The sequence below is a fragment of the Aestuariibacter sp. A3R04 genome, assembly GCF_018860805.1.
GTDB lineage: Bacteria > Pseudomonadota > Gammaproteobacteria > Enterobacterales > Alteromonadaceae > Alteromonas.
Genome location: NZ_JAHKQR010000011.1, coordinates 698003 through 800237, shown reverse-complemented (window position 1 = coordinate 800237; position 102235 = coordinate 698003). Strand labels below are relative to the sequence as shown.

82 protein-coding genes (1 of these 82 only partly in view) are annotated in these 102235 nt (G+C 47.4%); 45 read left to right on the top strand and 37 right to left on the bottom strand.

Annotation, left to right across the window (positions count from 1 at the left end):
- Positions 1-218: 218 nt before the first annotated feature.
- Together KO518_RS12920 and dnaQ are read right to left on the bottom strand one after the other, a co-directional pair.
- The gene (locus KO518_RS12920; RefSeq protein ID WP_216026225.1) at positions 219-1640 is read right to left on the bottom strand and encodes a TIGR03503 family protein; all 1422 of its coding nucleotides are present in this window, start codon (positions 1638-1640) and stop codon (positions 219-221) included.
- Positions 1616-2335, bottom strand: coding sequence for a DNA polymerase III subunit epsilon (dnaQ, locus tag KO518_RS12915; protein ID WP_216026224.1), 720 nt, complete (start codon positions 2333-2335; stop codon positions 1616-1618). The genes KO518_RS12920 and dnaQ overlap by 25 nt, the downstream gene beginning before the upstream one ends.
- A 155-nt stretch (positions 2336-2490) precedes the next feature.
- Here dnaQ and rnhA point away from each other — a divergent pair, with 155 nt between their 5' ends.
- Positions 2491-2949, top strand: coding sequence for a ribonuclease HI (gene rnhA, locus KO518_RS12910; protein WP_216026223.1), 459 nt, complete (start codon positions 2491-2493; stop codon positions 2947-2949).
- 2 nt (positions 2950-2951) lie between these two features.
- Here the strand turns inward: rnhA and KO518_RS12905 are convergent, their stop codons facing one another.
- Positions 2952-3929, bottom strand: coding sequence for an NAD(P)H-quinone oxidoreductase (locus KO518_RS12905; RefSeq protein ID WP_216026222.1), 978 nt, complete (start codon positions 3927-3929; stop codon positions 2952-2954).
- Between the two features lie 140 nt (positions 3930-4069).
- Between KO518_RS12905 and KO518_RS12900 the strand changes: the two genes are divergently transcribed.
- Complete coding sequence (locus tag KO518_RS12900) at positions 4070-5263, top strand: class I SAM-dependent rRNA methyltransferase (protein ID WP_216026221.1); 1194 nt, start codon at positions 4070-4072, stop codon at positions 5261-5263.
- A gap of 4 nt (positions 5264-5267) precedes the next feature.
- Here the strand turns inward: KO518_RS12900 and KO518_RS12895 are convergent, their stop codons facing one another.
- From KO518_RS12895 to KO518_RS12880, 4 genes are all read right to left on the bottom strand, one after another.
- Positions 5268-5570, bottom strand: coding sequence for a PilZ domain-containing protein (locus KO518_RS12895; protein WP_216026220.1), 303 nt, complete (start codon positions 5568-5570; stop codon positions 5268-5270).
- A 150-nt stretch (positions 5571-5720) separates the two neighbouring features.
- A complete protein-coding gene (gene hrpA, locus KO518_RS12890; RefSeq protein ID WP_216026897.1) occupies positions 5721-9593 on the bottom strand; it encodes an ATP-dependent RNA helicase HrpA in 3873 nt (1290 codons plus the stop codon).
- 122 nt (positions 9594-9715) lie between these two features.
- Positions 9716-10729 (bottom strand): AraC family transcriptional regulator ligand-binding domain-containing protein, encoded by a 1014-nt coding sequence (locus tag KO518_RS12885; protein ID WP_216026219.1) that lies wholly within the window; start codon positions 10727-10729, stop codon positions 9716-9718.
- Positions 10729-11631, bottom strand: a complete 903-nt coding sequence (locus KO518_RS12880; protein ID WP_216026218.1) for a GGDEF domain-containing protein — start codon at positions 11629-11631, stop codon at positions 10729-10731. Before KO518_RS12880 ends, KO518_RS12885 begins: the two co-directional genes overlap by 1 nt.
- Positions 11632-11946: 315 nt before the next feature.
- On the opposite strand from KO518_RS12880, the gene KO518_RS12875 reads away from it, so the two are divergent.
- Together KO518_RS12875 and KO518_RS12870 are read left to right on the top strand one after the other, a co-directional pair.
- The gene (locus tag KO518_RS12875) at positions 11947-14640 is read left to right on the top strand and encodes a TonB-dependent receptor (protein WP_216026217.1); all 2694 of its coding nucleotides are present in this window, start codon (positions 11947-11949) and stop codon (positions 14638-14640) included.
- Positions 14641-14701: 61 nt separating this feature from the next.
- Positions 14702-16570, top strand: a complete 1869-nt coding sequence (locus KO518_RS12870) for a phytase (RefSeq protein ID WP_216026216.1) — start codon at positions 14702-14704, stop codon at positions 16568-16570.
- A gap of 34 nt (positions 16571-16604) precedes the next feature.
- On the opposite strand, the gene KO518_RS12865 is transcribed toward KO518_RS12870, so the two are convergent.
- Both KO518_RS12865 and KO518_RS12860 read right to left on the bottom strand, forming a co-directional pair.
- Positions 16605-17024, bottom strand: a complete 420-nt coding sequence (locus tag KO518_RS12865; protein WP_216026215.1) for a CBS domain-containing protein — start codon at positions 17022-17024, stop codon at positions 16605-16607.
- Positions 17025-17214: 190 nt separating this feature from the next.
- Complete coding sequence (locus KO518_RS12860; RefSeq protein WP_216026214.1) at positions 17215-18231, bottom strand: isoaspartyl peptidase/L-asparaginase family protein; 1017 nt, start codon at positions 18229-18231, stop codon at positions 17215-17217.
- A gap of 119 nt (positions 18232-18350) precedes the next feature.
- On the opposite strand from KO518_RS12860, the gene sbcB reads away from it, so the two are divergent.
- Both sbcB and KO518_RS12850 read left to right on the top strand, forming a co-directional pair.
- Positions 18351-19784 carry an exodeoxyribonuclease I gene (gene sbcB / locus KO518_RS12855; protein ID WP_216026213.1) on the top strand — a complete coding sequence of 478 codons (1434 nt, stop codon included), beginning with the start codon at positions 18351-18353 and terminating at the stop codon, positions 19782-19784.
- A gap of 91 nt (positions 19785-19875) precedes the next feature.
- Complete coding sequence (locus KO518_RS12850) at positions 19876-21531, top strand: DUF342 domain-containing protein (protein WP_216026212.1); 1656 nt, start codon at positions 19876-19878, stop codon at positions 21529-21531.
- Positions 21532-21537: 6 nt separating this feature from the next.
- Here KO518_RS12850 and KO518_RS12845 read toward each other — a convergent pair whose 3' ends face one another.
- The 4 genes from KO518_RS12845 to KO518_RS12830 form a co-directional block, all read right to left on the bottom strand.
- Entirely contained in the window at positions 21538-22911 is a 1374-nt protein-coding gene (locus KO518_RS12845) for a transporter substrate-binding domain-containing protein (RefSeq protein ID WP_216026211.1), read from the bottom strand.
- 293 nt (positions 22912-23204) lie between these two features.
- A complete protein-coding gene (locus KO518_RS12840) occupies positions 23205-23741 on the bottom strand; it encodes a hypothetical protein (protein WP_216026210.1) in 537 nt (178 codons plus the stop codon).
- A 58-nt stretch (positions 23742-23799) separates the two neighbouring features.
- On the bottom strand, positions 23800-26949 hold the full coding sequence (locus KO518_RS20140; RefSeq protein ID WP_216026209.1) for a S8 family serine peptidase: 3150 nt from the start codon (positions 26947-26949) through the stop codon (positions 23800-23802).
- Between the two features lie 423 nt (positions 26950-27372).
- A complete protein-coding gene (locus tag KO518_RS12830; RefSeq protein ID WP_216026208.1) occupies positions 27373-28548 on the bottom strand; it encodes a thiolase family protein in 1176 nt (391 codons plus the stop codon).
- Between the two features lie 241 nt (positions 28549-28789).
- On the opposite strand from KO518_RS12830, the gene KO518_RS12825 reads away from it, so the two are divergent.
- Genes KO518_RS12825 through KO518_RS12800 form a run of 6 tightly spaced genes read left to right on the top strand, consistent with a single transcriptional unit; the run spans position 28790 to position 35709 of the window.
- Positions 28790-29197, top strand: a complete 408-nt coding sequence (locus tag KO518_RS12825) for a MerR family DNA-binding transcriptional regulator (protein ID WP_216026207.1) — start codon at positions 28790-28792, stop codon at positions 29195-29197.
- Entirely contained in the window at positions 29194-30363 is a 1170-nt protein-coding gene (locus tag KO518_RS12820) for an isovaleryl-CoA dehydrogenase (protein WP_216026206.1), read from the top strand. Before KO518_RS12825 ends, KO518_RS12820 begins: the two co-directional genes overlap by 4 nt.
- A gap of 45 nt (positions 30364-30408) precedes the next feature.
- Positions 30409-32016 carry a carboxyl transferase domain-containing protein gene (locus tag KO518_RS12815; RefSeq protein ID WP_216026205.1) on the top strand — a complete coding sequence of 536 codons (1608 nt, stop codon included), beginning with the start codon at positions 30409-30411 and terminating at the stop codon, positions 32014-32016.
- 10 nt (positions 32017-32026) lie between these two features.
- A complete protein-coding gene (locus tag KO518_RS12810) occupies positions 32027-32830 on the top strand; it encodes an enoyl-CoA hydratase/isomerase family protein (RefSeq protein ID WP_216026204.1) in 804 nt (267 codons plus the stop codon).
- The gene (locus KO518_RS12805; protein WP_216026203.1) at positions 32823-34796 is read left to right on the top strand and encodes an acetyl/propionyl/methylcrotonyl-CoA carboxylase subunit alpha; all 1974 of its coding nucleotides are present in this window, start codon (positions 32823-32825) and stop codon (positions 34794-34796) included. Before KO518_RS12810 ends, KO518_RS12805 begins: the two co-directional genes overlap by 8 nt.
- Positions 34789-35709, top strand: coding sequence for a hydroxymethylglutaryl-CoA lyase (locus tag KO518_RS12800; protein WP_216026202.1), 921 nt, complete (start codon positions 34789-34791; stop codon positions 35707-35709). Before KO518_RS12805 ends, KO518_RS12800 begins: the two co-directional genes overlap by 8 nt.
- 76 nt (positions 35710-35785) lie before the next feature.
- On the opposite strand, the gene KO518_RS12795 is transcribed toward KO518_RS12800, so the two are convergent.
- Both KO518_RS12795 and KO518_RS12790 read right to left on the bottom strand, forming a co-directional pair.
- Complete coding sequence (locus tag KO518_RS12795) at positions 35786-36319, bottom strand: SRPBCC family protein (RefSeq protein ID WP_216026201.1); 534 nt, start codon at positions 36317-36319, stop codon at positions 35786-35788.
- 37 nt (positions 36320-36356) lie between these two features.
- Positions 36357-37340, bottom strand: a complete 984-nt coding sequence (locus KO518_RS12790; RefSeq protein ID WP_216026200.1) for a nucleoside hydrolase — start codon at positions 37338-37340, stop codon at positions 36357-36359.
- A 137-nt stretch (positions 37341-37477) separates the two neighbouring features.
- Between KO518_RS12790 and glgC the strand changes: the two genes are divergently transcribed.
- A complete protein-coding gene (gene glgC / locus KO518_RS12785; protein WP_216026199.1) occupies positions 37478-38749 on the top strand; it encodes a glucose-1-phosphate adenylyltransferase in 1272 nt (423 codons plus the stop codon).
- On the opposite strand, the gene KO518_RS12780 is transcribed toward glgC, so the two are convergent.
- Positions 38740-39537 carry an alpha/beta fold hydrolase gene (locus KO518_RS12780; protein WP_216026198.1) on the bottom strand — a complete coding sequence of 266 codons (798 nt, stop codon included), beginning with the start codon at positions 39535-39537 and terminating at the stop codon, positions 38740-38742. The genes glgC and KO518_RS12780 overlap by 10 nt on opposite strands.
- Before the next feature lie 158 nt (positions 39538-39695).
- Between KO518_RS12780 and KO518_RS12775 the strand changes: the two genes are divergently transcribed.
- A complete protein-coding gene (locus KO518_RS12775; RefSeq protein ID WP_216026197.1) occupies positions 39696-40511 on the top strand; it encodes an acyl-CoA thioesterase II in 816 nt (271 codons plus the stop codon).
- Positions 40512-40556: 45 nt separating this feature from the next.
- Here the strand turns inward: KO518_RS12775 and KO518_RS12770 are convergent, their stop codons facing one another.
- Positions 40557-41402 carry an HDOD domain-containing protein gene (locus tag KO518_RS12770; protein ID WP_216026196.1) on the bottom strand — a complete coding sequence of 282 codons (846 nt, stop codon included), beginning with the start codon at positions 41400-41402 and terminating at the stop codon, positions 40557-40559.
- Positions 41403-41776: 374 nt separating this feature from the next.
- Here KO518_RS12770 and KO518_RS12765 point away from each other — a divergent pair, with 374 nt between their 5' ends.
- A complete protein-coding gene (locus tag KO518_RS12765) occupies positions 41777-43015 on the top strand; it encodes a glycosyltransferase (RefSeq protein WP_252736113.1) in 1239 nt (412 codons plus the stop codon).
- Between the two features lie 49 nt (positions 43016-43064).
- On the opposite strand, the gene KO518_RS12760 is transcribed toward KO518_RS12765, so the two are convergent.
- Both KO518_RS12760 and KO518_RS12755 read right to left on the bottom strand, forming a co-directional pair.
- Entirely contained in the window at positions 43065-43460 is a 396-nt protein-coding gene (locus tag KO518_RS12760) for a SufE family protein (protein WP_216026195.1), read from the bottom strand.
- Positions 43457-43855 (bottom strand): DUF2750 domain-containing protein, encoded by a 399-nt coding sequence (locus tag KO518_RS12755; RefSeq protein ID WP_216026194.1) that lies wholly within the window; start codon positions 43853-43855, stop codon positions 43457-43459. The genes KO518_RS12760 and KO518_RS12755 overlap by 4 nt, the downstream gene beginning before the upstream one ends.
- Positions 43856-43918: 63 nt before the next feature.
- On the opposite strand from KO518_RS12755, the gene KO518_RS12750 reads away from it, so the two are divergent.
- Positions 43919-45298, top strand: coding sequence for a hypothetical protein (locus tag KO518_RS12750; RefSeq protein ID WP_216026193.1), 1380 nt, complete (start codon positions 43919-43921; stop codon positions 45296-45298).
- Here KO518_RS12750 and KO518_RS12745 read toward each other — a convergent pair.
- A complete protein-coding gene (locus KO518_RS12745; protein ID WP_216026192.1) occupies positions 45295-47670 on the bottom strand; it encodes a diguanylate cyclase domain-containing protein in 2376 nt (791 codons plus the stop codon). The two genes, KO518_RS12750 and KO518_RS12745, sit on opposite strands and share 4 nt — an antisense overlap.
- An 18-nt stretch (positions 47671-47688) precedes the next feature.
- The gene (locus KO518_RS12740) at positions 47689-50259 is read right to left on the bottom strand and encodes an HWE histidine kinase domain-containing protein (RefSeq protein ID WP_216026191.1); all 2571 of its coding nucleotides are present in this window, start codon (positions 50257-50259) and stop codon (positions 47689-47691) included.
- A 73-nt stretch (positions 50260-50332) separates the two neighbouring features.
- On the opposite strand from KO518_RS12740, the gene KO518_RS12735 reads away from it, so the two are divergent.
- The 3 genes from KO518_RS12735 to KO518_RS12725 all read left to right on the top strand — a co-directional run bounded on the left by KO518_RS12735 (position 50333) and on the right by KO518_RS12725 (position 52450).
- Positions 50333-50917, top strand: a complete 585-nt coding sequence (locus KO518_RS12735; RefSeq protein ID WP_216026190.1) for a hypothetical protein — start codon at positions 50333-50335, stop codon at positions 50915-50917.
- A 66-nt stretch (positions 50918-50983) separates the two neighbouring features.
- Positions 50984-51793, top strand: a complete 810-nt coding sequence (gene xthA / locus KO518_RS12730) for an exodeoxyribonuclease III (protein ID WP_216026189.1) — start codon at positions 50984-50986, stop codon at positions 51791-51793.
- A gap of 12 nt (positions 51794-51805) precedes the next feature.
- Positions 51806-52450 carry an energy-coupling factor ABC transporter permease gene (locus KO518_RS12725; protein WP_216026188.1) on the top strand — a complete coding sequence of 215 codons (645 nt, stop codon included), beginning with the start codon at positions 51806-51808 and terminating at the stop codon, positions 52448-52450.
- Between the two features lie 60 nt (positions 52451-52510).
- Here KO518_RS12725 and KO518_RS12720 read toward each other — a convergent pair whose 3' ends face one another.
- Together KO518_RS12720 and KO518_RS12715 are read right to left on the bottom strand one after the other, a co-directional pair.
- A complete protein-coding gene (locus KO518_RS12720; RefSeq protein ID WP_216026187.1) occupies positions 52511-53083 on the bottom strand; it encodes a phosphoribosyltransferase in 573 nt (190 codons plus the stop codon).
- A gap of 129 nt (positions 53084-53212) precedes the next feature.
- Positions 53213-54409: a lipoprotein-releasing ABC transporter permease subunit gene (locus KO518_RS12715; RefSeq protein WP_216026186.1), complete on the bottom strand. Its 1197-nt coding sequence runs from the start codon at positions 54407-54409 to the stop codon at positions 53213-53215.
- A gap of 150 nt (positions 54410-54559) precedes the next feature.
- Here KO518_RS12715 and KO518_RS12710 point away from each other — a divergent pair, with 150 nt between their 5' ends.
- Genes KO518_RS12710 through KO518_RS12700 form a run of 3 tightly spaced genes read left to right on the top strand, consistent with a single transcriptional unit; the run spans position 54560 to position 60102 of the window.
- A complete protein-coding gene (locus tag KO518_RS12710) occupies positions 54560-55150 on the top strand; it encodes a PilZ domain-containing protein (protein ID WP_216026185.1) in 591 nt (196 codons plus the stop codon).
- A 51-nt stretch (positions 55151-55201) separates the two neighbouring features.
- Entirely contained in the window at positions 55202-58693 is a 3492-nt protein-coding gene (mfd, locus tag KO518_RS12705; RefSeq protein WP_216026184.1) for a transcription-repair coupling factor, read from the top strand.
- Between the two features lie 2 nt (positions 58694-58695).
- Positions 58696-60102 (top strand): CsiV family protein, encoded by a 1407-nt coding sequence (locus tag KO518_RS12700; protein ID WP_216026183.1) that lies wholly within the window; start codon positions 58696-58698, stop codon positions 60100-60102.
- A gap of 5 nt (positions 60103-60107) precedes the next feature.
- On the opposite strand, the gene KO518_RS12695 is transcribed toward KO518_RS12700, so the two are convergent.
- Positions 60108-61478 carry a DASS family sodium-coupled anion symporter gene (locus tag KO518_RS12695; RefSeq protein ID WP_216026182.1) on the bottom strand — a complete coding sequence of 457 codons (1371 nt, stop codon included), beginning with the start codon at positions 61476-61478 and terminating at the stop codon, positions 60108-60110.
- 172 nt (positions 61479-61650) lie between these two features.
- Here KO518_RS12695 and KO518_RS12690 point away from each other — a divergent pair, with 172 nt between their 5' ends.
- Together KO518_RS12690 and ybaK are read left to right on the top strand one after the other, a co-directional pair.
- Complete coding sequence (locus KO518_RS12690; RefSeq protein WP_252736112.1) at positions 61651-63966, top strand: penicillin acylase family protein; 2316 nt, start codon at positions 61651-61653, stop codon at positions 63964-63966.
- A gap of 5 nt (positions 63967-63971) precedes the next feature.
- Positions 63972-64442: a Cys-tRNA(Pro) deacylase gene (gene ybaK, locus KO518_RS12685; protein ID WP_216026181.1), complete on the top strand. Its 471-nt coding sequence runs from the start codon at positions 63972-63974 to the stop codon at positions 64440-64442.
- Positions 64443-64451: 9 nt separating this feature from the next.
- On the opposite strand, the gene KO518_RS12680 is transcribed toward ybaK, so the two are convergent.
- The 8 genes from KO518_RS12680 to thrS all read right to left on the bottom strand — a co-directional run bounded on the left by KO518_RS12680 (position 64452) and on the right by thrS (position 72359).
- Complete coding sequence (locus tag KO518_RS12680) at positions 64452-64997, bottom strand: hypothetical protein (protein WP_216026180.1); 546 nt, start codon at positions 64995-64997, stop codon at positions 64452-64454.
- Positions 64998-65209: 212 nt separating this feature from the next.
- Complete coding sequence (ihfA, locus tag KO518_RS12675; RefSeq protein ID WP_216026179.1) at positions 65210-65509, bottom strand: integration host factor subunit alpha; 300 nt, start codon at positions 65507-65509, stop codon at positions 65210-65212.
- A 3-nt stretch (positions 65510-65512) separates the two neighbouring features.
- The gene (gene pheT, locus KO518_RS12670; protein ID WP_216026178.1) at positions 65513-67900 is read right to left on the bottom strand and encodes a phenylalanine--tRNA ligase subunit beta; all 2388 of its coding nucleotides are present in this window, start codon (positions 67898-67900) and stop codon (positions 65513-65515) included.
- A gap of 12 nt (positions 67901-67912) precedes the next feature.
- Entirely contained in the window at positions 67913-68893 is a 981-nt protein-coding gene (gene pheS, locus KO518_RS12665) for a phenylalanine--tRNA ligase subunit alpha (RefSeq protein WP_216026177.1), read from the bottom strand.
- 245 nt (positions 68894-69138) lie between these two features.
- A complete protein-coding gene (gene rplT / locus KO518_RS12660) occupies positions 69139-69495 on the bottom strand; it encodes a 50S ribosomal protein L20 (protein WP_216026176.1) in 357 nt (118 codons plus the stop codon).
- A gap of 16 nt (positions 69496-69511) precedes the next feature.
- On the bottom strand, positions 69512-69709 hold the full coding sequence (gene rpmI, locus KO518_RS12655) for a 50S ribosomal protein L35 (RefSeq protein ID WP_012518091.1): 198 nt from the start codon (positions 69707-69709) through the stop codon (positions 69512-69514).
- A gap of 116 nt (positions 69710-69825) precedes the next feature.
- The gene (infC, locus tag KO518_RS12650; protein ID WP_216026894.1) at positions 69826-70365 is read right to left on the bottom strand and encodes a translation initiation factor IF-3; all 540 of its coding nucleotides are present in this window, start codon (positions 70363-70365) and stop codon (positions 69826-69828) included.
- Between the two features lie 77 nt (positions 70366-70442).
- Positions 70443-72359, bottom strand: coding sequence for a threonine--tRNA ligase (gene thrS / locus KO518_RS12645; protein ID WP_216026175.1), 1917 nt, complete (start codon positions 72357-72359; stop codon positions 70443-70445).
- A 317-nt stretch (positions 72360-72676) separates the two neighbouring features.
- Here thrS and KO518_RS12640 point away from each other — a divergent pair, with 317 nt between their 5' ends.
- Complete coding sequence (locus tag KO518_RS12640; RefSeq protein ID WP_216026174.1) at positions 72677-73735, top strand: DUF3080 family protein; 1059 nt, start codon at positions 72677-72679, stop codon at positions 73733-73735.
- Positions 73736-73769: 34 nt separating this feature from the next.
- Here KO518_RS12640 and KO518_RS12635 read toward each other — a convergent pair whose 3' ends face one another.
- Positions 73770-74399 (bottom strand): CPBP family intramembrane glutamic endopeptidase, encoded by a 630-nt coding sequence (locus KO518_RS12635; RefSeq protein WP_216026173.1) that lies wholly within the window; start codon positions 74397-74399, stop codon positions 73770-73772.
- Positions 74400-74578: 179 nt separating this feature from the next.
- Between KO518_RS12635 and KO518_RS12630 the strand changes: the two genes are divergently transcribed.
- Positions 74579-75397: a MurR/RpiR family transcriptional regulator gene (locus KO518_RS12630; protein ID WP_216026172.1), complete on the top strand. Its 819-nt coding sequence runs from the start codon at positions 74579-74581 to the stop codon at positions 75395-75397.
- Between the two features lie 143 nt (positions 75398-75540).
- Positions 75541-76095, top strand: coding sequence for a DUF924 family protein (locus tag KO518_RS12625; protein ID WP_216026171.1), 555 nt, complete (start codon positions 75541-75543; stop codon positions 76093-76095).
- Positions 76096-76123: 28 nt separating this feature from the next.
- Here KO518_RS12625 and KO518_RS12620 read toward each other — a convergent pair whose 3' ends face one another.
- Entirely contained in the window at positions 76124-76525 is a 402-nt protein-coding gene (locus KO518_RS12620; protein WP_216026170.1) for a rhodanese-like domain-containing protein, read from the bottom strand.
- Positions 76526-76775: 250 nt separating this feature from the next.
- Here KO518_RS12620 and KO518_RS12615 point away from each other — a divergent pair, with 250 nt between their 5' ends.
- The 10 genes from KO518_RS12615 (at position 76776) to KO518_RS12570 (ending at position 89994) form a co-directional block, all read left to right on the top strand.
- Positions 76776-77909, top strand: coding sequence for an amidase (locus tag KO518_RS12615; RefSeq protein ID WP_216026169.1), 1134 nt, complete (start codon positions 76776-76778; stop codon positions 77907-77909).
- Positions 77896-79497: a gamma-glutamyltransferase family protein gene (locus tag KO518_RS12610; protein WP_216026168.1), complete on the top strand. Its 1602-nt coding sequence runs from the start codon at positions 77896-77898 to the stop codon at positions 79495-79497. The genes KO518_RS12615 and KO518_RS12610 overlap by 14 nt, the downstream gene beginning before the upstream one ends.
- Before the next feature lies 1 nt (position 79498).
- A complete protein-coding gene (locus KO518_RS12605) occupies positions 79499-80317 on the top strand; it encodes a sulfite exporter TauE/SafE family protein (protein WP_216026167.1) in 819 nt (272 codons plus the stop codon).
- Between the two features lie 8 nt (positions 80318-80325).
- Positions 80326-81552, top strand: a complete 1227-nt coding sequence (locus KO518_RS12600; protein WP_216026166.1) for an alanine--glyoxylate aminotransferase family protein — start codon at positions 80326-80328, stop codon at positions 81550-81552.
- Positions 81545-82774, top strand: a complete 1230-nt coding sequence (locus KO518_RS12595) for an allantoate amidohydrolase (protein ID WP_216026165.1) — start codon at positions 81545-81547, stop codon at positions 82772-82774. Before KO518_RS12600 ends, KO518_RS12595 begins: the two co-directional genes overlap by 8 nt.
- A gap of 14 nt (positions 82775-82788) precedes the next feature.
- On the top strand, positions 82789-83157 hold the full coding sequence (locus KO518_RS12590; protein WP_216026164.1) for an AraC family ligand binding domain-containing protein: 369 nt from the start codon (positions 82789-82791) through the stop codon (positions 83155-83157).
- Between the two features lie 284 nt (positions 83158-83441).
- Positions 83442-84806 (top strand): adenosine deaminase, encoded by a 1365-nt coding sequence (locus tag KO518_RS12585; RefSeq protein WP_216026163.1) that lies wholly within the window; start codon positions 83442-83444, stop codon positions 84804-84806.
- Between the two features lie 3 nt (positions 84807-84809).
- Positions 84810-86213, top strand: coding sequence for a uracil-xanthine permease family protein (locus KO518_RS12580; RefSeq protein ID WP_216026162.1), 1404 nt, complete (start codon positions 84810-84812; stop codon positions 86211-86213).
- A 241-nt stretch (positions 86214-86454) separates the two neighbouring features.
- Complete coding sequence (locus tag KO518_RS12575) at positions 86455-88878, top strand: TonB-dependent siderophore receptor (protein WP_216026161.1); 2424 nt, start codon at positions 86455-86457, stop codon at positions 88876-88878.
- 33 nt (positions 88879-88911) lie between these two features.
- Complete coding sequence (locus KO518_RS12570; protein WP_252736111.1) at positions 88912-89994, top strand: purine nucleoside permease; 1083 nt, start codon at positions 88912-88914, stop codon at positions 89992-89994.
- 57 nt (positions 89995-90051) lie between these two features.
- Here the strand turns inward: KO518_RS12570 and KO518_RS12565 are convergent, their stop codons facing one another.
- Positions 90052-91074 carry an adenosine deaminase gene (locus KO518_RS12565; RefSeq protein WP_216026159.1) on the bottom strand — a complete coding sequence of 341 codons (1023 nt, stop codon included), beginning with the start codon at positions 91072-91074 and terminating at the stop codon, positions 90052-90054.
- A gap of 464 nt (positions 91075-91538) precedes the next feature.
- Between KO518_RS12565 and KO518_RS12560 the strand changes: the two genes are divergently transcribed.
- Complete coding sequence (locus tag KO518_RS12560; RefSeq protein ID WP_216026158.1) at positions 91539-92870, top strand: NCS2 family permease; 1332 nt, start codon at positions 91539-91541, stop codon at positions 92868-92870.
- Positions 92871-92936: 66 nt separating this feature from the next.
- Here the strand turns inward: KO518_RS12560 and puuE are convergent, their stop codons facing one another.
- Both puuE and KO518_RS12550 read right to left on the bottom strand, forming a co-directional pair.
- Positions 92937-93866 (bottom strand): allantoinase PuuE, encoded by a 930-nt coding sequence (gene puuE / locus KO518_RS12555; RefSeq protein WP_216026157.1) that lies wholly within the window; start codon positions 93864-93866, stop codon positions 92937-92939.
- Positions 93863-94516, bottom strand: coding sequence for a TetR/AcrR family transcriptional regulator (locus KO518_RS12550; protein WP_216026156.1), 654 nt, complete (start codon positions 94514-94516; stop codon positions 93863-93865). Before KO518_RS12550 ends, puuE begins: the two co-directional genes overlap by 4 nt.
- Positions 94517-94901: 385 nt before the next feature.
- On the opposite strand from KO518_RS12550, the gene xdhA reads away from it, so the two are divergent.
- The 7 genes in view from xdhA to KO518_RS12515 are tightly spaced (at most 8 nt apart) and all read left to right on the top strand, a layout consistent with a single transcriptional unit that may run on beyond the window.
- Complete coding sequence (xdhA, locus tag KO518_RS12545) at positions 94902-96344, top strand: xanthine dehydrogenase small subunit (RefSeq protein ID WP_216026155.1); 1443 nt, start codon at positions 94902-94904, stop codon at positions 96342-96344.
- Positions 96337-98679 (top strand): xanthine dehydrogenase molybdopterin binding subunit, encoded by a 2343-nt coding sequence (xdhB, locus tag KO518_RS12540; protein ID WP_216026154.1) that lies wholly within the window; start codon positions 96337-96339, stop codon positions 98677-98679. Before xdhA ends, xdhB begins: the two co-directional genes overlap by 8 nt.
- On the top strand, positions 98676-99488 hold the full coding sequence (xdhC, locus tag KO518_RS12535) for a xanthine dehydrogenase accessory protein XdhC (protein WP_216026153.1): 813 nt from the start codon (positions 98676-98678) through the stop codon (positions 99486-99488). The genes xdhB and xdhC overlap by 4 nt, the downstream gene beginning before the upstream one ends.
- The gene (uraD, locus tag KO518_RS12530) at positions 99485-99991 is read left to right on the top strand and encodes a 2-oxo-4-hydroxy-4-carboxy-5-ureidoimidazoline decarboxylase (protein WP_216026152.1); all 507 of its coding nucleotides are present in this window, start codon (positions 99485-99487) and stop codon (positions 99989-99991) included. Before xdhC ends, uraD begins: the two co-directional genes overlap by 4 nt.
- Positions 99992-99999: 8 nt before the next feature.
- Positions 100000-100323: a hydroxyisourate hydrolase gene (uraH, locus tag KO518_RS12525; protein ID WP_216026893.1), complete on the top strand. Its 324-nt coding sequence runs from the start codon at positions 100000-100002 to the stop codon at positions 100321-100323.
- Positions 100323-101624 carry a guanine deaminase gene (gene guaD, locus KO518_RS12520; RefSeq protein WP_216026151.1) on the top strand — a complete coding sequence of 434 codons (1302 nt, stop codon included), beginning with the start codon at positions 100323-100325 and terminating at the stop codon, positions 101622-101624. The genes uraH and guaD overlap by 1 nt, the downstream gene beginning before the upstream one ends.
- On the top strand, positions 101625-102235 hold the start of the coding sequence (locus tag KO518_RS12515) for a urate hydroxylase PuuD (protein ID WP_216026150.1). It continues 613 nt past the right edge of the window; the window shows 611 of its 1224 coding nt (coding positions 1-611); the start codon lies at positions 101625-101627; its stop codon lies off the right edge, out of view.

Genomic DNA, 102235 nt, shown 5'->3' with positions numbered 1-102235 from the left:
CCAACTGAACTACCGCTCCACATTTTCAATATTTTCAGCAGCTTGCAGAAACTTCGTTGAAACCTCTGCCCTGACTGCGGCGCAGATAATACGTATTCCCTATGGTTGAGTCAACGCTTTTTTTTCATAAAATGTTCCAATTGGGTTTGTTTGCACGTTTTCTCGCCATGATGCTGCAATATACAGCAATTATAATAACGCTAGGCGCGTTTTCGGTATTAGTCTTCGGATTTTTTCTTTTTAAACGGTGACAGTAGTCTGGAAAACCATCCCGACTTCTCCATGCTCTCTACGGCATCGTTGTGGCTATCAGAACCATTTGCGACGGGTGGCTGTTTACGTCTTCGCCATAAAACAAAACCCGCGATACTCAGCCCCACGATTACAATTGTGCCGTTAACAGTACCAATTAATAGATAGAGGGTAGCGTCATCCATGCCCTCGTCCTCTGTTGGCGCTGTAGACTCAACCAAAGGAGCACTATCTAGCTCGGCGGCGAGTAGTGTTTCCATATTATCGCTATCGTCGGGCGCAGCGACTTCCTCTTCTACTGAAGCGACTTCACCCAAAAAAGTGAACTCAGGCACATCGAGAATAACATCACGGCCATCAACGGTAGTGGCGTAGGCAGTGACTTTTACACGAAACAGCCCATCTTCGTATGACAACACCCTGTGAATACGCGCGTCTTCGGAGGGATCTGTGATAGAAAATTTCTGTATATCTCCATTGGGAAAGCGCACTTTTCCATCGATTAATAAGGAATAGATATCAATTTGTTCCCTTACCACATCAATGATGACATCGTGATAGCCAGATTGCCCATCATCAAGCAATACATTCAATGTCACAGGATTGGGATATAGCATGAGAACCGGATCCACCTGTTGGCGGGAAAACATAGGTGTATCAACACTAAATACAGGTCGCCATTCACCAGATGGGATTGCCAGATTAAATTGACCAGTGAAAACTCCATCTAAAGGAGCTTCATCCATGCCACGACCATTATCTTCAAAAGTAGCAATTAACTCATCTGCTGCACCAAAGTTATCGTAATTTGGGTTATTTGTACTTTTCAATGTGATAGAGAGATCTACCACATCGCGAAACTGAGCGTAGTCTATAGGTTTTCCACCGTTTGTCAGCCGGGCAGTTTGCTTGAGAATTTCACCGGAAAAAATAACATTGGGTAACGGCTGTGCATGCAGTTCGATATCTGATACAACCATCACCCGGCTGTCGGGAGTAATTTGTCCCACCGCTTGCCAGGGGCCGGGAACCGGACGCTTAATTTTGATCATGTCGTAGGTATCATCGTCGTACCACACTACATTCTCGCCATCTGCTTGGGTGGAATATATCTTTGAGCCATCAGGCCGCACTAATACCACGGATGCTGAACCAAATTCACGAAAGAAAATCATCGTCACTTCGTCGACATTGTGATCTATTCTAAAGCGGTTTCTCAGCAATAAAATGGAATTCTGATAGTCGTTACCCAAGGTTTGAATGAGCTCTGGGTGTTCGACGTTTTCCGCAGACTCCCCGGTCTGTGCCCACGAAAGAGACGGGCACTTCAGGAGGAGTGCGACAAAGAGTAATAAAAGAAAATTTAATTTTCGTGATTTGTACGCCACAAACACTTACCACCGCTTTTTTGCACGATATCCAGACGCGCCTCATGTTGATCTAATTCATCGGCGGATGCAGTAATAACCTTTAATTTATTTCCATTGCGCTTAACTCTTCTAATCCCGTCAACATCGCCCCCACTTTCACCGCTAGATTGACCGGCGAGGTTAAGCTTTGTTTGCCCACCAGTCATCATCAGATAGACATCTGCCAGGATTTCGGCATCTAACAATGCCCCGTGCAGTTGACGATGGCTGTTGTCTATGCCGTAGCGCTTACACAAGGCGTCCAAATTGTTCTTTTGACCTGGATGCATCTTCCTGGCCAACAGCAATGTATCAAGAACAGTACAAATGTCATGGGTTTTCACAGTGGCCGTAGACGCGTTCATGGCAAACTCGTGGTCCATAAATCCCACGTCGAAAGCCGCATTGTGAATTACCAGTTGACCACCATCAATAAAGCGAATGAAATCATCTGCAACATCGGCAAAAACAGGCTTGTCAGCCAAAAATTCATTGGTGATGCCGTGAACCTCAATAGCTTCTTGTTCTATTTCCCGTTGCGGATTGATATAAACGTGAAAATGATTGCCGGTGAGTTTGCGGTTAATTACCTCCACACAGCCAATTTCTATTATTCGGTGCCCTTCACGAGGTTCGATACCCGTTGTCTCGGTATCAAGTACAATTTGACGCATTTACTCAACCTGCTTGCTACTGTTCAATGGCGATATCTTCAGTGTCAGCCACTTTTTCTCTGGCACTGAATCTGACAGACCTTTAGTATACCAAGCCAACTGGTCAGTAACAGTATTATCAAGAAAATTGCAGAATAAAAAGGCACCCATAACCTATGAAGAAAATTGCAGTGTATACAGATGGCTCATGCTTGGGTAATCCAGGTCCGGGGGGATATGGCGCGCTACTTGTCTACAACAATCACGAAAAGGCCCTGAGTGGAGGATTTTTTAATACCACCAATAACCGAATGGAGCTCTTGGCCCCCGCAGTGGCGCTAGAATGCCTGACTGAACCATGTCACGTTGACCTCACCACCGACAGCCAGTATGTAAAAAACGGCATTAACCAGTGGATCCACAACTGGAAGAAAAATGGATGGCGCACATCAGATAAAAAGCCGGTAAAAAATGCGGACCTTTGGCAACGCCTGGATACCGCGGTGCAAAAACACACCGTTAAATGGCACTGGGTAAAAGGCCACTCCGGGCACCCTGAAAATGAACGTTGTGACGATTTAGCGCGCCAGGCAGCCGAAAACCCCACTCAGGAAGACCCGGGGTTCAACGGATAGCCCTACCAAGTGACAATCACTTTTCCCATAGTGGCATTGTCTTCCAATAGCTGGTGAGCGCGTTGGATTTGTCCAACGGGTAACACGGTATCCACATTAACTCTGAGCGCGCCATTTGCAAAACCTGGCATAGCGTGTTTCACAAAGTCGTCGACAAGGGCGGCTTTGTAATTGTCACTGCGATTGCGCAGCGTCGAGCCTTGGATACGAGCACGTTTTGCCAATAATAGAGCCATATCGAGTTTATCGGCATATCTCCCTGCCAGCATTGCCAGGTAAATCATCATGCCATCTCGTTTTAACACTTTAAGATTGCGATTAATGTAGTCCCCCCCAACAACGTCGAGGATAAAATCTACACCCACTGGCCATCGTGATTTAATCACCTCGTCAAATTCTTGCTCTTTGTAATTAATGGCAAGGTGTGCGCCTTGTTCACGACACACCGCGAGCTTTTTCTCACTTGATGCCGTAGTGGCCGTTTCTACACCTTTAAATCTGCACAACTGTAGTGCCGCAAGGCCAACACCACTCGCACCGGCATGAATAAGCGCGCGATCGCCGGTCTTAAGGCTGCCAAAAGTTGTTAGCGCCTGCCAAGCAGTCAAAAATACCTCTGTTAGTCCTGCTGCTTCTGTCAACGAGACAGAAGTGGGAACCGGTAACACATGTCTGGCATCCACATTCACAAACTCAGCGTAACCTCCACCTGGCACCAGCGCGCAAACCTTGTCTCCTACTGACCAGTTATCCACTCCCTCTGCAATGGACGTGATCTCTCCTGATACCTCCAAACCAAGAATATCGCTCTCACCTGGAGGAGCGGGATACTTTCCTTGTCGCTGTAACGTATCTGCCCGGTTTACGCCAAAAGCTTCCACCGCAATGGTTACTTCGCCCTTGCCAAGCGCCGGCAGTGATGTGGTTTCAAGCCGCAGGGATGGAATGCCCTTGCCCGCTTCGTAGGTAACGTATTTCATTGCGCCCTCATTGTGTAACATTATTCACTTTTGCACTATGTACATTTATTCGGTTCAGTATACCCCACCACACGGGTCGCGAAACCAGGGGAATAAGGTTATAATTCGCGCCCTTTGCTTTTAACGACGTAAGTTCACTCATGCCAGCATCCGTTATTCTTCAACCTCAACGTGAAAAGTCACTCCGTCGCCTTCACCCCTGGGTGTTTGCCAGTGCCATTGATTCTTTAAAAGGGCGCTGCCGACCAGGCGATACTGTGGACGTTTTTAGCAGCACGGGCGAATGGCTGGCACGGGGCGCGTGGTCACCGGCGTCGCAAATACGCGTAAGGATATGGACGTTTGACAAATCAGAAGTGATTGATAATGGCTTTTTTGTCCGGCGCATCCAGTCAGCACTTAGGTTGCGGCAAAAATGGGTGATAGACAAAAACACCAACAGTTACCGGCTCATTGCGTCTGAATCTGACGGCCTTCCTGGAGTGACTGTAGACGTGTATAACGATGTCACCGTTATACAATTACTTAGCGCCGGAGCGGATAAACAGCGAGACAAAATCCTTTGGGCCTTACAGAAGATATTGCCCGGCAACGCAATATATGAAAGAAGCGATGTGGATGTCCGCGCTAAGGAAGGCCTGGAACCCCTTGTTGCAGTCCGCGCTGGAGACATGCCTGACGAGGTGCAGATCCTCGAAAATGGTATGCGAATTAACGTGGATGTTGAAAAAGGCCATAAAACGGGCTTTTACCTAGATCAACGGGACAGCAGAGACGCCGTCAGGCGTTATGCCAGCAAGGCCGACGTGCTCAACTGCTTTAGCTACACCGGCACCTTTGCCTGTGCGGCGCTTCGTGGGGGAGCTAAACACGTTACCAACGTAGATGTATCTGATAACGCACTGTCACTGGCATCAAGCCATCTCAAGATTAACGGTTTTAACCCAAACCAGGCTGAAATGGTTAATAAAGACGTATTTGACGCACTGCGTGAATATCACACCGCCCATCGCCAGTTTGATATAGTCATTCTCGATCCACCAAAGTTCGTCGATAGTAAAGCGTCGTTAAATCGCGCGGCACGGGGTTACAAAGACATCAACATGTACGGTATTCACGCGGTAAAATCAGGAGGGTTACTGTTCACCTTTAGCTGTTCCGGGCTCATGCCGGCCGACCTCTTTCAGAAAATCGTCGCCGACGCTGCACTCGATGCAGGCAGAACGATTAAAATTGTGGAACGTCTGACCCAAGCCAAAGACCACCCGGTCATCGGCACCTTCCCCGAAGGGTATTATCTCAAGGGGCTGATTTGTGAGGTAAGCGATCTCTAATCGCTTACTTCATCTCAGATATTTCGACGCCAATCACGCAACTTTCATCAGTCTCAGCGACGCAACGGACAACAGATGCAACGGCAGACAGCGAGGGAATTTGCGAACTGTTTGAATCGATAGACACATATATTTGTGTACCCAGTTCAATAGACGGCTCTTCAACTTCCAAAGACATACCCGTCGCGCTGATATCTTTGCAGACTGCCTGTAGCGTTCGGCTCGACTCTTCGTCGTTAATTTGTACCTGACATGGTGAATTCACCATCATTCTGAAAAAATTGCGTTTGTCATCGTATCCTAACATCTCGTACTTCTCCTAACCTCGGGCTGCAACCACATACCTACATCCACTTATAGGCGGTGGATGCATCTCTGTCAACTTGAAAGAACCATCATTATCCTAAAGTCATAATACCCGGCCTTTGTGACATCAAATATAAGTCAGTGTGGCCGTTTAGCTGTGCTCATCAATAGCGTTTAATACCCGCTTCGCGGAGACGGGATACGCGGTGCCTAGCTGTTGCGCGAAGAGCGACACCCGCAGTTCTTCAATCATCCAGCGAATGGCGAGAAGGCTCTCAGGCACCTTATCCTGTTGAAACTTACTGCACGCCTTTTTAAACGCCGCCTCGACCTTTTCAATTTGCTGTTGATGCATTCTGTCTCTATTGGGATCAATAGGCAACTTCTCTAAGCGCCTGGCCAGCCCCTTGATATAGCGGTTCCAATCAGACAACCTTTCGCTGCCGATTTCACAAACGAACCCCGGATATACCAGTGAATTGAGGTGATGTTTTATATCGCCCAGAGCACTCACCATCGCAAGGGGTACATTCCCTTTCATCTGTTTCTGGCACTGGTGTGCCATCGTCAGACCTTCTTCTACCTGTTTAGCAATAGCCAGCACTGTATCGTTTATTTCAGATCTGACTACATCCACACATTGCTTGAAATCTTGTTGTGAGCGAATGTCCTTATTGTTGTTCTGCATAAACTCCCTGACTAATTTATCAATACCCGCAAATATGCAGTCGTCAATGAGTGGTTTGATTTGGCCAAACGGATTAAAATAGAGCCCTAGCTTGGCTTTATTAGGTAATTTTGCTTGCAGGTAGTTAAGCGGTGAAGGCATCGCATTGCGAATAAGTACATTCACTCCTTCTCTGTGTTGACGTCTGGCTTTATCGGGTTCATCGATCAACACAATATCAACTTTGTTGCCTCGACGAACTAACGCGGGAAAAGCTTGAACCTCAAAGCCACCCAGTTTCTGCGTAAATGTTTCTGGCAACTGCTCAAAATCCCAGGTTTCAATGTTTTTTCGTTCCAACTCCGGTGTGGCCGCTTGTTCGAACGTGGCTTTTACCTGCCCCTGACATTGCTTTTTCAACGCTTCGAGATCATCGCCACGGGCAATAACATCACCTTTTTCACTTACTACGGCGAAATGCATAACCAGATGCTTGTCAAGTTGTGCTAAATTCCATTCGTCTTCCTGTACCACTACCCCCGTCATTCTGCGAAGCTTTTCCGTCAGCGCCGTTAATAGTGAAACCGGCTTACCCCGTTTGTCAACGGCACTTATATCAGCAAGACAAGCCTCTGCATAATCCGGAGCCGGTACGAAGTTTTTCCGCAAGCGCTTTGGCAGGCCTTTGATTAAACTGACGATGAGATCGTGTTGTAAACCCGGCACTAACCAATCAAAACCTTCATTGGCAACCTGGTTTAAAATCGGTAGTGGTATCGTCACCGTTACCCCGTCGTCTTCGGCGTTTGGCTCAAAGTGATAGCGCAATGGCAGGCGAACACTACCTTGCTGCCATGTATCCGGATAAGCATTGGCCACAGATCGTGTAGGCTGTTGACGGTAAACATCATCTTCAGAAAACAATAGAGACACTGTCTGCTGATTTTTTTGGTACCACTTTTTAAACGCCGCCTCGTTATTCACTTCAACGGGTAAACGCGCGGCATAAAAAGCCACCAGCGACTCTTCATCAACCATGATATCTCTGCGTCGGGTTTTCTTTTCCAGTTCGTCTACGTGCTCCAACAGCGTTTGGTTGTCTTGTAAAAAACCGTATTGAAGCTTGGTATCACCTTCAATTAACGCGTGGCGTATAAACAAAGCCTGACACACGGCGGGGTCAATCTTACTGTAGGTAACCAGACGCTTGGGTATGATTGGCAATCCGAACAATGACACTTTTTCGAAAGCCACAACGGCACCGCGCTTTTTCGACCAATGAGGCTCTGAGTAGCTCGACTGTGTCACATGCTTTGCAAGTGGCTCAACCCAGGCAGGATCTATCTTTGCGTTCATCCTGGCGAATAAACGCGAAGTTTCCACCAATTCTGCGGCTATCACCCATTTAGGTTGCCCTTTGGCCAACCCGGAGCCCGGAAACAACATAAACCGGGTATTTCGGGACCCCATGTATTCCCGATCTTTGTCTTTCAATCCGAGATGAGAGAGCAAACCGCTGCACAATGCCTGGTGAACTGATTGATAACTGGCGGGCTGGCTACTAATACCCAAACCTATTTCGGCGATGGATTTTTTCAGCTGACTAACAATATCCTGCCACTCCCGCATGCGAAGATAATTCACAAATTGCGCTTTACACCACTTTCTCAACTGATTATTGGTCAGCGACTGTTGCTGTGCTTTGAACGCCAGCCACAAATTGTAAAGACTGATAAAGTCGGAATCCTTGTCTGCATACTCACGGTGCTTTTCATCAGCTTGTTGACGCTTTTCCTGTGGCCTTTCTCTTGGGTCCTGAATTGTCAGTCCTGCCGCAATCACAAGCACTTCGTTCATCGCATTGGTTTTTCCCGCTTCAATCACCATCCGCGCATACCGGGGGTCTACAGGCAAACGTGCTATTTTTTTGCCCATGGCTGTCAATAGCGGTTTACCGTTGTCGCGAACGATGGCTTGAATTTCTTCCAGTAACCGAAAACCGTCAGTAATATTTCGACTGTCGGGTGGCTGAACAAAGGGAAATCCACCAATGTCGCCCAGGCCCAGCGCTAACATTTGCAAAATAACGCTGGCAAGATTGGTACGCAATATTTCCGGATCGGTAAATTCAGGTCTGCCAAGGTAGTCATCTTCACTGTACAGTCTAATACAAATACCATTTGAAACACGGCCACATCGCCCTGCCCGCTGATTAGCCGATGCCTGTGAAATGGGTTCAATGGGTAAACGTTGTACTTTACTGCGCGCACTGTAGCGGGATATTCTCGCCGTTCCGGGATCGATAACGTATTTGATCCCCGGCACTGTCAAAGAGGTTTCAGCAACGTTAGTCGCCAGGACAATTCGCTGCCCCCGGTGAGGTTGAAATATCCGGTTTTGTTCAGCTGCTGATAAACGGGCATATAACGGAACAATTTCGGTATTGCGATATTGCTGCTTTTGCAGGGCATCCTGGGTATCACGGATCTCTCGTTCGCCACTTAAGAAAACCAAAATATCACCTGGAGCTTCGCCCCTTAATTCATCCACAGCCCTGACTATGGCATCAGTCTGATCACTGTCATCTTCCCTGTCATCAGGATCGTGGTAGCGAATTTCTACAGGGTAGGTTCGTCCGCTGACTTCAACAATAGGGGCATTATTAAAGTGCTGACTAAAGCGCTCGGGATCAATGGTAGCTGAGGTAATGATCAGCTTTAAGTCCCGTCGTTTATCCAGTAGTTGCTTGAGGTACCCAAGCAGAAAATCGATATTCAGGCTGCGTTCGTGGGCTTCATCGATAATAATCGTATCGTATTGATTGAGAAAGCGGTCCTGCTGCATTTCTGCCAACAGCATCCCGTCTGTCATCAATTTTATATAACTGTTCTCACTAACCTGATCTGAAAAGCGAATTTTAAAACCCACTTTGTCGCCCAATGGGGTATTGAGCTCCTCTGCAATCCTCGACGCCACACTGCGAGCAGCAAGTCGACGGGGCTGAGTATGGGCAATCATTCCCCCGACACCGCGCCCTAATTCCAGACAAATTTTAGGCAGTTGAGTGGTTTTACCAGAGCCGGTTTCTCCGGCAACAATCACAACCTGGTGGCTTGCTATAGCTGCTTTTATATCGTCCTTTTTATCGCTTACGGGCAAAGGCGGATAATTCACTTCAGGCAAGTTCAGCTCACGCAGTGCACGCTTCTCTGCCGACAATGTCATTCGCTGGGCCAACGCCGCTAAGCGCTTTTCAGCTTCCAATGGGTCTTTTTTAATCAGCACAGTCAAGCGCTGAAGCTGACGGCGAAACGGGAATCGATCTACCACCATGCACTTGGGCAACAATTCAAACATGGCGGAAAGCGATGGCTTAGTGAGATCAAACGACAATGAACAATCCTTACGGTAAAACCCGACACACTTTATACTGAAAAAAGGCGCAATAGTTTACCATAAAACCGCGTAAATGCAGTGGCTTATCGCCCCCTTAACTCACTGGGCGTGTTCCCCGTCCAACGTTTTACAGCTCGTCTGAAGTTAGTCAAATCGGTGATGGCCATTTTCAAGGCACCTTGTTCGTTAGACAATCGACAAATTCGCAGCAAAAAAATCACTTGTTCCCGCCTAACTTCATCGACTAACGATGTATAAGTCACGTTATGCGCTTTAAGTTTTCTTTTTAAGGTCGCAGGGCTCACAGAAAGGGCATATGCCACATCTGATATACCTACGTGTTCGTTACGCATAACCATTCTTCTGATCACTTCTGGTAATAGCTGCCCAGTTGGAAGATACTTTTTGTAGTGGCACACTGACGCGTGTAACAAATACAAATCCGAGTGGCTAAAGGCTGTGTCCATGGTACCAGCTTCAATACTAAAACCGACAAATGGCTGCTCAAAGTGCAGCCTCCTGCCTAGGTGCATCTCGTAATTTGCAATGTGCCTGGGGCGCGTCCCAGCAAAATGGAAATGAATAGGAAGCCGGTAACCGCACCATTTTTTGGTTAGCGCAATAGTACAAGCCATGACTATTTCTCCAGCCAATGCCACCGCTTTACTCTTTCCCATACCATCGCGAAAAAGATAGAACACTGTGTGTTTTTGCCGGTATCGGCCAATAGAGATCAGCGGGCATAGCGGAAACAGAAAAACAGACAATACACGAAAAGCTTGTGTCATATCTCGCGCATAACTCAGAGCGCGAAATAAACCAACATAGTGTGAGGAAGCCAGAGCCTGCCCCACTTGAAAGGAAAAGTCCCGCGCTTTAACTTGCTTTTGTGCGTTGTTTAGTAACGCGTAAAACTGATTTGCTGATATTCGGTCCTGTTCCGACAGCGCATTTTCAAACAACCCCGTGCCGCGTAGCAATTTATTTACATCAGCGCCCTGCTCCCTAGCTACATCAATGACAACTAAACACAGAGGCGCTGCCGGTATTACCCGATCATCATGACTAATGAATTTAGCCCCACTAGAAGTGTCCACTACGATGCCGCCAACAATTTTCTTTTCGATAGCTGTCTTTGTAGCGTACTGACCACCTGTTCAATGGGCGTGAGGCTGTCTATTGATGTTACTGCCGTTCGCACAGATTGAAATACCGCAGTGGTGTTAATGCCGCTTTTAAAAGCGAGGTGATGAACCGACGTTTCAATATCATCGGCAATAATCATGGCACTGTGGTAGTCCAGTCCGTGCAACAAAACGATGAAACGATCGCCCGCATAACGACAAACCAGATCGTTCTCCCTCACATGCATAACCAACAGGCGAGCAATTTCCTGTAAAAAGCGATTACCCTCACCATATCCATGATTTTCATTAAACGTTGAGAAGCCGTTTATATCCAGCATTAACGCGCTTGCGTGTTCACCGCGACTACGCATATCTTCTACTCGCTCGCACCAGTAATCAGCCAAGTACAATTGAGTCACTTCATCTATCTGATTGTGGTTGCGATATGCCCATTCCCGGCGCTGCAACTGTTTGTTCAGTGCTTTTTGTTCTTTGTGCCAAGACAACAAACCTACAGACATAATGACCATACCAACGGCCGCGGGCATCGACTCCAACATACTCAACCATTCAGCGGCGGCAGAGTAAACCAACACTTCATCGAGAAAATCCAGTATGGCGGTAAACGCAAAGCAATTTAGGCCTGCCACCATCAGGCTGGTAACGATTCCCGGCGGCCTGCTGGCAACAGCGGCAATAATCCAGACTAAGGCGAATACCATAACGCTGCCTTCACCAATCACGTCCAGCAACTCAATATCCTTCGCGGGCCTGAAAGTACCGTTAGATAGACTCAGAAAAAAAGCCAGGGCTTGGATGGCAAAACTCGCCCCAATCAAATGGCTTTGCTTATAACGGTATACCGAATTCATAACCCCTCATTTCGCTATCCAGACCAAACCTATTAACCTGAATTGGTAATTCAGTTACAGGGTCATTTTGGCTCACTAATGTGACAATTGAGTGATTGTGATGAATAACGACCTCAGCAATTTGTAGTTAATCATTGTAAAAACAAATGGTTATCAGGGGGTCATTTCAGCTCACCTAACTGTAAAAAACACAAAAACATCGATAAATCAGAAATTTATGACACCTCCTGTCATAGAGTGGTCACATTTTTGTCATCTTATATTCTTAGCGTAGCGGGCAATAAAAAACACACGCTTTTATTTAGGATCACGCACATGCTTCGCTTAACTAAACTCTCCCTACACTGTCTGGCAGCATTCAGCTTGTCATCAATAGCGACGATGACCATGGCTGGTGACATTGCCGGTCAGTTAACCAACAGTGATAACTCCCGTGTTTTTGCCGGTGCACAAATTAAAATTCAGGAACTGAATCTAATAACCCAAAGTCGCCGTGACGGCTCTTTCCGCTTTAGCAATATTCCTGCTGGAAATTATACGTTGAAAGTGAGTTATCTTGGCGCACAACCAACAAGTTACACCGTACACGTCGATAGCGACAACATCATTTCTCCTGTGATTTCACTGTCTGACAATGGCAAGGCCATTACCGATATATTGGTCAAGGGTCAGCGCAGCGGACAAGCCAGTGCAATCAACCAGCAACGGGTTTCCGACAGAATCTCATCCGTTGTATCTGCCGATGCCATCGGTCAGTTTCCCGACCAGAATGCAGCCGAAGCACTCCAACGCTTGCCCGGATTATCTATCGAGCGGGATCAAGGTGAAGGACGCTTCGTGGGAATTCGGGGTATCGATCCGAACCTTAACAACGTCACAATTAACGGATTGAACATTCCGTCTCCGGAAGGCGGCGTACGTTCGGTTGCCCTTGACGTTATTCCCTCTGAACTGATCCAAACGCTGGAAGTGTCAAAGTCAGTCACGTCGGACATGGATGGTGACGCCATTGGTGGTGCCATTGAGGTAAAAAGCGTCAGTGCATTTGATTATCAACAAGACACAGCAAAAATCACCGCGCAGGCAAGCCACAACGAACTCGTTGAAAAGACAAGCCCCAAGCTGTCCGGCAGCGTCACACACAAATTCAATGAATCTTTTGGTATTGCCGCTGCGCTGTCCTGGTTTGAACGGGATTTTGGTTCAGATAATATTGAAAGCAATGGTGATGATGAGCTGGAACAACGAGATTACACCATCACTCGGGAACGTCTGGGTGCCGCGTTAAACGTGGATTTCAGACCGGATTTCAATAACCAGTATTTCATTCGCACACTCTACAGTGCGTTCTCTGATGACGAATATCGTCAGGCAAACGTCTTTACTTTCGACGGTGAAGATTCAGAAATAGAACGGGAAAGTAAGGATCGCTACGAGAAGCAAACCATCACAACGATTGCCGCAGGGGGCGAACACCAACTGAAGACCTGGGATATTAACTGGCAATTGGGCTATGCAAAATCAGATGAGGACGAACCTGACGCCTTGTATTACGTGTTTAAACAAGACAACGACAGTATCGGTGCTGATTTAGCGACCCGCATTCCCCAGCTATCGCAAAATACAGATGCCATGCAGCTAGCTGCCTATGAGCTTGACGAAATTAGTTATGAGAAAAACTACACTAAAGACACTGAGGTCAGTGCAAAAATAGACTTAATCCGCAACATTGCGGTGGGTGATTATAACGCCGAATTCAAATTCGGGAGTAAATATCGCGGACGTGAAAAAAACCGCAACAGCAACGTGTTTATTTATGACGGTAATTTTGACGATCGGACGGGTGAAGACTTTGCCGCCATTCAGCCTGACTGGGGAATAGGCGACTTTGGTGACGGCCTGAATCGCCATTCCCTAAGAGCGGATTTCAATGCAAACCGAAGTCGTCTTGAGCTGTCAGAACTGGACTCGGAAGTAGAATCGAACGGCGCTTCATATATCAATAACGAAGATATTTTTGCCGCTTATGCCATGGTGTCTGCAGATATAGACAAACTTCGTGTAATTGCTGGTGTGCGTTATGAAAGAACCGACTTCAGTACCGAGGGAATGCGGGTCGAACTCGTAGAAAATGAAGAAACCGATGTTGAAGAAGTGATTAATACGCCGTGGTCCGCAGAAAGGAATTACGACCATTGGTTGCCGAGTATCAATGTACGATATGACCTCAATGACCAAATTGTGGTGAGAGGTGCGTTCACACAAACCCTTGCACGGCCAAAATTTGAAGATGTGGCCGCTTTTCAAATTATTGAAAGTAAAACTGAAAATGAAGACGGTGAGTTTATCACCGAAAGAGAAGCTGAAGTAGGCAACCCGCAACTCACCCCCTTTGAAGCGAACAATTTCGATTTGTCGGTGGAGTACTACCCAGGCGCAATTGGTGTGCTATCCGCAGGCTATTTCTACAAAGATATCGACAATTTTGTCGTCTACGCGAATGTAGCAGGTACCGAAGGATGGACAGGGTTCGAAGAAGTTGTTCAACCTATTAACGGCGATGCTGCCAGTCTTCACGGTATCGAATTGTCCTGGGTAAAAGCTTTTGACAACGGTTTTCTAGTTTCCGCCAATAGCACGTTTTCAACGTCTGACGCGACGACTCTTCTGGATGGAGAACGCTACGACACCAACCTGCCAAACCAATCAGATACAGTGGGGAATCTCACCCTTGGCTATGAAAACAACGTGGTTAGCCTGCGACTCACAATGACATACAAAAGCGAGAACTTAGAAGAAATAGACGGTGATATGCTTCGCATGGAAGACGATCATCAGCAAGTCGATTTCTCCGGTAAGTATTACATCAGCGACAACATGATGTTGTACGTAAATGGCATCAACCTGACAGATGAACCCTTTTACCACTACTTCGATCAGCGCAACCGCAACGCTCAGTTTGAAGAATACGGGCGTACTTTCGAAATAGGCCTTACCTGGCAAATGTAAAGCGATACACCGGGAGCGCGTTTGCGCTCCTCTCTTGCCATCTTAAAAAAGGGTTACAACCTTGAAAACAACTTTTTTCTCGCTATCTGTATTTTTTTTCAGTTTATTGGTGATACCTTGTAAAGCCTACACTGCAAACACACCATCAACATACACACCAGAGCGCTTTTCGATACACGGACAGCAACTCACCCCCATCAATCACAACAACCAATTATTTTATCTGGTTACCAGTGAAACAGACGGCCTGTTGCTACTCGATGAAAAGCAAACCCCAAAGGCCCGACTTGCAGGCCACTTCAGCCAATCCGATATACTGTTACAAAAAAATGGGCGCTATTTAGTCGCCGCGCTAAACAGCGATACCTATGACGCTGAACTGTACACTCTAAACCATGACCTCACTGTGTTCTCCGCGCTTACATTTCTGGCTGCGGGAACTGCAGATTTGGAAGCGATTTGTCTGGCGACTAGTGACAACATCCCCGTGCTTACAACCGTAAACACTACAGGTGTTATGCGCCAACACATCATTAAAGATACTAACGCGTTGCCATTGCGGACAATTAATGTGGGAACGGGTATCAAAAGTTGCCAATCATCTTCTGTTGCAAACAGCATTTTCCTTGCAGACGAATATGTGGGGTTATGGCGTTACCCATTTCACGCTGAGAGCGACGGTGGAAAATCACTGATTGCCAGTGATGAAGGGACTGACAGTGTCGGTATGGATGGTCACGGTTTAGTGGCAAGGGTCTCCCCTGCCAAACCGGTTATTGCAATTGAATTGTTGGGTGCACGCCACACTGTCACCATCAATGGCGATGTTGAGTTGGAGTCAGTCCGTATTGCACGCATCGGGGATGTCGCTGTTGCTGGCTTGTATGATGATAAGTCAGGTTCCCTATATACCCTGCGTTTTCCCTACCCTATGGAGAATGACAACAGTGTTCCAACAATCCCCGTAGATGCCAGCTTGCAGGCCTTTGCACAGACTGAACCTGTGGCGCGGTTTGGCGACGCTGCTGACGACCCTGCCATTTGGTATTTCGCCGATGTCCCCATGAAGTCTGTGATCATCGGTACCGACAAAAAATCGGGGCTCAATTTATATGATCTATCGGGCAAGCAATTGCAACACCTGCCAGTAGGACGACTGAATAACGTCGATGTACGCACCCATTGGCATACCCCAAACGGTACATTATTCCTTGCTGCAGCAACCAACAGAACCAGCAGAACCATTGATGTCTTTAAACTAGATAACGTTAGCAGAAGTGCATCACCTCTGGCCAAACTGCCGTCATCGTTAAACGACCTCTACGGGCTTTGCTTATATCACAATGACAGTACCCTCGACATACTGGCAAATGATACCGACGGGAACTACGAACGCCATCGCTTATCCTTCGACGGGTCAGTACTTAACTCTGAGGTCGTAGAAACGTTTTCAGTGCCATCTCAACCCGAAGGTTGTGTAGCCGACGATGAGAACGGCGTACTTTACTACGGAGAGGAGAACAAAGGTATATGGAAGCGTTCGCTAATTGGTACCGGAAACCCATCGATTCGCATCGCAGAAGTAGGGGGCAAAGTAAAAGACGACATCGAAGGTATGGCCTTGTTTGACGTTGACGATGATCGCTACCTCGTCGTGTCGAGCCAGGGAAATCATCGCTACGCTGTCTATGCCACTACTGACAACCACAAGCTGCTAGGTACCTTTGACATTATCACAAACTATGAAAAGCACATTGATGGTGTGTCCGAAACCGACGGACTAGAAGCGATCTCGTTACCTATTTCCAATGCCTTACCTGAAGGTTTATTGGTAGTGCAAGACGGGCACAATGTCATGCCATCGCAGCCGCAAAACTTTAAACTAGTAAACGGCAGTGCCCTGGCGGCATTCATAAGAGCACACCGGTAGCAGACGCCGACTAACCGAGTGGCAGCAAAGTGGCTCAAACCGCTTTGCTGTATCCCGATTGAAGCTGTTTGTCGATAGCACGTAAAACAGCAGCTCGATTGATAGATCCCACGAGATTTCCATCATCGTCGATAACCGGAAACACCCTCGGCTTTTCAGATATGAGTTTCTGAGCAACTTCTAATACTGAGTTCCAAGGTTTAACCACCGAAACTTGCAACTGCATGATGTCTTTCACTCTGCAAACCTGTTCGCGGTAATAACTGGATTCTATCATCTGCTCGAGACAATCCTGCTCAGACAGAAAGCCAATCACTTTCCCGTTTTTATCCTGCACAGCACTACCGGTTTGGTTACTGGCAAGTAAGGTTTCCACTGCCTCAGCCACTGGCATATCTTCTATGAGTTTAGCCGGGTGTGTATTCATATAATCACTGACCAACAAAGATTCCATGGTTCCCCCTTAACGGTCTTAACTACACAACGAGGAAATATTTAAACGGGAAATGGTACATTTTTGTCTGCCACTCACTGCGTAACGAACGCACTTTTTATGAACTGGCTATCCCGTTGTCTGCCTCTCTTTCAGAGTAGACCTAAGTCCACGGGATAGCGAGAATTTTTACATTTTATTTAAAAGATTGTTACTCCTTTTCCCACGCTTTGTAAATCCCCACTGCCAGCTTGCCATTCTTGTCAATTTTGGCCCGGTACATGCCTGGGGAATTAAACGGCGTCGCAATGTTGCCCTGGTTGTCAATGGCAATAACACCACCATCGCCACCTGCCGCTTTCAGCACGCCATTAATGACGGTGTCAGCGGCATCTATCAGGGAAACCCCCTGATATTTAACTCGCGAACAAATATCTGCGGCAACGTGGTAGCGAATAAAAAACTCACCGTGTCCGGTTGCCGATACACCACAGCTGGCGTTATCCGCCCAAGTGCCTGCACCAATCACGGGGGAATCACCAATCCTGCCGTACCGCTTTGCCGTCATCCCTCCGGTTGATGTTCCAGAAACGATATTTCCCTGTTTATCCAGAACAACAGCTCCCACTGTGCCGAAGCGTTCGTTGCCTTGTTGATTTCCGTACACACCGGCTCCGAGCATACGCGCTTTGGCGCGCTCCAGTGCTTGCTTGCGCCTCTCGGTATCGAAGGAACTATTGTCAACGATTTCCAATCCTTGCTCTTGCGCAAACAATTGTGCACCTTTGCCAGACAGCATGACGTGGGGCGATTGGTGCATGACCGCTAAGGCAGCAGCAATTGGACTTCTTATGGTTTTCACTCCAGCAACTGCACCGGCATTCAACGAGCCACCATGCATTATGGAGGCGTCGAGTTCATGTTCACCTTCCCAGGTATAAACCGCGCCGACACCGGCGTTAAACAACGGGGAGGTCTCCAAAATTTGGATTGCGGCGATAACCGCCTTTTCACCTGGTTCACCTTGCAGCAAGAGTTTGTGTCCTGCTTCCACGGCATCGCGAAGCGTTTGCTTATAGGCCTGCTCGAGTTCTGGAGTCAGATTTTCTTTTAAAATTGTGCCTGCACCACCGTGCACGACGATTGCCACAGGAGTGGGTTTAGCAATAGCTGTTCCCACTACAGATAAGCCCACAAAGATCCAAACCCCAAATAACCACGTTTTCATAATCGTCCTTTTTTTGTTTCTCAACTTAAGACCAGTATATGCTACCGTTGCTGGCAGGCATACCCCAGCGCTGGTATAGTGCCTGACGCGAGAAGTCAAAAAGAGGAAACGATAAATTCATGAGTCAGCAATCAACCACCCTGCTTTGGCACGACTACGAGACATGGGGTGCTAACCCCCAAAAAGATGCGCCTTGTCAGTTCGCCGCCATACGTACAGATACTGACCTGAATGTTATTGATAAGCCCATAAACATGATGGCCCGCATCGCCAACGATGCGCTGCCCCACCCCCAAGCCTGCCTGGTAACCGGTATTACCCCCCAACAATCCTTGCGCGACGGAATGATAGAAGCAGAATTTGCTCAACGAATTCACCAGGAAATGAGCAAACCTAATACCTGTGTTGTCGGGTACAATAGTATTCGCTTTGACGATGAGGTTAGTCGCTATCTCTTTTATCGTAATTTTTACGATCCCTACGGGCGCGAATGGCGAAATGGCAACTCTCGGTGGGATATTATCGACCTAGCGCGCGCGTGCTATGCTCTGCGCCCCGAAGGCATCGAATGGCCGATGAAAGAAGACGGTACACCGAGCTTTAAACTTGAGGCATTGACCAATGCCAATAACCTCACTCATGGACAAGCCCATGATGCGTTGTCAGATGTTTATGCCACCATTGCCCTGGCCAAGTTGATCAAAAACTCACAGCCAAAACTCTTCAACTATGGGTTTAAACTTCGCAGCAAACACGAAGTATTAAAACATTTCGATTTCTCCCGTCCTTCTGTCCTATTACATGTTTCTTCAAAAATCCCTGCCAGCCAAGGCTGTTGTACATGGGTTATGCCCATTGCACCGCATCCGACAAACAGCAACGCCATTATTGTGATAGACCTTTCCAAAGATTTGCGTCCGCTTCTTGAAGACGATGTCGATGTGCTAAGAGAAAAACTGTATATGACGACACAGGATCTAGGTGACCAGCCGCGCCCAGGGCTAAAACTCATCCACATTAATCGTTCGCCATTTGTGACCACAGCCAAAGCCATGGACGAGGAAAATGCTGCACGCATTGGGTTAGATCGCGACCGCTGTTTAAAGCACTATCAAACTCTGGCATCCAGACAAGACATCTGGGATAAAGTGAAAGAAGTCTATAATCAGCCTCTGGAAGACACTGAAGTTGATGCGGATCACGCCCTGTACACTGGCGGATTTCTGTCTGATGAAGAGCGTCGTTGGTGTGATGACGTAAGGGAAAGCGAGCCGGATCTACTTGATAGTTTTCACGATACAACACAAAATTTAACGTTGAGGACGTTGTTGTTCCGCTATCGGGCGAGAAACTATCCCTACACCCTTACTGCTGATGAAATGCAGAGGTGGCAAGCTCACAGACAGTATCGGTTAACAGATCGAAACTCTCCGGCTTCACTCACGTTAGAGCCCTACTTACTCGAGCTCGAACAATTGGCAGAAGCACATCGAGAAGACGCAGACAAGCAAGCCATACTCAGAGCACTGTATCAGTATGCGCAAAACCTTTGACGAACATGAGATTATCGCTATAGAGTATGACAATTAAAGGCCTCAACATGATCAGCCGATAAGGCTATAATGCAGTTTAATGGAACCTCCAATGAAAGGTATCTCTCTCGAGTACAATAGCGACACACAACTTCTTACCTTACTCGTGCAACCCGAGGACATGCAAACTGAGGTCACCGTCGACGATGTAAAGACGCTGATTGAAGAAGCGCATTACGAGGCTTTGTATCTTTCAGCTGACACATTAAAATCTACCTGTGACAAGGCCAACCTGTATTATAAAACGGGTGATGTCACTCCAGTAAGTGCAAACATAGCTGAATTGCGTCACGCTGAAGTAAACTTCAGAATAAGCGACGACAACCTGAGCGCCACTGTTATCCTAACAGCACCTTATGGTGGACGTATGCCGAATGCTACTACCATCCGAAACCTCGCTTACAAAGCCAGAATAAAAAGGGGTATTGGGATGCGGCATATCCAAAAGCTCCTAGATGAAGCGGAGTGTGCTCCACCAGGCAAAGTCTTTGAATGTGTCATCGCCAGAGGGCTACCACCTAGAAATGGTAAAAACTCCCGTTTTATTCCCCTTGTACCCAACGCATTGGAACGGGTACTAAAACCGCAAACCGACGACTCAGACAAAACTGACCTGCGTAACTTAGGTGATATAATATGTGTAAAAAAAGGTGTACCAGTGTTACGCCGGACGCCGCCCACGGAAGGCAGAGCGGGTTTTGATGTGCGAGGTTCAGTATTAACTCCCACTCCCGGTGATTGGCTTGAGTTCAAAATGGGTAAGAATACCGAGGTGAGCCGCGAAGACGATAATATATTGGTTTCAACGTTATCAGGTATGCCTAAGTACCGTGAACTCGTGATGAACATCGACGAAACGTTTATCTGCAATGGTGTCAATGTGGGTTCAGGACATGTAACCTATGACGGCGCTATTCTGGTCAACGGCGATGTAGCAGAGAAAATGATTGTAAAAGCGACCAAGGACATCACGATTAATGGCTTTGTCGAATCTGCAACCATCGAAGCCGGAGGAGACATTATCATCACCGAAGGAGCCATGGGCAAAGTAACTGATAACGACAACGGATATGGTTGCACACTGATCGCTGGAGGTAGTATTCACGTCCAACACGGTCAGGGCCTTGACATCAAAGCCCGCGAAAACATCACAGTTGGCAGGCAAATGGCTTACAGCAGACTTCATGCCGGAGGTAGTATTAGCGTTGGTCACTTGCCTACCCCCATGGGAAATTTGTTTGCCTGTGAAATAGCGTGTAAAGGTAAAGTTGAAGCCGGCACACTAGGAGCCATCTCTGGCAGTACACTGAAAGTGGATTTTTCTGAAGGGCTCAGAGAACTAGAAGAGAAACAAAATACCATTAAAGAAATGCTTACTCAACTTCGAGAAAATAACCTCAGGCACAGAGAAAAACTCGATCTCATCACTCAACGGATTTACCATAAAGAACTTGCCGACAAGGTAGCTGAGGCCAAAGCGTTGTTTAACAATGAAACTGCATTGTTAAACTGGCTCGAACTGAAATCACTTGAATTAAAAAAGCGAAAAGAGGATTACTTACAACATATTCGACTTGTCGCGAATAAACGGCTGTATGCCGGAGTATCCGCTAAACTTAACAACAGAAACTGGCGTTCCGATAAAGAGTACGAGCGATGTGTAGTGTCCTATACAGATCACCAGTGGCAATACGATCCTCTGGTGTAACACGCATCAATCCGAAAATGCGACCACGTTTCCCCCCTGATGCTTAGATGAAATAATAGCTTTAGTTAAGTCGTTATTCCATTCGACGTAATCTTGAGCGGACTGCAATTCAGCCACACCAACATGGATGTATTTGCAATTGGGCAAGGTAGCGAGAAACTGCTCTAGCAATCGGTTGGCCACATAACCCGCTTCCTCCGCTCTGGTTTGTGGACACAGGATCACAAAACGATTTGCTTCGGTTCTCGCCGTCACATCGACATCCCGCACCGTAGATAAGCAAATGGTTGCCAATTTTCTGCTGCAGTTATCACGACAATCCTTGGTCATCATTTTCTCTGAAAATTCGGGCAATTCAACGCCAATCAATGTACACGGATGTTGGAATCGCTGATAACGGGATATTTCTTCTTCCACTTTTTTTACAAAGTAATTTCTGTTGTATAAACCAGATATATCGTCGCGAATCGACAAAAACTCCAGAATTCTTGTTTTCTCCAATAAACTGTTCTGCAACACTTCAATTTCATTATTCTTGTTTGTAATTTGACGGCGAAATTCCCGCACAACCCTGTTTCGCCAGGAAACTAACGCGACAAAACCTATTGCGCCGAAAACGATGAATACCATTGGCCAGTATCTCGGGTTTTGTACCTGTTTCACCGACGTCCAACGTTTATATATCTGCACCTCTCGACTCTCAGGGATTTGGTTTATTGCTTGATTCAACACAGGTAGAAGATAGGTGTACTGTGTATTAACACCAATTGAAAGAGAATTGAAGGGTTCAGCAAAACCAACAATGCTCAGGTTATCTAAATTGTGGCTGTTGATTAACGTGTATACACTGAGTAGAGAACTTACCATTAAGTCAATTTCACCAGAACTGACTTTTTTTAGGCCTTCTAACTCGGAACCTACATACTGAGTTGACACATTTGGATAATATCGCGCGAGGTATTCAGCATGGCGAAACCCGGCGACAATGCCCACTCGCCTGTTTCCAACACCACCAAACCCCTGCACGATCGGCAAAGCACGCTGGCCGATAAGTACGCTGGGAGCGTCTATGTAAGAATGAGAAAAAGCGAGAAACGTCTCCCGGCTAGGCGTTTTATTTATCATAGGGGTTATCATGCATTTACCGGATTCCACCGCTGTCAACGAATCCTGCCAGTTTTCCGTGGGAACCAAAACAAATTCTATACCGGTTAACTCCGCAATCACGTCGAGGTAATCCGCTGAAACACCTATGTGTTTGCCATTTCTAAGCGCTTCGTAGGGCATCCAGTCCGGGTCGATACAATAGGTAACCTGCATCTTTGTTGCATTTGCAGGAGCGCTAAGCAGGATATTGCTCAGCGCAATTAACGCTGACACTAAAAAAGCGAGCCGGATGAGCAAGAATAACCTCAGCTAAAAAAATCAAAGGCAATGAGTATCGCTAACTATATTAGCCCGAAGCAATACATATACCTAATTTTCTGAATCATTTATAAATTAGACAAATTCAGCGACAACCCATTAGTTTCTTAGACCTGTCTAACCAACGTGATTACGTCACGATGTTTCATAATATTGTGCCATTAGAATGACAATACTCTCACCTATTTTTATGATTGCAAAAAAAAACCCTGCTAATTAGCAGGGTTTTTGAAAAAAGGTAAGAGCATCTATGCACGTCTGCGCATTACCAAACCACCCATAGCCAAAGCAAAAATAACGAATAAAGAAGGTTCAGAAACGGATACTGCCACGGTAGATACGACTTGTACATCATCTTCAATCGCCTCTAATAGATAACCTGTACCAGCCTCGAACACTGATGCATAGTTATCGAACGTGGAAAACGCGTCGAAATAGACTTCGTAGAACCAACCTGCATCATCTGCTACATCCAGGAAAATATATTCAGAACCAGCGAACAAATTATCTACGTCAATAATTGCTTCAAAGTCATTGAGCACGGGGTTAAAACCCAAAGCTAGTGGGACGACCACATCGATCAAATCAAAGCCGATCATATCTACGGTGCTAACCACACCAAGACCCGAATTAATCAGTGAATCATCCAGTTGCATCTCGATGGTAGCGATTTCGATACCACCTGCATAGATAGTTTCCGTGATCAACGCAGCATTAGAGCTTGCAGTGAACAGCATTGAGCAAGAAAGCAATGCTGCTGAAAAAAGTGATTTAATGTTTCTCATGTACTTCTGCCTTTTTAAATCGAGCACAGCCAGCGCTGTGCTCTTTGATTGTTGTTAATTATTGTTGAATTGCTTCTACCAGGGTAGTGCCTTGATCAACACCATCACCATCGTAGAAAGTTACTGTTCCCATGTAAGGAAGTCCGGATATAAGACCCCTAGCGATAATTCGAACATCATTAGCTCTGCCTTCTACAGCGCGCGGCGTCATTGACATCCGAGTGCCGCTTTCCGCGCCACCAACGAACCAATATGGCATACGGAACGTTGTTTCCTCGACGCCATTTAAGTCATATCCATGAACCCAAACAATGTAGAAGTCTCCCGCATCTCCATCAGCTGCAGGTTCTGGATTAATCAACGTAACATCTTCATTAGAACCTGCATTTAGCGATGCACCAACCTGTGAGCAAGAAAGTGCGACACAGCGATAAACGTACAAATCTAAATCAGTTCCAGCTTGATCGACTAAATCATCGCTCAGCATGAAACGGGCAACGGTCGTTCCCTCTGGCACTAGGAAGATAGATGTAGACAGACCATCTTCATTGAACGCAAATGAACTGTCTGGATCTTGTGCTACCGTGTCATCAACAATCCCTGGTGCAGACAAACCGGTGTAGTCAATGCTGGCTCTACCAGAATAATTCATCTCTGCCGAGAAGTATCCACGTCCGCGGCTATTCAAACTTACAGTAACAGACTCAGGAGCATTAATTAGTACATCCGCAGCGGGTTTAACCGCAACAGGACTTCTAACCACTTTGCCATCAGGGCCTGTCAGGACCACTGCGCCGAATATCCAGTCACCTATCACTGTGCTCTCGGTTTTATCCATCGTCAGCGCATAAGCAGAAATACCATTTGCGTCAACTTCCAACATAGCGTCTGGAACTGGATTAAACTCAGAATCGAAACCCTGAACGGAAACGCTTAGTGTATCGAGGCCTTCTACAGAAATGGTATACGTACCACCAACGCCGGTTACATCAGTAACATAACGAACTATCGTTTCTTCACCAGACAATTCGCCAACGGCAATAGACGGGTAGTTCATCTGTGACGGATCAGTAGAATAATTCAAATCCTCAAGTCCATCACAAGTAATACCCCACTGTGAGGACACAAATGCACCATCACCCAGCCCACACATGAAGCCCAGATAATCACCTATTTGCGTATCATAGGTGAGACCAGGCTCCATTGCGGAAACTGGCGCTGCATGGCCCGCTCCGAAATCGAATGGATCGGCTGCAGTTATACCATCTTCTTTCGTGACTTCCTGATACGCGCTCGTCATTAGCGCAGATTTCACCTGTGCCGGGCTCCAGGTTGGATGCTGATCGATCAGCAATGCCGCCATACCTGCAATGTGCGGCGAAGACATGGACGTACCACTTAGATAAGCGACCTGCTCACCTTCTGCACCGAACATTGGTGTATCCGTTGTCGCAGCCAAAATACGTACACCAGGTGCTGTAATGTCTGGTTTGATAACATCTAGTGTAGAAAGATTTGGTCCACGGCTTGAGAAGTCCGCCATCATGTTGCCAACTTCCTGTTGCTCAAGGAAGATACCAGGGCCCATGGTAACGGTAACGTTGCCGCCTTCTACTACTGACGAGTTTAGTTGCGAACCAACGGATTGACTTACCATTCCACCAGGAATAACACCTACGTTTGTTCCACCCATGACCGTTACACCACCACCATTGTCGTAAACCACAACAGCTTTGGCACCTGAATCAACAGCACGGGTAACTTTTTCAGTGAAAGCACAGGACCCGCGCTGAATTAGTGCGATGTTTCCTGAAATAGCATCAGCGTTATCCAATGGTGTGGAAGCACCATCAACATAACAAGCTTCCAATGGTTCAGCGACGACCAGACTTCCCGTTACTTCACCAGTTTCTGCCAATGGACGTGTAATACCGCCTTCTGTAAAGGCATATGTTTCGTCAGCACCAAATGCATTTACCTGTAAACCATTCACCACTGAGGTGCCGTCGTAAGTAGATGCAGCCACTGACGCCACCCAAGGCGCTGGCGTACCAACAGTAAACTGAGTTGGGCCATCGTTACCTGCAGAAACAGAAACGAACACACCAGCCTGTGCAGCCCGCAACATCGCTGCTGTGGACGGATAGGTCATGTCATCGCGACTACCGCCAATGGAAAAGTTTATTACATCTACACCATCGGCAACGGCATCATCGATGGCCGCCATACTGTCGCTGGGGAAACAACCAGCTTCATCAGCGCCCTCTGGGCTGACGTAATCAGAGTTCCAACATACTTTGTACATAGCAACGCGGGCACGGGGTGCAATACCACTAATAGTTCCGATTTGCGCACCGCCCTTCATCGCAGCTACGCCTTCATTGCCCGCAGCCGTACTCGCGGTATGACTGCCGTGACCGTCAGCGTCACGAGGAGAGATGAATTCACCTAAATCAGTTTGAATGTCGTATACCGATTCAAAGGTGTCTTTATAATATCGCGCACCAATTAACTTGTTGTTACAGCTAAACGTGCCCGCTTCAGTTTCTTCACCAGCATCACAGATGCCATTCCAACCAAACGTGGTTGGATCAGAATAGCTGCCGTCATCGGCAAAGCTTGGATTTTCAGGTGTAATACCGGTGTCGAGTATCCCAACGACAACGTCTTCACCTTTGATGCCCAAACCATACTGTCCACCTGACCCGGTCAAACCGAGAAAGTCAGGTGTATTTGCGGTGTCAACGGTAAACGGAATATCTTCCCATACATTGACTACGTCAGGGTTCGCTTTTAACGCTTCAACCTGCGCAGGAGTTAACTTGGCAGAAAAACCGTTAAAACTGTGAACGTAGTTGTGAATGATGTTGATGCCACCAACCGCACTTGCTGTGTTGCGTTGTTGACGCTTGAGTTCATTAGTGTAGCGTCTGACGCGCTTTGAATCCGCCGCGTATTGATTACCAGTAGTAGCGATGGTTTGATTTTTGGGGATAAGCTCCCCAATTTCTTCTGCGTAGGCGATACCTGGTGAATTTTTCATCTGAATGATGTAAACACCAGTACCCTTTTTAGCGTTAAGGGAACTCCCCGCCTCAGTTACGTTAACATCCTGGAGAAAGATCTGTTGCGCAGAAACCGTACTGGATAGACCAGCGGTAACTGCCATTGAGATCATGGTTCCCAATAGCTTCTTCTTAAATGTCATTTGCGTCTCCCATTGACACTTTTTTTTTGTTTTGCGGTTACCGTCAGAATAAAGTTTTTTTTATCGTCGGGAATTAACACTATTTCGCACGAGGCGAAACCGTGACCCGCTTTCTGGATTTACTGCAAATTTATTATTATTTCGCTGCCTCGTAACGATGAACATTATTTGCCAGCGAATTAAATGCTATTCAACAATCACACCATTAATATAATGGAATGATTTAAAACAATTTTTTTTGGTTATAAAAAATTTATCACACGAAAATGTAAAATATACTGACATACAAAAGAACGAAAAATATGCAACATGATGCTTTTTTGTTCCTCAACATATGCAAAACAGGATTTTTTTATTCTTAAGGAATAAAAAAGGCAGCGAAAACGCTGCCTTATGTAGTTATTGTGTTTCGAAACCCACGCGCTAGATTAATTCCACAGCCAGTGCAACCCCTTCACCACCGCCAATACACAAAGACGCAATGCCTTTCTTTCCACCTTTGTGTTTGAGGGCGTGCAGTAATGTTACCAGCACGCGGGCACCTGACGCACCAATGGGGTGACCAAGGGCACATGCACCGCCATTAACGTTAACTTTGGCAGCGTCTAAATCCAGCTTTTTGATGGCCAGCATTGTCACCATGGCAAACGCTTCGTTTATTTCCCAAGAGTCCACATCGGCGCTTGTCCAACCTGCTTTTTCAAGTACTTTTTCCATCGCACCAACGGGAGCAACGGTGAAGTCTTCCGGTGCTATGGAGTGTGTTGCATGGGCGACAACCCGCGCCAATGGTGTCAAGCCCAGTGCTTCGGCCCTTGCCGCTGACATCACCAGCAATGCAGCGGCACCGTCTGATATTGAACTGGAATTAGCAGCGGTTACCGTACCGTCTTTTTTAAATGCGGGACGCAATGACGGGATTTTATCGGGTTTGGCTAAGCCGGGCCCTTCATCGGTATCAACAACAACGTCGCCTTTTCGTGTAGAGATAGTAATAGGACAAATTTCTTCGCTAAAGGCCCCACTGTTAATTGCTTCATTCGCTCGGGACAGGGATGTTAAGGCATAGTCGTCCATTTGTTCCCGGGTTAACCCTTCAGCATCGGCTGTATCTTGAGCAAAACATCCCATGGCTTTACCGTCATAGGCATTTTCCAAACCATCAAGCATCATATGGTCGAGCACCTGACCATGCCCCATGCGATAACCCGTTCTGGCCTTAGGTAATAAATAAGGTGCATTACTCATGCTTTCCATACCTCCAGCGACAATCGCCTCAGCACTACCGGCCTTAATTAGATCGTAAGCGAGCATGACTGCTTTCAAACCCGAACCACATACCTTATTTAGCGTTATTGCCCCTGCTGACAACGGAAGACCGGCCTTTAACGTAGCCTGACGAGCGGGCGCCTGACCGAGACCGGCAGGAAGAACACAGCCCATGATAACCTCATCAACCTGGCTAACATCAATGTCTTTACATACGGCCTTCATTGCTTCCGCGCCGAGTTGTGTGGCGTCAACGGGGGAGAGACTGCCGTTGAACGCTCCCATGGGGGTTCTTTTTGCCGCTACAATTACTACCGCATTTTCGCTCATAGTTTATTGCCTCACTGTGTGTTAAAAAAATAGCGATGCTGCACTGCAGAATAATTCCAGTACAACACATCTCAAAGAAAAACGTAACAGATTCTTTGCACTTATTGACGCCACATTTTTCTTACTTTACCTTAACGTTAACTACAATTTACGTTAACGTAAACCTGTATTGTGTTTACACACCTATAGCCGGATCCAAACCGGGCTCACCGTCACTTTTCATCGACAAAAGAGATATAAAATGAAAAAAACTAAAGAAACAGCAACTTATTCTATCGGTGAACTGGCCAAAGAGTTTGATATTACCCCGCGATCAATCCGCTTCTACGAAGAACAGGCCCTACTCCATCCGGGACGCACAGGACAAAATCGAATTTACAATAACAAAGACAGGGTACGATTAAAGCTAATTTTACGTGGTAAGAGGTTGGGCTTCTCACTTGCAGAAGTGAAAAACCTCTTCAAACTTTACGACTCAAACCCTGACTCTGCAGTGCAGTTGGAAACCATGTTGCAGATGACAGAACAAAAACGGGCACACCTGCGTCAACAGCTAGAAGATATTCAAATGCTGATGAATGAACTGGACGAAGTAGAAGCCAGATGCCGGGAAGAACTTGAAGAGTTAAAACGAGGACAAAACAAATGAATACGCCCTACCCTACCCTGAACTTTTGCTTAGGTGAAGACATTGACATGCTGCGGGACCACATTGCACAGTTTGCCCGCAACGAAATTGCCCCTTTAGCCCGCACTGCTGATGAAAATAACGAATTCCCCAATACCCTGTGGAAAAAACTGGGTGAAATGGGGCTCCTCGGCGTCACTGTTAGTGAGCTGTATGGCGGCGTAGAAATGGGCTACCTTGCCCATACTATCGCAATGGAGGAAATAAGCAGAGCTTCTGCAGGCATAGGGCTGAGCTATGGGGCACATTCAAATCTCTGCGTAAACCAAATTTTTAGAAATGGCAGTGACGCACAAAAAGAAAAATATTTGCCCGACCTCGTTTCCGGAGCCCATGTAGGAGCACTCGCCATGAGCGAACCTAACGCAGGCTCTGATGTGGTATCGATGAAGCTAAAAGCGGAAAAAAGGGGAAACCGGTATATTCTCAATGGCAATAAGATGTGGATCACAAACGGTCCCGACGCACACACCTTTGTCATTTATGCAAAAACTGACGTGAACGCCGGTCCAAAAGGCATTTCTGCTTTTATTGTAGAGCGAGATTTCCCTGGTTTTAGCCGCGCCCAGAAACTCGACAAGTTGGGTATGCGCTCTTCAAACACTTGTGAATTGGTATTTGAAGATTGTGAAGTCCCCGAAGAGAACCTTATGGGCAAAGAAGGCGATGGTGTGCGCATCCTCATGAGCGGTTTGGATTACGAACGTCTCGTGTTGTCCGGTGGTCCACTGGGCATCATGCAGGCCTGTATGGATATAGTTGTTCCCTACATTCACGACCGCCAACAATTTGGGCAATCCATTGGCGAGTTCCAGCTCGTTCAGGGCAAAATCGCGGATATGTATACCCACATGAACGCAGCAAGAGCTTATGTTTACGCCGTTGCCAAAGCTTGTGACCGCGGAGAAACCACCCGTAAAGATGCCGCTGGGGCAATCTTGTATGCCGCAGAACGTGCCACCGCTATGGCGCTTGATGCCATACAGCTGCTCGGGGGGAATGGATATATCAACGAATACGATACCGGTAGACTGTTACGGGATGCCAAACTCTATGAAATTGGTGCAGGTACATCTGAAATCAGACGCATGCTCATAGGCCGTGAATTGTTTAAAGAATCGCAGTAACGCCTGCATTTAGTATCGTTAAACCAGAAAATTTCAGGAGGAGTTATGCCCGTTCTTTCTTCAGTTGTAAATACGCAGAACAAGTCGTTTCGGGATAACGCAGAAAAAATGCTTGCGCTTGTTGCAGATTTAAAACACAAAACTGCACAGATCGCCCAAGGAGGCGGTGAAAAAGCCGCGGCTAAACATCGGGACAGAGGAAAACTGCTGGTAAGGGAACGCATCGACGTATTATTGGATGACGATTCGCCTTTTCTCGAAATCGGTCAGTTCGCTGCCTGGGAGGTTTACGACGATTACGTACCCTGCGCCGGTTTGGTGACGGGTATAGGTACAATAGTTGGCACACAATGCATGATTGTAGCTAACGATGCCACAGTTAAGGGCGGCACTTACTATCCATTGACAGTAAAAAAACACCTTCGGGCGCAAACTATTGCTGAACAAAATCACTTGCCGTGTATTTATCTCGTTGACTCCGGCGGAGCTAACTTGCCACGACAAGATGAGGTCTTTCCTGATCGGGAACACTTTGGCAGAATTTTTTTCAATCAAGCTACAATGTCGGCAAAAAATATTCCCCAAATTGCTGTGGTTATGGGTTCTTGCACTGCTGGCGGGGCTTATGTACCTGCCATGGCGGACGAAAGTATCATCGTAAAAGAGCAAGGTACGATATTTCTCGGCGGACCGCCGTTGGTGAAAGCCGCAACGGGTGAAGTGGTTACCGCAGAAGAACTTGGCGGCGGCGATGTTCATACCCGCACGTCGGGCGTAGCTGATCTACTGGCAAACAACGATTACCACGCCCTCGCGATGGCGCGGGATGTAGTGAGCCGATTAAATCGCCAATTACCCACTGCTAAGTGTCTTTCCGGTTTTGAAGAACCCTGTTATGCCGCCGAAGAGATCTACGGCATTATCCCCAAAGATCCACGCCAAACTTTTGATGTAAAAGAGGTCATTGCCCGTATTGTCGACGGCTCGGTATTCGACGAGTTTAAACCTCTGTTTGGAACAACCCTGGTTTGCGGCTACGCCTCACTGTACGGCATGCCCGTGGGCATTGTCGCTAACAATGGCATTTTGTTTGGCGAAAGTGCGCAAAAAGGTGCTCATTTTATCCAGTTGTGTGCAAAGAGAAAAATTCCTCTGCTGTTTTTGCAGAACATCACAGGTTTTATGGTGGGTAAGCAATACGAAACCGCGGGTATTGCCAAACACGGCGCGAAGATGGTAACCGCCGTAGCCTGTGCTCAAGTGCCAAAACTCACCCTCGTAATAGGTGGGAGTTTTGGCGCGGGAAATTACGGTATGTGTGGCCGGGCATACGACCCGCGCTTTATGTTTATGTGGCCCAATGCACGTATTTCTGTAATGGGCGGAGAACAAGCCGCGGGGGTATTGGCCCAGGTAAAGCGCGATCAGAAAGAAAAGGCGGGAGAAACCTGGTCTCAGGAAGCAGAGCAAGCGTTTAAAGCGCCGGTGATCGACACCTACGAAAAGCAAGGACACCCCTACTATGCCTCAGCTCGATTGTGGGACGATGGCATCATCGACCCCGCCGACACCCGTCACGTACTCGGCATGGCGCTGTCTGTTTCACTAAACGCACCGATTGAAGAGACGCAATTCGGCGTTTTCAGAATGTGAGGAATTAACCATGACAGCACAAGACAGTGTACGACTAGACATCGATTCCCGTGGTGTGGCTTCCCTTAGGTTAAATCGCCCTGATAAACACAATGCGTTTGACGATAGTGTCATTGCCAGGTTAACAACACATTTGGATGATATAGAGAACAACGATGCCATTCGCGTCGTCATTGTATGTTCAACGGGCACGAGCTTTAGCGCAGGAGCCGATCTTAACTGGATGAAGCGTATGGCAAATTATTCCGCTGAAGAAAACCAACGGGATGCCGAGGCCCTCGCGACCATGCTGGACAAATTAAACCGTCTCAGCAAACCCACCATTGCACGTGTTCAAGGCGCTGCGTTTGGTGGCGCTATTGGCATTATTGCCTGTTGCGACATGGCTATTGCTACCAAGCTAAGTAAATTCTGTTTAAGTGAGGTACGTCTCGGTCTCATCCCTGCCACCATTTCTCCATATGTGATAGAAGCCATGGGCGCCAGAGTGTGCAGGCGTTACTTTCAAACCGCGGAGGTCTTCAGCGCTCGTCGGGCGAGAAGACTCGGCCTGATCAGCGAATGTGTGAGCGAAGCTGAATTGGACATCGCGGTGGAAACACTCACAGATAATTTACTTAAAAACGGTCCCTGCGCTATGACACAAGCCAAACGGCTCATTGCAACTGTCGGTGATCAACCTGTGAGTCCCGAACTATTGCTACAAACTAGTCGCCTAATTGCAGATATCAGGGTGTCTGAAGAGGGACAAGAGGGCCTGCAAGCGTTTCTACAGAAACGAGCCCCTGCGTGGAGAGGACATAATAATGATTAAAAAGGTTGTGATTGCAAATCGAGGCGAAATCGCATGCCGTGTTATACGCACGGCTAGGGCCCTTGGTATACAGACCGTCGCCGTGTATTCAGAAGCAGACCGCCAGGCGCTTCACGTTAAACTGGCAGACGAAGCCGTTTATATCGGCGAAGCCCCCGCTAAAGAGAGCTATTTGTGTGGCCATAAAATACTCGAGGCCGCAAAGAGAACAAACGCCGATGCCATTCATCCAGGCTACGGTTTTTTATCGGAAAATGCCCATTTTGCTAAGGCCTGTAAAGACAGCAATGTCATTTTTATCGGCCCCTCCCCATCAGCCATCGAGGCAATGGGGTCGAAATCTGCCGCCAAAACCATTATGGAGAAAGCGGGCGTGCCACTGGTACCCGGCTACCACGGTGACGATCAGAACGAAGACACACTCCGGCAGGCTGCAGAAGACATGGGGTATCCGGTACTGCTGAAAGCGGCCGCGGGTGGTGGAGGGAAAGGCATGCGCCAAGTGCACAACGGCGACGATTTCAATCAGGCACTGGCAGCGGCAAAACGGGAAGCCAAAGCTGGTTTTGGTGACGATACTATGCTGGTCGAAAAATACCTTACCCGACCAAGGCATATCGAATTTCAGGTGTTTTGCGATAGCCTAGGCCAAGGCGTCTATCTCTTTGAGCGCGATTGCTCAGTTCAGCGTCGCCATCAAAAAATCATTGAAGAAGCGCCAGCACCAAATATGTCTGAGGCCCTGCGCAAAAGAATGGGCGACGCAGCCTTGCGCGCCGCCCAGGCCATTAATTACGTTGGCGCAGGGACCGTTGAGTTTCTGTTAGACGAAGATGGCCAATTCTACTTTATGGAAATGAATACCCGTTTACAGGTAGAGCACCCGGTTACAGAAATGATAACCGGCGAAGATTTGGTTGCCTGGCAAATTATCGTTGCACAAGGGTTTCCCCTGCCCAAACAACAACATGAACTGACGCTCCAAGGCCATGCCTTTGAAGCCAGAATTTATGCCGAGGATGCAGACAATGACTTCCTGCCCGCTACTGGCACGTTGTCATTGCTGGAAATGCCCAACACGTCAGCCCATGTGCGAATAGACACAGGCGTCGCGGAAGGTGACGAGGTTTCAGTTTACTATGATCCAATGATAGCCAAACTCATCGTATGGGATGACAATCGCACGGCTGCGTTACAGCGGCTGGCCAGTGCATTGCGGGCCTATCGCATCGGCGGTGTTACCACTAACACAGATTATCTTCACCGGCTCGCGACACACCCGGCTTTTGTCAATGCAGCACTATCAACAACATTTATTGAAACGTACCAAGACGATTTAAAACCGGCCTCTCACCTGCCCCCTGCTTACCTTGCTGTCATGGCAGTATCAACCCTCGCACGTGATAACAAGCACAATATGTCACCATGGACACAAAACCCTTATTGGCGCATGAACACCTGCAAACAACAAAGCGTTTCCATGACGGTGGCCGGACAGTATATTGAATCCAAGGTGACTTACCCGAACACTGGCGTCTCCAACTGGTTTGTTGAAACAGGCAATACGGCTTGCCACCTTGTTTATAATCGCCGTGGGAATACTTTGCATACTGTCGTCGATGGGCACACACAACGATTTACTCTGTTTGATCGTGCCTCCGAGTGGCTCCTGTTCAGCGATGAAACCATGGTCGCTTTCACACCTCTCATACAGAGCGTAAACGAAGAGGATACGAGTTGCGACGAAGGCGATTTTCGCGCTCCCATGAACGGTACTATTGTGGCTTGTCCGGTAAAGCAAGGTGATCACGTACTGCCCGGAACTGTCTTGGTAGTTATGGAAGCGATGAAAATGGAACACAACATTGTCGCGCCCGTTGCTGGCACGGTTGAAACCCTCTATTGCGCCCCCGGCGATATGGTAACCGGGGAACAACATTTACTGGTATTTAAAGCAGATGAATAATTGTTATCCCAAGACGGTGACGCTGGTTGAAATGGGCCCCAGAGACGGCTTGCAGAATGAATCCGCAACTGTGACGACAGAACAAAAAGTACATTTCATCGAACTGCTAAGTGCAACTGGATTAAGTCGCATTGAAGCTGGCAGTTTTGTGTCGCCCAAATGGGTGCCTCAAATGGCTGACTCAGATGCTGTCTTGTCTAGGATCCGCCGTGAAGAAGGCGTTAGGTACTCAGTGCTGACGCCGAATGTACGAGGACTGGAAAATGCCTTGGCTTCAGGTGCTGATGAAGTGGCCGTTTTCGGCGCAGCATCGGAATCATTCTCACAAAAAAACATAAATTGTAGTATTGCTGACAGTCTGAAGCGTTTTGAACCTGTAATTACTCGGGCCATCGACGCCAACATACCAGTGAGGGGTTATGTTTCATGTGTATTGGGTTGTCCATACGAAGGTGAAATATCACCCCGAGCAGTGGCAGATGTGACTGATGCGTTACTTGGCATGGGCTGTTATGAAGTCTCTCTTGGAGATACGATTGGTACGGGCTCACCGGTAAAAACGTCAAACATGCTCGACGCCGTATTGACATCATCGCCGGCTCATAAGCTGGCGGCGCACTTTCACGATACCTACGGCCAGGCTTTAGCAAACCTTTTGGTTGCCCTACAGCGCGGCATTACTGTTATCGACAGTGCCGTTGCTGGTTTAGGCGGCTGTCCTTATGCAAAAGGTGCAAGTGGAAATGTAGCCACCGAGGACGTGTTATATATGCTTGATGGAATGGGAATTGAAACTCAGGTAAATATGCATGCGCTGCTTAAGGCAAGTCAATATATTTGCGGTGTCATTGGCAAAAAGCCATCGTCAAAAGTGGCCCTGGCACTATCTGTAAAAGCAAATGAAACCCGCTGACGCTGTGCTGAATAACGTCAGGGGAAATGGATTTTCCCCTTTTAAAAAATAGTGTTCATACCCCGGATACGTGTTGCTATTGCTGGTTTTCCACTACCGTCTTCAAATTTTCTAACCCCATTTCAAAATCGGGCCCAATCATGCCATCGATCATCAAAGCCATATAGCGGTTTACGGGGTTTAAACCCATATCACCTGCGTCCGACCAAGTCACCAGCGTGCCTTCTTCTACGTCCTCTAGGGTAACCTCACCGGTTGAACTCATGTCGAAATCGGGAAAATAGAGACGGTACGTTACTTTTCGATTGTATTTTAAATCCGTGATCTCCATCTCACCACTGCCCTGCGTTTCACTCACCCACGAAGATGCCATTCCAATAGCTCTATCGGGACCGGAATAAGTAACCTGCATGTTTGGATCCCTTTTAAACCACACGCCCCATTTAGGCCAGGCTTTTAAATCTACCACGCTGGGATAAATGTCCCCGGGTTTCGCCTGAATGACCACTTGCCGTTCCACGTGATAATCAGAGGGCAAAACCAGGCCGATAGCCAGCAACCCTACAATCAGGATTGTAAGGAATATAATTGAACGCTTTAACCAAACCATGCTTAACCCTCCAAATTTAACAACAAATATAAAACAATTAACTTACATTTTCAGCAGTAAATGCACTAAACGGTCGTGAAAATTGAGAGATTACGTAGTTTCGTACCAGATCCGCATCAACGCTACTGACCCACTGAACTGTGTTTCCTTCTCCATTCGCAGCGCGATAAGTCTCACCTGCATTGGGCGTTTGAACACTGACAGCAATAGAGCCCGATGTTACAGTAATCGCCGATGAGGGAAGACCCATCACCGCCGTGGCGAGAATATCCCATAAAAAATACGTGAATTCATAGGCGGGAATGGCTGTCACGGTGGCGGCCCAAAACTGTCCAGCTAAATCAGAAACCTCTGTGCCAACCTTCGCTAACTGTGTCAAAAATGCCCTGTTCACAGGCAGTGCATTTGTAGCGTCCAAGGGCACCATAAGCACACTAACACCGCTGCTAATAAGTTGATGTGTGGCCAACGGATCCCAATATGCGTTCCACTCTGCAGTACCGTCGTGGTCGTGCATGGCCACATTGCCCTTCACGTCTACTGCCCCCCCCATCCAGACAACCCTGTCAATTTTCTCAGCAATAGATGGGCAAGCATCCAGTGCATGAGCCAGGTTGGTACAGGGACCTGTCATCAACACGGTTACTGAAACGGCAGACTGCTTCAGAAAATGAACCATCCACTCATCTGCAGGCAACGCACTGACATTGCCCCGTGTTTCCTCGACACGCAGCATCGCAGGCATACTATGACACACTCGCGGTTGCGCCCGCCAATCTGGTGGAAATGGATTTGGTCCTACTTTGTTACCAACGGCAACGGGAATACTCTGGTTTCCCGTTAATGACAGTATTTTCAACGTGCTTAATAATGCGTCGTCGGGATAGCAATCTGCGGGAGTAATAGTGACGCCTAAAACGTCAACATGATCCATGCTCAGTAACAATACCAAGGAAAGTAAATCATCTATGCCGCCATCGTGGTCAAAAATGACAGCGGTGCGATCATTATTTTTTTGCATTCGTTATCCTTATCTGGTTTTACGAATAATCTTGTGTAAGATGGTAATTATCATTTCAGATCCGTAAGTCTAAATGGTTTAAGAAATTTTTTACATCTCAGGCACAGTGGTATCGTGCTTTCACATGGAGAAATAACATGGCTGATAACAGTTCACGCTATATCAGTAATCTTACCCGTGATACCTACGCGCTTATCCTGGCCGGAGGAAAAGGGTCCAGACTGCATGAACTGACTACCTGGCGGGCGAAGCCAGCCTTATATTTTGGTGGTAAATTCCGCATCATCGATTTTCCTCTGTCTAATTGTGTTAATTCGGGCATTCGACGTATCGGTGTTGTCACACAATACAAATCTCACTCGTTAATCAGGCACCTTGTCAGGGGCTGGGGGCACTTTAAAAAAGAACTGGCAGAATCGGTAGAGATCCTACCCGCGTCTCAGCGCTTTTCCGATTCCTGGTACGAAGGTACCGCTGATGCGGTATTTCAAAATATTGACATCATCCGGGACGAATTACCCAAATACGTGATGATTTTGTCCGGTGACCATATTTATCGTATGGACTATGGCCCTATGCTTGCTCGGCATGTTGAAAGTGGAGCCAGAATGACAGTGTCGTGTATGTCTGTGCCAATTGAAGAAGCCGCTGGCGCATTTGGCGTGATGTCGGTAGACAAAGATATGCGCATACTGGGCTTTGAAGAAAAACCTCTAAACCCCACACCACAGCCCGGAGATGATTCCCGCTGCCTGGCTTCTATGGGTAATTATATTTTCGATACTGAATTTTTGTTTGAACAACTTCAAAGGGATGCAAAAACAACGGGGTCTCAACGTGATTTTGGTAAAGATATTATCCCTTCAATTATTGAAGACCACGATGTTTTTGCTTACCCATTCGAAAATTCCGGTGACGAAGAAGCGTACTGGCGGGACGTAGGTACTATTGACTCTTTCTGGGAAGCCAATATGGAAATGGTAGCACCTGTCCCTCAGCTTAACCTTTATGACAGAAAGTGGCCAATTTGGACCTACCAGGAACAACTTCCACCCGCTAAATTCGTTTGGGACGAAGATGGTCGAAGAGGTGAAGCGATTAATTCCGTGGTGTCTGGCGGTTGTATTATTTCTGGCTCAACTCTGCGACGAAGCTTGTGCTTTTCCAACGTACGACTGCACTCATACAGCACCATTGAAGAGGCGGTGATATTACCGGACGTGGAAATAATGCGTCACTGTAAACTTAAAAAGGTCGTCATTGACCGCGGTTGTGTTGTTCCGGAAGGTACAGTCATCGGCTACAACCACGATGAAGATCGCGCCCGTGGATTCCGAGTATCGGAAAAGGGCGTAGTGTTAGTTACACGTGAAATGCTGGGTATGCCAGTAGGTTTCCGTCAGCGATAGCTCTGCTCCCAGGTCCTGAGCGTTGCGGAAATCACATCCGCTACACGCTCAGGTTGTTCCAGTGGAAACATATGCCCACCATCAAAGAACGTTCGTGTAATCGAATTGTCCCTGAGGAATTTGCGCAAATCGGCTTCCTTAGTCACCGAAGATTGCTTAGCCTGTACAAGTAGTGCTGGACAATGCAAGCGCCCCTTAAAGGTATGCAGGTTGTGGGGAAAGTGTCTGAAAATATCGGCCTCTATGTCTCGTTTAAAGGTAAGCTTTCTGTCATCCCCCTCAATCGAAGTCGCACTTTTAATGTAATCGCGTATACACCGTTTATCCATATTTTTAAACAATGGTTTAACAGCGAAATACGCTTCCACATTGTCGTGTTTTGACCAACAGGTGCGGCGAATTTTAGCGAGTTTAGACGGTGTAATCTTGTCCATCATTCCGAACAACTTCGCCAGCTTTACAACGTGGCGACTGAAACCATACACAATGGGCGGGTCGAGCATAATCAGACCAAGTACTCGATGAGGATAACGACAAGCCATCATAAATGACAACACAGCCCCAAACGAGTGCCCTACAAGCCAAACCGGTTCATTGTTGACCTGGTCAGCTAAAAAATGTGCTAGTTCTTCTACCTGCTGCGTCCAATTTCCCGCAACGGTGTAATTAGGATGATGTCCAAACTTAGGTTTCGCCAATACGGTCCACGTTTTAGGCAAAGCATCAAACAGTGCCGCATAGCTTTGCGCGGGGAAACCGTTGGCGTGGGCAAAATGAACTATGGGCATAATTGCTTCATCTCATCGAGTGTGATCTTCAAATACTCAGCACGGCTTTAGGATTCGCCTGGCGTTTTATCAAAAAAACCGGTAACACGGTGGTTACAAATTGGCTCTTGCCAAAAACTCTGATAGCATACACCAAAACTCATCCGACCAGAACAGTTATGCATGTAGATGAACTTCTTAGATCGCCAGAAATGTCTGCAATTAGTGAAACGACATGGCAAAGTGACGCGTTAGTCATTCCCAAAGATTGGACTCAGGGGCGCACCGCGTTTGGTGGAATTTCCGCGGCCATGGCTTATCAGGCAATCGCGACCAAGGTCACCGACGAACGGAAACTTCGTTCTTTCACCACTAACTTTATTGGTCCGCTTCAAGCAGACCAACCGTTCACCATTGTAGTTTGTTGCTTGAGAACAGGGAAAAGTGTTTCACATTACACTGCGCAAATTATGCAAAATGATCATGTTTGTGTATTCAGCCAGGCTTGTTTTGGCATGGCGAGAAAATCGAAAGTACGAGTGGATAACACGGACACCCATGGCATGCAGTGGCCTTTGAAAGCTAAATACATCCCTCAAATTCCCAAGGTAACACCAAAGTTTTTCCAACACTTCGACTTGTCTATTGCAGAGGGAAGCCTGCCGTTCACGAACAAGAGCACCAGTTGTTACCACGGATTTATGCGCTACAAAAAGGCACCCGTTGAAATGACAGACGCTCACCTGATTGCCATGATAGATGCTTGGCCTCCCACCTTGCTGCAAATGCTTAGGTGGCCTGCACCTGCCAGTACTGTAAGCTGGAACCTGGAGTTCATCCATCCTCATCACCCTGTTAGTGGAGAAGACTGGTTTGCTTATCAGGTAAATACCCGTCAGGCAGCCGGTGGTTATGGACACACCGAAGCCACCATCTGGAATCGTCACAATGACGTCGTTGCCATAAGCCGGCAAACCGTCGCGGTTTTCGATTAAATCACTGCTTTTTTGCCGAGCAGTTGAAAACGGCAAAAGGGCGTTTTAATAGAGCATGAATGCGTTGGGGTTAAATAACGACATAACACTAATGCATTGCAGATTGGTAATGTCCAGAGCATCTTCGAGGTCTTCTCGGTTCAGCGCCAAACACTCATGGAGGGCCGGGGAAAGGTTGTTGTAACTCGGATACACTTCCGGGTTCACATTATCTAAAGCCAATACATAGGACAACTGCAGTATTCTGATATCTTCATCTTCAACACCACTATCAGTATCGTGTATCAACGATACCGGCCGGATGATGGCATCGGGGATCCCCCATCTTTTTACTAGTGCAGCAGAGAGCTCTGCATAGGTAAATCCCAGTATGGCCTGCTGTAACTCTGCTGGACTAACCCTGGTATTAAATGCCATACATCGCTTGGCATCGTGGGGCAGTAACGACACCACAACAAGCTCACCGACGTTGTGAAGCAAACCACAAACAAACAGACGCTCAGGCTCCCGAATACGCAGGGATTCAGCAAAGTACTTTGCAAGTAACGCACAGCTGACACTTTGTTCCCAGAACTTGTCCAAATCTATAATTTTTGAATCGACCTCACTAAAAGCGTGAGTAATTCCGTACGCGAGGGCTAAGTCATAGGCTGAACGGGTACCGATAACCTGCAGGGCTTTGCTAATGGTCTCAATTTTATTTGGAAAGCGATATAGCGCGCTATTGGCAACTTTCAGCATTTGGGAAGTCAGCCCTGGGTCAAATGCGATTATTTCTGCGATATCGTCAATACTGGCGGCACTGTCATCCATACACTCTTTTAAACGAATGACGGCATCGGGTAAAACAAATATGTCACTGGCTTTGTCTGCAATGTCATGTACATTCATTACTTCTTACTCCACCACTCACGCTGATAAGAACGTTGTCTACGCTGTTTCACATTGTATTAAATGGCTATATTCACAATGATTATTTGCCATAGGGCTGACGCTATTCCGCTTTATGTCTTCTAACTATATAGGCTATTAACACAACTCCTGCCAACCGAATATTACTTTTATGCGGATCTGTAATTGTCTGTACCCTGCAATGGCAACATCTAGTGTAAAAGAATATCAGAAAATGGCACTTATCCCTAAGCTGTCTGTACACAAAAGAATAAAAAAACATACGTAAAAACAAGACTTATTCACAAAAGCGATTGTCTTATGAATTTGTTACTATGTGTCCTCCTGAGAACTTATTTGAGAAATGCGGTTTAATGTCTGAAGCAATTCGTGAAGTGGTGATTATAGGCAGCGTATGGCCGGAATCTAATTCTTCTGCGGCAGGTCAAAACATGATGGGGATAATTTCCAGCTTTTTGGCACGTCAATGGCGCGTCATATTCATGAGTGCCTGCAACGATTCGCCGTATGTTGATACCGTTGAACATCCGTTGTTTAGTTTCGAACCAATCACACTGAATTGTGATACCTTCGACAGAAGAATTCACGCACTATCCCCTGACGTTGTTATTTTCGACCGGTTTATGACAGAAGAGCAATTTAGCGCCAGAGTGCGGCAGCAATGTCCTGGCGCTTTAAGAGTGTTAAATACGGAAGATCTCCACAGTTTACGGGCGAGTAGAATGGAAAGTGTGAAGGCAGGCAAAGCAATTTGCCTTAACTGTCCAGTCAATTCTGACAAGGCTCATCGGGAAGTTGCCGCTATCTTGCGCAGTGATCTCACGCTGGTCATTTCTTCCGTGGAATTGACGCTCCTGCAAGAGGTTTATCAGGTTCCGTCTAAACAGTTGTGCCTCCTGCCACTATTTTTGGGTAGCGAGCCAATATCATTACCAGACTTTACACATAAACGCGATTTTGTATTTATTGGAAACTTTCGCCATGCCCCCAATTGGGACGCAGTAATCGAACTGCAACGTTTGTGGCCGTCAATCAGGAAAAAGCTCTCCCATACCACCCTTAACATTTACGGCGCTTATCCCCCTAAAAAGGCCATGGCGATGGATAATCCCAAAACAGGCTTTCGAGTACATGGATGGACCGAAAACGCCGCAAACACCGTTGCCAGCCATCGGGTAATGCTCGCACCACTTCGGTTCGGTGCGGGGATAAAAGGCAAGTTGGTGCTTGCCATGCAATGCGATACGCCTTCGGTCACCACACGCATTGGCGCAGAGGGTATCACAGATGAAGCAAATTGGCCGGGGAGCGTTGTAGACTCGGACAGAGACTTCGTTAATAGCGCAGTCGACTTGTACACCAATGAAGCAGTCTGGTTAGCAGCAAAAAAGCACGGCGAGGAAGTGCTAGCGTCACAATTTGACAATGATAAAAATGCAAGTCAACTTCACGACGCACTCGAAGCGGCACTGAGTAACCTTGACCAATGGCGAGCTGACCTGTTTATGCAAGGATTGCTATGGCACCACACGCTGCGATCCACCCAATACATGAGTCAGTGGATTGAAGCTAAAAACCGACTGTCAAACTAAACCGCGCAGGCTGGGCAGTCTATTACTACCATAAATGTTTGCCCAGCTTCTATGGTATTCGTCTGGCTTCACACAATCGAGCTACCACAGTATTTATACCGTTTGCTCGGGAGGTGGTGAGCACCCTATCCAGATGAAGCTCAGACAGATATTGCTGTACAGCCGATTGGGTTATTTCTGACCTTACAGACTCGGTATACTCCATGAGAAGCGCCAGTACTCCCCGCATGACTTTTGCGTCGGACCAAGCTTGGAATACCCCTGTGTCAGGGTCTTGTCTCAACCAGACGTTACTCTGACAACCCGGCACCAAAAATTGCGCTGTGTGAAATGGCGACGGTAAAGATCTTAAATGCTTTCCTGCCAACATAACCGCTCGTAAGGTTTGGTCCCACCCTTTTGCACGTTTAACAGCCTCGGCCAAAGGTTGCAAAGTGTCACTCACTGCCCTTCTTCCTGTAAACTTTCCAATAATTCAGTCGCCGTAATTTTTATTCCTGCGTCGTCTTCTCGCAAGGGGAAAATAACAATTGCTGTATTGTTTTTCGCAAGGCCCGGCAACCATACCTCTGAAAAAGTCTGCGTGGGAACGGCGCGAGCATGACAATCACCGGGAAGCCCCTGCCACGTAGAGACAAGGTCGGTATGGGGCCACACGGGCAGACACAGTTGATCGCCTTGTTCAATCATCACAAACCCGTCACCGCCCTGGGCGAGCCAAACCTCGTTAGATTTAACCACATATTGAAGAAATAATTCCTGTCGCTCTTCAGCACTGAGGCTTATAGCCTGACTGATGACCACATCTGAAAGTTTGGCAGAAAGGGTTTGTGGAAACATAGTATTCTCTTTTGTAGGCAATGAGCGGAGTATATCAACGAAACGGTGAAAACACATCGCTCGATGAAAAGTGAAATCCGTTTCAGAGAGGACACAGGCCGTGGTACCCTTTGCGCTATCCCTGACTTGGTACCTAAAAATATGGTTTCGGAATACCACATCGTTTCTCCACTTCACGGTAAAAGCCTTCTTTTGGAGGAAGAGCAATTTAAGGATTTAAAACGGGCTCGCAAACGCTTATCAGCGGTTCACGCCATCCATCATAAATTTTATCTTGTAGAAGCGAATCTCAGGTTAATTACAGAAGCGCTCCTTGCCCTGATGGATAAGTACATATCTGGTGCAAATAAAGAGGAATTACTTCAAGCCAGTCATCGAGTGAATGCCTGTGTGAACAACTACGTATTGAGCGCAAGAACTTATACAGCCCAACTCAAGCGGCACATCCAATCCTGCTTGCCACACGACAGGCTCAAAGTTCACGAAGTTACCGCACAAATGGAAACGGAATATAAACGAAGTTTTAGCTACCGCTTTATGGAATGTCTTTATGACTATGTATCCTACAATGGTCTGAGTGTTCACGCCGTGCACATTGTCAGCGAAATAACAGACGAGACAGAAATCTCGCGAACGTTTTGTCTCAGCGCTTTTATCGATCGTGATTATCTTGGTGGCCCTGGCGATTTCAGAGCCTCCGTCTTGAAAGAGACACCTGCGAGAATCGATTTAATAGTTCTGTTGGAAAAATATATGGAAAGTCTGAATACCATTCACAACCTTGCGTTAGGTATCGTAAAACCTGTGGCACAGAGCAGTGAATCGATTGTTCAGGACTATATTTACGTGTTCACCGCTAAACACGGCATTCAACAAAACCTGTTTGTCGTTCACACCACAGGGCAAGGAGAAGAAGATATATACGACCAATTTCCGATTACCATGTATGTGGACAAGGTACCGCGCTTTCAATCTGTATTCAAAGGCATGGACACACTGAAAACAACTATTTCAGCCCCTGATGTTGCCCGCTATATGCCTGGATACTGTTCATCAGAACATTTGAGTTTTAATTATTACAGCATGTCGCAATGGTTAAGTGTCGAACAATTGCGCGACTGCGCGTTGCCGGTTACCGTCGTCCGGTTTCCATGGCGGGTTTACGTTGCCAATTTTGACAACATCGCCGAGTTTGTTGACGCTTGCTACAAAGGAATTAGCCTCGTAACCACAATCACGAAATATTCGGGTCTCCCACACAACAGCCCGGTTTATTTGGAGGTTGACCACAAAGCCTGTACCTTTGCCATCACCAGCAGCGATACACAGGCCTTACATAAATTCCTCGAATCAATGACGTGTCCAGAAGCCTTTTCTGTTCCTGACATTGCGCTGATTGACGAATCAGCGCACAGTTATGTAACGAGTAGAATTGCGACCTAACTAATTTTTTTACCGTACCAGGTTCGACTATTAATGATCTCAGTGAGGGATTTGGTTAGCCCAAAATGTCGCCCCAGAAAATAATCGACATCCAAAGTACTGACGAGTTGCAGAGTGACAGGTGTGTTAACGCCGTCTAAAATTAATTCTTTTTCCATTGCGCGAGCAAAATTGGCAATAGCACATAGCATTTTCCTGTCACTGTTTCCCCACTGCTCTGCCAACAAATCAACGTCTAATTTAACGGCAAAGACACTTTCTTCCTGAAGAAATTTCAGTGAAATCGCATCTTGCGCAAACGGGGAAAGATATAACTTGAACCCGCGCGCATGTAGTGTACGAATGATCAGGTTACCTCTGTATTCACCATGGTCGTGTGGATTAATTCCAAGCACAAACTGAGATGCAGGCACATGGAAATCTTCAATGAAAGTGGCAAACTGTTCGGCAATGGCAGGTGAGCGTATGTTAAGTAACTCACTATCAACAAAGAGTTTTACATGTTGAAGACCATTGGTACTGAGCAATTTACTTGCTATACACAACTCCCTTAGCATGGTCATCCACAAGGGGTTTTGCAATCCTACACTACCAGCTTCCGTGTTTAACACAGCGGTGTTCTGAATGGTTTTTCCCTTATAGGAAAACCTCGCCTCCAACCCTGTTAGCTTTTCATCACGACTAAAAACAGGGCGAAATAAGGTGCAAATCTCATCGTTGGCAAGTGCGGTTCTAATTTCACTTTCAAATGCCAGGCGGTACTCTGAGGGGGCGGGTTGCTCCTGCGAAAAGGCCACTGCCCTGTTTTTGCCTTTTCGTTTTGCCTCGAAAAGGGCAATATCTGCGCATTTTAGTAAGTTTTCACAAGATTGGTCGTCAACAGCCTTAGCATAACCAATGCTTGCCGTTACAGCGATAGGATGCCCCTCAATTGTGCAGGGTAACGTCAGTTCATTGAGTAATTGCGAAGACAAATCCGCAACATCTGTATCGTCCTGGATCAACACCACGAATTTGTCGCCGCCCTGACGAATAAGTATATTTACTTCTTGAATTGATCTTTCTATGCGGGTTGCACAAGCCACCAGTAACGCATCACCCACTCCATGGCCATACAATTCATTGACTTGAGAAAAGTTATCGATATCGATAAAAACCAAGCTGTTGATCGTTTGAGTAAACACATCATCTTTGAGAAGCAAACTAAGATACTGGCGATTTCCTGCGCCCGTTAGCCCATCACTAAAAGCAAGATTTTTAAGCTTGCGCTCTGCGTTTTGTAATTCAGATAAATCGGATATGGTAATCACAAAGGCGTCATTGGATCCCGCTTCCTCTAGCCTGGACACTGTGACGAATGCAGGAAAAACAACATTGTTTTTTTTGCGTAGCGACAACTTGTGCCGCTGAACTACTGACCTCGTGGCCTCGACACTAGATTCAACAAGGGAAACAGGCACCCCCATATCCGCTAAGGTCAACGGCTTGGATTTTTCGTCCTCACAACCCAACATTTGGTAAAGCGCGCGATTCCACTGAATGATGCGATGAGAAGCGTCAAGCACCGCTACGCCTTTAGCTAACTGGTCCAAAATAATGCTCGATAGCTGTAGTTTTCTGCTGCTTTGTTGCTGCTCAGTTACATCGACTACTGCGCCAATGGTTACCCGCTCATCGGCGATAGAGATGCCTGAAAAAAGAATATCAAGCCAGCAGGTGTTTCCTGCCCCGTCATCTGCTATGCGTATCGTTTTCCGCAGACACGTTTGCGATTTCATGGCCGCTAAAACGTCGGTTCTATCTTTCTCGTCAAAGAGCGACCAAAATTGGTCCACACTGGTTTGTGTTCCTCCACCCAAGCGATTTTTCAAGCTCGCTGCGCCAGTGTAAGTAAAATAATGACCACTCTCATCCAGGGCAAAGATACCAGCATCCGCCGCTTCAGCGGCTAACCTGAAGCGCGCCTCTGCCCCTTGCAACGACATTTCTAATTCAAAGCGCTTGAGGGCAGTTTCACAACTAACCTTAATGGTTTTGTGGTCAAAAGGCTTGACAATATATCCATAAGGAGATGTATCAAGCGCATCAGATAGCACGCTATCGTCGGAAAAAGATGTGGTGTAAATAAGCGGTATATGGTGTTGACTTCTGATTTTTTTCGCAGCACTTATACCGTTACCGCCTTCACCGAGATGGATATCCATCAAAATGAGTTGTGGTTGCAGCGCGTTTGCCATTTCAACGGCCTGCGATTCAGTACGCGCAAGCCCCACAACATCAGCGCCCATTTCGGTAAGCTCTCTGGCCAAATACGTTGCGGCAATGGTCGTGTCTTCGACAATTAAAACACACTTATTGGTTAATAAACTCATATTTCTCCGCAAGCTCTGTCAGATTGCTGATTTGAACAACTGGGACAGCGTTTCTTTTAGCACTGAGTCAGAAACGGGTTTGGTTAGTACGGGCGTATTGTCGAATGAATCTGGAAGAAGCAGTGCTTTTCCGTAACCACTGACAATAACCACTGGCACGCCTTTACCGCGTACTTCGCTGATTAATTCGTACGTGGTTTCTCTTCCAAGGTGCACATCAAAAAGTGCCAAACCAGGTGTACGTTTTTCAAAGTACTGCCGGGCTGCCCCTAAACTACCGGCAATACTAACATTATCAATGTGCATTCTCCTGAGCTTTTTTTGCATATCCAGGGCAATAACTAAACTGTCTTCCACAACAATAGCTTCTTTAGGCAACACGGTGGATGTTTCTTCGTCAGGGTGAACCTTTTCTGGAGGAGATTTTGAGGCCGCCTGATTAATGAGTAAAAAGCGATATGGAACGGTAAATGTTGCCTTTAGGCCTGGAGGTTCAAATGCGATATCTGCACGCCCACCTAATTCATGAGGTAAAACGCTCTTAATCATCGTAAGTCCAAAGTTTTCTCTTTCGGGCAGGGATACGGGGGGTCCACCCCGCTCTTGCCATTCAATGACGAGCTCGCTTTTCTCACTGATGTGCCAACGCACATACACCGTACCTTTTTTTTCACAAGCAGACAAAGCGCCATACTTGGCGGCATTGGTGAACATCTCGTGCATAACCAGCACCAGTGGCGTTGCCGCATAGGGGGAAATCAGCACATCATCGCCATCCAACTGAATTGCGCTATTAACATTGATATAAGCTTGTATTTCCGTTTCGAGCATTCTACGAAAAGACACTTCTGCCCATTCAGAGGCGGTTAACTGATCGTGTGCAGAAGCAAGGGCCACAAGTCTGCCGGTGAGCACCTCAACAAATTCACTTAACGATCTGTCCTGCTGTTCTGTTTGCGCTACGATGGCATTTACCAGATTTAAGATATTGCGTACCCGATGGTTGAGCTCAGAGATTAGAACCTCGTGTTTTCTGCTCGCCTGTAACATGAGATCATCACGCTCGTGGGCATGTCTGATAATCACTTCTAGCAAGGTGATCCTCAATGACTCTGCATCTTGTAATGTTTGCTCAGTCCATTCGTGGCAACTGTCGCTGTGAGTTTGCTTCCACAATTCAAAACTACTTCTGGGCAATAACCGGGCTCCGTTGGGCCCCACTGCTACTGGCTTTTGCGGGTTTCCTGCCCAATTTACCGTTTTTGTTTGCGGTTTTCTGAAGAACAACAAATAATCTCTTGGACTTTTTGACAGGGGAATAGCCAGTACTCCTGCAATTCCGTGAGCTTCGGTCTGATAGCCGTCAATGAATGCAGCCAGAGTTTCTATTGGTGCCACCTCACTGGGCGCCAGTCCATTGAGTTTTCGGCAGAGTACGAATAACAGTTCCTCACTTAAAGTTGCTCCGTCACTTTTCGCTTGGCCATCAACCACGACACATATGCCATCGCAAGAAATGAGATTACGCAAAACGGCAAATTGGGTAGCAATAATATCTTTTAACGCGCCATCGGAAGGCATCGTCGCTATCATTTGATTGTGAACATTTCGCGCGCGAGTTCGCTCCACTTCTTTTTCCCTCGCCAACCTGGAAGATAACTCCAACGCAAAAACCTCAGCGAACATTTCAAGTTCCGTTCGCATAAAATACGACGGTATTTTCTCGCTGTAGTGATGGCAGGCAAACAAGCCCCACAACTTTCCGTTTACCACAATGGAAATAGACATGGAGGCATTTACACCCATATTTTTAAGGTACTCAATGTGGATTGGAGACACGGCTCTCAACGTAGAGAATGACAAATCTAACGGTTGCGTTTTATTCTGGTTTGCAGGTTGAATTGGAACCACTGTATCTTCGACGTTACCAATAACTCTGAGCAGGTTTTTTATATACAGTGCCCGCGCTTGTTTTGGGATATCCGAAGCCGGGTAACGAAGGCCGAGAAAGGATTCTAATTCAAAGCGTTTGCTTTCCGCTATAACTTCACCAGCGCCATCCGGTAAAAACCGGTATACCATGACGCGATCGTAGCCGCTGATGAGTTGAATTTGTTGTGCCACCATTTCAATAAGATGACTGCTATCGTTGGCGCGGTAAAATTGTGTTAGCAATGATCTTACAAAGTGTTCCGGGTCCTCATAACCGTTGTGTACCTCTTCACATTCCACCACAATGTACTCGCCGTTGTGATGAATCGAAATGTCTACATTTTTCCCCGAAACAACAATGTTCCTGTTGAACAATCGCTCGTTTCGTTGGGTAATCATTGCTGACTGCAACGCCGAACGCATATCGTGCATGGTTTTGCGGTCAAACCAGTTTTTTAGTGGCTCACCAAGTACCTGCTGCCACTCATTGCCCAAATAATAAGGCGTATTCTCAGAGCAGTACGCAATCAACCAGTCAGGCTGCAGTGCCAGCAAAAAACCGAATGACTGAACACTGCCTGGCAAATGTATCGGTTCCTTGTCACAAGTCGTTAAATCAACCTCATTCTCTGGGACGATTTCACCGCGGTTTGTCATGAATGGCGCCTCTGATTGGGGTATGATGTACCATCGGATTTATTAGATCTCAGAATATCAGAACAACCAATTGATGAATATAAATAAACTATTTTCTTATTTAAAAGAAGATACCGCGGATTCTCACAAAGCGCTCGAAAACACTTATCCGTTTTCCCAGCAAATGAATAAAGAGACTTTCACATCGCAAAGTTATTCAGCAAGCCTGCACACTTTACTGGCTTTTCATACTTATGCGACACCGTTCGTACAAGGTCTGCCTGAATCCATACAGATACAGGCTAAAATAGACAGTGTGCACCACGCCCTGATAGAAGATATCAAAGCGTTAGCGTCATCCCCCTCTTTAACCCCGTCACTTGCGTGCAGTACTATGCCCGTGAACCCAGAATCACAATTGGCATGTGCCTATGTCTGGATAGGCTCCTCCGTGGGGGCCAGCATTATTGCTCGCTGGATGAAAAAAGAGTACCCACACTTCCCCATCAGCTACTACACCATCATGACGAATGTAGGCGCGAATTGGTCATCTTTTCGAGAGCAGGCTACCGATTATGCAGGTAGCAGGCAGGTTGATATTCACCTAACAAGCCTGTTTGCCAACCAATTGTTCACCGGATTGATGAATACGGCACGGTTACATTGGCCCAGTGAATGAAAAAGTCTTAATTATTCACCACTATACGAACAACGAAACCACAGTTTAAAGTAAAGGTATTATTGTATGAAAATTGTATCGTTTAATATCAACGGCATCAGAGCTCGCCTGCATCAACTCGCTGCACTAGTGGAAAAGCACCAACCCGATGTCATTGGATTACAGGAAATCAAAGTGCACAATGAACAGTTCCCCCTCGAAGCAGTCAAAGAGCTGGGCTATCACGTTTTCTATCACGGTCAAAAAAGTCACTATGGTGTAGCCATGCTTACCAAACAGGCGCCCGTTGATGTACAACTGGGTTTCCCCACCGACGATGAAGATGCACAACGACGTATGATTATGGTCACCCTTGCCGACAAACAGGGTAAGCCTGTACGTATTCTCAACGGCTATTTTCCTCAGGGAGAAAACGAAAAGCACGAAACGAAGTATCCTGCAAAACGTAAGTTCTATGCGGATCTAATGGGTTATTTGGCTGAACACCACACTCCAGATGATAATGTGGTGATCATGGGGGATCTCAATATTTCTCCGCAAGACAAAGACATCGGCATTGGAGAAGATAATAAAAAACGCTGGCTTAGAACCGGTAAATGTTCATTCCTGCCTGAAGAAAGAGAATGGATTACAACACTTTACAACTGGGGACTTACCGATAGTTTTAGGGCACAAAACCCTGATACAGATGATAAATTTAGCTGGTTCGATTATCGCTCTAAAGGGTTCAATGATAACCGTGGTCTGCGCATTGATCACATCCTTGCCACTGAAAGCGTTCACAGTAAGCTTGTTGAGACTGGCATAGATTATGAACTTCGCGGTATCGAAAAACCGTCAGATCACGCCCCGATTTGGGCCACATACGATATTTAAACAGGGGCGACTGTGACCACTATCCAAACATGCTGCGTATTCGCTTATGCCATTGTGTTGCTTCGGATTGTTAAATCGTTGTCTTGGTCAGCGCTGCTCAGCGACAAGGCACGGCAGCACGTTATTTTTGGTTTCACAGCCATTGTTTTCTTTCTGTGGATATTTCGAGCGGGTATTTACACTGGCCTCAGTGTCCATTTTCTATGGCTTTCAGCACTGGTTTTGACACTGGGATTTCGCTGGGCCTGCATGGCCGGAAGCGTTGCGCTGCTTGGTACCACATTAGCCGGAGCTGATAGCTGGGAAATGATGGGTGTAAACGGATTAGTGGGTGTGCTTATGCCTATATCAGTCACTTATTTGATATTTATAACTGCATTCCATCGCATTTCCCGAAACGTCTTTGTGTATATTTTTGTGTGTGCTTTTTTACCAGGCGCCCTGGTTATTGCATTGAAGATGAGCCTTCTTGCAACGGTTTATTGGACCGAAGGTATTTACGACTGGGCAACTGTGCGCGATAACTATCTTATCCTCATACCACTTTTGCTCTTCCCTGAAGGTTTGCTTAACGGAATGACGATGACGCTACTGGTGGTGTACAAACCCCAATGGGTATTCACTTTCCACGACAAGTTTTACATCTCAGGAAAGTAGAACTTGTCTGGGCAGTCTCAGTTAAGGCACCCACTGAGAGTGCCCCTCGAGCCACTTTCCCTATTCAGGCTTTTTATCAAACAACACGTCCATTACACTGGCTAGTTCTGTTTTGCCTTCGCGAATTTCTTCTTCGCTCAAACCCGCAATCTCGTGGGGGAATACCAGCCATTCATCACTCTGATTAACGAAATAGTCTGGCTTTATGTCAGTCTTATTATTCTGCGGTTTATACCAGGGACACGCAATGCGAATATCTTTAGGCATATTCAGGCGCATAAGCTTTTTCACTTGCTTTATTAACGCGTCCACGCTGCGGCCCGAGTCAAATACATCATCCACGATCAATAGCTTATCTTCGGCATTGGCATTTTCTACCAAATAGTGCAAACCGTGAACACGTATTTCTTTCGACTGTTTATTAATGCCATAGTACGAAGAAGTTCTCACCGCAATGTGATCGGTCGAGGTGTTTTTAAATTCAAAAAATTCCTGCACCGCGATACCTATAGGTGCACCACCGCGCCATATACCAATGATAAAATCAGGTCTAAAACCGTCTTCATAAACCATGGCAGCCAATCTGAATGCATCTTCAAGTAAAGATTGAGAGGTAATAAAGTTTTTATTCATATCGTCTTTCCGGCCGCCCGTTTTAAAGGCGCGAGTATAGAGAAATTTACCCATTATTGCACGCTTATTTAACCAATTGGTCAGGCTCTGTTTACATATTGCCATGCCTGTCAGGTTTGTTTTTTCGTGCTAATCGTTTTGCAGCGCAGAGGCTGGTTGTACTTTCATTGCGCGGTAAGCGGGATATATACTCGCCACCAGACACAGCGCCAGCGAGAACAGCGTAACGGTCACCACTTGGTGCCAACGAAGATCAATAGGGATACCATGGCCGTCAGCGGACAACGCGAGATTGATGTGCACAAGATCCAGAACGTTATTGAGTTGCAGCGTCACACCCACCCCTAACACTAGCCCCACAAGGGCGCCTTTCACACCGTTGAAAATACCATTTAACACAAAGACCAGCATCACGTAACCCGGCGCCATACCCTGGGTTTGCAATATTGCAATATCCCCTTGTTTTTCCGTAACCACCATAACAAGGGCCGAAACGATGTTAAACGCTGCCACTGCAATCACCAGCAACAGCATCATGAACATCATGTTTTTTTCCATCTTAACTGCATCGAACAAAGGCCCTTGGCGTTCGCGCCAGTTGTCACTGGCAACGCCTGCACGGTCAAGTTGTAACACCACCTCCTGATAGTTGAACGCGTCTTCAAGGAATAGGCGGGTATCAGACGGTGAATCCGATGCCAGTCGCATCAGCCGCTTTAAATCGTCTAAGGCCATGAAAATGACCTTGTCGTCCATTTGCGATCCCACGGAATAAACCCCGGAAACAGTGACTAAACGCTGGCTGGGAATACGCCCCAGGGGTGTATATATACTGGCTCCCGCCACCATAAGCCGCAATCTGTCACCAACCCGGATATCCAGTTGTACTGCCAGCGCACGGCCAATGACGACATTAAAACTACCAGGAGTTAAAGTGCCTAAACTGCCGGTAACCATATTATCAGCAACAATACTGTTTTCCATGGACGTCGGTACGATACCCTGGATACGCATACCTCGTAACCCAGTTTGGGCCTGTATTACCCCTTCTGTTTCAGCATAAGCCATTTTTCCGTAAACCCCAGGAAATTGGGTTTCATCAATCTCGTGGGGCTCAGCGTGAGCCACAATTTGCGGTACAATACCTAAAATTCTCTTTTTTAACTGTCCTTCAAAGCCGTTCATAACAGACAAAACGATAATCAGTGACATCAATCCGAGCGCAATACCCGCCACCGAAAAAAGGTTGATAAAAGAGACGAAACTATTTTGTTTGTCTGCCGTGGCGTAACGAAGCGCTAAAAAAGCAGAGACGGGTTGAAACATGAAGACTCACAAACAGTATTAAGGGCGAAAAGAACGGCTAAAATAAAATGCGATTTAAGGTAAACCTGTGATTGAGGTTTGCCGCAATAGTAAAGTCGTTATACTACGTGTAAGCTAAGTGACGTACAAGATTGATGTAGCAGGTAATTTATGGACAAGCTAACTCTGGCAGATAAACAGGCACAATTCGACGAATTTTTCATGATTGGCCATGATATTCCTGTGAATGTAAATCTCGTTGGCCAGGACGCTCACGTTCCACCACCTAAGGAACTAGAAAGCGTCATGCCTTATGCGTTTCGCATAGCCGGTGAAATGGCTGCCATCGAAGCCCAGGCGCTTCGTCCATTGCGAAACCTCGGCGATCAGGCTGCCGCCCTTACAGATTACCTCAATCACCAGGCCAGAAAAATAGACCTCATGATGTCTTACATCTTGCAGCAGCAGGATGATGAGAAATACCGCTTTTCCTCTGTTAAATTTGGCGGCGGTGGTGTGGTGGTAGCAGCTGCACACCCCATTGAAATGGGCAGCATTGCAGAACTCAAATTGTTTCTCACTGAAGAAGCTGCTGCGGTGTTTTGCTTCGGTGAAGTTATTGCTTGCCAGCAGCAAGAAGATAGCTACCATATAGCCTTTATTTTTCGCAGCATTCGGGAACAGGATCAGGAATTGTTGGTTCGCGCCAGCTTACACCTGCAAACCCAACAGCTCAGACAACGTGCCCAGGAAAAGCGTTAAGTCTATACCAACCGGGATCAACCATAATCACGTCAATATACTCAGGGTGACATGACAGCAACGATTTTATCTTTACCTTTCCCAAAAGACAGGAAAGCCAATGGTGCCAATGACCACAAACAGTGGGGCCAGTTACAAGGGAGTAGTCAGGCGCTGGCGGTGAGCCAAGCTTACCGACAACACGATGGCCCTGTTGTGTTAATCACGGCTGACACGCCATCTGCAATGAAAATACAGCGAGAAATCAGCTTCTTTCTGGATAACGACGCATCAGTTGCCACCCTGTTTCCTGATTGGGAAACCCTGCCCTACGATATGTTCTCTCCCCATCAAGATATTGTTTCTCAGCGCATGGAAACCCTGTATCGGATGGCCAATGATCGCGAAGGGATTTTTATTGTTCCGGTAAATACGCTGATGCAACGTCTGGCACCGGTGGACTACCTGAACAAATATCTGCTGATGCTACACAAAGGTGAAAAACTGGATAGAGATCAGTTTCGCCGGAATCTTGAGCAAGCTGGCTATCTTCATGTCAATCAGGTAATGAGCCACAGCGAATTTTCCATCCGCGGCTCTGTTATCGATCTCTACCCCATGGGGAGTGACAAACCGTTTCGCCTTGATCTGTTTGATGACGAAATTGACTCCATACGTTACTTTGATACGGAAAGTCAACGCTCTACTGATGCGGTGGACAAAATACGTCTATTGCCTGCCCGGGAGTTTCCCACTGACAAACCAGCCATCAGTCGTTTTCGCACCCAATACCTGGAACGGTTTAATGCCACAAATGCACAGGAATCTGTGCTCAGTCAGGTATCCAAGGGGACCATGCCGGGTGGTATAGAGTACTATCTACCGCTGTTTTTTGAGCAAACTGCAACCCTTTTCGACTATCTTCACCACCATTCACTGCTGTTATTACACGGCGATATCAATGACGCCAGCGATTTCTTCTGGGCGGATGTAAGTGAAAGATACGAACAGCGCCGTTACGACACAAGTCGCCCACTACTGGCGCCGGATGACTTGTTCCTTCCTGTTAACCAATTGTTTGAACGAATAAAATGCTGGCCTCGGGTATCACTAAGCACAGAGTGCTTTGAAACAAAGGCCGGACGAACTAACTTAGCCTGTCCCGCTCTCAAAGATATCGCCTTTAATCCGCAAAAAAAACAACCGGCAGTTGCACTGCTAGAAAGAATGAAAGTGGCCCGCAATAGCGGGAGCCGGGTGCTGTTCTGTGCCGAATCTCAGGGGCGAAGGGAAAACCTGTTGGAACTACTGGCCAAGGCCGGTGTTAAACCACAGGCGGTAGCGTCCTTCAGCGAGTTCGTCAACGGCGATACGCCCGTAGCTGTTACCATTGGTCTGGTGGAAAATAGCTTCGTATGGCAACGCAAAGAAGGTGATATTTTATTTATCACAGAAACCGAACTTCTGGGTAATAAAGTTAGTCAGCGTCGCCTTCGAGACAAGCGACAGGCTACCGATGAAAGCGCCATCATTCGCAACCTGGCAGAATTGACTATAGGCCAACCGGTGGTGCACTTCGACCATGGCGTAGGACGCTATATCGGATTGCAGACTCTCGATGCCGGTGGGGTTACCACAGAATATCTTTGCATCGAATACGCCAAACAGTCTAAGCTCTATGTACCTGTTGCGTCCTTACACCTAATTTCCCGTTATACGGGTGGTGATATCGATCACGCCCCGCTGCATTCTCTGGGCTCTGACGCTTGGACAAAAGCCAAACAGAAAGCTGCCGAGAAAGTCCGTGACGTGGCCGCAGAGCTTCTTAACGTGTACGCAAAGCGGGCAGCAAAACCCGGTTATGCCTACGATATACAATGGGAAGAGTATCAAAGTTTTGCCAACAGTTTTCCCTTTGAGGAAACGCCAGACCAAGTACAGGCCATTAACGCCGTTATCCAGGATATGGGCTCACCTCAGGCTATGGATCGCTTAGTGTGTGGCGATGTTGGCTTCGGTAAGACAGAAGTGGCCATGCGCGCTGCATTTCTTGCTGCAAATCACGGCAAGCAGGTCGCCATTTTAGTGCCCACTACACTTTTGGCGCAGCAGCATTATGAGAATTTTAAAGACCGCTTTGCCAACTGGCCGTTCAACATTCAGGTAATGAGCCGTTTTGTCAGTGGAAAAGTGCAAAAGACAACAGTGGACGGCATTGCCGATGGCACAGTGGATATCGTAGTCGGTACACATAAACTTCTGAGTAACGACATTCGTTTCAAAGATTTAGGCCTTGTCATAATAGACGAAGAACACCGCTTCGGAGTGCGTCAAAAAGAGAAATTCAAATCGTTGCGCGCAGACGTGGACATCCTGACGCTCACGGCGACGCCTATTCCCAGAACGCTGAATATGGCATTGTCCGGCATGCGGGATCTTTCCATTATCGCCACGCCACCGGCCCGTCGATTATCGATAAAAACCTTTGTCCAGCAGAGAAACAAGGGGGTTATTCGCGAGGCAATAATGCGTGAAATACTCAGAGGCGGACAAGTGTATTTCCTGCACAACGAAGTCGATACCATCGAGAAAACCGCCACTGAAGTGGCTGAGATCGTTCCGGAAGCGCGTATCGCCATAGGGCACGGACAGATGCGTGAGCGGGAATTGGAAAACGTCATGAGTGATTTTTACCACCAGCGCTATAATGTCCTGGTGTGTACTACCATCATTGAAACCGGCATTGATGTGCCTACCGCCAATACCATCATTATGGACCGCGCTGACCATCTTGGTCTGGCGCAGCTACATCAGCTTCGCGGGCGAGTTGGTCGCTCACATCACCAGGCTTATGCTTATTTGCTCACACCACACCCAAAGCGCATGACCAAAGATGCCGCAAAGCGGCTGGAAGCCATATCCCAGTTGGAAGATTTAGGCGCAGGCTTCGCACTCGCGACACACGATTTAGAGATCCGCGGTGCAGGTGAACTGTTAGGCGATGATCAATCAGGCCAAATTGCCACCATAGGTTTTAGTTTATACATGGACATGCTCGACCAAGCAGTAGCCGCGTTAAAAGAAGGCAGAGAACCCAGTCTTGACGAAGCCTCAGCCAGCCATACTGACATAGAATTGCGGATCCCAGCGTTGTTGCCCGATGACTACATCGCCGACGTCAATCAACGTTTGTCGTTATACAAGCAGCTGGCCAGTTGTCAAACTAAGGAAGCCATTGATGAATTCCAGGTAGAATGTATCGACCGTTTCGGTTTGTTGCCCGTTCCGGCCAAACAACTGATCAAAGTGGCAGAGCTAAAACTCATAGCCAAAGCACTGGGTATTGTCAAAATTGATGTCACCAGTATAGGCGGTACCATCGAGTTTAAGGAAAATACCCCCGTGGATCCTGGCTTTATCATCCAATTAGTACAGACTCGTTCAGACACATTCAAATTTGAAGGCAGCCAGAAGCTCAGGCTGATAAAGAAAACAAACTCCGCAAAAGAAAGGCTGGAGATGGTAGAAACCGTGTTAAACGATTTTGCCAAGGAGATTCGATGATCATGAATAGGTGCTTTGTTATCGCCACACTGCTGGCTGTATTTTCTCCCGCTTTAGCTCAGGCCGCTGACGATTGGTGGTTCGATGTGGAAGTCATTATTTTCGACCGCGACAAGAGCATCGATGAACTTAAGGAGCAGTTTGTATCACCGTCTACCCTGAGCCCCGTGGCCGCTGATCTCAATCTCATCGACCAATACCTGCGTCCGGACATCAGCTTCCTAAAGCAAGGACTTGCAGTATGCGGTAAGCCACAAAACCCCTTGTGGATGGCCCTGCCCACGTTAGAAGAGATAACAACACAATATCAACAATGGCAGCTATTACAATCATCGTCCACGGCGGACACAGATACCCCCTATTCCGATACACCGCGAACTGTTGACCCAATGAATCTGGCTACAAACATGCAGCCTCAGGTGGAAGACCCCGAGTTGGCGCATTCATCTATTCAAGCTGTTAGCAATGACAATTCATCAGAATTGGAAACTGTAGAAACGATGCCATCTGTCTTAGCGCAAGACATTGCCTCATACTGGGTAGCCTTTTCTGGTATCGACGATATCGAACCGGTAACTGTACCTCCGTTGAAATTTTGTGAACCTGACACGCCCTGGATGCAACTAGAACCAGTTACCAGACAATGGCGAATCACAAGTCCTGATAACAGTTTGCCCGCGCCTTCGCACATACCCGAATTTCTTGATGGCAGAGATTGGCCCCGTGCGTCCCATGCGCATTTATTGCCCTACGACGCTCTTGAGCTCACCGACCTTTCCCGGCAGATCAGACAAACCCGGGGACTTAACCGGCTTCTTCACATCGCGTGGCGACAACCAGTTAAATTTGGAGAAGATAATGCGTACGCCATGCGCATTAGCGCGGGAGATAACTTTGCTGAAGCATTTGACGTAAACGGTATGCCATTAGCGACTAACGACGAACTCCCGCCCGCCATGAGGTCTGATCGCGATACGTTAGACAAGAATAATGAACCTACACAGGGCAAGGACGATTTTTTTGCCCAACTAGACGCCGCACTTGCAGACGCTGCGCCGCTGTCGTTCAGGGAAATAACGGAAAACAGCGATGATAACACTGACGGTGACACATCACTTGCACGCGTAACCGAGCAAAACAGCCTTGCCATCTGGCAATTAGACGGCTATCTGAAGGTGTATTTAAAATATATTAACCGCGTCCCTTATTTGCATATCGACAGTGAAATGCAGTATCGCAGCCCGTCTAAACAACATGAATATTCCGAAAACAGGGTAGAAACCGTACTCAAAAGCGTGCCATTCAAACAAAAAAGAAGGGTAATAAGTAAACAAATCCATTACTTTGATCACCCCTTGTTTGGGTTGGTAGTAGAAATCAGGCGACATCAGCGTCCACCCGCAAACTAGTGGCGTTACACACGGGTCACAATGACCACCCCAGCCACAACTAAACTCACCAGTATATTAAGGATGGTGCCTTCGCGCACCATGTCCTTCATTGTAATGTGGCCACTTCCATAGACGATGGTATTGGTAGGCGTCGCGACCGGCATCATAAAGGCGCAGCTGGCGCTCATGGCTGCAGGCATCATCAGTAAAATAGGATCGACCTCAAGTGCGATGGCAGCACTAGCGAGAATAGGCATAAGCAGGGTCGCTGTGGCAGTGTTCGAGGTGATCTCCGTTACAAAACTCACGGCCAGACACAAAATAAGTACGAGCAACACCAGGGGAAGTACAGACACACCGGTTAATGCTTCTCCCAGCACCACACTCAGACCGGAAGCCGTAAATGCTTTAGCCAGGCATATCCCTCCCGCGTATACGAGTAACAGACCCCATGGAATTTGTGAGGCGGTTTGCCAATCAAGTATTTGACCGGGCTTGTTTTTATTCCCATCCGGAATAATACACATCAAAACCACGCCGGCTACAGCAATAGTACTGTCGCTTACGTTTGTCATATCGAGCCAAGCCGTCCAAAAAGGACGAAATATCCACGCCAGGGCAACAATGAGAAATGCCACCAAGACACGTTTTTCCGCTGGACGCCATTGTTCCGCCACTGGCAGATGGGCCGTTGGTATCGAGCCCAAATTCCGAGTAAGCCAAAACGCCATAATGGGAATACCCAGCGCAACCACCGGGATCCCCGTTTGCATCCAGTCCAGGAAGCTCAGTTCCGTGCCCGTGGTCTGTTGATACACACTCATAAAAATAATGTTTGGCGGGGTTCCTATTGGCGTACCGATCCCGCCCACACTTGCTGCATATGCAATACCGAGCAACAACGCAGTAGCCAAGCTCGGGTTGGCAATGCTACTAATAATAGCCAGTGCAATGGGCAATAGCATAAGTGCGGTAGCAGTATTGGATATCCACATGCTTAAAATGGCAGATGTAAGCATAAATCCGAGTACCAAACGCTTGGCATTTCCCGCCCCGGTGAGTGCCAACATGTAAACGGCAAGTCGGTGGTGTACACCGGATTTTTCCAGTGATTTAGACAGCATAAAGCCGCCCATAAGCAATAAGATCACATGGTTCCCCAGTGCAGAGGATGCCTCTTGATAAGACATCACACCTGCCATGGGAAAAGCGAAAAACGGAATGAGTGAGGTAACGGGAATGGGTAGCGCCTCAGACATCCAAAGACAGGCAATAAGCACTGTTAAGCCCGCAGTAACACTCATCACCTGGCTAAATTCGTTGAACGACATCAACGCAAAAACAAGCAGGAACATTGCAACAGCAATGCCTATCGCATAGGGTTTAATTTGCATACAGACATACCCGGGTAAGTTAGCGCCAAATTTTGTGTTTTTTTGAGATCTTATGACAGCCGGTGTGACACTAAGGCAAGACTGTATTATTGTAACTCTTTGACATTGATATCATAACTTGCAATAGACCTGCAAAAAAAGTTGCATCCTATCGATAAAACCGAGGAACACTATGATGCTAAAAGTGCTGAAAATTTCGCTTACCGCTCTGCTTGCCATTAGTGTTCTTTTAGGGCTGACTGGCTGGGTTGCTCTAAATGCCAGTTTACCTACCCTTGATGCAACCATTCTGACGTCATCTGTGAAACAGCCTGCAACCTTATCCAGAGACCACCAGGGTTACAGTGTTATCCACAGTGCAACACTTGAAGATGCCATTTTTGCGCTAGGGCTCGCTCATGGGCAAGATCGTTTTTTCCAAATGGATCTGCTCCGCAGGTCTTCAGCCGGCGAACTAGCAGCCTGGTTTGGCACTGGAGCCTTGCCGTTAGACAAACAGGCTCGTTTTCATCAGTTTCGCAAGCGAGCAGGAAAAATATATGCAGCTATGTCCGCAAATGATAAACAGCTACTTCGTCTATATGCAGATGGCGTCAACCGCGCCATAGGTGACAACTGGGCGCCTCCCCCCGAATATTTGGTCACCCGGTTTAGGCCAGTGCCCTGGAAACCTGAAGACAGCATACTTGTCGCATTTGCCATGTACGTCGATTTGCAACAAGGACAAATTGCGTTAGATTTGGCCAGAACCGGAGTAAAAGAATATTACGGTCAGCAGATGCTAGATTTTCTGACAGCACCGAGTCCGTATCAGGCCGCCCTCGACGGTTCAACCTTTCCCGTTGGCGATGTGACCATCCCTCCCCGCCCTTCTCTCACGGTAACCTCCAGTCAGCCAACCGCGTCAAATCCACCGCTAGTGCCATCGGCAGATATCGGCAGTAACAACTGGGCAGTGTCAGGCAGCAAAACAAAAACTGGTGCCGCTATGTTAGCTAATGATATGCACCTGGGACTCAACGTGCCTACGATCTGGTATCGGGCGCAACTTAACTACGTTAAGAACAACCAGGACGTGATGGTGACGGGCGTTTCTTTGCCAGGTTTACCCGGCATCGTAGTAGGCACCAATAATCATGTCGCGTGGGGGTTTACCAACGCAAATCTCGATAATGTAGACTGGATAGAGCTTAGCGACGACGACGCCACCTGGCAGGAATCTTCCTCCATCGATATCGCCAACGCTGGCACGTCGGCATACGAGATCACAATGTCAAAATACGGTCCGGTACGATCTCTTGATGGAAAACGCTTTGCCCTTCACTGGGTAGCATACGAGCCCTACGCATTCAATCTTGCCATTACTACACTTGATGATGCAAAGACTGTAGATGAGGCCATCAATGTGATTAAAAAAATGCGCTTGCCAGTGCAAAATGTCGTGATTGCTGATAAGAAAGGTAGTATTGCATGGACGCCGGGGGGGGCAGTATTCGACCGTGTAACGCCTAGTTTTACAGCCAGAAAATCAATATTGGTGCCGCATAACGTCTACCGCGCAGATAATGCGTTACCGGTAATAAAAAACCCGACAAACGGCCGGTTGTGGACGGCTAACGCCAGGGTAATGAGCACGCAAGCGTATAAAAAATACGGCGACGGCGGGTATTCGTTAGGGGCCCGTGGCTACCAGATAAAAACACGCTTATTGGAAAAAGACACGTTTAGTGAACAGGATTTTTACCACATTCAGTTAGACAACGAAGCACGTTTTATGACGCCATGGCATACTTTGTTGGTCAACACCCTGAAGCAACGGCCAGATCGTTTCAAAGCGCAAATTGAAGCGCTGGAAAACTGGCAGCAATGTGCCTGTGCCGATTCTGTGGGCTATACCTTAGTGGCCTATTTTCGGGATAAGGTCATCTCAGATCTTCTCTCCCCGGTACTTACCCCCCTGAAAGCAAAACACTACCAGGTAAATACGTTACTTCGCAAAGCTGAAACCGCCGTTTGGGCACTGTTGGATAAACGCCCCGCCGACTGGCTACCACGCCAGTTCAACAGCTGGGATAACTTTCTCATTTTTGCATATGAACAAACAGAACAGCGCTTGTTCACCCTACAGAAAACCCGGGATTTATCAGCCCTTCGCTGGGGGACCGTTAATGCGTTGACCGTACAGCACCCCCTCGCAAACCAAGTTCCGGCACTGGCCAACTTGCTCAATATGCCAAAAACCGATGGCTTCGGCGATTCTTTTATGCCCGCGGTACAAGGTCAGGAGTTTGGAGCCTCCCAGCGCCTGTTTGTTCAACCTGGCCACCTGGATAGCGCTATTTTGACCTTACCTGGTGGACAATCCGGTCATTTCTTGTCACCGTACTATCGCCAGGGCTTTGATGGGTATGTATCTGGAAAACCAGTACCATTACTGCCCGGCGACATCAAACACACACTTACATTGCTGCCACAAACTAATGAATAAATACCATGACTCCCGCCATTAATTTACTGAAGAAAAAGAAAATCTCCCATGAGATATTACAATATACCCATTCACCGGATGCCCCCTCATATGGTTTGGAAGCCTGTGAAAAACTAGGCTTAGCCACTACAGAGGTGTTTAAAACACTGGTCGCCGAAACCGATAACCACAATTTGATGGTTGCCTTGGTGCCTGTGACATCCACCCTGAATTTGAAAGCATTGGCGAAAGCTGCGGGATGCAAGAAAGCCGCCATGGCAAAAGCAGAAGACGTACAGCGCAGTACGGGTTATATTCTAGGTGGCGTTAGCCCCTTGGGACAGAAAAAAAACTTACCTACATTTATCGATAGCAGTGCATCTGCATTAAATGTAATGTTCGTGAGCGCCGGCCGGCGCGGGCTAGAACTTAAGTTATCCCCCTCCGACCTAGCCTCGCTCAGTCGCGCTGTATTCGCCGATATTGCCTGCGAATAGTCAAGAGCCTTAGTTTTTATTTTCCACCTGATAACGCTGCTGCCATAGTAATTTAGCAGCTGCAATATCGCTTGATCCCGGCGTCTGACCATTAGACAGTGTGAGCGCTATCTGGGAAATAATCGTGTCGCGTTTGGCCAGTAAGGCTTCTGCCTTGGGAAATAGATCCACCGCTTCAGGATAAGTTTCTTTCAAGTCACCTATACCTTCGAGGGCTAGATAACGCGTCTCAAAGGCTTCATTAAACAGCCGTCGCTTGGCATTGAAAATAACATAGTCCCGGGCTTTCTGTGAAGCAAGATACGCCATGTCATTCTCCGAAAGTCCCGCGACTTCGGCAACCTCTCTGGCTTTCATCAGCCAACCTGACACGGCATCACTGTCACCTTGTTTCACTGCAACCTTCACGCCTTCGGCGAGATCACTAGCGTGCAAAATATCCATCACCGTAATAACCGGAACACTTTCATGACTGGCTGACTCATCAGATAAATAAATAAAGTAACCACCGACAACAAATAAAACGGGAACAATGATAAGACCGATTTTTTTCATGATAACTCCACAGGGATCATATCGCGGTAACGAATAACATATACAAACACATTAGAGAAAGCAGGTGCAATACTGCAAGAGAAGACTTTCACCTAACACAGAAAGTGATGGCGACAGGAAAAACAACGCAGACAGCGCAGGACACTACGCTATCTGCATTTATACGGTGTAGGTAGACCGTAAACCGACAACTTAAGACTCAAACCGCCCGCTTATTCAGTGGGTGGCTTCGAGTTTTCAACACGGCTTTTCAATTTCTGACCGGGCCTGAATGTTACCACCCGCCGAGCCTTAATAGGAATGTCTTCACCGGTTTTCGGATTTCGTCCCGGTCGTTCATTCTTATCACGCAGGTCAAAATTACCAAAACCTGACAGTTTCACTTGTTCGCCGGATTCCAATGCTTCCTTGATTTCCTCAAAGAAACTCTCTACTAAATCCTTAGCATCTTTTTTATTTATACCGAGTTTTTCGAATAAGTGTTCAGCCATTTCGGCTTTGGTCAATGCCATAATCTACTCTCTTAACGCCGCCCCAAATTCATTCTCAAGCCCTTTAACAACGGAATCAACTGCTTGTTGAATGTCAGCTTCTTCCAATGTTTTTGCGGGATCCTGTAGTACAAGAGACAGTGCCAGGCTCTTGAAGCCAGGTTCTACACCTTTCCCTTTATACACGTCGAATAAGTTTAGGGCAACTAGTTGATTTACGCCAATTTTTTCTATGTAAGAAATAACTGACCCAACGGTAATGTCATCTTTCACTGTAATGGCGATATCTCTGCGGTTCGCAGGGTAGCGGGATACCGCTGTTGCCTCTGGCAATTTACGCACAGAAATTGCTTTAAGATCAAGCTCAAACACAAAAACTCGACCATTTACACCTAATAACTTGTCAAATTGCGGGTGAATAGCCCCCACCACGCCGATAGTCTCGCCATCAAGTAAGACACTGGCGGTCATACCGGGGTGCAGCGATTCATGTTTACTAGCCACAAACGAAACCCTGGAACGGTCTGCCGTAAGTGCCAATAAAGCCTCAACATCACCCTTAACATCAAAGAAATCAACGCCATTGTCGCCTGATAACCAAGACTCTTCGTCTCTGCGACCCGCGATGACACCGGCGATCACCGGCTCTTGCTCAACGCCATTGGGTGCATCTTGTTTAGGTAAAAAGCGCAGGCCCGTTTCAAAAAGCCGAACGCGGGACTGTTGCCGCTTTTGATTGTACGCCGTCGCACCTAACAAACCTGGCCACAAACTCACGCGCATAGCCGACATATCAGCCGAAATTGGGTGCGGAAGCACCATACTGGCTTGCGATGGGAACAACGCGGTTTGAACTTTAGGATCAACAAACGAATAGGTAATGGCTTCGACATACCCCCTGGCTGTTAATTCAGACTTGAAACGGCTAACTGCGATTTCTGCCTCGTTAGCGGGTAGCATATTGAGACTACCCTGAGGAGCAGTATCAGGAATACTGTTGTACCCGTATACTCGCGCCACCTCTTCGATGAGATCCTCTTCGATCGCGATATCAAAGCGATAACTCGGCGATACGGCTTGCCAGCCATCGTCAGTCACGGTAACGTCCATACCCAACCTAGTGAGAACATCTAAAACCTTGTCACCATCGATATCAATTCCGAGTACGCGATTCAAGCGGCTACGACGCAAGGTAACCGCCCGTGATTGAGGCAGGTGCGCGCCGTCAACAGCTTCTACTACAGGACCAGGTTGACCACCGCAAATCTCAATAATCAACGCTGTAGCACGGGCCATGGCCTGGTGTTGCAATTGAGGATCTACGCCTCGTTCATAACGGTGTGAAGCGTCTGTGTGCAGACCGTATTGTCGGGCTCTACCTTGTATGGCATCGCGACTAAAAAACGCACTTTCCAACAAAATATGCTTAGTGTCCGTTGTCACACCTGAATGCAGACCGCCAAAAATACCTGCCATGGCGAGCGGTTTGCTGTCATCGGCAATAACCAGAGTGTTGTCTTTTAACTCAACAGTATTTTCGTCAAGCAGCGTTAATGATTCTCCCTGCTTCGCCAGTCGCACCTGAATATTGCCATCAATACTGTCTAAATTGAATGCGTGGAGAGGCTGACCCAATTCCAATAACACAAAGTTAGTTATATCAACCACGGGGTCGATAGATCGTACACCGCAGCGACGCAGTTTTTCCTTTAACCACAAAGGCGAAGAGACACTGACATCCACGTTGCAAATAACACGACCAAGGTAACGAGGACAAGCTTCAGGCGCATTCAACGTAATAGTTAGCTTGTCATCGATAGTGGCGGGCACGACGTCAATAACAGGTTCGGTCACATCAATGCTGTTGAGTACCCCGACTTCCCTAGCGATACCTCTGATACCAAGGCAATCAGCTCGGTTAGGTGTAAGATCAACCTCAATAATGTTATCGTCTAGATTTAGATACTCGCGAATATCACTGCCAACGGGGGCGTCAGCGGGGAGTTCAATGATACCGCTGTGATCTTCACCCATGCCCAGTTCGGAAAAACTACACAACATCCCAAAAGACGGTTCACCCCGCAATTTGGCTTTTTTAATTTTGAAGTCGCCGGGCAGAATTGCGCCGACCTTCGCTACGGCCACTTTCAGGCCCTGACGACAATTTGGGGCACCACAGACAATGTCCAATAACTCGTCTTCGCCAACGTCTATTTTAGTCACTCGCAGCTTATCGGCATTAGGATGCTGGCCGCATTCAACTACTTCACCGATGACCACGCCAGAAAATGTTGCGGCGACGGGCTCTACGCCATCAACCTCAAGACCCGCCATACTCAGTTGTTCGGACAAGGCTTCGGTTGAAATTTGAGGGTTTACCCATTCTCTTAACCACTTTTCACTGAATTTCATTTTTTCTTTGCCTTAACTGAACTGCTTGAGGAAACGAAGATCATTCTCAAAGAACGCACGTAAATCTGTTACGCTATACCGCAACATAGTTAAACGCTCTACACCCATGCCGAAGGCAAAACCAGTAAACTCTTCAGGATCGATATTCACCGCCCGAAGCACATTAGGGTGCACCATTCCGCAACCCAGCACTTCCAACCATTTGCCGTCTTTGCGCTTCACGTCAACTTCTGCTGACGGTTCAGTGAACGGGAAGTAGGACGGGCGAAAGCGCACTTCCAGAGACTCTTCAAAAAAGTGTTCTAGAAAATCGTGCAAAATACCCTTTAATTCAGCAAAGCTTACGTTGCGATCAACCATTAACCCCTCCACTTGGTGGAACATTGGGGTGTGGGTCTGATCGTAGTCATTGCGGTAAACTCTCCCAGGGGAAATGATTCTAAGAGGTGGCTTTTCCGCTTCCATGGTACGAATTTGTACGCCAGAGGTCTGTGTGCGAAGCATCACATCCGGATTAAAATAAAATGTGTCATGATCCGCTCGGGCCGGATGATTGGCTGGAATATTTAGCGCGTCAAAATTGTGAAAACCGTCTTCCACTTCAGGACCGGTTTTGGTTGCGAATCCAAGTTGCCCAAAGAATTGTTCAATGCGATTGATAGTCCTGGTAACCGGATGCAAATTTCCGGGCAACTCCACTCTGCCAGGTAGAGTAACGTCGACCGCTTCTTCAGCAAGTTTGGCGTTGAGTTCAGCGGTTTTCAGTGCATCGCCCTTTGCACTAATCAACTGTTGGATTAGCTGTTTTGCCTGATTAATACGCTGTCCGGCAGCCGGACGCTCCTCAGCAGAGAGTTTTCCCAACCCTTTTAATAAATCAGTAAGCTTTCCCTTCTTACCCATAAATTCAACCCGGACCTGGTCCAGGGTAGCTACATCTTCTGCAGCGTCAATCTGACCTTTTGCCTGATTGATAATAGCGTCAAGCTCCATGTTTTCCTCAATTTACATGATGACTGCATGGCCGTGGTGCAAACAACCCCGCTACCAAGGCTAGCCTGAAATAAAGCCGATAGTTTACACGACTGTAGCTTGCTACCGCTACCTTATATCTCTGATATTGAGCTAAATTCTGAGGATTTTTTGAGTTTGACGGAGTTATTTTTCACTGAAACGAAAAACGGCGAGCATCCTGCTCGCCGTTTCCCGAAAGAACTTAAACTTAATTTGTTAAAAAATTAAGCTAATGCGCCTTTAGCCGCGTCGACTAATGCGCTGAATGCTACCTTGTCATGTACCGCAATGTCGGCAAGGATCTTGCGATCGATCTCGACAGATGCTTTCTTCAAACCGTTGATGAAACGGCTGTAAGACATACCATTTTGACGAGCCGCTGCGTTGATACGTGCAATCCATAATTGACGGAATTGACGCTTGCGCTGACGACGGTCGCGATAAGCATATTGACCAGCTTTAGTTACAGCTTGAACCGCTACGCGATAAACACGTGAACGAGCACCGTAATAACCTTTTGCCTGCTTGAGGACTTTTTTGTGACGAGCACGTGCAATTGTGCCGCGTTTTACTCTAGCCATTAATCAGTCTCCTCTCTTATACGTATGGCAACATGCGCTGAACCAATTTGGTATCAGAATCATGAACCAGTTTTTTGCCACGAAGGTGACGTTTACGCTTAGAGCTCTTCTTAGTCAGAATGTGACGTAAGTGAGACTGTTTACTTTTAAAGCGGCCAGAACCCGTTTTCTTAAAACGCTTGGCGGCACCGCTTACAGTTTTCATTTTAGGCATTGCTAAAACTCCGCATTGTTTAATATCGACATTCAGTGTGCAGTCACCGTTTGTCGGCTAATGTTTGCAGCAGGGTGTTTCAAAGGTGCAGAATCTTTGAAAACTTTAGACCGCTACTACCTCTTAATTGGGGCGAGCACCATAATCATCTGACGGCCTTCCACACGACGTGGGAAAGACTCGCAAGTGGCAATGTCTTCCAAATCCGTTTTCACACGGTTGAGTTGTTCAATGCCGATTTCCTGGTGGGCCATTTCACGTCCGCGGAAGCGAATCGTAACTTTGGCCTTATCACCACTCTCCAGAAAGCGACGCAGGTTGCGCAGTTTTACCTGGTAATCGCCTTCATCAGTGCCAGGGCGAAATTTAATCTCCTTGACCTGAATTTGCTTCTGTTTTTTCTTTTGCTCTTTCTGAGCTTTGCTTTTCTCAAAGAGGAACTTGCCATAGTCCATAACTTTACAGACCGGCGGCTCAGCATTAGGGCTGATTTCAACCAGGTCGAGACTTGCTTCTACAGCAGTCTGCATGGCCTCCGCAAGGGAAACAATACCTACCTGTTCGCCTTCTTTTCCGATTAAACGTACTTCGCGAGCACGGATTTCGTCGTTAATGCGGGCTTTGTCGCCCTGAGCCTTAGTATTAGCGCCTTTAATGTGCTATTCCTCCAAAGATTTACAAACAATGCCTGCCCGTTTCTCATGCAGGCAGACCGAATACTGACACACTACCATTATTTAATGGTTTTTTCCGCTATTTCCTTTTGAGATAACTCAATAAATGCGTCTACCGGCATGGAACCTAAATCTTCACCTCGACGGGAACGCACTGCGATATGCCCAGCTTCGACTTCTTTGTCGCCGCAAACCAGCATATAAGGAACACGCTTCAAAGTGTGCTCGCGGATTTTAAAGCCTATTTTCTCATTTCTCAAGTCAGACTTCACTCTAAATCCAGCTTTCTGCAATTTTTGTACAGTTTCTTTGACATATTCCGCCTGATTATCGGTGATATTCATCACCACCATCTGTTGTGGTGCTAACCACAACGGGAAAAATCCAGCAAATTCTTCGGTCAAAATACCGATGAAGCGTTCTAAGGAACCCAAAACCGCACGGTGTATCATCACAGGCACACGGCGTTCACCATCCTCGGCAACATAGGTAGAACCAAGACGGCCTGGCATTGAAAAGTCTAGCTGTACGGTACCGCATTGCCATGCGCGATCCAAGCAATCGTACAAGGTAAATTCTATTTTTGGTCCGTAAAACGCCCCCTCTCCTGGTAGATATTGGAAATCGACTTCTTTTGTTTTGAGCGCGTCGGCCAGAGCTTGTTCGGCTTTATCCCAAATTTCGTCACTGCCCACGCGTTTTTCCGGACGCGTAGACAATTTAACTTCAATCTTTTCGAAACCAAAGGCTTTGTAGGCATCGTAAATCATATCGATACACAATCCGACTTCACTTAGGATTTGTTCTTCTGTACAGAAGATATGCGCATCATCCTGAGTGAAGCCACGCACGCGCATTAAGCCGTGAAGCGCGCCTGAGGGTTCATTGCGGTGACAACATCCAAATTCTGCCATGCGCAACGGCAAGTCACGGTACGATTTCAAGCCCTGATTGAAGATTTGAACATGGCCTGGGCAATTCATAGGCTTAATCGCATATTCGCGCTTTTCAGATTCTGTGGTAAACATGTTTTCAGCATATTTGTCCCAGTGACCTGACTTTTCCCACAATGAACGATCCATCATTAGCGGACCTTTCACTTCATCGTAGCTGTAATCCCTCAACATGTTGCGCACGAACTTTTCAAGTTCAGTGTAAATAGACCAGCCATCGTTGTGCCAGAAAACCATACCTGGCGCTTCTTCCTGCCAGTGAAACAAGTCCAGCGCTTTGCCAATTTTACGGTGATCCCGCTTCTCAGCTTCTTCTAAACGCTGTAGGTAGGCCTTCAGTTGTTTTTTATCCGCCCACGCGGTGCCGTAAATCCGTTGCAACATTTTGTTGTCGCTGTCGCCGCGCCAGTAAGCGCCGGCCACTTTCATAAGTTTGAAGTGATGACAAAACTTCATATTTGGCACGTGAGGGCCACGACACATGTCGATATACTCTTCGTGATGATAGAGCGCAGGACTGTCGTCCTTACTGATATTCTCATCAAGGATTTCCATCTTGTACATTTCACCACGCCCTTCGAACGTGTCTCTGGCTTCCTGCCAACTCACCTTCTTTTTCACCACGTTATAATTGGTTTTCGCCAACGCCAACATGCGTTTTTCCAACGTTAGCAAATCTTCCTGAGTCAGGCTGTGCTCCATATCGACATCGTAATAAAAACCATTGTCGATGGTTGGCCCGATCGCCATTTTGGCATCTGGCCACAGCTGTTTAATCGCATGACCAATTAAGTGGGCACAGCTGTGACGAATAATTTCCAGACCATCATCGTCTTTTGCGGTGATGATTTGTAACGCCGCATCGGTTTCAATCAGGTCGCACGCGTCTACACGCTCGCCATTAACGCGACCGGCAATGGTCGCTTTGGCCAAACCTGGGCCAATGTCGGCAGCGACATCCAATACAGAAACAGCAGAATCGAAAGCGCGTTGGCTTCCATCAGGAAGAGTAATTACAGGCATGTTATATCCTTTACAGTGGTGACGCCTACGATGCGCCACTTGCGTAGTTAAGTTCGAAGCAGGTGGCACTACCACCAGAAGAAATTTTTAATTGTCAGGGACTTCCTCACAAAAAAGAAGGATTATAGCGACTTAAATGGCGTGTGCAACGACATATTCAGCTCCCCTTTCAAGGTTGGGAATAACACAAGCATTTGCCATAATGCAGTCACTCGCCCCAATTGATGTATGTTTGTGAACACGGACAGGCCGTGCTCGGGCGCGCAAGACTGAGTTTCACAATCAAGCAAGAGATTATGTACAACAGGCAGCTACCGATGATTTTACGCGGTTATTTTTCTATCGAGGCGCCCTCGTGGTGTTTCCCCAAACGGTTAGGGGTAATATGGCTTATTTTTGCACCACTGCTTAGTGGGTGCAGTGGTTTTTCCGCGGATGTAGAAGACAATCTTGCTGAATATGTCAGTCGACTGGAGCGGGTTCTGGAGATCAACGTAGACAGGGTTTCTCATACTGCACTACAGGGCTCTCCTCCAAAACGCGCGCTATATAAAAAAGTGGCTAGCGTGGAAATTAACCTCACTGAATTTTACACCTTACAGCAGTGTGAATTAGGCGCCCTCGTAGCACAAAGAAATACCGTACTTGGCAAACAACAGGATGTAGCTGCCCGGTTTCACTACGAGACAAGAATCGCTGATGCTTTGGGCTCCTGCGCTCAGCATGTTAAACACACTCGTCCCGCTTTAGCATCAACACTATTTCAATGGCAAAAAACGAAAATCGGACAACGGGCACTCCACTGGGCAAATCTTATACAAACCAGCGATGAAACACACCTGGCATTTACCCTCAGCCCAGGACTCTTGGAACAACAAGTCAACAAAGATGCCATGGCAGCAATTAACGCCTTGGGGTATTTGTCGAATATTGAGACTCAGTCTCACGGAAGTCTTGCAGAATTAAACCGCCAGTTGAAAATCCTTGAATCCTCACGTCTACCAGCGAAAGTATGGCGTACGCAGCAAACCATTGCCGTTGCATTAAACAATCTCACTCCTGCAGTGCATCAGGCTCTGGAAAACCTTGATTGCCAGCAAGACAGTGAAAAAACAACCATTGCCAGAAACGTGTTTTATTTGTATTTCATTGAAAAAATTCAGCCTGTAGGCAGTATCATTAATGATTTTCATTACAAAATGGAACCGGCAATGGACAGGCTACTCAATGCCGATCTACTCGATATACGCTACAAGGCATACCTGCGCACCTATCATCAGGCCGGGTTTGAAGCCTATAAACTAGCGGTGCAAAACCATGTCCAGGTATGGCAAAATATGCTGTCTCGATGCGGCTTGTCCCCAACCAAACGTTGAAAACAATGTAACTATTACAGGGGCCTTGGCAGTTTTACGGTGTGGATACAACCAAAAATGAACCCAAACCAATAGTGAAAATAAAACTCCCCCAAATGGCATGTTCAACAACCACTACGGGGGTGGATCGGGTTTGGATGTAACGGTAGCCGAACAATCCCCCGCCTATCCACGACAATACCATCGCAATCCAGTTTCCGTATACAAGATGCACCAAACCAAACACGAAGGTACTGATTGCCCAACGGACGTATTTAGACGGCAAGATGCGTTTGTATCGGTGAAAAAAATAAGTGCGGAAAATGATTTCCTGAGGGATCACCGAGACAATGGGGTAAATCAGTAACGTTAACACCCACAACTCTGGCTCGCGAAATGGCCAGGACAAAAACAACTCAGGCGTGAGTAAATAGACTGCCACCGCCAGCAAACAGGCCCAGGGAATGAACATCTTAAACGAAGTTTTCAGGTGAGTAAAAAAATCTTCCCAGTGCCACAACCTAAAGCGCTTAAACTGTTTGTCAGCAAGCAAGACTGCAAGGCAGCCTCCTCCCACAGCGGCTAATATCGGCATGAGATATTCTGCAATTTCTTGCGTCCAATATATTATTGCCAGCGGAAAAGCAAAAAAAACAATGACGAGTTCAGCCCACAAACGAATCACAAAGAAAACTCCCAATCAGAACATTGTGACAATACGATGACAGTATAATAGCTTTTCTCAGATCCTGCGGTGTTTTTTTATCCAAACTCCGTGCCGTTTTTGCATGTGTTTGGTTTCGGTAGTTGGCATAGGCCTTGTTTTCCTTTATTTTGTAAAAAAATCACGGCACGTGGGAAAGTATGGTTAAACGAGACGACTTAATGGGACGCATCGAAGCACAGTTCCCCTCCCTTTCGCCATCAGCCCGGCTAATTGCGAACCACATTCAGCAAAATCCAATGTCAGTCGTATCTCAAAGCACAGCAGACATAGCACGGTTCACCAAGACGTCTAAGGCGACGGTGAGTCGTTTTTTTCGTCAGATTGGGTTTGAATCGCATCAGGATGCAAAAGATGCCATTCTGGCCATGCGGGAGAAAGGCTTACCAATGGCATTAGGGCAGGATGAGCCCGACCACTTTCAAAAAGAATTGCTAAATGTTTCGCGCACCTATGAGGGCTTGAAAGACGCAGCAATAAAAGACGTAGTGGCGTTACTTGCCCACAGCGATCGCATCACGCTGATTGGCTATCGAAATGCTTATCCCCTGGCGCTGCATTTCAGACAACAGCTAAAACAGGTTCGCAGCACTGTGCGTTTATTGCCACAACCCGGGCAAACTCTCGGCGAGGATCTCGTTGACATTCCTGAAAACGAGGTGGTGGTATTACTCGGTTTCAGGCGGCGAACCAAGCTATTTAAGCGCATTATCGACGTACTCGAGCACCACACCACAATTCTGATAACTGACCCAACCGGGCAAATTTACAACAATCGAGTGAACCATCTATTAGTATGCCATCCGGGCCAAACTATGGCCTTCGACAGTTATGCGGCGCCCATGAGTTTGATCTCATTTCTCTCAAACCGAGTATTTGAGACATTGGGCGAAAAAGCTGTCAGACGCGCCACCCGCATTTCGCAAATGTACGATGATCTAGAGGAACTGGAACCTTAACAAGTATTTAGCGTCAAACCTTTTAGTGAAAAAATGCGTAAAAAGAGTCTCATACATGTTGATCACTTTTTAACCTTCATGACACTATTGCTGAACAGCCAATAAAGTAGCTTGTCGCAATGGAAGTGAGAGAAAGGAGCGTTATGCAAACATCTATTATTCCTCTTGAAGAGGTGTCCAGCGTTCTTGCATTTTGGTTTTCTGAACTCGAACCTCATCAGTGGTTTAAAGCAGACACCGGCATAGACAATTTAATTAAGTCCCGGTTTGGAACCGTACACGCAGCAGCAGCCAGTTGCGAATTGTGGCATTGGAGAATTACACCACAAGGGCGATTAGCTGAAATTATCGTGTTGGATCAATTTTCCAGACATATATACCGCAACGAAGCCCGAGCATTCTCCTGCGACGGAATAGCACTGGCACTTGCTCAGGAAGCATTGCGACTGGAAGCCGACAAAGTTCTGGCTGACGCTGAGAAAACGTTCTTGTTTATGCCATTTATGCATTCAGAATCTCTGTATATCCACGATACGGCCATGGAACTGTTTGACATAGACGGGTTGGAAGTTCAGTTGGAATACGAAAAGGAACACAGGGATTTACTTCTGCGATTCGGCCGCTATCCGGCACGAAACGAGGCACTAGGCAGAACATCAACGGCTGAAGAGCGCGCTTATCTAGATAGTATCAGGTAAGCGACACTCCATTGAAAAAGCCCTTTAGTTAATTACCCCTAGCATAAGGTTCAACAGGCAAGCCCTGCGCCTTCCATGCGTTAAAACCGCCCTCAATATGCATCACCTCTTCAAAGCCCATGTCTAATAACGTCGCCGTGGCCAAAGTAGAGCGCCAGCCCGATTGGCAGTACAAAATAAATTGTTTTTCGGCTTTAAATACCGGCTTGTAATACGGACTATCCGGATCGACCCAAAATTCTAGCATGCCCCGTGGAGCGTGAATTGCGCCGGGGATGTGACCCTCTTTTTCGAGCTCCCGCACGTCCCGGATATCCACCAGGACTACATCTTTTTGATAAACGGCTTCATTGGCTTTGCTGGGCGCAAGCCCGTGAATGCGTTCACTGGCTTCCTGCATCATCGCCTTAAACCCTTTTTTCAACGCCATTTTCTTCTCCTGATTCACGGTTATCTCAATCAGCCTACTGCAATGCAGCATTTTTTTACAAATTCATAACACTTATAGTCGTGATTAACTTAATTACTTAAATGAATAAAAATCCCCCGTTTCACTTGACTTGACAGTGAAACGATTGTTTCATAGTTCTTATTCTTAACCACTTGGTCAAGCTGTGTTAATTACTAAAAACCCTTTTATCACCACGAAACCCTTTCAATTTCCCCCTGCACGAGTAGCTGTGCACGCGGCAGGCGGGCCGTTGTGTGGACTTACGCTGGCGGTAAAGGATTTGTTCCACATGACTGGGTTGCCTACCACTGCGGGTAACCCTACGTGGGCAGAAACTCACGGTATACCTCAGCAAACGGCATCTGTCGTAACTCGCCTGCTTGAGAATGGTGCTTGCTATGTGGGTAAAACAATTACCGATGAATTGGCGTATAGCCTGAATGGACAGAACATACATTATGGCATGCCTGAAAACCCAGTAACCCCTGACCGACTGCCCGGAGGCTCGAGCTCAGGTTCTGCGGTTGCCGTTGCCCAGGGAATTGCCGATATAGGCTTGGGTACTGACACCGGTGGGTCAATAAGGGTACCGGCTAGTTATTTGGGTTTATTTGGACTGCGTCCTACACACGGCATTATTCCAACGGACAACATGGTTGCTCTCGCCCCGTCTTTTGACACCGTTGGCGTAATGACAAAAAACCTTGAAACACTGTCAACGGTAATGGATTGCTTGCTACCCAGCAGTTTCGTCGAACAGAACGTTTCTCTGGCAGTGGTAGACGATTTATTGCCTCTGGCCGTGCACAGAGAATATATTCAACAAAGCCTGGCACATATACAAAGAGCCTGGCCTCAACGGCCGCCTAAGCGAATATCTCTACAGCTGAAAAATTGGCCCCTGGCGGAAACCTTCAGGGTACTTCAGGGCGCCGAGATCTGGCAGCAACACGGCGACTGGTTGATGAAATACAAGCCCCGTATTGCTGACGACATCCAGTTACGGCTAAACGATTGCGCCACATTAACGAAACGGGAAGTTGCCTCCGCACGGGCACAACGAGACCGTTTTAACCTCTGGTTTGCAGAGAAAATAAGTCACTCTGTGTTTGTTATCCCCACAACGCCAGGGATCAGCCCACTTATTTCCACATCTGGCAGTGAATTAACTGATTATAGAAAGCGATTGCTGTCGTTAACGGCTATTGCCGGATTATCCGGATGTCCCCAGCTACACTTGCCACTATACGAACACGAGAACGCCCCATGTGGACTCTCTCTTATCGGACCAAGGGGAAGCGATAAACAGCTACTAAAAATAGCGAAAGATTTAACAGGAATCATTTTACATGAAGAACAATAATATGATTGGTTTCACCGCGCCTCATTTTGCAGCATCTCAAGCTGGCAGTGCTATTCTTGAGAAAGGTGGCACTGCTATTGAGGCAATGGTAGCAGCAGCGGCATCCATCGCGGTTGAATACCCGCACATGAATGGAATGGGTGGTGATGGTTTTTGGATCATCAGCGAGCCTGGCAAACAACCTGTGGGTATTAATGCCGCAGGCGTCGCTGCCAGCCAGGCTACACCAGGTTTTTACACCGGTGAATCTTCCATTCCAAGCCGTGGCGGTAAAGCAGCACTCACGATGGCCGGCGCAGTAGCCGGTTGGCAAGCGGCACTCAACATTAGTGCGCAATGGCAGCCTAACATGCCACTGCGCACCTTGTTAAATACCGCGATTAACCAGGCAAACTGGGGAATTGAAGTTACCCAAAGTTTGTCTGACGCCAGTTTTAAAACTTATGATGCGTTATCCGAAAATGAAGCCTTTAGTCAATTTCTTATAAAAGGTAAACCGCTTAAAAAAGGGAAAATTCTCAAGCTACCTCGTCTGGCGGCAACCTTATCTCATTTAGCAGAAGCAGGCCTAGATGATTTTTACCACGGAGAGACCGCCGATAAACTAGCTCGGGATTTAGCAGCCGTAGGCTCCCCCATTACCCGCACCGATTTTACCAATTATCAAGCGAAAATAATGACACCGCTCTGCGTGCAGACCAGCAAGGGTAAGCTATACAATCTGGGCGCCCCCACCCAAGGCGTTGCCTCGCTACTCATTCTGGCTCTGTACGACAAAATCTGGCAGAACGGCAAAACCGATGCAGACATGGTTCATTTGCTTGTTGAATGTACTAAACAAGCCTTTGTCAAACGCAACCTCTATGTAACAGATCCCAGCAGGCTTGAGGTCGATCTGCAGACATTGTTGTCAGAAACTCTTCTCGATGAAATGACCAGGCACATATCACTTGATACCGCCAGTCCGTGGCCACATCCAGCACAACACGGTGACACTATCTGGATGGGCGCTTGTGACGCTGAAGGCCGGATGGTGAGCTATATTCAGTCCCTTTACTGGGAGTTTGGTAGCGGCATTGTAAGTCCATCCACGGGTATTGTGTGGAACAATCGCGGTACGTCTTTTTCTCTGTCACCCGGCAGTAATCAGTATTTACAACCAGGATTAACACCCTTTCATACGCTCAACCCTGCATTTGCTGAACTCAACGATGGCAGGCGAATGAGCTATGGCACTATGGGCGGTGAAGGCCAACCACAAACCCAAGCCGCACTATTCGCCCGTCACGTTTATCACCATCAGCCTATCGACAAAGCCATCAGGTTAGGCCGCTGGCTGCTGGGCAGGACCTGGGGCGACGTGAGCCACAATCTCAAAGTAGAGCGGGACCTTGACGACTATGTGGGCGAATCACTGCGCGCGCGTGGTCACGAGATGGTGGTGGTTGACGCGTGCAACGAACTGATGGGACATGCTGGGGCTATCATTCGAACCGGCAGTGGTAATATCACAGCGGCTACCGACCCTCGAAGTGATGGCAAGGCGCTGGTTTCCCCAGCGCCAGTCATGCGTAAGGACAATATCTGATATGCAGTTCATTTTAGACAATTTATCTATCATTCTGGCCATGATGGGCACTGGCGTTTTTGCCGGTGTTTTAGCCGGCTTACTCGGCGTGGGCGGTGGTATCGTTATTGTCCCTGTGTTGTATTTTTTATTTCAGGCCCTTGGAATAAGTGCTGATACAGCCATGGTTGTGGCCACTGCCACCAGCCTCGCGACAATCGTTCCTACGTCCGTGAGCTCCATTCTCGCGCACAAGAAGAAAGGCAACGTTGATACCGTTCTGCTTCGACACTGGGCAATATTTATATTGGCAGGTGTACTCGCAGGTAGCTACCTGGTAACCAAAATTGATGGCAAATGGTTAACCCTGTTGTTTGGCATCATTGCAACGCTCTCAGCGCTCAACATGCTCATCGGAAAAAAACAGGCCATTACTGAAGGCTTGCCCGGCAATGCAGGACAGAGCGTCATGGCCACCAGTATTGGCTTTTTCAGCAGTATGGTGGGAATTGGCGGGGGGACGCTTACCGTGCCTACGTTGACGTTCTGTAACTACCCGGCGCATCGCGCTGTGGGCACGGCAGCCGCAGTAGGACTCATCATTTCCCTGCCCGCTGCGCTTACCATGCTCTTGGTCGGAACGCCCCCCGAAGACGCGCCGTTTGCGACCTATGGTTTAGTCAACCTGCTCGGTTTTGTTTGCATTGTGCCGCTTACCGTACTGTTTGCCCCCGTAGGTGCAGGTATCGCGAACCGCCTCGATGGTGTATTACTCAAAAGAATCTTCGCTGTTGTGCTCATTATTACCGGCGTAAGAATGCTCGCTCAGTTGTTTATTTAGGAACCTTAATGAAACCACTCACTCTCCCTCCCCGACTTCTCATGGGCCCTGGCCCCATCAACTGCTATCCAAGCGTTTTGCAGGCCATGTCCACACAACTCGTCGGACAATACGACCCCGCCATGACACAGACTATGAACGAGGTTATGGCGCTGTACAGGCGAGTATTTAACACCGAAAACCAACAAACCCTGCTGGTTGACGGTACATCCAGAGCAGGCATTGAGGCCGTATTAATATCTTGCATAGAACCCGGCGATAAAGTCTTAGTACCTGTATTTGGCCGTTTTGGCCATTTGCTTGCTGAAATAGCCCAACGTGCGGGGGCAGACGTTTACACCATTGACACAGAATGGGGCCGCGTTTTTGATCCTGAGCAAATAGAATCAGCAATTAAGCGCATTAAACCCAAGTTGCTTGCCATTGTTCAGGGTGACACTTCCACTACCATGCTGCAGCCTTTAGAGCACATAGGAGAAATATGTCATCAGCACGATGTGTTGTTTTATTCAGATGCCACGGCTTCCATAGGTGGTAACCCATTTGAAACAGACAACTGGGGCCTGGATGCGGTGTCAGTCGGTTTGCAAAAATGTTTGGGCGGCCCCAGTGGAAGTGCGCCAGTTACCCTGAGTGAGCGTTGCGTCGACGTGATTAAAAAGCGTCATCACGTGGAGGCAGGAATCCGCGACGCCCACCATACCGATGCTGAGGGTAGCCGCATTCGCTCAAACTATTTCGACCTTTCTATGATAATGGATTACTGGGGTGAGGAGCGTCTTAACCATCACACCGAAGCAGCATCTATGCTTTTTTGTGCCCGTGAATGTGCAATAACACTGCTGAACGAAGGTCAGGAAGCCGTCATACACAGGCACAAAACTGCAGGTGATGCCATGCTTGCAGGTATTCAGGCCATGTCATTAACGCCATTTGGCGATTTGACCAACAAAATGAACAATGTGGTAGGCGTTGAAATCCCACAACAAGTCGACGGCGAAGCCATCAGACAACAATTGCTCTGTATGTTTAACATCGAAATCGGCACCAGTTTCGGACCGTTAAAGGGTCGTATCTGGCGCATAGGCACCATGGGTTACAACGCGCGTCAGGATGCGGTTCTACATACACTTCAGTCGCTTGAAACCACCCTTAGACGAGCGGGAATGCATCTGCCCCTGGGTGAAGCGGTTGACGCAGCGATGGCGGTATACGGGCAACAAAGCCATGATTAATTACAATGATCTGGCGAAGCTGGTCATGGCCCGTTTAGAGGAACTGGGCAATATCAGCCAATCGACAGACTATCTCGACAGGCGCTATCTGACCCCTGAACACAGGCAGGCAAACAGGTTAGTAGCGGGCTGGATGGGTGAAGCAGGCATGATTAGTTGGGAAGATCAGGCTGGAAATTTGTGGGGGCGTTATGAATGTCTGGATCCGAATGCGCCTCGCTTCATTCTCGGCAGTCACCTTGACACAGTGCCAAACGGCGGTAAGTACGATGGCATGCTCGGCGTAGTGGCCCCCATTTCACTGGTTCATATTCTCAAAGTCACGCGAACGCCGTTACCATTTCATTTGGATATTGTGGGATTTGGTGATGAAGAGGGAACCCGGTTTGGTTCCACATTACTTGGCAGTAAAGCACTTACCGGGAGATGGCCCGATGAATGGGCCAAGCTGAAAGATGAAAATGGCATTAGCTTACCGGAAGCGTTGAAATCGTTCGGCTTAAATTTTGACAACGTCCCTCAGGCAAGTGTGGTGGACACAGGTGTACTCGGTTATCTTGAACTGCACATTGAACAAGGCCCTGTGCTTGAAAAGCAAAACTTGCCAGTAGGTGTAGTTAGTGCCATTTCCGGTGCCCGGCGTTTTGACATAGCAGTTACTGGCATGGCCGGTCACGCAGGTACGGTTCCAATGGCATTGCGTCAGGATGCGCTGGTTGCGGCCAGTGAAATGGTCCTTACTGTGGAAACGCTGGCCCGCGAGCACAATGTGGTAGCTACCGTTGGTAAAATCGAAAACAAACCCAATGGTGTGAATGTTATTTCAGGTCGCACCCAGTTGTCACTCGATATCCGCAGTGAAAACGACGCACACAGAGATGCCGTGTTGGAACAAATTGTGCAGAGTTTCCATCAGATTGCAGCGAGACGGCAAGTTGGCTTGGTCATCAATCAAACCCATACAGCTTCAGCGGTACAGTGTGATCACCGATTGCAGTCGATTTTAAAAAACGCCATCTCAGAGTGCGGTATTCCCACACACACCTTACCATCAGGAGCTGGTCACGATGCCATGGCTATGGCGCGATTATGCCCGGTAGCCATGCTGTTCCTTCGCTGCGACAGGGGGATAAGCCATCATCCCGCCGAAGCAATAAAAACCGACGATGTGGCTGTCGCACTAGCAACGCTGCATTCAACAATAAAACATCTGGCACATTAACAAGGGAGTCTCTCATGAAAATAGCGCGTATTTATAACGATGCCGAGGGGAAAAGTCATTTTGGTGAAGTAGATATTCCGCTCTCCGATGGTGGCCCCATTGGCTTGCTGTCTGAGCGCTTTGACGCAGGCACAGTCATTTTCAGAGAAACGCCCAGTGACTACGATTTTAAATGGCATCCTGCACCAGCACGTCAACTGCTATTTATTATCAAAGGGCGGGCTGAATTTAAGGTTAGTAACGGAGAGCGCCACGTCTTTGGCGCTGGCGATGTACTACTACTGGAGGATACCAAAGGCGAAGGGCATTGCAGCCGCGCAATGTATAACGAAGTACGCCATTCCATTTTTGTTACCCTGCCCGACGATGTCACTTTCGATTAAGTTTATCAAGTTAGTCACGCCCTTCCCAGAATAAAGGGCGCTTTTCCCTATTTTGGGGCACCGCCCCCCCTATTAGTGCACTACGTTGACTTTTCGCCAATACAACTCCCTGTGCACACAACAAAAGCATTAGCAAACATAAACTTAAAAACTGTCTCCAATCAGACCAAATGGTCAGACATTTGCAACATGCATTAAAAAACTGATTGTAGAGTGAGACTAACTTGCGACTTTTCTGTGTGTTTTTTATTAGCTTATTATCCCTTTTCACCAACGCCGGTACTATGGACAGCTGGTTTCGGGATTTTAAACGCAGCGCTACGCCCACACAATTGTATGCGTTTCTTCATGCCATGCCTAAAGGAGGCGATTTACATCACCACCTTACAGGTTCCGGGTACCCACAATGGTGGTATGCGCTGGCTACTGATAAAGACAGTAACGGTGGCTATGAATACTATACCCGAGTAAGTCCCTCCTTGTGTCAGGGTCTTTCACCGGATACGTTTGGGCCCGACAACCCATTCATGCTGTTTCGCACTGTACAAGCCTCTACGTGGCGTCGGCTCCCGGATTGCGAAAAAACACACTACCGTTCGTTATCAGCGCTATCAGACGAACAAAAAGCGGCTTTTTTAAACAGTGTCCGGCTTGATAAACAACACGAAGGTCGCAACGAATTTTTTGAAACACACTGGCAACGACTTAATGAACTGACCAGGAATCCATACATTGTCGGTCAGCTATTAGTGAAAAATATGCAGGCTTACCAGACCGAAAATGTGCGCTACCTGGAAACCCAGGTTAACGTGCATGGAATGATGGATGCAACGGGCAGCCCCCTAAGTGCAGAAACAGCGCTATCCATTTTGCTTGAAGCGCTAAACAGTCCGACAGCTAAAGCGACAGGCGTAACGGTTAAATTTCAGTATGCGTTATTGCGCTTTCTTCCCAATGCAGAAGAACAACTTGCAACCATTTATGCCTTTGTCGATGGCCATCGGAAAGATTACGTGGGCATTAATATGGTAGGCCGGGAAGATAACGACAAGGGTCACCCACTTCGCTTTTTACCTGCATTGAGAATGTTGAGACACAAGTATCCGGCCATTCCATTAGCTTTCCACGCCGGGGAAGTTGATGAACCTAATCATCACGTACGTGACACCCTGTTGTTGGGGGCTGACCGAATTGGTCATGGCCTGAATACCATCACGGATCCGGAGACGCTTTTGCTCATGCGTCACGGCCCCTACCTTATAGAAATCAACCTTATCAGTAATCTATTACTCGAATATGTAGAAGATTTTCAGTCTCACCCGTTTGGAGAGTACCTGAGGTTGGGGATCCCGGTGGCATTGTCAACAGACGACCGAGGAATGTGGGGCGCAACACTGACTGATGAATTCTATGTCGCAGTCAGGGCCTTCAACCTGTCATGGACGGAATTGCGCACGCTAACAGAAAATAGCATCGAGTACAGTTTTTTGGCAAAGCCACAAAAATATGCCCTGAAGAGCTCTCTCTCTGCTTCCCTGGACGAATTTGAAGACAAGGCTCCACAGAGTAATTTCATTAGTGTGTCAGTGCCAACGGACAGGTTTATTTGCCGTCGTGAACCCTCTCTTTGTTCAGCGCCAAAGGAATAACCTATGTCACAGCACACGTTACTTTACGGCCTGGATGACAAACCCGGAACACTTACCTGTCTAACAGCAGCGAGCCAACACCTGCTGGCTAGCTTTATTGGTGTGGTCACGCCAACACTTATCATTGCCGGAGCGCTGGATTTGGCATCTCAGATACCTTTCCTGATCAGCATGGCTTTATTTGTCTCCGGGCTGGGTACATTTCTGCAAACCAAGAAAATCGCCGGCATAGGCAGTGGCCTTGTCGCAATTCAGGGTACCAGTTTCGCATTTGTCAGTACCCTTATTTTAGCTGGCGTCAGCGTCAGAAATCGAGGCGGTTCCGACGCTGACGTTATGGCCATGTTACTGGGGATCTCTATGGCTGGCGCCATGGTGGAAATTGTGCTCAGTTTGTTTATTCACAAATTAAAACGACTGCTCAACCCATTGATAACTGGTATCGTCATCACGTCTATTGGCTTGTCACTCATCAAAGTTGGCATGACTGACCTTGCCGGAGGATTTGGTGCACCAGACTTTGGTGACAGCACCCATTGGCTTGTTGGCCTTCTGGTGTTGCTGATCATTATTTTTCTCAATGCTGCGTCCAATCACTGGCTCAGGCTAAGTGCAATATTTGTCGGCATGGTGGCTGGCACGCTGCTTACCTGGTTTATAGGGGATCTGCAATTTTCTCACCTTGCCAACTTACCTGTGTTCGCTATTCCCACGCCTCTTAAATATGGCCTTGACTTCGATGTCAGTTTATTTTTACCGATTGCACTTATTTACGTTTTTAGCGCATTAGAAACGGCGGGTGATCTCACGGCCAACAGTCTTTTTTGCAAGCAGCCAATAGCGGGACATATCTATATGAACCGCATAAAAGGTGGCATTTTGGGCGATGGTGTGAATTCTGTTATTGCCGGGCTGTTTAACACCTTTCCCAATACTACGTTTGGACAAAATAATGGTGTTATTCAACTCACAGGAATCGCCAGTAGAAAGGTGGGACTCTACATCGCCGGATTATACATAACGATGGGTATCTTCCCGGTTATTGGCGGTGTACTACAAAGTGTGCCAAAAGCCGCATTAGGGGGCGCCACGCTAGTCATGTTTGCCATGGTAGCGGTGGGGGGATTAAACATTATGATGCAGCAGCCTTTCACTCGCCGCAACAGTTTGATCATCGCCGCTTCCCTTGGACTGGGCATGGGCGTCATGATGGTACCCGATTCATTGCACACCGTACCTGCCTGGTTAGCAAGTATAGTATCTTCACCAGTTACCGTGGCCGGCGTTACTGCCATCTTCCTCGATACTCTGTTGCCCAATGGGTCTGCGCCCCCCCTCGAAACGACAAAAAAAATGACGACAACGGCGATTGTCCCTCCTGAAAAGGGCAAGTCGCCCACGAGCTGATGCACACAATGGAGCAAGCGCACCAGCAAAGTGCAGAAAGTAAACTAGCCGAAAGGTGTTTCTTACAACTAAAGTTTTACCCACTGACAGAAATACAAAATAAAACAATAAAAAACAACAAGATAAAAATATCACCATTGTTGACCAAGTGGACAACTATTTGGCATTGAATGTGCTATTCAGAGTCAGGACATTTTCAAAAAGCCCGCAGAGGCAATAAGTATTAAATCAGAGGAACAACATGAAACACACTTTATTTGCGGTTTCCCCGCTGGCCAGAGCAATTGCGTTTGGTCTCGTACTGTCGCCAGTTACGGCACTTGCACAAGACGCCAATGAACCCAGTGACGAGGAATACGAAAAAATTGAAGTTACCGGTTCGTTGGGCAGCCTCCCGGGCCAGGATGTTGAAGCTGTGTTTGGCTTTGGTAAATCCATACTGGAAACGCCCCGCTCTGCCTCTACAATCAGTGATGAGCAAATGGCCCGATTTAACGTGTCAGACATCGATGAACTCGTTGCCTTCGCGCCGGGTACCTTTACGCAATCTTTCTTTGGTGTAGCCGGTTCTCTTGATGTTCGTGGAACACCTGGTGAAACTTACTTCCGCGGCGTAAAACGCTTGGACAACCCAGGGAACTACCCTACTCCCATCGGCGCATCGAGCCGCATCGACATTGTTCGTGGTCCGGCTTCACCTATTTATGGTCCGGCAAAAATTGGGGGCTACCTCAACTTTAACCCCAAATCAGCTCGGGCATCGTCAGGGCAGTACTTATCTGAACCCAAAGGCGCCATGAGCTATACCCACGGTAGCTGGGATAAGAGTATTGTCACTGCTGAAGTTGGCGGCCCCGCCACAATTGCTGGCAAGGAGATGGGATACTACATTTATGGAGAAGTTGAAAACTCAGGCAGTTTCTATGAAAACTCCGCCACAGACCAATCTATTTTGCAAGCTTCGTTCAATATGGATATCACTGATGATTTACGCATTGAATTCGGGGGAATGTATCACAAATACGATGGCAATCAGGTAGCAGGTTGGAACCGCTTGACACAGGAGTTGGTAGATAACGGTACTTATATCACAGGTACAGCTCAACCACTGGACACCGACGGTGACGGTTCTATTTCTCACGATGAGTACGGAGCGGTAAACATCGCTGGTGAAAGTTTCTTCTACGTGCCAGCCTCTTCCTTTACCGATTCTGAAGCCACGCCGTTAATGGCATTGGAAAACGTGGGCTCTACAACTCTTGATCCCTCCCAAACCTTGGTAGCACCGGATGACAGACTGGAAAACGAAACCAGCACTCTGTATTTTGATGTCATTTACTACGCCGATAGTTGGGAAGTTAAAAACCAGTTATTTTACGATGCCTATGACAATATTAACGAAAACGCCTACGGATTTTCCCAGTTCCACGATAGCTGGGTAATTGAAGATAAACTGGTGTTTTCTACTGAAATTGAAACCAATTCACTATTGGCACAATTTCAGGTTTCTCCCTCATTGCGTTATACCGACTTTCTTCACGGGGACGACTTCACATACGAGTATTTCAATCGTCGGGATTTAACTATGCCGTCTTCTGCGCTGGATAGACGTGAATTGTCAACGAGAATCGGCAAAAACTTCGACAATTACGATGAAGGTAACTACCTGGATCTCGGTATCGCAGCGATGACAGATCTCACCTGGGATTTCGGCCTGAACCTGGTTTTGGGTGTGCGCTACGACACCATCGACATTGAAAGTACTTCCCATGTGAATCTATTGCTCGGCTCAGATGGAACTGAAGCACCAGTAACAGAAAAAGAAACCGTTGACGGCGTTTCCTGGAATGCGAGCATCTCATACAAAACGCCATGGGGACTCATTCCCTATATAACTGCAGCAGAGCAAGCAACCCTGGTTGCAGGGCAAGGCGCTGAAATTACCATCGATCAATTAAACAATGACGACGGCAGCGGCGCCTTCGATACCTCTGATTTATTCGAGTACGGAATCAAAGGCTCGTTTCTTGATGACAGTCTTTACTTCGCCCTATCGGTATACGAACAAGAAAGAACCGACTATAACAGCCAGGCAATCGTGACAAACGCCACTACGAAAAACGAAGGTGTTGAATTTGAACTGCGTTGGGTAGTGAACGACAACTTAGTCGTTTCAGCAGGCTACACCAACCTGGAAGTGATTAACCTCACTGCTCTGGAAGAGGGAAACCAGTTCGGCTTTTTGGGATTGGAAGATTTAGTTAACCTTGAAGATCCTTCTTTAGTACTAGGTGGTAACGTTATCGGTCTTAATCTGGTTGGTGAAGGCACGAGCAACCCGGATGCACAGAAGGCCGGTATACCAGAAAATATTTATACCTTAACCGCAACCTATGATTTCCAAAATGGCTTTGCCGGCAGTGTCAGCGTTATCGATGCTGACTCCACAAAATCGGGTTTCTCTGGTTCCGTTGAATTACCGGCTTACACGTTAGTAAATGCAGGATTGTCGTATCAGACTGAAAACTGGGATGTTAACTTCACGGTTAAAAACTTAACCGATGAGCGGTATTTCCGTGCCAACTTCCCTGACCTGTTTGGCAGCCAGATTGTTTTGCCTGAACTTCCCAGGCATTTCAACGTGAAATTTGGTTATAAATTCTAAACAAACTTGAAAGGTTGAAACGGCATGCTTAGCATGCCGTTTTTCATTGGAGAGCTATTTGTGAAAGCGCTTTTTACATTCATCTTATTATACACAGGCTGTTATTCCAGCACCTTTGCTGCCCCTTTAAAAGTAAAAGCCGTGGTGGTGACCATGTTTGAAATCGGCGAAGATGAGGGCGACAAGGCCGGCGAATTCCAAATGTGGAAAACCCGCTATGGCCTTACTACCCGTTACCCGCTACCACACGGTTTCCACGATATCTATGCCAATGACGAAAAAGGCGTGTTGGCTATAGTTACAGGCATGGGTACCGCCCGGGCTTCAGCTGCCATTATGGCACTGGGTTTAGATGACCGCTTCGATTTAACCCAGGCCTACTGGCTGGTGGCAGGCATTGCTGGCATGGATCCTCAGGACGGCACCATTGGGTCGGCGGTGTGGACCCGTCATCTGGTAGACGGTGATCTGGCACATGAAATCGATGCAAGAGAAATTCCCGAAAGCTGGCCAACCGGTTATTTTCCGTTGTTCTCCCATTCCCCCTACCCAGCCGCTAATGGCACACAAAAGGCGCACAATGGAGAAATGTATACGCTCAACACTTCACTTGCACAATGGGCTTATTATTTAACAAAAGACATCGAATTGATGGAAACTGAAGCCATGGCCAGCCTGCGTGCACGCTATAAAAAATACCCTAATGCACAGACAGGGGCTAAAGTTATGATTGGCGATCACCTCGCCGCTGCAACCTTCTGGCATGGCAAAAAAATGAACGACTGGGCCAATGCCTGGGTAAAATTCTGGGTGGGCGATGACGGAAATTTTATCACCTCGGGAATGGAAGACACAGGTAGCTTTCAGGCCATGCAATACCTGCACAACGCAGGTTTAGTTGACAAAAACCGCTTTATGGTCCTCAGAACCGCCAGTAACTTCACTATGCAGCCCCACGGACTTACCGCCGCTGAAAATTTAAAATTGGAAAGTTCAGGCGCGGGTTATGCCGGAATGGTACCATCGCTGGAAGCCGCCTATAAAGTGGGTAGCACAGTGATCAACGAAATCGTGGAGAACTGGCATAGTTACCAAAAACAAATACCTGCAAAGTAAGGATTTACTGAAGTAACGCCCTATTTGTCGCGAGCCTGAGGCGCGGGTGTTTTGCAGTTAAACCGGTGAACCTGTTTGCTCAAGTAGCTTATCGACTGCATTGCACCACGTCCGCTTCTCTTCATCCGTTAAAAAGCTGGCCGCAAAACTGTTTTTTACCAGTTGGGCACATTGGGAATGAGTCAGCCCCAGCGCGTTGTGAAGTGCAATAAAATTGTCATTTAAAAAGCCCCCAAAATACGTAGGATCATCTGAGTTTACCGTTACCATTAACCCTGCATTGAGTAAGTCGACAATGTTGTGCTCAGTCATGTCTTCAATAACACATAACTTCAAGTTACTCAGCGGGCACACAGTAAGGGGAATTTTACGGTGCTTTATCAAGGACATAAGTTCAGCATCTTCTTGACACCGAACCCCGTGATCGATGCGATCTACGTTCAACAGGTTAATTGCCTGCCAAATATATTCTGGCGGCCCTTCCTCCCCCGCGTGAGCGACTAGCTTAAAGCCGGCTTCTCTGGCCATACTAAAAACCCGCTCGAATTTTTCGGGCGGGTGATCCAATTCTGAACTATCTAACCCCACTGCGTGAATATTGTCATACCAGGGCTCTGCATTTTTTAAAGTCTCTATGGCTGCCGCTTCAGTTAAATGGCGCAAGAATGACATGATCAATTTAACGCTCATACCGCGGTTTTCTTGTACATCCCTAATGGCGCGCAGAAATCCCGGCATAAACACATCAAACCCAACGCCTCTGTTGGTGTGGGTTTGCGGGTCAAACATTATTTCAGCGTGAACAATGTTGTCCCGATCACAGGCGTCGAGGTAATCTTTCATAAGACGATAAAAGTCGTCCTCATCACGCAACACATCGGCGCCGGCATAATACAAGTCGAGAAAACTCTGTAAATCTGAAAACTGATATGCCTGTTCTATTTCTTCAACTGAATTATACGGCATGGAAATGCGATGTTTTTGCGCCAAGTTCCACATGAGTATTGGAGACAAGCTACCTTCAATATGTAAGTGCAATTCAGCCTTAGGGAGTGCCTTTATTAACGTTATTATTGACATATTCTTTTCCTTAATGACGTTTTCCACGACGAAACGGTAACGTCTACCTAAATAAAGCGGCAATGCGTTTTACCAGTGTAGCAAGTCTAACCAGTGACAAGGGTGTAACGCCAGAGTTGGATTTACAAATCATTAGTTCGACAAATTATCCAAACCGCGTATTTTTAACGCACCAAACAAACGCAAAGTACCAATTTGGTGCAAAATAGCAGCTCCCCGCTATTCCCATACGATTTTACTCGCCCAAGTTTGGTATACTTTTCATTTGCAAGTTTATGAATTTAAAATGGCTTTTCTTTTGGTCGAGCATAAAAAACCTAATTAAATCAAATAGCGCGACAATTACCTTCTATCATGAACTTGAATTATAAGCATAAAACACACCATTCCTGACTAGATGGTCAGGATATTGCTAACTCGTGTGTAGTATTAATCAGATCACTTCAACAATCCAGAGAGAACCCATGTCACACGCCTTATTGGACCGCTTGTTTAAATTACAAGCCAATGGTACATCCCTCAAAAAAGAAGTCATTGCAGGCATGACGACCTTCGCCGCGATGTCTTACATACTTGTTGTTAACCCTGGGATCCTTGGCCTATCCGGCATGCCAGTCGCAGGCCTTATTACGGTGACGGCCCTCGCCGCATGCCTGGGAAGTATACTCATGGCTGTGATGACAAACTACCCTGTGGCACTTGCCCCAGGTATGGGTCTCAACGCATTTTTCACCTTCACTATCTGCTTGAACAGAGAAGTGCCCTGGGAAGCAGCCCTTGGTATCGTATTTTGGAATGGCATGCTGTTTTTACTGCTTACCCTTACTGGCGTGCGCACTAAAATAGCAGAAGCAGTGCCACCGTCGTTAAAGGTTGGCGTACAATGCGGAATTGGGCTTTTCATTGCGTTTATCGGCCTTAAAAACGCAGGATTGGTAGTAGACAACCCCGCCACCTTTGTCAGCCTCGGAGATCTCTCAGACCCTGCAGTTATGTTGGCACTCGCTGGGATCTTATTGACTATTGTTGTGGTGATGCGCAATATCACCGGCGGCATTTTGCTCTCCATCATTCTACTGTCTGTGGTGGGGGCTTTCATTCCCACAGAAAATGGCTTTCTCACTCAACACCCGGATGCCATATTCGGATTACCCGATCCAATCAGCGATACTTTTTTTGCTATGGACATCTGGTATCCCATCGAGCATTTTTCCGAAACATGGGACCTCATATTCGCCCTGATGTTTGTCAACATGTTCGATACTATCGGCACCTTAATTGGTGTATCGCGCAAAGCGAACTTACTGAACAAAGAAGGGAAACTGCCTAAAATTGGCAGTGCCATGACGGCCGACGCATCCGCCAGCGTAGTGGGTGCTGCACTGGGTACGTCTCCTGTCACCAGCTATGTTGAATCTGCCGCGGGTGTATCTGCTGGTGGACGCACCGGGCTTACAGCCATGATTACCGCCTTGTGTTTTTTACTCGCGTTATTCCTCACCCCACTAATGAAAGTCATTCCGTTAATGGCCACCACGCCGGCGTTATTAATGGTAGGTATTTTAATGATGGACTCTATCAGGCAACTCGATTTCGATGATTTAGGTGCGCTAGCAACAGCCTCAGTTGCTTTGCTGGCCATGCCGCTTACATTCAGTATTTCAGAAGGAATTGCGTTGGGGTTTATTACCTACGTTGTCACAATGGCAGGTAGCGGTCGCTATAAACAGGTGAGTAAAATTACCTATGTCCTGGCATTGGTATTTCTGCTCCGCTACATCTTCGATTTGAAATAAACGACTAAACCCGCTGAGTGTCAATGCCAAATCAGCGGGTTAATATATTCTCAAGCGTTAATCGCCTTAATCAGATGTAGACGGCTGAAATGGGAAGTGTGTCTGCCAGTGCCTGGCGATGTCTTCTCTTGTTGCCAACCACACTTTGTCATGACTTTGCACATATTCTATAAACCGTCTTAACGCAGCTATCCTGGCTGGTCGCCCCACCAAACGGCAATGCAAACCTACAGATAGCATTTTGGGTTTGGTTGCCCCTTCTTCATAAAGTACGTCAAACGCGTCTTTAAGGTAAGTAAAGAACTGCTCACCACTGTTAAACCCCTGAGGCGTGGCAAAACGCATATCATTGGTATCCAACGTATATGGCACCATAAGCAAAGGGGCGCCATTTTGCGTATCGTAATAGGGTAAGTCATCAGCATAGGAATCCGCACAATATAAAATATCATTCCGTTCAGCAATTAGCTTTAAGGTATTTGGGCTCGTCCTGCCGGTATACCATCCCACCGGTTTTTTGCCCGTCAGTTTCTCGTGTAATTTAACTGATGCGTCAATTTGCCTGCGCTCGGTTTCAATATCCATGTCCTGATAATGTATCCAGCGCATGGCATGGCTTGCAATTTCCCATTGTGCATCAAGCATCGCCTGAACGGCTTCAGGATGGCGTTCAAGGGCCATGGTGACGCCGAAAACGGTTACCGGTATTTGCTTTGCGGTCAACAAGCGATACAACCGCCAAAAGCCAGCCCGGCTGCCGTATTCATAAATAGACTCCATACTCAGGTGACGCTCAGCATACGCCTGCGCGCCCACAATTTCAGACAGAAAAATTTCTGAATGCGTATCGCCGTGTAATACGCAGTTCTCCCCACCTTCTTCGTAATTCAGAACAAATTGCACCGCTATTTTGGCATTTCCCGGCCATTTAGGATGGGGGGGCTGCGCACCATAGCCCTTGAGATCTCTGGGGTAAACACTTGTTGATTGGCTCATTTTAAAGCGATCCTGTATTTTTCCGGCACCGACAAGCCACAGCCATTGAGAATCAGTGTCACCAGATGACGAGTTGCCTCTGTAAAGTCGGACTTTTTCATTTTTCCACCGCGAAGACGGGTAATTTGTGTCGAGAAATCAGCGTAATGCTGCGTACTTGCCCAAATATTGTAAAGTAGATAATGGGGATCTACCGCTAACATACGGCCTTGGTCAATCCAACCCTGAATAATTGCTATTCGACCCTGCATCCACTCTTTGTGCTCATCGTTAAAGTAGTGGTTTAAGTTTGGCGCACCGTTAATGATTTCCATAGCAAAGATTTTCGATGCCAGTGGATGAGTGCGAGACAACTCCATTTTTTCAGCAATGTAATGGGACAATACGATAGCGGGATCATCGTTTACCGTTGCTAAATCAAAGGTAGAATTCCACAAACTCAAGGTTTGCTTCAGCACGGCAAGATACAAATCTTGTTTGGTTTTAAAATAATACAATACATTGGTTTTTGGTAAACCTGCCAAATCGGCAACTCGCTGGACTGACGTCCCTTTGAACCCATGAGAAGCGAAGGCTTTCTCCGCCGCTGCCAATATAATGGTTCGGTTACGGGTTCCTACACTGGCGTCCAATTTAGATGTCTGAGCCATAACGACTTCATATTCCTTTTTTAACTGCGTCAAACCTGACTATTCAGTCATAGTGCCATAGTTACGTAAAAGTCGAAAAAATAATTCTTTTTTTTGTCTTCTCTCTGCCGAATGCCAATGCGCATAAATCTTGCAGCGTATCGGTGGTAGCAGCCACGGTCAGCGTGGATCAGTGTCAAAGCCACCATTGTAACCATAAATTGAACAAAGGCTGAGATTTGCATCCCCAAAAAGAAGCAAGCCCGTGGTATTTTGCACCAAAACAAGGCAGTCCTGCTGAGGGCTTTTTTTATCCTAAAAAAACTGACCACATGGTCTACTTTTTTGAGCAAAATCCATTTATAGTAATGATTATCAGTATTTCAGAAAATAACCGGAGTTCGGCATGGTCCGTTTTCTAATGAACAACGAGCCTGTCGAGATACAGGTTCGCGACCCAAACATGACGGTGCTCGCATTTTTACGTGAGCGGATGAAAAAAACCGGCACTAAAGAAGGCTGTGCTGCCGGAGACTGTGGGGCATGCACTGTTGTTGTCGGCTCCTTAAGCAATGACAATCAGGACATTAGCTACCACACTGTTAACAGTTGTATCGCGCTTATGTCTGCTTTGCATGGAAAGCAACTCATCACCGTTGAAGATTTAACCCGGGGGAACAAATTACATCCGGTGCAATCAGCTCTCGTAGAGCACCACGGTTCTCAATGTGGCTTTTGTACGCCTGGCTTCGTTATGTCTGCATTTTCTCTTTATCACAGTACTACCAAGCCCAGACGGGAAGACGTTGTGAATGCGCTATCGGGTAATTTGTGCCGGTGTACCGGCTACCGCCCTATCATCGATGCCACCCTGCAAGCCTGTGAGCACCCCAAAACCGATCAATTTGACGATAATAAAACCAGTACAATACGCGCCCTCATTGCCCTCAACGAAGAGCGGGAAAATGCCGTTGAACCATGTCTTCACATGCCGGAAAACCGCAAAGCATTGCGGGATTTTATACAGTGCTATCCCGACGCGCCACTGGTAGCCGGGAGTACCGATCTGGCCCTTGAAATTACCCAACAGCACCGCCGTTTCTCCCGCCTAATAAGTGTGGCACAGGTAAGGGAACTCAAGCGGGTTGAACGTACCACTAAATTATTAACATTAGGTGCAGCTTTACCGATCACTAAAGCCATGGGGGAAATCACCCGCGACTATCCCACACTCAGAGAATTGTTCACTCGTTTTGCTTCACTGCCCGTGCGCAATCAGGCGACACTTGGTGGGAATGTAGCCAATGCGTCTCCCATTGGAGATGCTCCGCCGCTGTTGCTCGCCCTCGATGCAAATTTAAGGTTGGATGATGGTGACACAGTGAGATCTGTTCGTGCCCGGGATTTCTTCACCGGTTATCGCGCAACCTTGCTCAAAAAAAACGAATGGATTGACGCCATTGAACTGCCGTTGCCCAGATCAAACCAACGCCTAGCGGCTTACAAAGTATCCAAGCGAATGGAAGACGATATTTCTGCGGTGTGTGCGGTTTTCAATGCGATCATCGAAAATCATACCGTCATTGAATTAAAAGCCGGTTTTGGCGGTGTAGCGGCTACGCCTGCTATTTGCCAGCAGCTGGAGTCAAGCATAGCGGGATGCGACTGGCGAGATAAAGCGACGTTGGAAGCAGGTAAAGCCGTGCTCGAAAACGCGTTTACACCCATCGACGACGTGCGCGCTTCGGCCAACTACCGCAAGCAGTTAGTGGTTAACTTGTGGCATCGTTTTTGGCTGGAACACCAGTGTGAAGAAAAAATCACAACCCGGGTGGTGCAGCATGCGTAAACTCATACAGCCTTCACTGGCAGAAACGTCTAACAGCCGGTTGGGCAAAGCGAAACCCCACGAAAGTGCAGAGCGACAGGTTCGGGGAGAAGCCCGCTATGTAGATGATATTCGTGAACCGATTGGAACCGCTTACGTTGGCATCGGTGTTAGTCAGTGTGTTTCTGGCAATATTACAAGTATTGACTTAACGGCAGTGAAAGCCAGCCCCGGCGTTATCGATGTGATTACTGTAGACGATGTACCGGGTCACACCGACATTGCCCCTGTATTTGATGGAGATCCCGTACTCGCAGAACATCGCATTCTCTTTTACGGGCAACCGGTTTTCGCCGTATTAGCCACGAGTACAGATGCTGCGAGGCGAGCCGCACAAGCAGGTGTTGTCGAGGTTGAAGAAACCCCAGCGGTGCTAGATATCAATGCCGCATTGACACAGCAATCTTTCGTGCGCCCTACTCATGCATTCGGTTCTTCTCGGGCAAAATCCGCCGTTGCGCAATCTCCCCACACTGTATCTGGTGAATTGTCTGTTGGTGGGCAGGAACACATGTATTTAGAAGGTCAGGTGTCCCTTGCGGTACCGGAAGAAGACGGCAGGATGATGATTTACACATCGAGTCAGCACCCCAGTGAAGTACAAAAACTCGTTGCTGAAGTACTGGGTGAACGGTTACACAAAGTCACCGTTGACATGCGTAGAATGGGCGGAGGCTTTGGTGGTAAAGAAAGCCAGGCAGCGCAATGGGCATGTATCGCAGCCATTTTTGCAAAACGCAATCAGTGTGCCGTTAAATGTCGATTACCTCGCAGCCAGGATATGACCGTTACCGGTAAACGCCACCCCTTTGAAAATCACTGGCAAGTGGGTTTTAACGACCAGGGAAAAATCCTCGCAGCAGACATTGTCGTAAATGGCAACTGTGGTTACAGTGCTGATCTCTCCGATGCCATTGTTGATCGGGCCATGTTTCACGTCGACAATGGTTATTATTTAGGTGAGGCCCACGTTACTGGCCATCGACTGAAAACCTCCTATGTGTCACACACTGCCTATCGGGGTTTTGGCGGTCCCCAGGGCATGATCGTTGCCGAGGCCATTATTGATGGTATCGCGAGAAAATTAGGGGAAGATCCTCTGACCATCCGCAAGCGCAACTTATATGCAAAAGCCACAGGGAACGTCACGCCCTACGGCATGGATATCGGTGAAAATCTGTTAGGCGATATGATAGCGCGGCTCGAAAATTCGAGTCAGTACTGGGAGAGACGCAATGCTATTTCAGCGTTTAACCAACACAGCCCGGTGATAAAAAAAGGGTTGGCCATGACGCCGGTAAAATTTGGCATTTCATTTACCGCTAAGCACTTAAATCAGGCCGGGGCACTTGTTCACATATACACTGACGGCAGTATTCAGGTGAACCACGGAGGCACAGAAATGGGTCAGGGTTTGCACACCAAAATAGCCCAGATTGCCGCCCATGAATTCGGTGTAGACACGGACAGTATTGAAGTGACATCCACCCGTACTGATAAGGTGCCGAATACATCGCCTACTGCGGCCTCGTCCGGTACGGATCTCAACGGTAAAGCGGTTCAAAACGCCTGTATTACCCTCAAAAATCGACTTATTGAATTCTGGGCAGACACTTTAGGTATAGAATCTGATGCGGCAAAATTCATCAACAACCGGGTTTGTATGGGTGAACACAGTATCGATTTTGCAGAATTGGTACAGGCCGCGTATATAGGCCGCATTTCTTTGTCTTGCACGGGCTACTATCGCACGCCAAAAATTTTTTATGACAGAAAAACCGGGAGTGGCCGCCCGTTTTTCTATTTTGCCTATGGCGTGGCAGCCAGTGAAGTCAGTGTAGATACCCTGACGGGCGAATATAAAGTGGATCGAGTAGATATTCTCCACGATGTGGGCGCCAGCCTTAATCCCGCTATAGACATAGGCCAAATAGAAGGCGGCTTTATCCAAGGTATGGGCTGGTTGACTTCGGAAGAGCTCAAATGGGATGACACCGGCAGATTGCTGTCAACCAATATGGCAACGTATAAAATCCCGGCTATCGGCGACACACCACGAGAAATGAACGTAAGCTTATATAAACGGCCCAACGATGAGGACAGTATATATCATTCAAAAGCCGTGGGTGAACCCCCCTTTATGTTGGCAATATCAGTTTGGTCTGCGTTGAAAGATGCGATTGCCAGTCTTGCTGACTACCGCATCGATCCTGAATTATCAACGCCTGCCACACCAGAAAGGGTTCTGGCTGCCGTCAATGAGGTTCGCAAACTTTCAGAAGGATCAACCCTATGATCACGCCGAGAACCTGGTACGACGCATTGAGTTTCTGTCATCAACACGGCCGCGCGTACGTGTTGATTACGGTATTGTCTTCAGCGGGCTCCACGCCAAGAGATTTAGGAGCAAAAATGGTGGTAACGGGTGACAGCCAGTACGACACCATTGGAGGTGGCCACCTGGAATTTGATGCCGTAAATAAAGCCAGGCAGTATTTGCTGGGTGGCAAAGATGCTCAACACGTTGAGTCCTACCCTTTGTCGAGCAAACTTGGTCAGTGCTGTGGTGGCGCGGTAAAAGTGTTGTTTGAAGTAAAATCGACCCACAGTCAAACACTTGCTGTATTTGGTGCTGGTCACGTTGCGCAAGCACTTGTGCCCATTTTAGCGCAACTACCGTTGAATCTGTTGTGGATAGACAGCCGCCCGGATGCTTTTGACAATTTGACCATTCCGGCTCACGTTAACACGGTATGTGATCCCCAACCCGAAGGTGAACTGCGTTTACTGCCAGAAGATAGTTGGGTATTGATCTTAACCCACGATCATCAACTTGACTTCAGACTGTCGGAAACAGCTCTCAAGCTGGCACAGTTTCCCTATGTAGGAATGATAGGCTCTGAAACAAAGGCCAAGCGTTTTCGAACCCGATTAGGTCACAGACAATTTAGCAATCAGGCAATGCGTTCCTTTGTCTCTCCGGTGGGAGAACAAACGATAATTGGCAAACGCCCCATAGAAGTGGCGGTATCTATTAGTGCCCAGGTCATCAATATGTTGAACAATGCACCTGTAAACACCACCTCTGAGGTACCAGCCGAATGACCCTAGAAGAACTAAATGGCTTATCAGAAGAAGCCTGTCGTGCCTTTTTCACTCAAACCTGTGCAACGCAGAGCTGGGTAGCATTAATGAGCCAGTCTCGCCCTTTTGTCACAAAGGAAGCGGTATTAAAGACAGCGCGTTCATATTGGCAAGAGATGAACAACGACGACTTTCTTGAAGCATTTGCCGCCCACCCGATGATAGGTGACATTAATACCCTTAGAAGTAAGTATGCCAATACTAAAGCCGTTGCTGCAGGCGAACAATCCGGCACTGCTGTCGCGGACGACAACACACTGTTGGCGCTTAAAAAGGGCAATGACGCTTATCTAAAAAAACACGGCTTTATTTTTATTATATGTGCTACCGGTTTGTCGGCTAACACTATGTTAGATGCGCTCAACAAGCGGCTGAATAACAGCACTGAAGAGGAAATTCAAAACGCAGCAGCGGAACAAATTAAAATAACCTGTCTTCGCCTTGATAAGGCATTGGCAATATGAGGACCATGATGATTTCACTTTCAAGCCACGTGTTGGATACCACATCCGGCAAACCAGCGGCTAACCTTCCCCTTACATTAACAACGCCTGATGGCAATCAATATCAGGGCGTTACCGATGACGATGGGCGCTGTAAATCCTGGCAAAATGCCACGCTAATAGCTGGGACTTATCAACTTCGTTTTCACTGTCATGAATACCTCACCACAAAACATGGGGAGAGCTTTTACCCCCACGTGGATATTGCATTTGTTATGGAAGAAAACGGTGGTCATTATCACGTTCCATTGCTTATCTCGCCGTTTGGTTTTAGTAGTTACCGGGGTAGTTAGTGAAACAACAACTTATTCGCGCCAAGCTGCTTCACTTCCCCACTGCGTCCGCTCAACCCGACACTGATGTTGTGTGGTACCGCGATGGCGCAATAGTGGTGTCTGAAGATAAAATTGTTGCCATTGGCGAGTTTGCCACTATTCGCCGCAACTACCCAGATGCCCGGTTACGGGACTATTCTCAGTACTGGGTAATGCCTGGCCTGATTGACAGCCACTTGCATTTTCCGCAAACCGAGATGCTGGCTTGTTACGGTGAACAACTGCTAAACTGGTTGGAACAATATACGTTTCCCACGGAACGACGCTTTGAAGACAAAACATACGCTGAAGCCATGGCAGGGGTATTTTTGCGCCAGCTATTTAAAAACGGCACCACCACGGGACTGGTTTACCCCACCGTTCACAGCACATCAGTAGACGCGCTATTCACTGCGGCAACCGACATCAACATGGCTATGATTACAGGCAAGGTATGTATGGATACCAATAGCCCTGAAAACCTTAGTGACACGCCACAGATAGCGGCAGCAGAAAGTGAACGTCTAATTCAAAAATGGCATAACAAGGGGCGGAACCTCTATGCCCTGACTCCGCGCTTTGCCCCCACCAGTAGTCGCGAACAACTCGCCGTTCTTGGCGAGCTAGCTTCACAATATGAAGATGTTTTTATCCAAACGCATTTGTCAGAAAACAAAAAAGAAATTGCCTGGGTAAACAGCTTGTTTCCAGAGCGAAACGGCTACCTGGATGTTTATGACCACTATGGGTTGGTGCGTCCCAGAGCGGTTTTTGGCCATTGTGTACACCTTACCGACAATGAATGGCAACGCATGGCTGAAGCACAAGCCACCATCGCATTCTGCCCTACTTCCAATTTGTTTTTAGGAAGTGGCCTATTTCCAATTCAGCGCGCACGGGAATATAACGTGCCGGTAACCCTTGCCACCGACGTTGGTGCAGGTACCACATTTAATTTGTTCCGTACCTACGGTGAGGGCTACAAAGTGTGTCAACTACAACAACAGCGGTTGTCACCACTGGAAGGATTATACCTGATCACTCAAGGCGCCGCCTGTGCTCACCAGCTCAGTCATTCTATCGGCAATTTGAACCCGGGCACCTATGCCGACTTTATCGTAGTTGAACCGCGCTTCTGCGAGCTAACAGAACACCGTCTGAAATCTCAGGAAACGCCGGAAGACGTGCTTTTTGCTTTGGCCATGCTGAGTGATGACAGGGCAATCATAGAAACCTGGGTGGCAGGTAAACCACAATATAAAAGACAGGAGAAGTACTAGATGCAGGGTTTAGACTGGCTTTCGCTGTTTGTGCGATGGTTTCATGTAATTGCTGGCGTGGCCTGGATTGGCGCCTCGTTTTATTTTATCTGGCTGGACAATAGCTTGCGCACACCTCCCGAATGGAAGCAAAAAAAAGGCATTAAAGGCGATTTGTGGGCGATCCATGGTGGGGGCTTTTATGAAGTCGCGAAGTACGCTTATGGACCAGAGAAAATACCTCCCACATTACATTGGTTTAAATGGGAAGCCTACAGTACCTGGTTGAGTGGTTTTGCCCTGCTCATTATTGTGTATTACTTTGGCGCATCCGCGTATTTGATCGATCCATCCGTAAACACTATTACGCCACAAACCGCTGTTTTATCTGGCTTGGGGATCATATTCGGTGGACTGGCAGTGTATGAATTGGCATGCCGCAGTCCATTGAGCAAGTCGCCGCGATTATTTGCGGTGTTTCTCGTCACACTTATTTGTTTTGTTAGTTGGCTAAGTGCTCAACTGTTTAGTGGACGAGGTGCTTACATTCACGTCGGCGCACTCGTGGGCACGATAATGGTCGCTAATGTGTTTCTAAACATCATGCCGAACCAGCGAAAAATGGTTGCCGC

Coding starts and splice junctions, on each gene's coding strand:
- KO518_RS12900 (WP_216026221.1), top strand. CDS start 4,070: ATGCCAGCATCCGTTATTCTTCAACCTCAACGTGAAAAGTCACTCCGT.
- KO518_RS12840 (WP_216026210.1), bottom strand. CDS start 23,741: ATGAGAAACATTAAATCACTTTTTTCAGCAGCATTGCTTTCTTGCTCA.
- KO518_RS12680 (WP_216026180.1), bottom strand. CDS start 64,997: ATGAAAAAAATCGGTCTTATCATTGTTCCCGTTTTATTTGTTGTCGGT.
- xdhA (WP_216026155.1), top strand. CDS start 94,902: ATGGTCCGTTTTCTAATGAACAACGAGCCTGTCGAGATACAGGTTCGC.
- rpmI (WP_012518091.1), bottom strand. CDS start 69,709: ATGCCTAAAATGAAAACTGTAAGCGGTGCCGCCAAGCGTTTTAAGAAA.
- KO518_RS12720 (WP_216026187.1), bottom strand. CDS start 53,083: ATGAATAAAAACTTTATTACCTCTCAATCTTTACTTGAAGATGCATTC.
- pheS (WP_216026177.1), bottom strand. CDS start 68,893: ATGGAGCTTGACGCTATTATCAATCAGGCAAAAGGTCAGATTGACGCT.
- KO518_RS12810 (WP_216026204.1), top strand. CDS start 32,027: ATGACAGCACAAGACAGTGTACGACTAGACATCGATTCCCGTGGTGTG.
- KO518_RS12575 (WP_216026161.1), top strand. CDS start 86,455: ATGAAACACACTTTATTTGCGGTTTCCCCGCTGGCCAGAGCAATTGCG.
- dnaQ (WP_216026224.1), bottom strand. CDS start 2,335: ATGCGTCAAATTGTACTTGATACCGAGACAACGGGTATCGAACCTCGT.
- KO518_RS12620 (WP_216026170.1), bottom strand. CDS start 76,525: ATGGCGTTGAAAAAAGGGTTTAAGGCGATGATGCAGGAAGCCAGTGAA.
- uraH (WP_216026893.1), top strand. CDS start 100,000: ATGATTTCACTTTCAAGCCACGTGTTGGATACCACATCCGGCAAACCA.
- KO518_RS12715 (WP_216026186.1), bottom strand. CDS start 54,409: ATGTTTCAACCCGTCTCTGCTTTTTTAGCGCTTCGTTACGCCACGGCA.
- KO518_RS12815 (WP_216026205.1), top strand. CDS start 30,409: ATGCCCGTTCTTTCTTCAGTTGTAAATACGCAGAACAAGTCGTTTCGG.
- KO518_RS12600 (WP_216026166.1), top strand. CDS start 80,326: ATGAAACCACTCACTCTCCCTCCCCGACTTCTCATGGGCCCTGGCCCC.
- KO518_RS12765 (WP_252736113.1), top strand. CDS start 41,777: ATGTCTGAAGCAATTCGTGAAGTGGTGATTATAGGCAGCGTATGGCCG.
- uraD (WP_216026152.1), top strand. CDS start 99,485: ATGACCCTAGAAGAACTAAATGGCTTATCAGAAGAAGCCTGTCGTGCC.
- KO518_RS12625 (WP_216026171.1), top strand. CDS start 75,541: ATGCAAACATCTATTATTCCTCTTGAAGAGGTGTCCAGCGTTCTTGCA.
- KO518_RS12735 (WP_216026190.1), top strand. CDS start 50,333: ATGAATATAAATAAACTATTTTCTTATTTAAAAGAAGATACCGCGGAT.
- KO518_RS12790 (WP_216026200.1), bottom strand. CDS start 37,340: ATGCAAAAAAATAATGATCGCACCGCTGTCATTTTTGACCACGATGGC.
- xthA (WP_216026189.1), top strand. CDS start 50,984: ATGAAAATTGTATCGTTTAATATCAACGGCATCAGAGCTCGCCTGCAT.
- thrS (WP_216026175.1), bottom strand. CDS start 72,359: ATGCCTGTAATTACTCTTCCTGATGGAAGCCAACGCGCTTTCGATTCT.
- KO518_RS12875 (WP_216026217.1), top strand. CDS start 11,947: ATGCTTCGCTTAACTAAACTCTCCCTACACTGTCTGGCAGCATTCAGC.
- ihfA (WP_216026179.1), bottom strand. CDS start 65,509: ATGGCATTGACCAAAGCCGAAATGGCTGAACACTTATTCGAAAAACTC.
- KO518_RS12560 (WP_216026158.1), top strand. CDS start 91,539: ATGTCACACGCCTTATTGGACCGCTTGTTTAAATTACAAGCCAATGGT.
- KO518_RS12690 (WP_252736112.1), top strand. CDS start 61,651: ATGATGCTAAAAGTGCTGAAAATTTCGCTTACCGCTCTGCTTGCCATT.
- hrpA (WP_216026897.1), bottom strand. CDS start 9,593: ATGTTTGAATTGTTGCCCAAGTGCATGGTGGTAGATCGATTCCCGTTT.
- KO518_RS12865 (WP_216026215.1), bottom strand. CDS start 17,024: ATGGAATCTTTGTTGGTCAGTGATTATATGAATACACACCCGGCTAAA.
- KO518_RS12570 (WP_252736111.1), top strand. CDS start 88,912: ATGCCGTTTTTCATTGGAGAGCTATTTGTGAAAGCGCTTTTTACATTC.
- KO518_RS12905 (WP_216026222.1), bottom strand. CDS start 3,929: ATGAAATACGTTACCTACGAAGCGGGCAAGGGCATTCCATCCCTGCGG.
- KO518_RS12770 (WP_216026196.1), bottom strand. CDS start 41,402: ATGAATGTACATGACATTGCAGACAAAGCCAGTGACATATTTGTTTTA.
- puuE (WP_216026157.1), bottom strand. CDS start 93,866: ATGAGCCAATCAACAAGTGTTTACCCCAGAGATCTCAAGGGCTATGGT.
- KO518_RS12595 (WP_216026165.1), top strand. CDS start 81,545: ATGATTAATTACAATGATCTGGCGAAGCTGGTCATGGCCCGTTTAGAG.
- KO518_RS12895 (WP_216026220.1), bottom strand. CDS start 5,570: ATGTTAGGATACGATGACAAACGCAATTTTTTCAGAATGATGGTGAAT.
- KO518_RS12610 (WP_216026168.1), top strand. CDS start 77,896: ATGAAGAACAATAATATGATTGGTTTCACCGCGCCTCATTTTGCAGCA.
- rnhA (WP_216026223.1), top strand. CDS start 2,491: ATGAAGAAAATTGCAGTGTATACAGATGGCTCATGCTTGGGTAATCCA.
- sbcB (WP_216026213.1), top strand. CDS start 18,351: ATGAGTCAGCAATCAACCACCCTGCTTTGGCACGACTACGAGACATGG.
- KO518_RS12850 (WP_216026212.1), top strand. CDS start 19,876: ATGAAAGGTATCTCTCTCGAGTACAATAGCGACACACAACTTCTTACC.
- xdhC (WP_216026153.1), top strand. CDS start 98,676: ATGATCACGCCGAGAACCTGGTACGACGCATTGAGTTTCTGTCATCAA.
- KO518_RS12740 (WP_216026191.1), bottom strand. CDS start 50,259: ATGACAAACCGCGGTGAAATCGTCCCAGAGAATGAGGTTGATTTAACG.
- KO518_RS12795 (WP_216026201.1), bottom strand. CDS start 36,319: ATGGTTTGGTTAAAGCGTTCAATTATATTCCTTACAATCCTGATTGTA.
- rplT (WP_216026176.1), bottom strand. CDS start 69,495: ATGGCTAGAGTAAAACGCGGCACAATTGCACGTGCTCGTCACAAAAAA.
- KO518_RS12605 (WP_216026167.1), top strand. CDS start 79,499: ATGCAGTTCATTTTAGACAATTTATCTATCATTCTGGCCATGATGGGC.
- KO518_RS12630 (WP_216026172.1), top strand. CDS start 74,579: ATGGTTAAACGAGACGACTTAATGGGACGCATCGAAGCACAGTTCCCC.
- KO518_RS12775 (WP_216026197.1), top strand. CDS start 39,696: ATGCATGTAGATGAACTTCTTAGATCGCCAGAAATGTCTGCAATTAGT.
- KO518_RS12750 (WP_216026193.1), top strand. CDS start 43,919: ATGAAAAGTGAAATCCGTTTCAGAGAGGACACAGGCCGTGGTACCCTT.
- KO518_RS12550 (WP_216026156.1), bottom strand. CDS start 94,516: ATGGCTCAGACATCTAAATTGGACGCCAGTGTAGGAACCCGTAACCGA.
- glgC (WP_216026199.1), top strand. CDS start 37,478: ATGGCTGATAACAGTTCACGCTATATCAGTAATCTTACCCGTGATACC.
- KO518_RS12755 (WP_216026194.1), bottom strand. CDS start 43,855: ATGTTTCCACAAACCCTTTCTGCCAAACTTTCAGATGTGGTCATCAGT.
- KO518_RS12820 (WP_216026206.1), top strand. CDS start 29,194: ATGAATACGCCCTACCCTACCCTGAACTTTTGCTTAGGTGAAGACATT.
- KO518_RS12565 (WP_216026159.1), bottom strand. CDS start 91,074: ATGTCAATAATAACGTTAATAAAGGCACTCCCTAAGGCTGAATTGCAC.
- KO518_RS12585 (WP_216026163.1), top strand. CDS start 83,442: ATGGACAGCTGGTTTCGGGATTTTAAACGCAGCGCTACGCCCACACAA.
- KO518_RS12805 (WP_216026203.1), top strand. CDS start 32,823: ATGATTAAAAAGGTTGTGATTGCAAATCGAGGCGAAATCGCATGCCGT.
- KO518_RS12710 (WP_216026185.1), top strand. CDS start 54,560: ATGGACAAGCTAACTCTGGCAGATAAACAGGCACAATTCGACGAATTT.
- KO518_RS20140 (WP_216026209.1), bottom strand. CDS start 26,949: ATGACATTTAAGAAGAAGCTATTGGGAACCATGATCTCAATGGCAGTT.
- KO518_RS12860 (WP_216026214.1), bottom strand. CDS start 18,231: ATGAAAACGTGGTTATTTGGGGTTTGGATCTTTGTGGGCTTATCTGTA.
- KO518_RS12580 (WP_216026162.1), top strand. CDS start 84,810: ATGTCACAGCACACGTTACTTTACGGCCTGGATGACAAACCCGGAACA.
- KO518_RS12780 (WP_216026198.1), bottom strand. CDS start 39,537: ATGCCCATAGTTCATTTTGCCCACGCCAACGGTTTCCCCGCGCAAAGC.
- xdhB (WP_216026154.1), top strand. CDS start 96,337: ATGCGTAAACTCATACAGCCTTCACTGGCAGAAACGTCTAACAGCCGG.
- KO518_RS12695 (WP_216026182.1), bottom strand. CDS start 61,478: ATGCAAATTAAACCCTATGCGATAGGCATTGCTGTTGCAATGTTCCTG.
- KO518_RS12745 (WP_216026192.1), bottom strand. CDS start 47,670: ATGAGTTTATTAACCAATAAGTGTGTTTTAATTGTCGAAGACACGACC.
- KO518_RS12800 (WP_216026202.1), top strand. CDS start 34,789: ATGAATAATTGTTATCCCAAGACGGTGACGCTGGTTGAAATGGGCCCC.
- KO518_RS12700 (WP_216026183.1), top strand. CDS start 58,696: ATGAATAGGTGCTTTGTTATCGCCACACTGCTGGCTGTATTTTCTCCC.
- KO518_RS12590 (WP_216026164.1), top strand. CDS start 82,789: ATGAAAATAGCGCGTATTTATAACGATGCCGAGGGGAAAAGTCATTTT.
- KO518_RS12825 (WP_216026207.1), top strand. CDS start 28,790: ATGAAAAAAACTAAAGAAACAGCAACTTATTCTATCGGTGAACTGGCC.
- KO518_RS12640 (WP_216026174.1), top strand. CDS start 72,677: ATGATTTTACGCGGTTATTTTTCTATCGAGGCGCCCTCGTGGTGTTTC.
- mfd (WP_216026184.1), top strand. CDS start 55,202: ATGACAGCAACGATTTTATCTTTACCTTTCCCAAAAGACAGGAAAGCC.
- KO518_RS12830 (WP_216026208.1), bottom strand. CDS start 28,548: ATGAGCGAAAATGCGGTAGTAATTGTAGCGGCAAAAAGAACCCCCATG.
- pheT (WP_216026178.1), bottom strand. CDS start 67,900: ATGAAATTCAGTGAAAAGTGGTTAAGAGAATGGGTAAACCCTCAAATT.
- KO518_RS12880 (WP_216026218.1), bottom strand. CDS start 11,631: ATGAATTCGGTATACCGTTATAAGCAAAGCCATTTGATTGGGGCGAGT.
- ybaK (WP_216026181.1), top strand. CDS start 63,972: ATGACTCCCGCCATTAATTTACTGAAGAAAAAGAAAATCTCCCATGAG.